Origin of the sequence: Nocardia sp. NPDC051787, assembly GCF_040681325.1 — a bacterium.
Lineage (GTDB): Bacteria > Actinomycetota > Actinomycetes > Mycobacteriales > Mycobacteriaceae > Nocardia.
On record NZ_JBFAYO010000019.1, the window covers coordinates 57,672 to 148,588 of the forward strand.

Sequence of the window (90,917 nt, forward strand, 5' to 3'; positions counted from 1 at the left end):
TTGGCGGACCATCAGCTGCCCGATCTGATGCGCCGTCTCGGTCAGGGCGAGGACATCGATTCGACGGCCGAGGCGTCGCGTCTGGATTTCGGAACCGACGAACTCGGCCAGGTGGCCGACGCCTTCAACCGGGCCCATGTCGCGGCCGTGGGCGCGGCGGTCGCGGAGGCGAAGACACGCGCGGGCGTCAACGCGGTGTTCCTCAATATCGCCCATCGCAGCCAGGTCGTGGTGCATCGGCAGCTCGCACTGCTCGACCAGGCCGAACGCAAGGAGGAGAACGCCGACCAGCTCGAGCTGCTGTTCCAGCTCGATCACCTGGCCACCCGGGCCAGACGCAATGCGGAGAACCTCATCATTCTCGGTGGCGAGCAACCCGGTCGCCGTTGGCGTAAGCCGGTTCCGCTGCTGGAGCTCGTCCGCGGCGCGGTCGCGGAAAGCCTCGACTACTCCCGGATCCAGACCGGTCGGATGCCGGAGGCGCAGGTGTCGAGCAACGCCGTGGCCGACTTGATCCATCTGATGGCCGAACTGATGGACAACGCGACCGCCTTCTCACCCCCGCAGGCGCGCGTCGAGGTGTCCGGTGTCGTGGTCGGGCGCGGCGTCGCGGTCGAGATCGTCGATCAGGGCCTGGGCATGTCGGAGGCAGACTTCGCCGCACGCAACGAACTGCTGTCGAATCCACCTGACTTCAGCGTGGTCTCGCTGTCCAGCGACACCCGGCTGGGGTTGTTCGTCGTCGCGAAACTGGCCAATCGCCATGGCGTTTCGGTGCGGTTGGGCGAATCGGTCTACGGCGGTGTTCGAGCGGTGGTGCTCATCCCTACCGTGCTCCTGCAGCCGCAGAGCCCATCCCACGATGAGAACGACGAGCTCGAGCCGATCGACGCCGCGGGCACCACCACAGCGCCGGGCGACACGACACCTCAGCCGTCGCCGGCAGCGCGGCAATCGGCATGGTTCACACCGCACTCCGAGCAGGGCTCGTCCTCCCCGGCAGCACCGGGCGCGGGCGTGCACGGCAATGGCAGCGAATTGAACCCTGCTGCCGAGACGTATCCCCCGGCGACGCCGGATTCCCGGCCACCGTTGCCGCGACGCCGGCGCCAGTCCGAATCCGCGACGGAGACGGCGACGAGCGACGTGGCGCCGGTGCGGCAGCGAACCGCCGACGAGGCACGCAATCTGATAAGTGCCATCGAGAACGGCACCCGCCAGGGACGCCGGACGCAGCCCGACGTCGACTAGACCGCAACGAAAAACTCACCACGAGAAGGCGACGATGACTACTTCCCCGACAACCGGCCTCGGCTGGCTGCTCGACGAGCTGGTCAACGGACTGACCGGGGCGCGGTCGGCCGTGCTGCTGTCCTCGGACGGGCTGCTGCTCGGCCATTCGAATCAGCTGGAGCGGACCGATGCCGAGCGGTTCTGCGCGATGGCGTCGGCGCTGCACAGTCTGTCGCGCAGCGTGGGCCACCATTTCGATGCCGGTGGGGTCAGCCAGACTGTGGTGGAACTCGACCGCGCGGTGCTGTTCGTCACCGCGGCCGGCGCCAACGCCTGCTTGGCGCTGCTGGCGTCCGAGAATGCCGACATGGGCATGGTGGCCTACCAGATGAATCAGACGGTACAGCGGGTCGGCACACATCTGTCGGTCGACATGCGCCCGCACCCGCCCGCTTCGACACAGCCATGAGTTATCCGCGCGAACCCTGGTATGAGGAGGACGCCGGTCCGCTGGTCCGGCTCTACGCCATCACCCGCGGCCGGGGTCGTGCCGTGCGGCCGGAATTGAACGTGGCCACCCTGGTGATCGACGCCGGGGACGGTGCCGTACTGCGGCGCACCGAACCGGAATACGCCGCCATCGTCCACTTGTGCCGCACCCCGCAATCGGTGGCCGAGGTGGCGGCGCAACTGGGCCTTCCCTTGACGATGACGAAGGTTCTGGTCGGCGACCTGATCGATGACGGCCGGCTGGTCTGCCGTCCGGAGCGGCCGACGGGAGATGCCAACTCCGATCTCGGCCTGCTCCATGCTGTGCTGAACGGAATTCGAGCGATCTGACCACGCCCTGCCGCCGAGTCAAACGATCTGCGCGGCAATTCGTTTCGCGTTCATATAGGCGATCGCCTCGATCGACACCATGGGGTTGACACCCGACGCGGTCGGGAAGGACGAGGCGTCGGCGACGACGATATTCGGCACCTCCCAGGTGGCGCCGTCGGGGTTGGTGGCCGACATGTCCGGCGAGCCGCCCATCCGGGCCGAGCCCATGATGTGCAGGGCACCCATCGAGCATTGCCCCGGTCCATACCCGGCGGACTGGCAGGCGGCGGCAAAATCGGCATGCGAGCCGCGCTTACCCGGTTCATAGGAGATGCCCGCCTGGTGTCCGGAGAAGATACGGCGTGCGCCAGCGGCCTCCAGAATGCTTGCGGCCCCGACGATCCCGGTATGCATATGGGCGGCGTCATAGTCCGACAGCCGGTATTCGACGAACGGCTCACCGCTGCGGTCGATGGAGACGGTACCCGGATCACGGTCGCGAGTGATGATGCCGATGGCAGTGGTCCGCGCGAAGTCGAGCATGACGGCACGATGGTCGGACGCGCCGCGCCAGCTCATGAATCCGGTGGCAAGCCCGGGATGCACCGGTCCGGTTTCGTAGATGACGCCGTAGCCGTTGCCGTCCAGATTGCTGTGCCGGCGGCAGATGCGGGTCTGCATGCCGCCCTCCCATGGACGGATCTCCTCGTCGAACACCCCGAACACGGCAGCAGCCGGATGCAGGCGCAGATGGCGGCCGATATTCTTGTTGCGCAGTCCGGAACGCCGCAGCAGCGCGGGCGTCTGGATGGCACCGGCCGCGACCACCACCGCACGAGCGTGCACCTCGATCTCGACGCCGTCCGAGGTGCGTGCCGAAATACCCTGCGCACGAGCGTTTTTCACGATAATCCGCCGCACGTCCGCGTCCACGACCAGCCGCGCCCCCTGGTCGGACGCATCCGCGAGCCACGTCTTTGTCACCGACTGTTTGGCACCCAACCGGCACCCGTAACCACATCGGCCGCACTCCACACCGGCATCGCAGGCATCGGAGACGTTGCGCGGCAACGTATCCACGTCCCAGCCCAGCGCCAGGGCACCGCGCTCGAGCACGCCGTCGCGCGCCGACAGCGCAGAGCGCCGGTCGGTGACGCCGAGCCGCCACCGCACCGTGTCGAGCGCGTCGCCGAATTCGGCCTCGGCGAATTGCCGGGCACCCAGGGCGGCCCACTCCGTCCGGACGTCGTCGGGCGTGGGCAAGGAGGTGCTCCAGTTGACCACGGTTCCGCCGCCCAGGCAGGTGCCCGCGACGAGAGTGATCTGACCTTCCGCGGACGCGGACGGGCCCGGCGCGTACAGGTGCTGTAGCGCGCCGAGTTCGCCGGTGCCGAAATCGCGGTCATCGTAATAGTGTCCGCGCTCCAGCACCACGACGTCGAGACCGGCTCCGGCCAGCACCGCGGCCGCGGCACCCCCACCGGCGCCCGAGCCGACCACCACCACATCGCAGGACAACTCCGTGTTCTCGGCGCATCGCAGTGGATTCAACGAGGGCTCCGGCGCCGTCGGCAGCGCGCCGGCGGGGGCGGGATAGCCGATCTCTTTCCATAGCGGATTGGTGCCCGACGGGCCGGGAGTGATGTTGTAGGACAGCAGCGAAGCTTGCTCGAGCGCCTGGAAGATCACGCGTACCGACGCGAAGCGCGAATCGGCGAGCCGTAGCAGCGCCCGCTCCCGCCGCTGCTGCGACAAGCTCGAGAACCGCCGGGGGCCGCTGCCGGTGAGCAAGCCGGTCAGCGGTGAGTCCCATAAGTCCAGCAGCATGGCCAACTGCTTCTTCTCGGCCCGCCGGGGATTACGACCCAGCAGTTCGAAGACCTATCGACCGCACCGAGCGCACTCGCGCCGGGCAGCGCCAGCCCGTCGCCAGGGTTGAAGGTGTCGCAGATGATGCTCAGCGCGGCGCGCTGCTTGCCCGTTGGCTCCATATCGAACAGTACCCTTCGTATCCGCTGGTAGCGTTGTATCACATCGCGCGAACGATCGATTACAAAATTCCTATTTACCAGTGGTTAAATGCTCATATTGCACAGAATATGCAGACACAAATCGGCGCATCGGCCCTCCACACCTTCCGGGCCGTGCGCGGTGCCGAGGGGGCTCACCGGCAACTCCGCCCGACACCAGGAAGGTTGTCGGCTCGACGTTGGCGGTGGCGGAACCTCACCTGCGCCGGTCCGCGACACCCGGCACCGAAAGAGCCGCGAGAGGCCGTGCACAGTGGCGCCCTGCACCATGACGGCGGCGCCCCGGTCGACCGCGGACTGCGATAACCATGCCGACCGGCGTCCGGGTCGCGTTCGGCCGGTCAGCGGCGGGGTGGGTCGAGACCGAGGTCCGTGACCCGCGATCCTGGCGTGAGCCCCGGATGACCAGCCGCGTGCCGCCGGCCGCGCGACACCGATGTCCGGCACGATTGCGCGGACAGTGGTTTCGGCAGGGACGGCGGCTCGTTCCGATCCAGGTCCACGCGAACGTCGAGACCGGCAACATATCCGCCGTCGTCGAATTCGATGTCGCCCGCGACGCCGTGGCCACTGAATTCCAGCCACCGGTAGTCATCGAGAAATTCGGTGCGCAGGCCCCGCCGGGTCAGATAGCTGTGCACGGCGCGCCGATGGTCGCTCAGCGGCAGCGCACCGACACCGAAGGCCAGCACGCGCGCAAGGCTGGACGCCGTGGGCGGCGGCAGCAGGAACGCCGGATGTTCGACGAGAAAGGCCACGCACGTGCCGTCGGTGACACCGCAGTAGGAACTCCAGCGGCCACAGACGATCTTCGCGGCGTCCGCAAGCAACCCGGCGACCTGGTGCGGCTCCGGCGCCGCGCCCGCGAGGGAGACAGGCAGCTCTGCCGAGCACAATTCGGCGACGCCGTACCGAAAACCGAACTCGCGCACCATTTCCGCGGCCTTCAGCAGCGACGGCGGGTAACCCCATGGATTGGCCCATCCCCACAACCACGCCTCGGTGTCGGCCGTGCCGATCAGGTGGACCTTGGTGCACACGAATGAGCCCGCTTCGCCGACGAATTCGAGCCGCCGTCCGTCCAGATCCGCGTGCCACACGTGCTCGCCGAGCACTTCTTCGAGATGGAGGCGATGCTCCAGCGACAGCAATCCCGCGTCATCGAGGAGCCTCGTCAGTGGCACAGGTTCGGACACCTGCGTCAGCGTACTGAAATGCCACTGCTCCGCTGCTGATCGGATCGCATAGGCGGACGTGGTATCGGTCACCGTGCCGGCGAGTCCAGCACGCGGAGCACGTCAGCTGTTCGCGTCCGCGGCGCCGGTCTCGTCATCCATGCGGGACGGTACGTCCACGACGAGTGCGGTGGTGTTGTCGGTGCCCCCAGCCCGAAGTGCAGTCTCCACCAGTGTGTTCGCGACGGTTTCGATCGTGCCGCCCGCTACGAGCAAGGCTTTGATCGTGGCGATGCCGAGTCGCTTGTGCACTCCGTCGGTGCTCAGCAGTAGCCTGCCCGTGCTCGATCCGGTCACGGCGTAGCCGATCTCGGCCGGTCGCACGGTGCGCACCGACGTGGTGACGAGATGACTCATCCGTCGCGAAGGAACGAGCCCGCGGGCTCGGCACATCTCCTCGACGGTGTGATCGGTGGTGATCTGGTGCAGTACACGGCCGTTCCACCGGTACGCGCGGCAGTCACCGACCCAGGCCACCTCGCAGGGCCCCTCCGGCCGGCTCATGGCGGGCAGCACCGCGACGACCAGCACGCTGTCGGCCGAAGGCTCCGGGACGGACTGCCGCAATTCTCGTTGCGCCGCAAGGATTCCCGCCCGCGCCCCGCGACGCGCGCCGACCAGCGCCGCCACGGATGCCGCCGTGCGCGCCGCCTTCGCGGCCAGGAGATGGTCACCGACACCATCCGCGACCACGAACGCCGTCGCCCCCGTCACCGTGTCCGTCTCGACGGCCACCGCGTCCGCGTTGATCGACCGCGCTCCGCGCCGGCTCACCGAACCACAGCGTGCGCTGCCGAGCCCGAGCGTCCGGATCCGCGGCATGCTCGGGGTGGTGGCGGAAGGCATGGCTCTCCTCGGGCTGGGGATGGTGCCGCCGAATCGGCGCGCCCCTTCAGGACACCGGCCCAAACCGTGCGCTTCGCCAGAGGCCCCCGTGTAACTGCTGAGAATCAGTCATCAATCGGGTCACGGCTCGCGCGCGGAGCTATGTCCGCGCGGAGCTATGTCATGGTCATATGACCAATTATGTCGGCGTCCCGATCTGCCGGGCCGCGGACTTCGGGACGTACGGCCGAGTCACCGGCCGTGTGGCGCCCCTCCAGCCACACACTCACCGCCACCGTGGCATACGCAGCGGCCGCCGCCAGGCCCGGCAGCATGAGCATGAGCGTGAGAAACGAAATGAACGAAGACACAAGCCCTCCCGGACCACCCGATCGGATATTTCGCACCGGTGCGCCACCCGGCATCACCGTCATGGCCGCGCATACCCATCATTCGAGGTCCGATGCATGCCGCGCCGGCAGAGCAGGCGGGGAGCCGCCCTCCGCCGCGTAGCGACTCCACCGAGGGTGGCCCGCCGGACTCGGCGAATCCGCCGCGAGACCGGTGCGGTATCGCGGCCGAGAGGTCGGTTTCGTAGGCCGCGGCGCGGGAATGCGCTGTGCGAAGGCGCTTGTATCGCACCGGTCGCCGCTGGCTCCGTACCTCAGCGGCGAGATGAAGCGGCCATCCTGGAAGGAGAACAAGCATGTCGCCTGCAACGATCAATTCGACCTCGGACGCCGTCGACTTCCTGGTCGAGCAACACGGACGGATCCGGCAGCTGTTCGTCGAAACCGCTCAGGCATCCGATGTCAAGGAGCGGGAGAAGAAATTCTACGAGCTGCGACGGCTCTTGGCGGTGCACGAGACCGCCGAGGAGGAGATCATCCACCCGCGCGCACGCCGGGAGATCGGCGACGGCGCCGGCATCGTCGAGGCGCGCCTCGAAGAAGAGAACAAGGCGAAGAAGCAGCTGGCGGATCTCGAAGAACTCGACATCGGCTCGGTGGAGTTCGAGGTCAAGCTGGACGGGTTGCGCCGGGCCGTGCTGGCGCACGCCGAACACGAGGAGACCGAGGAGTTCAACCGTCTGCGCCAGGAAATGGATCCCGATTCCCTGCAGCGGATGCGCAGCACGGTCGAATTCGCCGAAGCCATGGCACCGACCCGCCCCCATCCCGGCGTCGAGTCGGCCGCGGCCAACGCTCTCGTCGGTCCGTTCGCGGCGATGATGGATCGCGCCAAGGACATGATCACCAAGCCACGCTGAGCAGGACCCCCTTCGACCCGCGGCGCCGGGTCGCCCCGATCGGGGCGACCCGGCGCCGCGCTCTCGTACTCGGTCAGCCGCTACAGACGCGGTTCCTCGCGCATTCACGCTGACCGTCCGCCTGCCTGCACCACTCGGATCGGGTCCGAGCATCCGCCCTCACAGCAGCACCAGCGCGACACTCAGCACGCACACCACCAGCACCCACGCCGCGACTGTCAGACGGATCGAACCCTCTGCATCCGAATCGCCGCGATAACGGCGTCGACCGGCGCGGTACGGCGGGCGCGGGGCCGAAACGGACATGACATCCTCCTTCGGTCGGCTTGCGTCGGGAGTCGCATACCCGCTTTCGGCGCCAATCGTCACGATGCGGCTGTGGCGAATACCACCGGCCGGGCGCGACGACGAAAATACGGCTGCTCACCTGCGGTGTTTGGTATCGACGGTGGCGGGAAGTCGCTCGATGCAGGAGAGGAGCCGGCAATGACCGAACCGAAAGACACCTACGACCCGCCCCAGGACACGGGCGCGCCGGACTCGACGGAATCCGATCCGGCCGCCCTCAGCAGCGCCGAGGATCTGGACGAGGACCGGCTGCGCTCCGATCCGCTCGAGGCCGGGATGGACCCGCCCGAGCACTGGTCGGGAGCCACCCGGTACGGCATGACGCACTGGGAGGAAGCCCATCCTCGACCGATCGGAGACCGGCTCGCCGAGGAGCAGCCCGATGTCGACCCCGACCGGGAGCCGGGTCCCGAGGACACCGAGAAGCTCAGGGATATCACGTACGACAGCGACGAGGTGCCCGTCGAGCACAGCTACGAGGAGGAACTCGGCGTCGCGGCCGATGTCGCGGGTGGCTCGGTGGCGGACGAAATCCGCCACGCCGCACCGCCCGAGTGATCAGCAGGCCGAGCGCGATGGCTACGAAAGAACCGGCCCGACGGAAATCCGTCGAGCCGGTGGTCACGAGTCACGGCCGCGCGTCAGCCGATGATGGCGTTCATGATCGTGCCCGCGCTCGTCGCCACCGCGCCGCCCGCCATCGCGCTGGCGACCATCTTGGGCGACTGGAGGGTGCCGCCGTTCCACTTCTCCCACGCGAACCTGCCACCGCCGTATGTGATCGCCGTGATACCGGAGAGCTGAACAAGCCAGGTGAAGTAGCGGCCCAGCTGCATCAGTTTGTCCGCCATCGGCGGCTCTTCCGCAGTCGGATTTTCGAACTGCGCCACCACTGTCTCGTGTAGCGCGGCGAGAATCATGCTCACGTTCGTGCTCCTTTTTCGCATGCCGAAGGTAATGCCGGAGACAAGTTCGAGAGAAAAGAGCGGAGCTGCTGAGCGGCAAACTCGTGACAAGATCGATTAGAACGTATGGCGGTGGTGTACTCCCCGCGACACACCGCAACGCGCATGACGCGAGTCACAGCGTCGCTCCGTGCCGAGCGAGGCTGTCACCTTTAGGATTTCACTAGTGCAGGGGCTGACATGATGTCGGTGCAGTGCGGCGCCGACCCTACCGCTGACATCACCGTGACCGCGGGGAGGGCACAATGCACACCACTTTCCTGATTCCACTTCTCCTCACACTGCTGATTGTCACGGCCACGGCTGTCGTGGCCGGCTACGCCACCGCTATCGCGGCTTATTGGTTCGAGCTGCGCTCCACCGACCGACATGGCGGACGCGCGGACCCCTCGGTGCACTGACCGGCCCGGAATTCGGCAAACGGGCTCGTGAAGGTCGCCGCGCGGGAGATCGCGGCCAGGTTCGCCACGGGCACCCGGGCGGGCGGTGACGTTTGAGCCGTCGCCGTTCGGAAATCACGACGAGGGAACCCAGCTGCCGAGTACGGCGAGGTGACAATGGTCGACGATGTCGAGAAGCGCTGGCACGATCCGCGGATGTTCCGCCGTGCCGCAAGCTATGTCGCCTCGGTCCTCGCCACGGCCACGCTCGTCTTCCTGCTCATCCTGCTGTGGGCCGCGCAGAGCGAGTGTGTGGACGCGGACACGCTGCTGTGTGACACCACCGCGGAAACCGCCGTGGTGATCGGACCGTCGGCCGTCCTGCTGATCGGCGGGATCGGCGCCTTCGTCGAAACATACCTCCAGTGGCGCCGCGGCCGCGCCTGGCCGATCTGGCAGGGCGCGGGCTGGTTCCTGTTCGTCCTGATGGTGGTCTACCTCGGCATCGGCGCAGGTGCGGCCGCGCGCTGATCAGTCGGCGACTTTCACCACGACCTTGCCGAAGTTCCGGCCCTCGAGCATGCCGATGAAGGCTTCGGGGGCGGCGGCCAAGCCGTGCACCACGTCCTCGCGATAGCGGACGCGGCCGTCGGCGACCCATTCCCCCATCTCGCGAAGGAAGTCCGGGTACAGCTCGCGGACGAACTCGGTCTGGATGAATCCACGCACGGTGAGGCTCTTGGTGAGGATGCGGCCGTAGAAGGCGGGCAGCCGGTCCGGACCCTCCTGGACGCCGCTCACGTTGTAGTCGGCGATCAGGCCGCAGACCGGCACACGCGCGTAGGTGTTCAGCAGCGGATAGACCGCGTCGGCCACCGCGCCACCGACGTTTTCGAAGTAGACGTCGATACCGCCGGGAACCGCCGCCGCCAACTGGTCCGCGAAATCGGGCGCACGGTGGTCGAGTGCGACGTCGAAACCGAGTTCGTTCAGGTAGGCGACCTTGCGCGGCCCACCCGCGATGCCGACGGTGCGCGCACCCTTGATCTTGGCGATCTGGCCGACGGCCGAGCCCACCGGCCCGGTGGCGGCGGCGACCACGAGGGTCTCGCCGGGCCGCGGCCTGCCGATCTTGCTCAGTCCGGCGTACGCGGTGAATCCCGGCATACCGAGCACGCCGAGCGCGGTCGAGACCGGAGCCTTCGCCGGATCGAGTGCGCGGAGACTACGCGCCGGTGCGACGTCATGCGTTTGCCAGCCCGAATAGGCCAGGACCACACCGCCTTTCGCCACCGATGGGTCGCGGGATTCGAGGACTTCGGCCACCGTCGCACCGACCATTACCCCACCGATCTCCACCGGTTCGGCGTAGGACTTCGCCGAGCTCATCCGGCCGCGCATATACGGGTCGAGGGACAGATACAACGTTCGCAGCAGCACTTCTCCCTCGCCCGGACCGGGCAGTTCCACCGTCTCGGTCCGGAAATTCTCCGGCGTGGGCGCACCCACCGGCCGGGAGGCAAGCACGATCCGTGTCGACTCGACCATGCCGCTCACCCTAACCGCGCCGCGCGGGCGCCGAGAGTGCGCGCCCGCGCGTGTCCGGCGACCTCGCACCCGTCCCGAATCCGGCCGCCCGGGCCGACCAGCTGATGCTCGTCATGGAAGGTGTCTACGCGACGACCCAGGTGTTCGGCCCGACCGGCCCTGCCTCCCGGCTTCTGGTCGAAACGCTGCTTCCCGGCGACACCGCTTCCCGGCAACGAAACCGGTGCCGAGCAGCAGGACCGATGTGAGCGTCCGTGACATCGAGTTGATCGACGGGAACATTGGCGGGGCCACCGCGGCTTCGTAGCGTCGAAACCATGACCTTGGAAATCGGCATCATCCTGCCCACGTCGACGCCCGACCCCGCCCATCCCATCCTCGGCGACGTGCGGGCGAGCGCCCGTCTCGCCGAACAGATCGGCCTCGACTCGGTGTGGTCCACCGATCATCTCGTGGCCAGCGCGCCGATCTTGGACAGCACCGTGGTGCTGGCCACCGCCGCCGCGGTGACCGACCGCATCCGCATCGGCTACGGCGTGCTGTTGCTGGCGCTGCGCCCGGCGGCCTGGGCTGCGAAGCAGATCGCCACGTTGCAGTACGTCTCCGGCGATCGGCTGATTCTCGGTGTCGGCACGGGCAACCCGGCGCATGGCGACGTCGGATGGCGCGCGGCCGCAGCACCGTTCGCCGAGCGCGGCCGCCGCACGGACGAGGCGCTGCGCGTGCTGCCCGACTTGGTCGCCGGGCGTCCGACGACGCTACCCGACGGGACCGTGGTCACCCTGTCACCGGGCGCGTCCATGCCACCGGTACTCGTGGCGGGTGACGGTGCGCGGGCGCGCCGGCGCGCCGCCGCCTACGCGGACGGCTGGGTCGCCATCGGTCTCGAACCGAATGAGGTGCGGGCGAACAAGGCCGAGTTGGCCTCGCTCGCCGATGAATACGGCCGTCGTCCACTTAGCGTCACGATCGTCGCGCCCTCGCTGGCAACCGATCCCGGCCACGCCGCCGACCAATTGGCCGCCTACGCGGATGCGGGTGCGGAACGTGTCATCCTGGCTCCCTCCGGAGCGGAGTGGCGCGCCGATTACGACTTCGCCGCGAAGCTCAAAGAACAGCTGAATACCCTGCTCACCCGCTGAACAGCAGCCCCAGGCCGAGGCCGAGCAGCACCACCGCGATCACCGTATCCAGCACCCGCCACGCGGATGGGCGAACGAACAGCGGGCCGAGCAGTCGCGCGCCGAATCCCAGCGTGGTGAACCAGAGCACGCTGGCCAGCATCGCCCCGGCACCGAGGAACCAGCGGTCCGGACTGCCATAGGTGCTGGCGAAGGAGCCGAGCAGCACCACGGTGTCCAGGTAGACGTGCGGGTTGAGCCAGGTCAATGCCAGGCAGGTGGCCACCGTGGCGCCGAATGCCGCAGTGGCCCCTGCCGATTCGACGGTCAGCGCGGTCGAGTTGAACGCTCGCCGCGCCGCCAGCACCGCGTAGCCGATCAAGAACGCCGCGCCCGCGTAGCGCGCCACCACCAGCACCGCCGGAGCGGCCTGGACGATCGCGCCGAACCCGCCGACTCCGGCCGCGATCAGCACGATGTCCGAGACCGCGCACACCGTCACCACCGCGAACACGTGCCTGCCACTGATCCCCTGCCGCAGGACGAACGCGTTCTGCGCACCGATCGCCACGATCAGTGACAGGCCGAAGCCCAAACCGGACGCGGCCGCCACCGCCGCGGAAGAAACATTCACGTCCAGCGACGCTAAGCCGGGCACCATACCCAGGCAAGCTAAAGATTCTTACTTGTCATTAGCATCTCTTAACCATGGACGTTCAGCTCGACCAGCTCCGCGCCCTCGACGCCGCGATCACCGAGGGGACATTCGACGCCGCGGCGCGGCGGTTGAGCGTCACCCCGTCGGCGATCAGTCAGCGGATCAAGGCCCTGGAGGACGCGGCGGGACGGATTCTCGTGCAACGCACGAAACCGGTGCGTGCCACCGAATCCGGCCTCGCCGTGCTCCGGCTGGCCAGGCAGATCCAACTGCTGGCCGCGGACACCGCGCGCGAGCTGGGTGGCCGACCCTCGGACGGTCCGATCCGGGTGCCGATCGCGGTCAACGCGGACTCGCTGGAGACCTGGGTGATGCCAGCGCTCGGCCGCGCGCCGCGCGGAGTGTGCTTCGAGATCCACCGCGAGGACGAGGAGCACACCACGCGGTTGCTGCGCGACGGCACCGTGATGGCCGCGATCACATCCACCGCGCAACCGGTGCAAGGCTGCAAAGTGGATCGTCTCGGCGCTATTCGCTATCGGCCGATGGCCAGTCCGGAGTTCGCCGAGACCTGGTTCGCCGACGGCGCGACGGCGAAGTCCTACGCGGCGGCCCCGGTGGTGCTGTTCGACCGCAAAGACGACCTGCAAGATCGCCTTCTGCGCCGGCGCAGCCGCAAACCGCTGGACCCGCCACGTCACTACGTCCCCTCGTCCACCGGATTCGCCGAGGCGGTCCGTCTCGGACTCGGCTGGGGCATGCTGCCCGACCTGCAAACGCGAGACGATCAAGCCGCCGGGCGCCTGGTCTCGATCGATCCCGGCGTCGTCATCGACGTCCCCTTGTACTGGCAGCAGTGGCGCCTGGACTCCCCTGCCCTCAGCGCCGTCGCAGCGACCATCGCCGCGGCGGCAGCAGCCGTGCTGCGCTGAACTTCGTTTCCCGGCAATACATTCGCGGCCCTGACGTCGCCGGGCCAGAAGTGCGAGCACTCCCGCCCCGGCGAGGCCGTATCCGAGAAGGTGCGACCGTGGGCACGGCAGCACCGCAAGGTGGTTCGGAGCCGAGGGAAGGGTGGATGGACTTCGGTGCGGCGACTCGGCGGGCGCGGGCGGCACCCGCCACGACACTCGGCGGTTCACGCACGTGCGATCCGGCCATCTCGCCCTGTCGAGAGGTAGCTTTGATTCCGCACGGCGACCACAGGTTCAGCTCCACCTCGCACCCCGACACCAGATGCTAGAGGAGTTCACTTGGCACGGCACCGTCGTTCGCACCGATCGCGCACTCGTGGCGTAGCCGCCGGTGCTGCCATGATCGCCATCCTGCTGACCGGCATCGGAACCGACGCGGCCGCGCGCCCGATCGGCGCCTTCGACGTGGGCGGAGCGATCGAGGTCGAATACGACCGAGCCGGTGGACCCGCGTTCTTCGGCGACCCGGTCTCCCCCGAATCCGCCGCCGCACGCGGCGGCCGCTACCAAGCTTTCGAGCGCGGCTCCTCCATCTACTGGCACCCCGATACCGGAGCCCATCAAATCGGCGGCGCCATCCGCGACAAATGGGGCGACCTCGGGTTCGAGGGCGGGCTGCTCGGTTACCCCGTCATCCGCGAAGCGGCGACACCGTCCAAGCCCGGCCGATACAACGTCTTCCAGAACGGCTCCATCTATTGGTCGATCGGCACCGCCGCTCATCAGATCGGCGGCACGATCCGGGACAAGTGGGGCTCCTACGGGTGGGAGAACAGCCCGCTGGGCTTTCCCATCACCGACGAATCACCCGCGCGCGCAGGCTACGGCCGCTACAACCTCTTCGGCGGCGGCGCCATCTACTGGTCTCCGCTCACCGACGCCCACGTCACCTGGGGAGCGATCCGGGAGTCCTGGGAAGCCGCGGGCGGCGAAGCAGGCCGCTACGGTTATCCCACCAGCGACGAATACGACTTCCAGAACGGCAAAGCCCAAGACTTCCAAGGCGGCCGGATCACCTGGAGGCCTTGATTTCACGAGCGACCGCAGCATCATCGTGACGCCGTGAACGCTCGGCAATCGAGTGATTCCGTGCGGTCACGTCGGTTCCGCCGGCGACCCCAAGCAGTGTTGGGGCCGCCGCGGCCGAACCAGCCAGTGCCCGAGTCGATTCTCAGACCCCGACCTCGACAGGGATACTGCCACATCGTTTCCGCGGCGTCGCAGCGATGATCGTCCATCGGTACGTACATGCGCGCGTGCATGTGCATGGACGACGGAGGATGCGAGATCCCCTGAAATCGAGGTCGGGACGACTACATTGATAACGAATCTGCATCAGTGAAATGGCCCCTGATACCAAACTGTTGCCTATCACAGCGAGGGCCGGGGCCAATTGGACTCGACAACAAGATCATTCGCAGTCGCTCGGAGCAATTGCCCCCTTTCCCTGGATGATTCGTCGAAGGCGCCGCGCTCATCCCGATCGCACGGCTGGCCGAGTGGCCGCTACGCACACGAAGCGGATGCCACACCTCGGGCCCTCCACATCGACAGAGAACCCACGAGCTAACGCCCGGCGCCGGCTACCGGTCGTCGCTACCGCGGAACACAGGCGTGCCGCCTCACCGGGTGAGCCGATCTCGGGCGAAATCAGGCGTTCCGCTACCCGGGCAGGTTCTCCGACAGCAGCGCGCGCAGAAAGCGCACGCTGTCCGCGGGCGACAGTGCTTCCACGCTGAGCCGGTTCATGACGGACATATACACCTCTACGTCGCGCCGTTTCTCGAAGTACAGCGAGCTGGTGAGTTGCTCGGTGTAGACGATGTCGGGCAGTTCGGGCTCCGGGAATCGAAGAATGCTGAACGGCCCTCCCGCGGCCGAGTGCCCTCCGGCCGCGTACGTCAGGACCTGGATCCTGACATTCGCGCGTGCGGCCATCTCGACCAGGTACTCGATCTGCTCCCGCAGAACTCGCGTCCCGCCGACCGGGCGGCGCAGCGCGTTCTCGTCGATGACCGCCCAGAGGGTCGGAGCGGCTGCGCGGTCGAGGATCCGCTGGCGGCGCATGCGGATGGCGACCCGGCGCGCGGTCTCGTCGTTGTTGCCGAGCTGGATCACCGCACGCGCATAGTCGGCGGTCTGCAGCAGACCCGGAATGAATTGCGCCTCGTAGGTGCGGATGGTGGTGGCGGCCTGTTCGAGGCCGATGTAGGTCTCGAACCACGCCGGGAGCAGATCGCTGTAGCGCTGCCACCAGCCCGGGTCGTTGGCGCGGCGCGCCAGTTCGAAGTAGGTTTCGCGTTCAGAGGGGTCGACAACGCCGTAAAGGGTCAGCAGGTCGCGTAGATCCCGTTCCTTGAACCCGGTGCGGCCCAGCTCCAGGCGACTGATCTTGGCATGCGAACCGCGGATGGAGTCGCCCGCGGCCTCCCTGGTGATCCCGCAGCCCTCGCGTAGCTGACGCAACCGGCTGCCGAGCGCGATCCGCAGAACGGTCGGACCGCGTTCTGCGGCAGGGAATTCCGCGTTGTCGCCGCCGTCCTCATCGTTGATCATGGGTGCCTCCGGTCGATGCGGGGTAGACCGCGGGGCGCGATGCCTCCACCATTACAGCTCACTCGACGTCGGCTGTTGATCCTACTCGGACGCACCCCTGGCCCCGATCACGATGCGACGACGAACCGCAAACTTCGGTGCGCGTGCATGTATTCGCAAGAGCGACAACGCAATATCTTGACCGCAAGGCTGGGCAAGCCGGAACCGATATGCGTAGAGTCGCCCCCGACGGTGGCCGCGCGGAGGAGGAGAGCCATGACGTCAGCAGAAGGGTCGACCCGGCTAGCGGGAGTCGACCCGAATACCCCGAGCATCGCACGCGTGTACGACTACGCCCTCGGCGGAACGAACTGGTTCGAGGTGGACCGGGAGGCCTACGAGCACCTGAAGAAGGTGGTGCCGCACCAAGACGACGTCGGTACCGCCAACCGGCGCTGGCTCGAGCGTGTGGTCCGGTACGTCACCCGCTCGGCGGGCATCGATCAGATCCTCGATCTGGGCAGCGGACTGCCCACGCAGAAGAACACCCATGAGATCGCCCAGGAACTCGACGCCGAGGTCACGGTGGTCTACGTGGACAACGACCCGGTCTGCGCCACGCGCGGCAGGAAACTCCTCGAGGCGAATGAACGCACCCACTTCCTCGACCTCGATCTGACCCGGCCCGCCGACGTATTCGGCAACCGCGCGATCGGCGAATTCCTCGACCTGGACCGTCCCTTGCTGCTGATGCAATGCGGCACATTGCATCACATCGACGACGATCAGGACCCGGCGGGCATCATGCGCGAGTACGTCGAGCGCCTTGCCCCTGGCTCGTACGTGATGATCAGCCATTTCTTCGATCCGGCCGACGAGGACGAGTACCTGCACGGGCTGGCCAGGCAGGCCGAGCGGGCGCTGCGCGACGAGCGGCTCGGCACCGGCCGGTGGCGCACCCGCACGGAGATCCAGGCCTTCTTCGCGGGACTGGACATGGTTCCACCCGGATTGGTGGAGCTGCACGACTGGTGGCCCGGCGGACCCGCGCTGCGCACGCCGTGGCCCGACGAACGTCTCATCATGGGCGGCCTCGGCCGTAAACCGTAAACCCTTCCGCACCACGGAGCGCGATATGACATCGAACGACGTGCAGATCAGCGATCAGGACATCCAGGACACGTTGTCGGAGGTCCTCCGTTTCACCAGCATCGACCTCGCGACCTCCAAGGACGGCGTCAACTGGTGCTCGAACGCGTTCTTCGCCGAGCTGGACGGCGATCCGTTCCGCTTGACACTCGCGCTCGAGTCCGGGGGACGGACATTGGCCGGGCTGCGCGCGAACCCGAGCATCGGAATCAAAGTCGTGCCCGACGGATTCCTCAACCCGTTCGCCCAGGGTTTGGGCACGGCTGCGGTGCGAACGCAATCCAGCGAACGGGAGGAGACCTTCCAGGCTTTGCTGCGCAGGGAGCCGCGGATCGAACCGTTCCTGTCCACACCGATCGAGGCGGTGGTGGTGCAGGTCGACTGGTGGCGGGTCACCCACGTGCAGGGCGGGTTGCTGCCAGGCCGCGTGCTGCACCGGCCCGACGCATAAGCCGCGAACCAGACGAAATCGGCTCTGGCCGAACGCATCCGCACGATTGCCCGGGAAATCGGGGGACTCTAGGCTGATGAGCCAGGCCCCGGAAACGCAGAGAGAGGTCTCCATGTCCGATACCGCTCCCCGGACCGGCGTCAGGGTGCCGGTCGGTGTGGACACGACACGCGCGAGCATCGCCCGCGTCTACGACGCGACCCTGGGCGGCAAAGACAATTACGAAGTCGATCGCTTCGTCCGCGACAAGGTCGCCGAGGTGGCGCCGCGACAAAGCGATGTGGCCTGGATGAACCGCCGGTGGCTGCACCGCGTGGTGCGATATCTCGCCGGAACCGTCGGCATCGACCAATTCCTCGATGTGGGCGCGGGTTTGCCGACGGTCGGCAACACCCACGAGATCGCCCAACAGCAGAATCCTCGAGCGCGCGTGGTGTACGTCGACAACGACCCGGTGTGCAATATCCACGGCCGGGTGCTGCTCGAACGCAATGAGTACACCCATTTCGTGCCAGCGGATCTGACCGAGCCGCAGACCTTGCTGGCGCACTCGGAGGTCACGCCGCACCTCGACCTCACCCGTCCGTTGGCGCTGATCCTGTGTGGCATCCTGCATCACGTCGACGACGCGCTCGATCCCGCCGGAATCATGCGGCACTACATCGACGCGCTCCCGGCGGGTTCGTACGTCGCGATCACCCACTTCTGGGACCCGGCCGACCGATCCGAAGCCCACAATATGGCCATCGAGCTGCAACGACGTTTCACCGAAATGGGCTTGGGCTCCGGCTGGTACCGCACCCGCGAGCAGATCGCCTCGTACTTCGGCGGTTTGGAGTTGATCGAACCCGGCCTGGTGGAACTCGACGACTGGTGGCCGATGGGTCCCGCGCTGCGCCCGCGCCTCACCGAGGAACGCCTCCTGCTGGGCGGAGTCGGATTCAAGGCGGGCTGCGCCAACGGTGTCGTGACTCCGTTCCGCCGCCGATCAACAAGCAAGAACGATCTACCCGGTTCCGCCGATGACGAGTCGGCAGAGAGGTAACGCAGCAATGATGTACGACGACCTGAACGGACCAGATCTCCGCGAAGACCGGTGGCGTTTTCTGGAGGTCCCGCTCGGGGAAGACCGGACCTGGCGCTACGCCGACCCCGCCGCCGAGACCGATATCGGTGACGGCACGGTGTCGGTCCGCATCGGCGCCTTCACCCGGTCCAATGCCGATGTCCAGATCCTCGACAACCCGAAGCACCTGCTGGTGTCGACCGAGGCGTTCGATCTCACCGCCGGATCACGCACCTTCGCGGTGGAGATGGCCGCCGAGAACATCGGCGTCACCGGCGAAGACTACCGGGACGGGTTCGCCGCCTTCAACGTTCTCGATATGGGGAGTGCCCAGGTATTCGACCTGATCGCGACCGGCAAGAACGCCTATGCGATCCACGAACGGTTGTTCGTGCCGGGTGTCGTCCCGAAAGAGCAGGCATTCACTCATGTGGTGCACGCGCCGCTGGCGGGCGTCGACATCAAACCCGGCCAGTTCCACCGCTATGCGGTCACCATCGATCGGCATGCCTGCACCGTCGGCTGGTACGTCGACGACTCGCCCGTATACACCACTTACGCTCCGCAATTGCCCGAGACGGTGCAGATCGGGTTCGGCATCATCACGCTGCATCCGATCGAGGACGGCCGCAGCACCTCGCTGCGCGGGCAGGGCCTGCACGGGTCCTGGCGGAACTTCACTGTGGACTGATCGAGTCCGAAAACAGGTGGTGCCCGGTCGCCTTCGACCGGGCACCGTTTCGTCCGCCGCCTATCGCGGGGCTACCACCGCTCGGACATCTCCTTCCGCGGCCATTCGACACCGCCCTGGCGGGCGTACTCTTGCGACATAGCGTCGGTCTCGTCCACGTCGAAGTCGTACTCGTCGAACTCGCGACGGCGCGGGTCCCACACCATCGCCGCGGCCGCCGCCGCCAGCAAGGTAATGACTATGGCGGCTATGACTCCATACAGCACGTCTAACACCCTCCTGAGGAAAAAACGAATCGCCGACGCGGCCGTGCCGGATACTCAACGCGCACAGCTCTTTTCACGTCGAAACGCATCCTAAACCGAGCTGGCCCGCACGGCAGTCCCAGGCTTGGTGACCCCACTCACCACCGGGGCGATCCGGCCGGAACGCGCCGTGCACCGATTCCGTGGAAACGCCACCGCGAACGTTCAGCGTCGCCTAGGCTCAGCGCTGTCCCGGTGGCTCCGGGACATCTCACGCGGAACCGGTACGCCCAATCCGGCCGCGATTGCTGGTGGTAGCGGTGGGGTTCACCCGACAAGATGAACCTCGCCGTCCCCCATTTCCCCCTGAATCCCGCGGACATTCGCGTGGAATCACGCGCTTCGGGCATCCTTGGAGCTACCGTCTTCGGTCATGGACGACATCGAACTGCAGCCACCGACCGTCGCCTCCCCCAAGCACACCGGACTGGTCCTGGACATCGCAACCCTCAGCATCCACAACCCCCTCGCCGGCCCAGGCGAGATCACCTACCCCTACATTCGCTGCACCGACCACCGAGTCCTGCGCCTGCCGGAGCCGTTGCACCGGTGGGCGACCGAAACCATCGCGCTCAACCACGCCACGCACGCCGCAGGCGCACCGCCGCTGTTCCCCGGACAGGTCGAATTCGGCATTCTCGACGGCATCATGTACGCCGAAGTCCTCTGAACGACAGGTGAATTGCGGCGACAGACCGATCGGCCCGGTCCGGCTCTCGCCGCCTGTCAGCCGCGGCCGCGCGGGCAGCTGGACGGATCGCGCCACGCGGACTCCCCGGTGGGCGAAAGGGCTGATGGGGGCATGCCCGGGCCCCGCATGTGGCGCGCGTTGCGGGCGCACGACACACTGGAGGCCGTGAATCGCATGTCAAACCGACCGCGCGCCCGCGCACTGGACGGCCTGCCGTGACCGATCTCGCTCGCGGTGAGAACCGCCCCGCGCCCGGAGATCGGCTGACGGTCACCGTCACGTGTTCGGCTGCCGTCGATGTTTCGGCGCTACTGCTGAACGCCGCGGGGCGAGTACGCTCCGACGCCGACTTCGTGTTCTTCAACCAGCCCGTCGCGCCCGGCGTCACCTACCGGCACGGTCAGGGCGCCGGCGACGTGGTGGAGATCCAGACCAGCGCGTTGCCCGCCGATGTCGACCGGGTCGTCGTCACCGCGAGCCTCGACGGCAGCGGGCCGCCCACTTTCGCGGCCGTCGGCTCGCTCCGCGCGACCATCGCGTCCCCCTCGGGCACGCTGGCCTTCCCGATCACCGGTCTAAGCACCGAGACCGCCGTGGTCTGCGTGGAGATCTACCGGCGCGGCGGCGGATGGAAGGTCCGCGCGGTCGGCCAGGGTTATGACAACGGCTTGGCCGGGATCGCGACGGCGTTCGGCGTGAACATCGATGACGAGCCCGCGCCGCCGCCCACCCCGTCGCCTGCTCCCGCTTCCCCGCCGGCATCTCGCCCAGCGGCTCCGGTGCCTCCGTCGCATCAGCCCGCGCCGCAGTCCGCCTATTCCCCGCCTCCGGCCTATCCTTCGCCTGCGCCGCAACCGGCCTATCCGCCACAACCGGCCTATCCGCCACAACCGGCCCATTCGCCGCAACCTGCCTATCCGCCACAACCGGCCTATTCCGCGCCCGCCGCGGTGCCGCCACCACCGATGCCTTCACCTCAGCAAGGAGCGCTGCCGATGCAGAGCGAACTGTTCGCCCCCAGCCACGCCGAAGTCACCGGCGCCGGCATCCAGAAGCAGGGCGGCAAGATGATCAAGGTCGCCGTGAACGGCGAGGTCATGGCGCGGGCCGGGTCGATGGTCGCCTACCAGGGCGACCTGCATTTCCAGGCGCTCGGCGCGGGCGGTATCGGGCGGGCGATCCAGCAGCGGCTGACCGGTGAAGGCGTTCCGCTGATGAAGGTGTCCGGCCACGGCGACCTGTTCGTCGCCAGCGGCGCCGCCGACGTGCACACCATCGATCTGGACGGCACCGACGGCCTCACCATCAACGGCGCCAACGTGCTCGCCTTCGATTCCAGCCTGCGCTACGACATCCGGATGGTGCAGGGTGCCGCCGGATTCGCCAGCAACGCCGGATTGTTCAACTGCGTCTTCACCGGCCGCGGCCGCATCGCCATCACCACGCATGGCACGCCGGTGGTGCTCAACGTCGATCAGCCGACCTACGCCGATCCGCAGGCGGCGGTCGCCTGGTCGTCGAGCCTGCAGACCGGCATCAAGCGCAACGACTCCTTCGGCCTCGGCAGGCTGATGGGGCGAAGCACCGGCGAGGGGCTCACGCTGTCGTTCTCCGGCCGCGGTTTCGTCATCGTGCAGCCCTCGGAGCTTCCGCCCGGCGGCTTCCTGGGCGGCACCGGCGGCGGCCAGGAAGCGGGGCAGAGCGGCGGCGTGCTGGGCGGTCTGTTCGGGTAGCGCGACGTTATGCCTGGAGCGAAACGAGCTCCACGACAGTGATGTCCGACGGTGCGCCCACGCGCACCGGCGGGCCCCACGCCCCGGCTCCCCTGGTGACGTACAGCTGGGTGTCGCCGTAGCGCTCCAGCCCGGCGACGGTCGGATTCACCAGGCCCGCAAGGTAATTGCCGGGCCAGATCTGTCCGCCATGGGTATGCCCGGACAGCTGGAGATCGACACCGTGCGCGACCGCGTCGTCGATCAGTATCGGCTGGTGCGCCAGCAGTACCGCCGTGCGGGAGCGGTCGCGGTCGCCGAGTGCCTTGCCGAAATCCGGGCCCTGCCCGGTCCGTTCGCCCTGCACGTCGTTCACTCCCGCGAGGTCGAATCCGGATAGTTCGGTGCGGGCGTTCGCGAGCAGGTGCATGCCGAGTTCCTGGACGTGCTCGATCCACTGCTCGGCGCCGGAGAAGTACTCGTGGTTGCCGGTGACGAAGAACGCGCCGTGCCGGGCGCGCAGCCCGGCCAGCGGCTCGACGGCCGAACGCAGGTGCTCGACGCTGCCGTCCACCAGGTCACCGACGACCGCGATGAGGTCGGGCTGGGTGTCGTTGACGGTCCGGACCACCCGCTCGGCGAAGCCGCGGCCCAGGATCGGGCCGAGATGCACGTCGCTGACCACCGCGATGCGGAATCCATCGGCTCCGCGCGGCAATTTCGCGAGCGGCACGGCCACACGCTTGACGCTGGGCCCGTTGAGGACGCCGTAAGCTCCGAGGCCGACAGTGGTCGCGGCGGCGGCCACGGCGGCTCCGCCCACCACCCGGGAGACGAAGACGCGGCGAGGAAGTCGCGGAACGGCGGACGCGGTCACGGACTCATCCGACGCCGTCGCGGCGACCTCGTCCGGCATCGAATTCGGCGCTGCCGCGGAATCCGCGGCGGCAGCCGGTTCACTCGCAACAGCCGTGGCCCGCACCGGATTCGCTGCGAGCACACCGCCCGACTCCGCGACCGCGGCAGATCCACTCGCAACAGCCGTCACCTGCATCGGATTCGCTGCGGGCGCAGTGCCCGACTCCGCGATGGCGGCAGGTTCACTCGCAACGGACTCGTCCTGGTCGGAAGTCAGAGTGGACGCCGGCTCCGCCTCGATCATGGCGGCCGGTGCGCCCACCGCTCGGTCGCGATCGATCCAGCGCAGCAGCAGGAACCGGATCGGTTCGCCGACCAGCAGCGCCAGCAGCAGATATACCAGCAGGGCGCCCCAGAGATAGCCGGGCCAGGCGATGATCCGGACCACCGCGAACGGAGCGGACGCCACTTCGGCGACCGTCGCACCGACCAGCAGTAGCGGACCCGCCAGCACGACCGCGGTGCCGAGGCGTCGCCCGCGGGAGCCCTCGATGGTCGTGTCCCGCACCAGGCGCCGCCACAGGTACCAGTGCAGCGCGCCGAACACCGCGACGACGCCGAACACCGCGAGGAGAGCTCCGACGGCAACAAGCACAACAACCACTGGCGGCACTCTCTGTGATCTTTTCGGATGCGCGGCACCAATTTACGTCACGGCATCGATAGCGCGCGCCGTGCCGGGTTCCCGCTGCCGGTCATCTGGTCCGCTCGAGCACACCGCGCACGAAGGCGGCTTGGCCCGCGTGCTGCAAATCGTCGGCGATCACGCTGACCAGCCGCACGCCCAGCGTTACCGGCGGGTCCCATCGGATGTCGACGACGCGGTCCAGGTCGCCGTCTTCGAGCTCACGAACGAAACGCAGCGTCTGCTCGTGCACGGCGTCGTAATAGCCGGTGAGCAGCTCGGCCGGGGCGCGGATGACGGCCACGCCGGCGGGCCGGTCGCCGTATCCGGTCGCGGTTTTGTCGACAGGCAGGCCGAACCGGCCGTACCAGCCTTGCGCGGTCCATACCTGCTCGACGCCCGCCACATCGGCGATGTGATCGTCCTGCACCCGGGCCAGATGCCACACCAGCCATGCGATCGAGTTGGCTCCTGGATCGACTCGGTGGACGAGGTCGTCCTCCCCGAGCCCGTCCACCGCCTCGTGCACCGTCTCTTTGATCCGCTCGTAGGCATCGATCAGCACATCGGCACTCGTAGCCATCGTCGACTCCTCTCGATGTCCGGTGCCCCGACCGTACCGAGCGCGGCGACTCCGCACGAGCGTCGGCGCGGCTGGCGCGTCGGAATTCAGGCACGATCGCACCACATTGAACGTGCCGTTATATGACGGTACGATATTCGGTGGCGAGATCAGGTCCGGTGGGCTCCACTGGGTCATCGACCGGACGACACACCGAAGTGAGGAAGTTCCGATGATGCACGACCACAAGGCCGGACGCGCACGGCGAACGGTTGTCCGCGTGGCGATGGTCGCCGCGCTCGCACTGACGCCGGTCGCCGCGACCGCGGCGCCCGCGCTGGCGCAGCAGCCAACCGTCGCTCAGACGAATCAGGCCGAAGAGATCCACGGACGCGGCTGGCATCACCACGGCGGGTGGGGCCGCCACGGCTGGGGCGGCCACGGCGGATGGGGTGGCTACGGCTACTGGGGCAACCCGTACGGTTTCTGGGGCAGCCCGTTCGGCATCTGGCCCGGACTTTTCGTGCCGCTGCTCGGCACCGGAAGCGCGTTCTGAGCATAAGCGGACATGACCAGGTGATTCCGGCTCCGCGGCACCGCTGCGGGGTAGCGACTTCGCACACTCCGCCGCCGTGGAGCCGGAATCTCCTGCCGCCGAGACGACGTCGGCTCTCGACGGCGGGCCACCGTCCCGCGTGAACCCGCGCCCGCGAAGCGACGGTCCTGTGAGACGGAAATCCGCAACACGGCGGCGTCCTCGAATTGTGGTTCGGCACAACGTGACCGCCTGAGCTGTAGAAGCTCGTCGCCCTGCGGCGGCCGCACCGCATGCCACAGCCACCCCGAAGCAGCATCGAGGCAGCACCCCGGCGCGCTCGCCATCCCTATGCGCTCGCGCCTGGAATTTTCGAAGAAATTCGTCATTGAGGCGATCGAATTACTTGCCGCACCAGCCGATTCAGCAGACATTCGGCAATCCATCGAAATATACGGACGAAACCGGCGCGGTCCGTTGGCAATTCGCGCGCACGCACTGATGGAGCGGCATGGTTATTTTTCAGTGAAATTCGCAGAACGATTGCTTCGGCAAAGCCGTCCGGCCAGAATGGGTAGGGCCGAGAACCGGCACTTCGGGGATTCGTCGGCACTCGTGGCCGACACGACTATGTGGGGAAATACGATGAGAGTCAACAGATTCGCCGCCACCGCCCTACTCGCGGTCGGAGCCACCGGAATCGCGACGGGCGTCGCGAACGCCCAACCCGCCGCCCCCGCGCAGGTCAGCGTGCACGGTGTCGAGCAGGGAGTCGGATTCACCTCGGCGCCTGCCCCGGACGGCAGCGCGGTGGTGACCACCGTCGAGGCGGGCAGCTTCGCCTTGACCGCCGACGCCGAAGCCGTCGAACTCCGGGACGGCGCGGGGCAGGTCATCATGACCCTTCCCTTGGCCTTCCAGTCCTCCGGCGCGACGTACGGCCTGGCGCCGACGATCACCGACGCCGGCCGCACCCTCACGGTGACTCCGGTCGGCGCGCCCGCGGCAACCGAGCGGCTCAACCAGTTCGTCAACGAGCAGGAAACGCTCGCGCGCAAGCAGCACAACGCCGGAGTCGGCGCCCTCATCGGCGCGGGAATCGGCGCCGTGATCGGCTTCTTCCTCGGCGGCGTCGGCGCGCTGGTCACCGTTCCGATCGGAGCGGGTATCGGTGCGCTGATCGGGTTCGCCACACCGTAAGCGGCTGGTTCGGTGTGCGGTCGCCCGCACACCGAACACCGGTCGCAGCGGGTGGATCAGCGGCATCCAGCCCACGTAGCCGCGTCGACCGATCGCACTCTCACCTACCCGCAGCCGATCTCCGCTGCCGCCCGCCGACTCCGCGCAGCCGCGCACAAAACGGGATGCCCGAGGCGCTCACTGCGGCATGATGAGTGAGCACGGAGATGATCGGAGCGACGGCACAGGACGCGAGATGGCACAGGGCGGTTCCCTCGCGCGGCAACGCGCTGCACTGGAACAAGAGTGGTCCCGATGGGTACCCGCCGGAACACCCCAGGGTGATTCCGCGCTGCGCAGCGAGGTCGCGCAATCCTGGCTGCGATCGCTGCGCACCGTCGATCCCGCGTGTGAGCACGCTCCCCTCGCCGAAGCCGACGTCGCCGCCCACTGGGCCGAGTCCCCGCTGCGCACACCGGTATCCGAGCTCACCGACCAGCTGCGCGGCGTCACCGAGGACGCGGGCTACGTCGCCGCGATCACCGATGAGACCGGCACCATCCTGTGGTCGCACGGCGGCCCGGTCATGCGCCGCCGCGCCGAGCAGGTGAACTTCGCTCCGGGCGGGCGATGGGACGAGGCGCACATGGGCACAAATGCGCTCTCGCTGGCGCTGCGCACCGAACGGCCGCACACCGTGTTCTCCGCCGAGCATTTGGTGGCGGCACTGCACGGATGGGTTTGCTATTGCGCGCCGATCCGCGCCGCGGACGGACATCAGCTCGGCGTGCTCGACCTGTCGACGACCTGGGACCGAGCCCATCCGCTGGCCATGGCCACGGCGCGCACCCTGGTCAGCGCCATCGAGACCAAACTGCACCACCGCACGGCCGCGCCGGGCGTCCGGCTGACCTGCCTCGGCACCGGCCGCCTGACCCGCGACGGCACGCCCGTGCGGCTGCGCCCCCGGCACCTGGAGATCCTGGTCCTGCTGGCGCTCGAGCCGCAGGGCTACACGCACGAGCGCCTGCACTTCGCGGTGTACGGCGATCGGCCGGTGGGCGCGAGCACACTCAAGTCCGAGATGTCCTATCTGCGGCGCGCGACCTGCGGTGACATCACCAGCCGGGTCTATCAGCTGGTCAGCCCGCTGTCCTGCGACGCGGTGGACGTGCTCGCGGCGCTCGAGGCGGGCGACACCGCCACGGCCGTCGAGTTGTATCGCGGGCCACTGCTGCCCGAGTCGGATACTCCGGGGATCGTGCGGTGGCGCGAGTATCTGGAGGTCGGCGTGCGCACCGCGGTGCTGTCCAGCGCGACCGCCGAGCACGCGCTGCGCTACGGCGAGCGCGCGCCGCACGACATCGCAGTGCACGAACACGCGCTGCGCCTGTTGCCCGCCGATGACGGTCGTCGCGCGCTCGCCGCGGCCCGGCTGCACAGCGCGCTGCACGGCTGAGCTCCGGACCGCGCTCGTCGCGACGGGCATGGCTGCCGGCCGACGCCGGTCGCCGGCTGCGAGAGCGGGCCGGACGGGGCCGCGGCCGCGCGCTCGTCGGGCCAACGCATCGCGATCCCACTGGCATTCGGCCGCCACGCTGCCGGGTAGTCACCGGCAGTCATCCGCACGCCACCACCACCGGACCGCGATTCAGCCGCATCCGTGCGCCTCAACGTTTCGTCAACCCTCGCGCGGCATAGTGACCCGCATCACGGCCGGACCGCCGTGCGCTTCACGTCCGCAACCAGCGAGGAGTTACCCGCCATGAGCTACGCAAAGCCGGGAACCGAGGGCAGCGTCGTCGAATTCGCCACGCGCTACGAGAATTTCATCGGCGGCGAATGGACCGCCCCCGTCGAGGGCCGTTACTTCGAGAATCCCTCCCCGGTGGACGGACAGACGTTCTGCGAGGTAGCGCGATCGTCGGCCGCCGACATCGACCTGGCGTTGGACGCCGCGCACCAGGCGGCCGACGCGTGGGGCGCGACGTCGGCCGGCGAGCGCGCGAACATCCTGAACAAGATCGCCGACCGGATCGAGGACAACCTCGAGGCGCTTGCGGTCGCCGAGACCTGGGAGAACGGCAAGCCGGTGCGCGAAACGCTGGCCGCCGACCTGCCGTTGGCGGTCGATCACTTCCGCTACTTCGCCGGAGCTGTCCGCGCCCAGGAGGGCGGTATCAGCGAGATCGACGCCGACACCATCGCCTACCACTTCCAGGAACCGCTCGGGGTGGTCGGGCAGATCATTCCGTGGAACTTCCCGATCCTCATGGCCACCTGGAAACTCGCCCCGGCACTGGCCGCGGGCAACGCGGTGGTGCTCAAGCCCGCCGAGCAGACCCCGGCCTCGATCCTGAAGGTGGTCGAGCTGATCGCCGACCTGCTGCCACCCGGAGTGCTGAACGTGGTCAACGGCTTCGGCGTCGAGGCGGGCAAACCACTGGCCGCCAGCCCGCGGGTGGCCAAGGTCGCCTTCACCGGCGAGACCACCACCGGCAGGCTGATCATGCAATACGCCAGCGAGAACATCATCCCGGTCACACTCGAACTCGGCGGCAAGAGCCCCAACATCTTCCTGCCCGACGTCATGGCCGCCGACGACGCCTTCCTGGACAAGGCCATCGAGGGATTCGTGATGTTCGCGCTCAATCAGGGCGAGGTGTGCACGTGTCCGTCCCGCGCGCTGATCCACTCCTCGATCTATGACGAGTTCATCGCCAGGTGCCTCGAGCGGACCAAGGCGATCAAGGGCGGGGACCCGCTGGACGAGACCACCATGATCGGCGCGCAGGCCAGCAACGACCAGTACGAGAAGATCCTGTCCTACATCGACATCGGACGCCGCGAAGGCGCGCAGGTGCTCACCGGCGGCGCTCCGCGCAAGGTCGAGGGATATCCCGGCGGCTACTACGTGGAGCCGACGATCTTCTCCGGCCGCAACGACATGCGGATCTTCCAGGAGGAGATCTTCGGGCCGGTCGTGTCGGTGACCACGTTCGACTCCACCGACGAGGCGCTGAAGCTAGCCAACGACACCCTCTACGGTCTCGGCGCCGGGGTGTGGACCCGCGACATCAACTCCGCCTACCGGCTCGGCAGGCAGATCAAGGCGGGCCGGGTCTGGACCAACTGCTATCACGCCTACCCCGCGCACGCGGCCTTCGGCGGCTACAAGAAGTCCGGCATCGGACGCGAGAACCACCGCATGATGCTCGACCACTACCAGCAGACGAAGAACCTGCTGGTCAGCTACTCCCCGGACAAGCTCGGATTCTTCTGATGCCCGATCCGGTCCAGCGCGTCGAGCTCACCGAGTCCGCGGAAGCGCTGCTGCACAGGCTGATCCAGCAGCACGGCCCGGTGATGTTCCACCAGTCCGGCGGCTGCTGCGACGGCAGCTCACCGATGTGCTATCCGCGCGGCGAGTTCCGGGTCGGGGCGTCGGACGTGCTGCTCGGGCGGCTCGACGCGGGCACGCCGTTCTGGATGAGCGCGGACCAGTTCGAGTACTGGCGCCACACCCACCTCACCGTCGACGTGGTGCCGGGACGCGGCAGCGGGTTCTCCCTGGAAGCACCCGAAGGCGTGCGCTTCCTGATCCGCTCGCGGTTGCTCACCGACGAGGAAGTGGCTTTCCTCGACGCGCATCCGCCACGAACCGGGGCCGACCAGCCCCAGTGACCGGGGCACCGGCCGACTGCGGGATACGGCAGCACCGGTGCACCGACCGGGCTGCTCACCGAAATGCCGCCTCGGTGAGCAGCCCGCCCTTCCGACCGTGGCCCGAGAAAATTCCATGTGGGAATAACTGAGGAACGGATACGGTAATGCAGATGGTTAGATAAGCGAACGAGAGGGGCCGCGGTGGCGACCGAGACTGCGCCGGCGTCTGTCGGGCTCCGCTCCGAACGGGGCGCCATCCTCGGTTCGCTGATGCTGGCGACAGGGCTGGTCGCGCTCGACTCGACGGTCATCGCCACGGCGGTGCTGACCATCACCGGCAGTCTGGGTGGTTTCGCACAGTTCCCCTGGCTGTTCTCCGTCTATCTGCTGGCGCAAGCGGTGACCGTGCCGATCTACGGCAAGCTCGCCGATACCGTCGGCCGCAAGCCGGTGATCCTGTTCGGAATCGCGATGTTCGCGCTGGGTTCGCTGCTGTGCGGTGTGGCGACCAGCATGCTCGCGCTGATCGTCTTCCGCGCGGTCCAGGGCATCGGCGCCGGGGCGATCCAGCCGATGACGATGACTATCGCGGGCGATCTGTACACGCTGGCCGAGCGGGCCCGAGTACAGGGCTATCTGGCCAGCGTGTGGGCCATGTCGAGCGTGGCGGGTCCGCTGCTGGGCGGATTGTTCGCCGAATACGTCAGCTGGCGCTGGATCTTCCTGATCAACCTTCCGCTCTCCGCGCTCGCCGGTTGGATGCTGGTGCGCAACTTCACCGAGAGCGCGCCGCGGCGCACGCAACGCGTCGACTACCTCGGCGCGGCCCTGCTCACGCTCGGCGCGGGCGCGCTGATCCTGGGACTGCTCGAGGGCGGCCAGGCGTGGACGTGGTCCTCCCCCATGAGCATCGGAATCTTCGGCGGCGGCGCGGTCGTGCTCATGCTGTTCGGGCTCGTGGAGCGGCGGGCGCAGAACCCGATTCTGCCGCTCTGGGTGTTCACCCGCCGTGTGGTGATCGCCAGCAGCCTGGTCTCCGTGCTGATCGGAGCTGTCCTGCTCGGGTTGACCTCCTACGTCCCGACTTTCACCCAGGGCGTGCTCGGCACCGGCGCGCTCGTCGCGGGGCTCACGGTGGGCGCGCTCACCCTCGGCTGGCCACTGGCTGCTTCGCAGGCCGGAAAGGTATACCTGCGCGTGGGCTTTCGCACGAGCGCACTGATCGGCAGCGGACTGGCCGCGCTAGGAGCCGCCAGCACGCTGCTGATCACGCAAAACTCGACGCTGTGGCAGGTCGCCGCGTCCTGTTTCGTGATCGGCACCGGCATGGGCTTGGTCGCCACTCCTACCTTGATCGCGGCGCAGACCAGCGCCGAATGGACCGAGCGCGGCGTGGTCACCTCGGCCAATATGTTCGCCCGCTCGATCGGCAGCGCGGTGGGCGTGGCGGTGTTCGGGGCGATCGTGAACGCCCGGGTCGGTCATACCGATCACCCGCAGCCCGCGGCGCTCGCCTCCGCGGTGCACCTGGTTTTCGTCACGATCGCGGCGATGGCTGTGGTGATGGTGGTCGCGTCGGCCATGATGCCGAGTCGCTCGTCGAGCGATTGACGCGCGAGGATAGCCGGTTTTCGGAAGCTCTCCCGATACCCTCCGAAGGATGCTGGGCTTCCTGACCGAACCGGACTTGGAGGAAACAGTGGCGGTAGCCGTCTGCGCGATCATCGGGGTGTGCTTTCTGGGAATGGGCGGCTACGCGCTCGGTGCGCCCGCCGCGCTGATCCGGCCGTTCGGCGTCCAGCTCGCCGAACCACCGGCGCGCTATGAAGTGCGCGCCGTCTACGGCGGCTTCGGCGTAGCGATGGCGGCCGTGCTCGCGCTGGCCGCGGTGGACGTCGGATCACTGCGCTCCGGGATCATGGTCGCCGTCGGTGCCGCCCTGGCGGGTATGGCGCTCGGCCGGGTCTTCTCCGCCATGCTGGACGAGCGAACGGCCTTCTATCCCAATTGGTTCTACGGCGCGGTGGAGGCGATCGGCGCCACCGCGCTGTTCCTCACGGTGTAGCGAGATCTAGCGCAGCATGGATTCGCTTGTCGCGCTGGACTTGGCGAGCTTGCCGAGCACCAGATAGCCGCCCGAAACCAGCACCGCCCACACGATGCCGACGACGACAGCGGTGCGGCCGCTCTCGGTGAACAACAGCAGCACGACCACCAATCCGAGGAACGCCAGCGCCAGCACCGTGGTGTAAGGCGCGGCGGGCAGCCGGTAGTCGCTCGCGGGCAGCTCACCGCGGGCGACCTTGGCGCGGTAGAGCAGATGGCACACCAGGATGACACCCCAGACGAAGATGATGCCGATCGTCGACACCGAGGTGATGTAGGCGAACGCCTTGTCCGGGGAGATGACGTTGACGATCACGCCGATCACCATCGCCGCCGTCGACGCGGTGATGCCGACGTAGGGCACCGCGTTCGGGCTCAATCTGCTCAGCCGGGCAGGCGCCTCGCCGTGCAGAGACAGGGTGCGCAGCATGCGTCCGGTCGAGTAGATGCCCGAGTTGCACGACGACAGCGCCGCGGTGAGCAGCACGAAGTTGACGATGCCCGCCGCGCCGGGAATGCCGATCTGCTCGAACACCTCGACGAACGGGCTCTTGCCCGCCTGGAAGTTGCGCCAGCTGGACACCGACATGATCACCACCAGCGCACCCACATAGAACAGGCCGATCCGGAACGGCAGCGTGTTGATCGCCTTACGCAAGGTCTTGCGCGGATCGCGCGCTTCCCCCGCGGTGACGCCGACCAGTTCGACACCGACATAGGCGAACAGCACGATCTGCAGCACCAGCAGCGACTGGCCGACGCCGTTGGGGAACACGCCGCCGTCGGCCCAGAGATTGGTCACGGTCGGGTCGGCCGCGTGGCCGAATCCGAACAGCAGCACACCGATGCCGAGCAGGATCATGCCGACGATCGCGGTGACCTTGATGGTGGAGAACCAGAACTCGCCCTCGCCGAACAGCCGCACGGAGATCAGGTTGGCGGCGAACATCACCGCGAGCACGACCAGCGCGGTGATCCACGGTGCGATGTCGAACCAGTACTGGACGTACTTGCCCGCCACGGTGATCTCGGCCATGCAGGTCGCCACCCACACCGCCCAGTACGACCAGCCGGTCACGAAACCGGCGAAGCGGCCGAGGAATTCGTGCGCGTACTCGGCGAAGCTGCCCGAGATCGGACGATAGGTCAGCAGTTCGCCGAGCGCCCGCATGATCACGAAGATGGCCAGGCCCGCGGCCAGGTAGGCCAGGATCAGGCCGGGTCCGGCCTGCTCGATCGCACCTCCGGCGCCGTAGAACAGGCCGGTGCCGATCGCGCCGCCGATGGCGATCATCTGGATGGTGCGCGGGTTCAGGCCGCGTGCGTAGCCTTCCGAGTCGCCGCTGTCGGCGGAGTTCAGCGCTCCCGCGTCCGGAACGTGACCGTCGGAAGTGGTCATACCGCAGTCCTTACCCTCGCTGAGCGGCGACGCGACGACGCGGTCGTCGGCCGACGCGCCGAACACGATCTCGGAGCATCACAGGTTCGGCATGAATCAGCCCGTCACGCTACCGCGCCGCGCAGCGGCTCCCCGATGCCGGGCCGCCGGATTTCTACCGGATCGGACATTCGGCATGCCATCATCGGTTCGATACCGATGAGCACCTGTCATGACTGAGCAACCAACGCGGCGGCCGCGACTGCGCCGCTACGCCCTACGGGCCGTCCTTGCCCTGATAGCGGTCGTCGCCGTCCTGGTCGGCGCGGCGTTCGCGACGACGAATGTCCTGCGCATTCCGGCGCCGCCGACATTGCTGAACCTCATGGTCGACCCGCCCTCCACCCAGGGCGCGTTGTTCGAGAGCCGGACGGTGGCAGCCTCCGCCAGTCCGCGTCCGCTGCCCGTCGCGACGCGGCCGCTGCCGGACCGGGTTCCGTGGAAGGGCGGGCACGTCTCGGTCGCCGACTTCCTCCGCATCACGCACACCAATTCGTTCCTGGTCCTGCACGGCGGCGCTCTGACCCATGAGTGGTATCGCGACGGCGTCGCGGCGACCACACGCCAGTCCTCGTGGTCGGTGGCGAAATCCATTGTGTCGTTGCTCACGGGCCGGGCCATCGACGCCGGGAAGCTCCGCGAAGACGATCGCCTGGTGGACATCCTCCCGCAGCTGGCCACCGGCGGCCCCTACGACCGCGTGACCATCCGCGACCTGCTGGACATGGCATCCGGCGTCGACGTCGAGGAGAACTACAACAAATACCTGCCGCTGACCGGCACCGCCCGCATGTATCTCACCGAGGACCTGGCCGGATTCATCCGCGAGCACCGGAGCTTGCGATTCGAGCCCGGCAGTGCGGGCGAGTACCGCAGTGTGGACACCCAACTGCTCGGCATGGCGGTGGCGAAGGTCGAGGGGATGCCGCTGGGCGAGGTGTTGCAGCGCGACATCTGGGGTCCGATCGGCGCCCAGGACGACGCGCTGTGGAACCTCGACCGCGCGGGCGGCCAAGAGAAAGCATTCTGCTGCCTGAACGCCACGGCCCGCGATTTCGCCAAGATCGGCCAGCTGGTGCTGGACGGCGGACGCGCTGGCGACGCGCAGATCGTGCCACCAGCGTGGATCGAGCGCATCCGCACCCCGGCTCCGCGCCCGGTCGGCGACTGGCGTTATGGCGCGCAGTGGTGGCATCCGACCGGCGGGGACGGCGCGGACCTCACCGCCGTCGGGGTCTACGGACAGTACGTCTACGTCGACCCGCCCAGCGGCACGGTCATCGTCAAGCTCAGCGACCACGGGACCACGCAGGACGAGCAGGAGACCGTCGAGGTGTTCCGCGCGATCGCACACGGGTGAGGCGACCACCTCGAAATACACCGGGCACGCGAGGCGTTGGGACCGGTGATCGGCACTCTGGAGGAGACCCATGATCGACGTCCCGTTGTCCGTACTGGATCTCGCGCCGGTGCAGTCCGGCCGCACCGTCGGCGAAGGGCTCGACGCGACCACCAAATTGGCAAGGCGCACCGAGGCTTTGGGTTATCACCGGTTCTGGGTCGCCGAACACCACAACATGCCGGGCATCGCCAGCTCGGCGCCGAGCGTGCTGCTCGCCCATCTGGCGGCCGCCACCTCTGACATCCGGGTCGGTTCCGGCGGAGTGATGCTGCCCAACCACGCTCCGCTGGTGGTCGCCGAGCAGTTCGGCACGCTGCACGCGCTGCATCCGGGACGCGTCGACCTGGGCATCGGACGCGCGCCGGGGACCGACCAGGCGACCGCACGCGCGCTGCGGCGGACCGAGAACGGGTTGTCGGCGGAGTCGTTCCCCCAGGAACTGGCCGCGCTGCTCGGCTACTTCCGCGGAGCCGATCCCGGTGGCATCGCCGCGACGCCGGGCCGCGGCGAGGAGCCGGAGATCTGGCTGCTCGGCTCCAGCGGCTACAGCGCGCAGGTCGCCGCCGTGCTGGGCCTGCCGTTCGCCTTCGCCCATCACATCGCCCCGGAGAACACCGAGCCCGCGCTGGCGCTGTACCGCGAACATTTCCGGCCCTCGGAACGGCTGCCACGCCCGCACGCGATGGTGGCGGTCGCCGCCATCTGCGCCGATACCGACGAGCGCGCCGAAACCCTCGCCGGACCGCGCGACCTGGCTTTCCTGAATCTGATCCGCGGCACACCGCAGGCTCTGGCGACGCCGGAGGAGGCCGCCGCGTTCCGGCCGTCGGAGCACGAGCGCGCGTTCATTCGCCAGCGGCGGGCCGGGCAACTGCTCGGCTCGCCGGAGACGGTGCGCGATCAGCTCACCGACCTGCTGCAACGCACCGACGCCGACGAGCTGATGATCAACACGCTGGTCTACGACATCGACGACCGGGTCCGATCATTCGAATTGATCAAGGAGAAGGTCGCCGCGTAAGAACGCTGCGGGCGATGCACACAGCGGCGCAGCAGCAACCATGGGCGAGCGGAGATAACCCGGCCGCATTCGTAGTCATACCGGAGCCGATCGGAGCGAGCGCGGGAATGGGACGAGCGAGACATGGCCAGCCGCTTCGTGGTCATGCAGGAGGCCGGGTAGCGAACCGTCGACATGAGCGAGCGCAGCGCGCGAGCAATGGACACGGCCGAGCACTTGCTCGTGCCGGAGCCGGGCGCCAGTGCGGCGCGGATATGAGCGAGCGAATCACGGACACGGCCGCATTCGTCATGCCGGAGCCGCGGCAGCGAGGCACGGGTATCGGCACGGCAGGCGCCGGCAGAGCCGGTGGGTCAGTGTAGCCGGAAGCCGTGGTTGGTCAGCGATTCGCGCAACCGGTGCCTGCCGTTGAGACTGGCCGCCGAAGCGAGCCTGGCCAGCACGCGCTCGGTCCAGGAATGCGAGAGGGCACGCCGTCAGCGGTTGCCCGCAGCCTGAGCCGAACACAGGTAGGGTAAGTAAGGCAATCCTAATTAGTTTTCGTATCGGAGGTTCCCTTGGCCCGCCCTCGCACCACCCTCACTGTGCAACGCACCGAGTGGCTGACCCCGCATCTGATCCGGGTTCATCTCGGCGGCCCGGGCTTCGCCGCATTCCGGCCCAGCGAGTACACCGACTCGTATGTGAAGTTCATCTTCCCGCGCGACGGGATCGAAGTATTGCGCACCTACACCGTCCGCTCGGTGGACCCGATCGCCGAGGAGATCGCCCTGGATTTCGTCTTCCACGGCGCGGAAGGAATCGCGGGACCGTGGGCGGCCGCGGTCCAGCCGGGCGAAACCATCGAACTGCAGGGTCCCGGCGGCGCGTACTCGCCCCGCCCGGACGCCGACTGGCACTTGCTGGCCGGTGACGAGGCGGCGCTGCCCGCGATCGCGGCCGCGCTGGAGGCGATGCCGGGGGATGCGACCGGGCTCGCGTTCGTCGAGGTCGCCGGGCCGGACGACGAGCTTCCGCTGAAGAAGCCGGATGGCGTCGAGCTGACCTGGCTGTACCGCGGCGTCCGCCCGCCGGGCGAGCTGCTCGCCGAGACTGTCCGCCAGGCGCCGTGGGCGCCGGGACAGGTCCAGGTGTTCATCCACGGCGAGGCGAAGGCGGTCATGCATGACCTGCGCCGCTACATACGCCGGGAGCGCGGCGTGTCCGCCGAGTGGGCCGCGTCGATTTCCGGCTACTGGCGCCGCGGCCGCACCGAGGAAGGCTTCCGGGAATGGAAGGCCGAACTCAACGCGGCCGAGGCGGCAGCAGCCAGCAGCTGAACCACCACCGGTGGGCGTTCGTGGACGCACCGTAACAACGGTGTCGCACAGTCCGCACCGGCGCTCTCCCCCGTGAGTGGCACACGGTCGCGGCAAAACGCGAGTAGACCTCTCCACCGTGTGCCACTCGCCGCAGGCACGATGTGATCAGTCGCCCCAACTGCTCTGCTCCAAGATCCCCTCCCAGGTCAGAGATGGCAGATCGGGGTGACGCTGTTGCAGGAGAACACCGGCCAAGCTTCCGGGTAGCGCTTTCTGTGGCTTCGCCAGGGCTTGCGCTTCGATCGCGTCACCGAGTGCGCGGCTGCCGCCCACTCGCGGGTACGCGGCGTGCACCAAGTCGGCGAAGCCGGGCGGCAGGTCGGTCGGCGCGCCACCGACGTCGAGACCGATGCCCTCCACCGCGATCCAGGTCTCCGGCGGCCGGCGGCGGCGCCACACCGGCGAGTCGGTGAAACCCGCAGTGTGCGCGGCGATCGCGTCCCAGATCGTGTCCACCCTGGCATCGGTGACGCCGTTGTCCTCGAGGAATCGCGCGGCATAGTCGGCGCCATCGACCTCGAATTTCTGGTCTCCGTTCGCGATCTCGGCCAAACCGAGGTCGTGCAGTGCGCAGATGAGGTACATGGTTTCCTCGTCGTAGTCGGCACCGGGCCGCAGGCCCTGCCGTTCGGCGATGGCGCGTCCGAACAGGAAGCCGCGCACGCTGTGGTTGCGCAGGAACGGCGCAAGGTGGGTGGCGATCAGATCGCCCACCTTGCCAGCCAATTCGGTCAGCGGAAGGCTCAGCGAAAGTGCTTGCGCTGTGGCCGGTTTCGCGGCAACGACGTAAGCGCCTGCGGCAACGCCCGCGCCCAGCGCGGCGCGACGTGACATCGACATGGTCGACTCCCTGGTGAGTGATGGTGCGATCAGCGCGCGGACGCGCGGAAGCGCCTGCGGTAGTCGCTCGGCGAGGTACCGAGCAATTCGACGAAAGTGCGGCGCATCGTCTCCTCGGAGCCGAACCCGCAGCGGCGGGCGACCACCGCCATCGGCTCGTCACCGGATTCGAGCAGCGCCTGCGCGGCCTCGAGCCGGGCCTGTTTGACATAGCGCCCCGGCGTCATACCGATTTCCCGCTGGAACAGCCGGCTCAGGTGGCGCTCGCTCAACGCGGCGCGGGCCGCCATCGCCGCCAGGCTGTGGTCCGCGCACAGGTCGGCGACCACCGCGTCCACCACCTGGCGCACACCGCCGGTGCGCGGAGCCGGGATGCTGGTGCGCACGCTGAACTGCGACTGCCCACCCGGCCGATGCAGGAATACGACGAGGTGCTTGGCCAGGTTGCGCGCGAGTTCGGCACCGTGCTGCTCCTCGACGAGCGCCAGGGCCATGTCGATGCCCGCGGTGACGCCCGCCGACGTGATGATCGGCCCGTCCCGGACATAGATGGCGTCGGCGTCGACTTGGACGCGCGGAAACCGCTGGGCCAGTTCGGTACACGCCAACCAGTGCGTGGTGGCGCGCCGACCGTCGAGCAGTCCCGCTTCCGCGAGCACCAACGCCCCGGTGCACACCGATGCCACGCGGCGAGCGGCGCCGCCGACCGCGCGCACCGCGTCCACGAGTGCGTCCGGAACCCGATCTTCGGGCGCGTATCCCGGCACCAACAGCGTCTCGATCGGTCCGCCCAATTCGCTGAGCGCACCGTCGACACCCAGCGGCACTCCCACGTCGGTGCGCACGGCCGCACCGTCCGGCGAGGCGAACCGCACCCGGTGCCCAGCCCAGTGCAGCACCTGCACCGGCCCGGCGACATCGAGCATCAGCACACCGTCCGACACCGCGACGACAACGTCACCACTCGCCTGCATGAGCCCAGTCTCGAGCCAGCAGGCCATGTCGGCAAGGACACGTGCCCCACAGATTCGGACCTGCTGAACGCCATCGAGTCCACGCACCCCCGGCCTACGTCGCCACTGGAGGCGCTGCGCCCGTGGTACAGGTCTGGATGCGAACTTTCTCGGTTGCACGACACCACAGACGGTATGACTCGGTAATACCACCCTGGTAGACTGGCCTTATGAAGAAGATCACGATCAGCATTCCCGACGAGATCGCCGACAAGGCCGCCCGCGCTGTCGAATCCGGCAACGCCTCCTCGGTGTCCGCGTGGTTCGCTGATCTCGCCCGCCGCGAACCCGATTGGGCCGCAGCCTCCGAAATCCTGGCCGAACTCGCGGCCGAGGCAAGCGTCACCGACGCCGATCGCGAATGGGCCGCCAGCGTGTTCGATGAGATCGACGCCGAGCAGACCGACGCCCTCGGCGGTGCCGCGTGATCGTGCTCGACACCGGCGCTTTGATCGGACTCGAGAAAGGCAAGCCGCGCGCCGTCGGACTGCTCGAGGAAGCCGCCCGCCGGAAAACGCGGATCATCGTTCCCGCAACGGTGCTGGCGCAGGGGTGGCGCAACGATCCCCGTCAGCATCCGATTCGGCGGTTGCTGAAAACCGATACGGTGACCGTCGCCGCACTCGATGAGTCCGCCGCCGTGGCTGTCGGCACAGTGCTCGCCGCGACCAGCACCGCCGACGTGGTCGACGCTCACGTGATCGTGACCGCCCGCACCCTCCGGGCCGATCGTGTCGTCACCTCCGACCCGGACGAGTTGACCGCACTCGATCCTGCAGTCCGGCTGGTGGTGGTCTAGCAGGGAGCACGGCGCAACTGTCAAGCCGATGGCCGGGCGGACTGGATCACAGCCGCCCGGCCATCGGTTTCACTGCGGCGCGCTACTGTCGTGGCGCGCGCAACGCCTCCTCCACGAATTGCGTGGTGTAGGTCTCCGACAAGTTGATGCGATCGCGCACGGGACGCACGTTCTTCGAGTACTTGCCGAGGATGTCCAGCACGTTCTGCGCGCCTTCCGGTTTCATCAACCCGTCACTGTTGAACATGCCGATCGAGTCGCGGATCGACTGGACGTACAGGTCCTTGCCCGCGCTCGCGTACTGCGGCGGCATCTTCGCCGCGATCTCCTCCGGCGTGTGCGTCTTGATCCATTGCAGCGTCTGCACGAACGCGGTGGCGAGCTTCTGCACGATCTCCGGGTGCGCGTCGACGGTCGCGCAGCTCATGTACAGCGACGTCGCCGGATACAGTCCGCCCAGGGCGGCCCTCGTCCCCGCCTCGGTGCGCATGTCGACCAGGATCCGCGCCTCGCCGGAGTTCACCATCTGCGCCACCGTCGGGTCGGTGGTCATGCCCGCGTCGATGCCGTCGTGGTTCATGCCCGCGATGAAGGTCTGGCCCGCACCGACTTTCACCCGCGTGTAGTCCGCGGTGGTCATGCCCTCCTTGCCGGTGAGCGCCTGGGTCAGGAAGTCGGTCGAGGAACCGAGTGAGGTGACGCCCAGATTTCTGCCGCGCAGGTCGGCGACCGATGTGATGGTGGCCGCGTCGGCCTTCGACACCAGTTCGACCTCGCCCGGCACGTCCGACATCTGCACCACCGAGCGGATGCACTGGTCCTTGGCCTGCAGGTCGATGGTGTGGTCGTAGAACCCGACCACACCTTGCACGTCGCCGCTGAGCAGCGCGGTTTCCGCGGTGGCGCCGGACTGCTCGCCGAGCAGCTTCACGTCGATGTCGTTGCTCTTGAAGAAACCCAGCTGCTGGGTGAGCATGGCGGGCAGATAGATCACCTTTTCCAGCCCGCCGACCATGATCGTGATCTGCGGGCGGCCATTGGCCATCGGAATGGTGCGGGAGTCCCGGCATCCGGTGGTCAGCAGCAGTGCCGCGATCGCGACGACGACGAGCGCCCAATGCTTGCGATGCTTCATGATCAGATCCCGTGGTTGGAGTTCGCCTGGGACGGCCGCCATTTCAGCAACCGGTTCTCCGCCATGCCGATCCCCCACTCCGCGATCAGCGCGATCACCGTGATGATGATCATGCCCGCGTAGATGCCCGCCGAGTCGAAGGTGCCCTGCGCATTGCTGATCAGCAGACCCAAACCTTTACTCGCACCGGCGTATTCGCCGACCACCGCGCCGATCAGGGCGAAGCCGAAGGCGGTGTGCAGGCTGGACAGAATCCAGGTGGTCGCGCTCGGCAGCACGATCGACACCAGCACCTGCCTGCGGCTCGCGCCGAGGATGCGGGCGTTGTTGATCACGTTGCCGTCCACCTCGCGCGCCCCGGTGAACGCGTTGAAGAACACCGCGAAGAACACCAGCACCACCACGGTCGCCACCTTGGAACTCAGCCCGAGGCCGAACCAGATGATGAACAGCGAGGCGAGCACGATACGCGGAACCGCGTTGAGCGCCTTGATGAACGGCGCGAGCACCTCCGCCCAGTACCGGCTACGGCCGAGCAGCACGCCGAGCACTACACCGGCCACCGTGCCGATCGCGAAGCCGAGCACGGCCTCCTGCACCGTGGTGTAGATCTGCAGCCAGATCGAGCCGAACTGCGTTCCCTCGGTGAACCACTCGACCAGCCGCGCCCAGATCAGCGAAGGCTTGGAGTAGAAGAACGGGTCGATCCAGACCGTCGCGGTGAGCTCCCACGCCCCCAGCCACAGTGCGACCAGCAAGGCGCGCAGCCCCCAGGTGCGCAGGCGGGCGCGGCGGGCGTTGGTGCGCACCCGGGCCAGGATCTGCTCTTCGGTCTCGTTCTCCACCACCGGCGTTGCGACGGCGTCCTTGACCAGTACGTCATGCGACACGGGAGGCTCCCTTCGCCCGGGCTGCCTCGACCTCATCGCGCAGCGTTTCCCAAATTTCCTTGTAGATGTCGCGGAACTCGACAGTCAGCCGCACGTCCTCCACGCTGCGCGGCCGCTCCAGCCCGACGGTGAAGTCACCGCAGACGGTGGCCGGGCTCGCGGTCATGACGACCACCCGGTCGGCCAGCACGATCGCCTCCTCCAGATCGTGGGTGACGAAGATGACCGCCGCGTTGGTGCCCGCCCAGACCCGCAGCAGCTCGTCCTGCATGAGCTGGCGGGTCTGCACGTCCAGCGCGCTGAACGGCTCGTCCATCAGCAGGATCTCCGGCTCGTTGACCAGCGTCTGCGCCAGCGCGACGCGCTTGCGCATACCGCCGGAAAGCTGGTGCGGGTAGTAGCGCTCGAACCCGGCCAAGCCGACCTTGCGCACCCATGCCGACGCCTTCTCGCGCGCCTCGGCTTTCGACGCGCCGCGCAGGCGCGGGCCGAGCGCAACGTTGTCCAGGACGCTCTTCCACGGCAGGACGGCATCCTGCTGGAACATGTAGCCGATCCCGTCCGGGATCCCGTGGACATCCCTGCCTCGCACCAGCGTCCGCCCAGCCGACGCCGGTTCCAAGCCGGATACCAGCGAGAGCGTGGTGGATTTCCCACATCCGGTCGGGCCGACGACGGCGACGAATTCGCCGGGCCGCACCTCGAGGTTCAAATTCCGCACGGCGGTGTGGATGCCGCCGCCGGTGCCGGGGAAGCGCTTGGTCGCGCTCCGCAGCTCGATGAGTGATTGCGTCATTGCTTTCCTACTCCTGCGAGATCGGGATACGGCGACGGTACGTGTCCCGCGTCACAGCGCCGAGGTTGTGCGCACAACCGCCGGAAACACGGGATTCGCAGGTTTTGCGCATTCTGCTCACCCGCGATAGACCACCGTGGCGCAGCCGGAATCGCAACCGGCAGACGGACGTCCGCTTTGCCGGCGGACCGCCGGGCCGGGCCTGACCGGTCACTACATGGGTTACGAGTTCACCGTGGAGTTCGAGGCACTGTTCGGCGCTCGGCGTCCGCAGTTCATCAATCTCGGCGTGCCCGCCGCGGATCTCGATGCCGCATGGGCGCGGATCGCCGCGATGTGGGCAGACGGGCCGGGCGGCTGGGCCTTCGGACTGTCCGCGGCCGGTGAGCTTGCCCATGCGCCGGTGCTGCTGGCCAGCGGCGGGCTCGACACCTGGAAGATGGGCTTGCACCCGATGTTCGTCACGTTCGCGCTGGGCGTCGGCGTGAATGCAATGGTCTTCGACCCGCGCGGCACCGGGGAGACCGCAGCGGCACCGGGCCGTCGACTTCGGTTGTCCGGTGGACGCGGCGTTCGAACCGGAGAACTTCCGGCGCCTGATGTTCGGCATGAGCGACATCGCGGCAACACCTCCGTTTTCACCGCGCCGCCGACCGAGGCCAAGATGCCGACCGCGGCCCGGCCAGCCGCCATCACACCTTCACGCCTGGATCCATTTCGTCTCATGGGTCTCGATGATGTCGACCCGGTATACGTCGGTTCGGCCGGTCAGTTGATTGGCGAGATATAACGCGCGGGGTAGGTTCCCGGCCCGGATGCACTGGGACTGATATGCGTCCCCATCGACATTGCGGTAGTGCACCCGGTATCCGTATCTCTCCACTTCCTTCATCGTCCGCGAATTCCTGCTCCAAGAGGCATTCCATCGTGCCGGTCATCGTCGATCCCGGAACCGCCGCCGTGGGGGTTGGCCAGGGACCGACAAACACTTCGATGTGTCATGCCGGCAATTCCATCAGGTGCGCATTGCCGCGGGCCGCGAGGAAATCCAGCAGGCAAATGCGCGACATCGCCATCCCGGACAGATGGCCGGCGAGCGTGACGACCACATGCGTTCCCGAGCGGCGGCACGCGTGCACGAGTTCGGCGAACGCGTGCGGAACCGACCAGGTCTGCGGTGACGACTCGTGGAACACCGCCGCGAACTCATAGCCGTGCTGCCTGGCGAACGCCTCCAGCTGGGCATGACACGCGGCGACTTCCGAACCCTCCAGCAAGTCCAAGCGAAGGTAGCCGTAAACCAGCGGCCGGACCCTCGTGTCAACGGACCACTCGACATCCCCCGTGTTGCTTTTTCCCTTGCTCATGGTGCTGCTCATGGTGCATCTCGGATCAATAGTGGATGATGAAGAGCGAGTATTCTTTTCGGCCCCGGAGAAGTGCTTCGTTGCGCTTCGCGGCTCGATCGGTGATTGCGTCGTTGCTCACTTCTCGAGATCGGGATAACCCGACCGTACGTGTTCTGCGTCACAACGTAGAGTTTGTGCGCACAATCGGCACAAACGCGGGATTCGCAGCTTTCGCGCATTCTGCTCACGCTTGCACGGGTGGTCTATGCTGCGGCTATGGCCACTGAGGGCTCGCGGGCCGTGCGGTTGAGGACACAAGTTCTGCTGTTGCAGATCGTGGTCGTCACGCTGACCCTCGGCGTCGCGTTCGCAGTGTTCGGCTATCTCAGCGATCAGCGGCTGCGTGACACTTACGGACAGCGCGCACTGGCCATCGCCCGCACCATCGCCGCCGACCCGGTGGTGCGCCGCGAGGTGGCTCGGTACGCACCCGGGGCGATCACCGACGATCCCGCTACATACCAGGAGCTCCTGCCGGGTCCCCTGGAGCGGCTGGCAGTGGACGCGACCCTCCGTAATGATGCGTTGTTCGTGGTGATCGTCGACGATGCCGGCATCCGCCTCGCGCATCCGGACCCCGACCGGCTCGCCGAGCACGTCAGCACCGACCCGTCCGAAGCGCTCGCCGGACGCGAGACGATCACCGAGGCACGCGGCACGCTCGGCGACTCGGTGCGCGCGAAAGTCCCAGTCCGCGCCCCCGATTCCGAGCACGTGGTCGGCGCGGTGAGCGTCGGCATCTCCACCGACGCGGTGCACGAGCAACTGCTGGACGATCTGCGCACCGCGGGCGTGCTGGTCGGCGCGGCGCTGCTGGTCGGCATCGCTGGCTCGGTCGTGCTCGCCCGGCGGTGGCGCGGGCTGACACTCGGGCTGGAGCCGGACGAACTGGCGGAACTGGTCCGCGGCCAGGCCGCCGTGCTGCACGGCATCGGCGGCGGCGTGCTTGCCGTCGACGCGGCGTGGCGGACGACCTTCGTCAACGACGAGGCACGAAGACTGCTCGGCATCGCGCCGGATATCGGGCGGCCCGTGGACGAGATCGGGTTGACACCCAGGGTGCTGGAGACATTTCGCCGGGTGGACGAACAGCCCGCGTCGGCGACGGTCGATTCGCATGTCGTGATCGTCTCGGCGCGGCGGGTCAGCCGCGAAGGACGCGACCTCGGTGCGGTGCTGACCGTACGCGACCGCACCGACGTGGAGTCGCTGACCAGGCAATTGGACGCCGTGCAGTCGATGAGCACGGTGCTGCGCGCGCAGCGCCACGAATTCTCCAACAAGATGCATCTGATCAGCGGACTGCTGCACAGCGGGCGAGTCGAGGAGGCGTCGCGATCGATCGACGAGCTGGTCGGCGCGGGCCCGCTCGGCCCGGCGACACCCGGTATCGACGCCATCCATGACGCCTATTTGCAAGCATTCCTGGCCGCCAAGGCCGCACACGCCCGGGAGAACGGCGTCGAGCTCGTGCTCGGAGCCAACACATGGGTCGAGGGCAGCCTCGCCGATCCGGTGGACGTGACGACGGTGCTGGGCAACCTGCTCGACAACGCGATGGAGGCCGTCCGCGCTACCGCCCGCCCGATGCGTCAAGTGGAAGTCGAACTGGTGCAGGAGGATTCGACATTGCACATCGCGGTCGCCGACAGCGGCGACGGAGTCGCGCCCGAGCTGGTCGACACGCTGTTCACCGAGGGGGTCTCCACCCACGACGGCCACGGTGTGCCCGGCGGGCGCGGCGTCGGCTTGGCCCTGATCCGCCAGATCGCGCGCGCCCACGGCGGCGACGTGCGCCTGTCCAGTCCCCGCGGCGGCAGGCCACCGCTCACCGGCGCCGAATTCATCGCACGCATACCCGGAGTGCTCGTCGACAGCGAGGTGCCATGGCCGCAGCAGATTTGACCGTCCTCGTCGTCGACGACGACTTCCGTGTGGCGAATCTGCACGCCGGAATAGTCGAATCCATCGCCGGCTTCACCGCGGCGGGCACCGCCAACACCCTCGCCGCCGCACGCAAGGTCATCGCGGCCGAACCGATCGATCTCGCACTGGTCGACATCTACCTTCCCGATGGCTCCGGCGTCGATTTCGTCCGGGAACTCCGCTGCGACGCGATGATTCTCACCGCGTCCACCGAAAGCGACACGGTGCGGGCGGCTGTCGCGGCCGGCGCGCTGGCCTACCTCGTCAAACCGTTCCCGCACACCGAACTGGCTGCCCGACTGGCCGCCTACGCCCGCTACCGGCACATCCTCGCCACACCGCAGGTCGACAACACCCGGGTATCCGCCGCGCTCCATGCGCTACGCCCCGTCGCCGCCGCCGCGACCCAGCCGGGCGCGGTGGCGCCATCCCCCACGAAAGAGCTGGTCCTGCAATGCATTCGCGATGCAGGTGTGCCCCAATCCGCTGGTGAGGTGGCCGCCGCCATCGGCGTCTCCCGCGCCACCGCCCAACGCTACCTCGCCGCCCTCGTCTCGAGCGGCGCCGTGCGCATGGGCCTGCGCTACGGCAGCACCGGAAGGCCGGAACAGGAGTACTCGGCGGCGGCTCAGCGCTGAGCGAATGGCCTGCCCCCGCTCACGCGGTGCGGACGGGCAATCGCCGCGCCCACGGCTCGTGCGGCGTTCGCGCGGCGTTGAGCACGCAGCTGAGCAGTCGATACCAGCCCGCGATGGTGACGAGTTCGAGGATCTGATCATCGCGGTACCGGGCGGTGAGTTCCGGCCACAGGTCATCAGAGATGTCCGCAGTGTCGTGCAGTTCGTCGGCGAGCCGCACGAGCACGGCGTCCTGCGGCGACCACACCGGGTCATCGGCGGTTCCCGCCGCCGCCGCGTCGGTCTGCTCGACAGTCAAACCGACCTGGGGCGCTTGGACGGCGGCGTGTATACCCCACTCGTACTCCGCGCCCGCCCTGGCGCAGGCGCGATGGATCACGATCTCGCGGTCGCGCGGCGGGACGCGACCGTGACCGAGGATGCCCGCGCCGAGTGGACGCATCCGCGCGAAGAGTTCCTCGTGGATCGCGAGGGTGCGGAACAGCCCCAATGGCTCGACCGCGGCGCCGGGCGGCATCCATTTGCGCAGCTGTTCCTCGATGCCGGGTGCATACGGCGGGCTCAGCGGTGCGATGCGCGGGCTGGTTTGTTTCGCTGCCATGGTCAAGCCTCTCGACGTAGGTATCCTTGCTTCGGAAATCAGAGCAAGGATGGTGGCGATGGTAGCTTCGGAATCCGAAGCAGACAAGGTACCCGTGGTCGGCTCACCCGTGCGCGGATCGCGCTCTGGGCGCCCGATCATGGTGCTGCTGGATCTGCTCGGCAGGCGGTGGGCGCTGCGGATGCTGTGGGAACTGTGGGACGGGCGCGCGGTCACCTTCCGCGAGCTGCAGGCGCGGTGCGATGGCGTGTCAGCCAGCGTGCTCAACGATCGGCTGCGTGAATTGCGTGCGGCACACATCGTCGTCGCGGGGAAAGACGGGTACCACCTCAGCGGCGACGGCGTGGACCTGGTCGCCGCACTCGCCCCGCTACAGGTGTGGGTACAGCGCTGGACCGACGATCCTGGAGCCGAGTCGAGCTGAGCTTCCAGCACCCGAGAAGCCGTCCCTACGATGCCGCCCGCGACCGCCGCGACTGCTCGACCGGGACCACGGGCACCTCGATGCCGTTCTCGGCCAGCAGCAGGGCCGTCACCAGGCCGTCGGACGCTGTCCGAGCCCTCGATCCGCTCCGTGCCGGCGCCAAGGGGCGGCGTCGGCGGGACGGCCGCGACGTTTATCCGGCGACGGTAGCGTCACGGTATGAGTTTCCTCGAGGTCGCCATCGTGGGCTATGGCTTGGCCGGGTCGGTGTTCCACGCTCCGCTGATCGCCGCCGAGCCTCGCATGCGGGTAGCGGCGGTGGTCACCTCGTCGCCGGAACGGGCGGAGCACGCGCGCCATGAGCACCCGGGCGTGCGCGTGGTCTCGCACGCGGAGGAGCTGTTCGCCGCATCGGCCGGGATCGATCTGGCCGTGATCGCGACGCCCAACCGCACACACGCGCCTCTGGCCCGCCTGGCGCTCGACGCCGGATTGCCGGTGGTGGTGGACAAGCCGTTCGCGGTGTCGGTGGCCGACGCCGAAGACCTCGTGGCCCGAGCGGAGCGGTCCGGGCTCGCCCTGTCGGTCTTCCAGAACCGGCGCTGGGACGGCGACTTCCGTACCGTATGGGAACTCGTGCGGACCGGAAAGCTGGGCCGAGTGCGCCGTTTCGAGTCGCGGTTCGAGCGCTGGCGTCCGGTCCCGAAAGGCGGCTGGCGGGAGATCGGCTCCGACGAGGAGGGCGCGGGCATTCTCATCGACCTCGGCAGCCACTTGGTGGACCAGGCCGTGACGCTGTTCGGCCCGGTTCGCTCGGTGTACTGCGAACTCGACCGGCGGCGCGAGGCGATCACCACCAACGACGACGCGTTCGTCGCACTCACCCACAGCAACGGCGTCCGGTCCCAGCTCTGGATGAATGCCGTTGCCCCGCAACTCGGCCCGCGTTTCCGGGTACTCGGCGCCGAAGCCGGTTACCTCACCTACGGGCTCGACCCACAGGAAGACGCGCTGCGGTCCGGTCGCCGCCCCGACGACGGATTGCCATGGGGCACTGTCGAACCCGAGCGCTGGGGCGTCCTGGGCGCCGAACCGGACTTCACGCCGCTACCGACAGCGCCGGGCGACTACCCCGCGTTCTACTCCGCGATGGCCGCCGCCGTACTCGACGGCGCGCCGGTTCCGGTGGACCCGCGCGACGCTGTCACCGCCGTGCGCCTGCTGGCGAAGGCGCGCGAGTCGGCCGTCGCGGGTGTGACCGTCACCGCCTGACCAGGCCGGGCGGCCCGTACTCGTCGGCGCATCCGTTCCGGTCGATCCGCCCGACACCGCCGTCCGTCTTCTGGCGAAGGCACAGCTGCCGCAGGTGTGACCGTCACCGCCCGACCAAGGCTGGCAACCCCCGCCGGGAGCCGATAACGTCGATCCCCGGGGTCGACCCCGGTCGCGGCGGCCCGTCGGCGGAGAGGAGATCCGAATGGGTTCAACGGTTTTCGCGGTGTTCCTGCCGCTGGCCCTGGCCTTGGTGATGTTCGGGCTCGGATTGACCTTGACGGTGGACGATTTCGCGCGCGTGCTGCGGTTTCCGAAAGCGGCGCTGATCGCGCTGGTGTGCCAGATGGTGCTGCTGCCAGCACTGTGCCTCGGCATGGTCTACCTGTTCGGACTCGACGGCGCGCTGGCCGTCGGCATGATGCTGCTCGCCGCTTCGCCGGGCGGGGCGTCGGCCAATCTGTTCAGCCATATCGCCGGCGGCAATGTCGCGCTGAACATCACGCTGACGGCGATCAATTCGGTGCTCGCGGTGTTCACCATGCCGGTGGTGGTCGCGCTGTCCTACACGTTGTTCCTGGACGGCGACGGATCGCTGGGACTGCGACCGGACAAGTTCGCGCAGGTGTTCGCCATCGTGCTGGTACCGGTCGCGATCGGCATGCTGGTGCACCGCCGGTTCCCGGCGTGGTCGCAGCGGATGCGCGGCACGGTCAAGATCCTGTCCATCGTGGTGCTCGCGCTGGTGGTCGCCGCGGCGGTCGGCAAGAACTTCGAGACGCTCACCGAGAACATCGGCACGCTGGCCTCGATCTGCCTGTCGTTCGCGGTGATCAGCCTGGCCGTCGGCTACTTCGTGCCCCGATTGTTCCGGGTGGACACCGACCAGGCGATCGCTTCGGCCATGGAGATCGGCATCCACAACGGGGCGATCGCGATCGCCGTCGCCGCGTCGGTTCTGCACGAGGACGCCATGGCCGTGCCGGGCGCGGTATACGGCGTGCTGATGAACATCCCCGCGGCACTCGCCGCATATCTGCTGGCCAGGCGGGCGCGGCGGGACCGGAGCACGCGCGAGCCCAGCATGGCGAGCTAGCGCCGATCACGGTCGTGGATCACGTCCACGTGTCAGGGAGCATCCTGTGGCGCCGCCGAGGTAGCCGGGGTGTGTTCGGCGCACAGGCACGCGATACCTTTTTCGATCCATTGCCGGCCCGCCCATTCCGGATGCCGTTGGATCATTACCGCGGCGACCTCCTCTGCGATGGTGTGCTCGCTCATCGCCGAGTCACGGCGGATCCAGGTTTCGTCGCGTAACAGCCGCAGGTAGTCGCGGACGTCGGTGATCAGTTGGGGGCCACCGACGTCGCCATGTCCTGGCACCACGGTGCGCCGCGGCGCGGCGGAAAGCCGCTCCATGACCGATAGCCACCATGTGCCCGACACATCCGTGTCGTGCGGCGGGAACCACGGAAAGATGGCGAAGTGCGCGGCTTCGACCAGGTCTCCGGTGAACAGCACATCCGCGTCGGCTACCTCGATGACCTGATCGCCGTTGCTGTGCGCGCGGCCGGTGGCTCGCATCCTGACGACCCGGCCGCCCAAATCCAGTTCGTAAACGCGGTCGTACACGAGATCGGGCCGAGGTAGACGTAGGCCCGCCAAGGTGCGAGCGATCGATGTGCCGAGTCCTCGGAACATCTCGAGGTAGCCCTGGCCTTTGTGGTCGAAGTCGTCGGCTTGGGCCCGGTTGACGAGGTAGGTCGCCGCGCCGGCGAAAGTGTCGGCCCCGAAAGCATGCTCGGGATGAACCCGGCGAAGAAGTGGCGCAGTCGTCGAACACCGGCAAGCTGTCCGGCCAGCGCTGTGAGCGCGCCGAGAGGCTGACCGGCGCCACCGAGACCCAGATCACCTTTGTCGCACGCCTGTCCGGCGGCGCCTCCGGCTGCTGGGACGACGGCTCCAGCTCGACCGTCACGCTGCGGCCCGATGATTCGCTGTCCTACAGCACTTCCGGCGGAGTCGGCAATATCAAGGGCGTGCTCCGCAAGAGTTGAGGCGGTCACAACCGGTGTCGCGACCGGGAACGCTTGCCCGAGCGCGGGAGTGTGCGGACGGTTAAGGTGCGGCGGTGGATAGAGCGGAATTTGTCGAGCGCGGCGCCTCCATCGCCGACCGTCTGACGACGACGCAGGCGCAACCGCCCTGGTGGCTGGTAGTGGCGGCCGCGGTGGCGGCGCTCGTGCTGGTGGGTTACACCCCGATCTGGCGGTTCACCCGCAACATCGTCACCATCGCGCACGAAGGCGGCCATGCCGTAGTCGCCCTGCTGACCGGACGGAAGCTCAACAGCATCCGCTTGCATTCGGACACGTCGGGCCTGACGGTGTCGAGCGGAAAACCCTATGGCCTCGGAATGATCCTCACCACGATGGCGGGGTACCCGGCGCCGCCGCTGCTCGGTCTCGGGTTCGCCGCCCTGCTCGGCGCGAGCCGGATCACGCTGATGCTCTGGACCGCGATTGCGCTACTGGCGGCACTCTTGATCAAGATCAGGAACATTTACGGCGGCATCACCGTGCTCGGTCTCGGCGGGATGGTCTTCGTGGTGTCCTGGTTCGGAACCGACACACTGCAGGCGGGTTTCGCGTACCTGGGCGCCTGGTTCCTGCTGTTCGCCGGGGCACGCCCGGTGGCCGAACTGCAACGCAGCCGCTCCCGCCAGCAGCGTTCCCGGTATCAGGAAGTCGACTCCGACGCCGATCAACTCGCGCGGCTCACCCGGCTGCCCGGCCTGCTGTGGGTCTTCGTGTTCGGCGCGATCGCGGTGGGTTCGCTGCTGCTCGGCGCGGGACTGCTGATCTCCGACATCGCCGAACTGAGCCTGCCGGACGCGCCCTCCGGTTCCTGATCCGCGCCGACCGTCGCGTGGCAAAGGACGATCCGCTGGGTTAGGCTCGAGCCCGCCCTGTGCCGCCGCCCTCTCCAGGTGGCGGTACATCGCCGAGCACAGTCGCTTCGGGCGTTCCGATGCCAATACGCGATTCACGACATCCGGAGCGACGATGAGATACATCTGTGCCCGCACACCGAAGCTGCGCCAGTTCTTTTCGGCGATCACGCTCCTCACGGTGTTTCTGTGCACTGGCGTGCTCGGTAGCGCCACCGCTTCCGCCGCGCCGATCGACACGGCCTGCGGAACCCCGTTGACACCCGCCGAAACCGCGGCTGTCGCAACACTCTCCGACACCACGACGCTGACCGGACCGCCGCTGCGGCAACTGGAACAGGCGATCGGCAATCATCAGCGGATCACCGAAATCCTGGTCCGCCATCGCGACTGGCGGGGACTGTTCGCGCTCGGGCTCGACGCGGTCGAACACGCCGCGGTGCTGCCGTTGCAGCGCGACCCCGCGTCGTTCGCCGACCCGCAGTGGGCACACCGGATCAGTCTCGAGCTGCTGTCCCGATTCCTGCGCAATGTGCATGCCGAATTCACCGGCGCACCCGCGGAACCGCATTGGGCGCATTACTTCGGCCTGGCCCGCCGCTGCGAATTGTCCCCAGCACGCATCGCGATGGCGGGTTACAACGCACACCTGACCGTCGACCTGTCCTACTCCGTCGCGGCGGTTGGCAGCACATCGGCCAACGCTGGCGACTATTTCCGCATCGTCGACGCGATCGCCCAGCAGGGCGCACTGGTCGTCGGCTCGACCAAGGCGGTCTACGGCGCCGACCTCGGACCACTGTGGCGCTTCTACTTCGTCGGCGAGGGCCTGGACGCGCTGCTCGGGCAAGGCGTCGCGACGGGTCCGCTGCTTCGTTTCGCCGACGCGGGCGCCAACGTCGTCATCTTCGGTAACGGGCTGGCCCTGACGGACCCGGCCCTGGCGCCCACAGCGACCGCCGAGATCGACGCCCTGTGGCGCGGCCTCGATCTCGCTTTCGAAGTGCTGTCCCACCTCGGCGGTCTCTAGCCGACTCGCGCCTCGAGCGCGAGGCCGACTTCCCGATCTTCCCGCGCCCCGGCGAAAACGTGCCGCGTGCCATCCGCACAGCCACCCCTTGACTAGACCGACACTCTAATGAAATATTTCACTAGATCGCGACTCCAGTGAAAAAGTCGGCTCGCTGCCGCGCGGCCCCGCAATGGACGAGCGTGCCGACACACCGATAGCCGATACCTGGATGGAGGCAGCCATGACAGCTGGAAGACATGGGTACAAATGGATCCGCGCCGAGATCGCGCGGCTGGATCCGGACGTCGACGCGGAGCGCATCGTGCGGCTGACCACCGCCCGGCTGCTGCCCCGGAGCCTGATGGTGGTGCACCTGCTGTACACGATCGGTTTCGTCCGCTTCGCGGGACCACCGGAAGCGGCGGTGCCGGTGGATCGCGACGGCGCCGGAATGCTCTACGAGCACGGTATCCGGCGTGCCGACGAGACCATGTTCCACTTGTTCTCGTGGATCGATGACGGCGTGACCAGCCGCGAGTCCGCCGAAAGCATGACCTACGTGCGTAACTGGCATTCATCGGTCGCGCGCGGCTGGCCGATGCCGACACATACCTTCCTGCACAGCGCGGTGGTCTTCGCCCTCTTCTACGACCGGCTCTTACGAAAGGTCGCGGGAGCACCGGGGTTGACCGAGTCGGAGCGCCGCGCCCAGTACTCGCATTGGATCACGGTCTCGGAAGGAATGGGCGTCGCCGAGCTGCCCCGCACTTGGCAGGAGGCCGAGGCGTATCTCGAGAGCTATGAGCACGGCCCGGATTTCGCTTACTCACCGGAAGGGCAACGGTTGGCGAACGCATTGATCGACCAGTTCGCCGCCCGCTGGTTACCTCGCCCCTTCCAGCGGCTCGGCCGTTGGCTGGCCCTCGCGCTATGTGAAGATCATGTTGTTTCGACGCTTCGACTCGCCGCGCCCCCTAGGGCTTTCACCTCTGCGGTGCGCGGAATCGCCCGTGTCGGCGTTTTCGTCCAGCGGCATCTGCTGCCGGACCCGCGCGAGGTCTTCCGGCTCGGTGACATCATCGGCAACCACAAGGATTCAGCCTTGCGCCACCCGGCCCGCCCACACGGCTGACGGTTCGCAAGCCGGAATTCTGTCGGACCTACCGAGGCCGCGTGGGTCACCTACCCAAACCCGCCACGACCGCACCGACCAACTCCTGGGGCGTGCGGGTCGCATCGACGGTGATGCCCTTCTCGTCGGCGTCCAGTGGCTCCAGCGTGGCGAGCTGGGAGTCGACCAGGCTCAGCGGCAGGAAGTGTCCGCGACGGTTGGTGATGCGGCGCTCGAGTTCGTCGCGCGGCACGTCCAGATGCAGGAAGAATGCCCCGGGCACGGCCGCCCGCAGCCGGTCGCGGTAGACCCGTTTGAGGGCCGAACAGGTGACGACGGCGCCCCGCTCGGACCGCTCGGCCATCGCGGCGGCCAGGGCGTCCAGCCATGGGGCGCGGTCGGCGTCATCCAGGGGCGTCCCCGCCGCCATCTTCGCGATGTTCGCGGGTGGATGGAAGTCGTCGCCCTCGGTGTATTCGACGCCCAACGCGTCGGCGAGGCGGGTGCCGACTGTCGTCTTCCCCGAACCCGACACACCCATCACAACGATCACCGGTAGATCGTGCACTCGTCCACTCCGTCCTGTCCGTATCCCGCAAACCTTCGTCATCGGCAACAAGCTGGCGGACCACTACTTCGTCTACCCGTGCAGTGACGATCGAAGCCACCGGGCTTTAGAGTTCAATGACCGCGACCTCGCGATAGCGCGATTCCCGTGTGATGTGAACTACCGTCTGCGCCAAGGCATTCGAGTGAACGCGGATCGACGAACGGAAGTAGCGACATGTTTGCAACGACGCAACGTGCGCTCCACACCGCCCTGACTGTCACAGGGCAGGCGCCGACCCACGGACTCGGCACCGGAGCCGTGGCCGCCTTGGGCGTCTGAGCGGGCGGCCATGCCTTTCACGCGCACCGCGTCCACCGGATTCGTCCCCGCCGACGAGCACATCGTGCGGCACCTGCTCGACATCATTCCCCAGCGGCACGCCGCACGAGGAAACCTGCTGCGGGAGGAGATCCACGCCACCGTCGCCCACTGCCTCGACTTGGTGGCGTCCGATCGGCGTGAGTACCGCGCCCGGATGGACCGCATCCTGACCGCGGCGACACGATGGGCCTGCGTCGGCATTCCGCTGGATACCGTCCAGCATCTCGTCCACGCGGGTTTCCGGCTGTATCTCGACGATCACCTCCAAGAATCCGCACACACCCTGCGGCACAACGACATACGGCGACTCTTCGACGTCCTCCACGCGGTCATGGCGACCGTGTCGCTCGCCTACCTATCGATCGCGCCCGGCGCGGAGCAGGCGGCTCCGCACGCCGTGGCCGCGGCACTGCTCAGCGGGCAGCACACCGCGAAGGTCTACCGCGAGCACGGCTTTCCGGTCGCCGACCGCTACAGCGTGCTGGCCATCGCGGTCGGCGAACAAGGCGAGGAGCATCCCGTTCGACGCGCCGGGGGACGGGCACGCCATGCGGCAGCGCATGCGGACCTGCCTGGCCGTCGAGTGTGGCAGGCAGGTGCCGAGCCTGCTGAGTGCGATCGGCGGCACGATCCTGGTCCCGGTAGCACTGCTGGCCGACAACGCCCTGGACGACTTGGTCGCCGCACTGGCCGCGGCCACCTCCGCGCCGATCACGGCTGCCGCGGTGGCCGTCGACCCGGACCGGATTCCCGACGCCGCCGACCAAGCGCACGAACTGCTCGACATGGTGCAACGCCTGCAGAGCCCGCCCGGGCTGTACCGTTTCGACGACTTGGCCCTCGAAATTGCTCTTTCCCCGCAATCTCCACTGCACAGGTCGCGGCCCGACAGGCCGGGAGCCGCCGAAACCCCACCCGCTAGTGTCGGAGATATGGAACTACGCATCTTCACCGAGCCGCAGCAGGGCGCCAGCTACGACACGCTGCGCACCGTTGCGAAGGCCACCGAGGACTTGGGCTTCGACGCGTTCTTCCGCTCCGACCACTACCTGAGCATGGGCGACGCCGACGGCCTGCCCGGTCCGACCGATGCCTGGATCACGCTGGCCGGGCTGGCCAGGGAGACCGAGCGGATCCGGCTCGGCACACTGGTCACCGCGGCCACGTTCCGGCTGCCGGGCCCGCTGGCCATCCAGGTCGCCCAGGTGGACCAGATGTCCGGCGGCCGAGTGGAATTCGGCCTCGGCACCGGCTGGTTCGCCGAAGAGCACGCCGCTTACGGCATCCCCTTCCCCGCCGACAAGTTCGCGCGGATGGAAGAGCAGCTGGCGATTATCACCGGACTGTGGGCCACCAAGCCCGGCGACACCTTCAGCTACGACGGCAAGCACTATCAGCTCACCGGCTCGCCCGCCCTGCCCAAGCCGGTGCAGGACCCGATACCGGTGCTGATCGGCGGCCAAGGCGCGACCCGCACCCCGCGGCTGGCCGCACAGTACGCGAGCGAGTTCAACATGCCGTTCTCCTCGATCGAGGACAGCACGCGGCAGTTCGATCGGGTTCGCGCCGCCGCCGAAGCATACGGCCGCAAGGCCGGCGACCTGGTCTACTCGAACGCCTTGGTGGTGTGCGTCGGCGCGACCGACGCCGAAGTGGCGCGCCGAGCCGCGGCGATCGGACGTGAGGTGGACGAGCTGAAGACCAACGGCCTGGCCGGTTCCCCCGCCGAGGTGGTGGACAAAATCGGCCGGTACGCCGAGATCGGCACCAGCCGCATCTACCTCCAGGTGCTCGACCTGTCCGACCTCGATCATCTCGAACTGATCTCCGCACAGGTGCAATCGCAGCTCTGAGTGCCGCCGCCGTCCGGACCGCCTGATCAGCGTTCGCCCCGCGACCGGCTCGCTAAGTGCGCACGCTCCCTGGACCTGGCGGATCATGCGGGGCAGCACGGCCAGGTCGGTTCGTCGCGGGCGGCCAGCCGGTGAACGGCGCCCGTGCCCGGCCGATCCGGCCTATGGTTGGGCATATGACGCCGTTGCAGCGCTATATCGCGGAGGAGATCGCCGCCGATCACGCCGACGGCATTCTGCCCAGGCGGGAGGCGCTGCGCCGATTGGCGCTGCTCGGGTTCGGTGCCGGTGCCGCGGTCGCGCTGCTCGCCGCATGTTCGGGCAACGACACCAAGATCACCGATGGGGATCCATCGCCTGCGGCTCCCTCGGCGCCGCCCGGCTCGGCCGGCGCGATCTCCACTACCGCCATCACGTTCGCGGGGCCGGGCGAGACGCAGTTGCAAGCCGCGTGGGCGGCGGCGCCGCAGCCGCGGGGCGGGGTACTGGTGATCCATGAGAACAAGGGCCTCACCGACCATATTCGCTCGGTGGCCGGGCGATTCGCTGGGGCCGGGTACTCCGCGCTCGCGGTCGATCTGCTGTCCTCTCGCGGCGGCACCGCGACGTTCACCGATCCGGCTGCGGCGACCGCCGAGCTGAGCCGTACTCCGCAGGAGCAATTGCTGGCCGACTTGGGCGCCGGGCTCGACGAACTCCACCGCCGAGTCGACGGAAAGAAGCTGGGCGCCACCGGTTTCTGCTTCGGCGGCGGCCTGACCTGGTTGCTGTTGACCTCCGGCGTGCCGCAACTGGCCGCGGCGACGCCCTTTTACGGACCGTTCCCGGACAACGGTGATCTCTCCGCGTCGAAAGCCGCGGTGCTGGGAATCTACGCGGCGGCCGACGCCCGCGTGAACGCCTCCCGTCCCGCCGCCGAGGCGGCGCTGGCCCGCAACGGCAACCCGTACGAGGTCTTCACCGCACCGGACGCCGACCACGCCTTCTTCAACGACACCGGCCCGCGCTACAACGCTACGGCCGCCACCGAAGCCTGGCGACGTGTACTCGACTGGTACAGCACCTATCTCGGCTGATGGCGGAGTCGTACATGGGAAAGGCGAGGCCCCACATTCCGTGGTTCCGCGCGACTGTCGCCGGGTTGCTGATCGCCGGGGCGATGGTGGCTTGCGCCGAGGAGAACCCGGCCGATCCGAGCGTCCCGCCGCTACCCACCGGAATCGGCAGCACCTCGCCGAGTAGCCCGACCGGGCAGCCCGATCTCGGTGCACCCGAGCAGGTGGCTGAGAATATCGACGTTCCATGGGGATTGGCGTTTCTGCCCGACGGCGCCGCGCTGGTAGCCGAGCGCGACACCGGACGGATACTGCGACTGGTTCCCGGACGCGCGCCGGAACAGGTGTACCGAGTGCCCGGCGTCGCCGCACGCGGCGAGGGCGGCCTGCTAGGCCTCGCCGTCGCGCCGGACTATGCCGAAACCGGTTATGTCTACGCCTACTTCACCGCCGAGACGGACAACCGAATCGTGCGGTTCCGGCTCGACGGCCAGCCGGAAGTGCTCGTCGCGGACATCGCGAAGGCCGGTAACCACAACGGTGGGCGGATCGCGTTCGGGCCGGACGGCATGCTGTACGCCGGAACGGGCGATGCCGGGCAATCCCGTCGGTCGCAGGACCCCGCGAGCCCGAACGGCAAGATCCTCCGGCTGACTCCCGAAGGCCGCCCGGCCCCGGGCAATCCGGATCCCGGCTCGCCGGTCTACAGCCTCGGCCACCGCAACGTGCAGGGACTGGCGTGGGATCGGGCCGGCCGCTTGTTCGCGGCGGAGTTCGGCCAAGACCGGTTCGACGAGATCAACCTGATCGAGCCGGGCCGCAACTACGGCTGGCCCGCCGTCGAAGGCGCGGGCGGCACCGACCGTGGCTACACCGACCCGCTGGTCACGTGGACCACCGCGGAGGCCTCCCCCTCGGGCATCGCCATTACCGCGGACACGCTGTACGCCGCCGCACTGCGCGGCCGACGGCTTTGGAGCGTACCGCTGGCAGACGGCGGCTTGGGCACGCCCCGCTCGGAACTGCGCGACCAGTACGGCCGCCTGCGCACGGTGGCCGTCGCACCGGACGGCGCGCTGTGGCTGACCACCTCCGACACCGATGGCCGCGGGAATGTCGACCCCGGCGAGGATCGCGTGCTCCGCTTCCCCGCTCGCTGAGCCGGAATCCTGATCGAACGTGACGGCAACCACTGACCAGGTCAGTTGTGTACAACTTAATTGTCCACTACTTTGTTGTTCATGACCGATCACCTCGCACTCGACGAGCAACTGTGCTTCCCGCTGTACGCGGCGTCCCGGGCGATGACCGCGGTCTACCGCCCGAAGCTCGAACGGCTAGGGCTCACCTATCCGCAGTACCTGGTGATGCTGGCGCTGTGGGAACGCGACGGACGCAGTGTCGGCGACGTCTGCCACACACTCGCTCTGGATTCCGGCACGCTGTCGCCGCTGCTCAAGCGGTTGGAGGCGGCGGGTCTGGTCGAGCGGCGGCGATCGGCGGCCGACGAACGTCGCGTCGATATCCAGCTCACCGAGCGCGGACGCGCGCTGCGCGCCGAGGCGGGCGACATCCCGGCCGAGATGGCCGAGGCCAGTGGCCTGTCCCCGGCGGACTTCCTCGCGTTGCGCGACATCCTGCGGCGACTGACGCGATCGCTGCTGTCCCAGTTGAACGAAAGAGAGTAGACATGCAGATCCTCTATACCGCCGAAGCCCTGGCCAGCGGCGACGGACGCAACGGCCACACACGCACCACCGACGGCAAGATCGACGTGGAGCTGTCCGCGCCGAAGGAGCTGGGTGGCAGCGGCGAGGGCACCAACCCCGAGCAGCTGTTCGCGGCGGGCTACGCGGCGTGCTTCCACTCGGCGCTGCGCCTGGTGGGCAAGCAGGTCAAGGCGAACATCGACGATTCCGCGGTCGGCGCGAAGGTCGGCATCGGCCCGAACGGCGCCGGCGGCTTCGGTCTGGCGGTTACCTTGGAGGTCTCGCTTCCCAATCTGTCCGGGGAGGACGCGCAGGCGCTCGCCGACAAGGCGCACCAGGTGTGCCCGTATTCCAACGCGACCCGCGGCAACATCGACGTCGACGTCGTTGTCGCCGACGACTGATCGAGAAGGAGCGGATATGCGTGCCGTTGTCATCGAAGCATTCGGCGAACCGAAGGACGTGCTCACCACCGCCGAACGACCGGCCCCGGAGCCGGGCCAGGGCGAGGTACGGCTCGCGCTGATCCTGTCGCCGATCCACAATCACGACCTGGCCATCGTGCGCGGTGTGTACGGCTACCGGCCCGAGTTGCCCGCCATTCCGGGCACCGAGGCGGTCGCCCGTGTCGACGCGGTAGGACCTGACGTCACCGGGCTGTCGGTGGGCCAGCGTGTCACGGTCTCCGGTGCGCAGAACGTGTGGGCCGAGTACTTCGTGGTCCCGGCCCGGCAGGTGATTCCGGTGCCGGACTCGGTGTCCGACGAGACCGCGGCACAGCTGCTCGCCATGCCGTTGAGCGCGCTGATGCTGGTGGAAGACCTCGGCCTGAACGCCGGAGAGTGGCTGGTGATCAACGCCGCCAACGGCGCGGTCGGCAGGCAGGTCAATATCTTCGCCCGGCAGCGCGGGCTGCACGTGCTGAACCTCGTGCGCGGGCCCGCCTCGGTCGCGGCGCTGCGCGAACTCGGTGTCGAGCAAGTGCTCGACACCGAGAGTGAGGGCTGGCGCGACCAAGTGCAAGCCGTCACCTCGGGCGCGCCGATCGCGCGGGCGGTCGATCAGGTGGGCGGTCGGGCCGCGGCCGACGAGCTGGCGCTGCTCGCGCCGGGCGGAGAGCTGATCTCCTTCGGCGCGCTGTCAGGCCAGCCGCTGTCGCTCGATCCCGGCGGACTCATCTTCAAACAGGCGGTGGTCAAGGGCTTCTGGGGCTCCAAGCGGATCGAGGAGATCGGCGGCGAGCAGCGCAGGCGGCTGATCGGCGAGCTGATCGACCTGGCCGCCCGCGGCGTGCTGAAGCTGGACATCGAGGCGGCCTATCCGCTGGATTCCGCCGCCGAGGCCGCGGTCGCCACCGAGACGCCGGGGCGCAACGCGAAGATCGCGTTGAAAGCTCAGTCCGCCTGACCGACGTCGAGCACGGCCATCGCGGCGTTGTGCCCGGGGATGCCGCTGACCCCGCCACCCCGGATCGCACCCGCACCACACAGGAACACGTTGCGATGGCCGGTCGACACACCCCACCGGGCGGCGGGGTCGGCCGGATCGGCGTCTTCGGGGAGATAGGGGAAGGCCAGATCGCGGTGGAAGATGTGACCGCCGGGGAGACCGACCTCGCGCTCGAGTTCGGGTGGGGTCTTCGCCTCCAGGCACGGCGCGCCGTTCGCGTCCGTCGCCAGGCAATCCGCGATCGGTTCCGCCAGCATCGAATCCAATTGCGCTAGTGTCGCTTTCAACAGCTCCGCCTTGGCGCCGGCGGGATCGGCGGCGAAGAGTTTCGCCCGGGCGTGCAGACCGAACAACGTGAGGGTGTGCACGCCCCGCACGGCGAGATCGGGCGCCAGGATCGTCGGATCGGTCAAGGTGTGGCAGTAGATTTCGGCGGGCGGGGCGGATGGGATACGACCGATCGCCGCCTCGCCATAAGCTCGATCGAGCTGGGCATATGACTCGCCGATGTGGAAAGTTCCGGCGAACGCCTCGCGCGGATCCACCTCGGTGTCGCGCAAGCGCGGCAACCGGCGCAGCAGCATGTTCACCTTCAGCTGCGCGCCTTCGGGTTTCGATGGCAACGGCTCGCCGAGCAACTCGGCGAGTATGTACGGCGCGGCGTTCACCAGAACGTGGCGCGCGCCGACCTTTCCATCCGGATAACCGACTTGTGCTGTGCTGCCGTCGGTTTCGATACCGGTTGCCGCGCAGCCGGTGACGATCTCCGCGCCCGCCGTGCGCGCGGCCTCGGCCAGTGCGTCGGTGAGTGCGCCCATGCCGCCGACCGGCACGTCCCAGTCGCCGGTGCCCCCGCCGATCACGTGGTAGAGGAAGCAGCGGTTCTGCCGCAGCGAGGGATCGTGCGCATGGGTGAACGTGCCGATCAGCGCGTCGGTGAGCACCACGCCGCGCACGGTGTCATGGTCGAAGGTCGACTCGATGGTCTCGCCCAACGGCCGTTCGAACAGCGCGTCCCACGTGGCCGCGTCATCCACCAGATTCCGCAGCTGGTCCCTGGTGGGCAGCGGCTGCGTCAGCGTCGGGAACACCCGCCGCGCCAGCTGCCCGGTGGCGCCGTAGAACCGTTGCCAGGCGCGGAATTCCCGATCCGTCCCGGTGAGCCGCGCGAAACTCGCCTCGGTCCGCGCCTGCTCCGCGGACACCAGCAGTCCACCGTCACCGACCGGCGTATAGGACGAGATCTGTCGCCGCCGCGTGGCGAACCGCAACCCCAACTCGTCCACGATCGACCGTGGCAGCAGGCTCACCAGGTACGAGTACCGCGACAACCGCGCGTCGACGCCCGCGAACACCCGCTCCGACACCGCGGCGCCGCCCGTGTGCCGCTGCCGCTCGAGCACGAGCACCGAGCGCCCGGCCCGCGCCAGGTACCCGGCCGCCACCAAACCGTTGTGGCCGCCGCCGACGATCACCACATCGTAGGAGGAGCGTGTCGGTGTCATCCGTCTTCGATAGCACGGATCGCGTCCGGACGACAGCATCCCCGCCGGCCCACACCGCGGCCGTCAGCCACCCGGCCGCGGCGCCGATGACCCCACCGTCACGGATTCGTCCGGACGGTGTCGAACCGTCGGCACGGCCGAACCAATCTACTGGATCGGAACGTAGGCGAGCTGGACCATTTCGTTCTCCCGGCTGCGGCTGACGAGGGTGCCCCGGCCGGGAGGAAGCTTGGCAGAAGGGATGCCGTCAAGGATCTTGCCCTCGTCTTTCGGGGCGCTCATCAGCAGAGCATCGGCCGACAGATCCTTCATCATGGCCAATACCTTGTCGAACAAGGCACGGGAGGCGCCGCCGGAACGGCGGGCAATGATCAGGTGCAGGCCGATGTCGCGCGCCTGCGGTAGGAATTCGAGCAGCGGTTCCAACGGGTTGCGGCCGCTGGTGACCACCATGTCGTAATCGTCGACAAGGACGTAGATCTCCGGTCCGGTCCACCAGCTCCGTTCGCGCAGCTGTGCGGGCGTCACATCGTTGCCTGGGATCCGCCGCGCCAGATAGGCGGCAGTCTCTTCCACCATGGGCCTGCAGGTCTGCGACGACGTCGAATAGCCGGCCAGATGGTCATCGTCCACCACGCCCAGCATGGTGCGCCGGTAATCGATGAGAATGATGCGCGCCTGCTCCGCTGTCGACTGCTCACACACGCCCATGGCAATGGTGCGCAGCAGCGTCGTCTTGCCGCAGCCCACATCTGCGAACGCGAAGAGATGCGGCTGCGCGCCGAAGTCGAGAACCAGCGGCTGCAGCTCGGACTCGCCGATCCCGATGGCCACTCGAGTCGGTCCCAGCTCGATCCCGTGCTCGGACGCCGCGGCCAGGACCTGTGCCCTCGGGATCGTCAACGGCAGCATGCGCACGGCAGGGGCACGGCAGCCACCGTGGAGCTCGTTGAGCTGCTGTTTCGCGGCACCGACGCCATCGGGCAAGGTGCGCGGATCCGACTCGGAGTCCAGCCGCGGCAAAGCGATGAGCATGTGCAGCTTGTCCGGTGTCAGACCGCGTCCCGGCCGGCCCACCGGCACCTGGACGGCGGTGCGCCGGTCCATCTCCGAATCGGACGGATCACCGAGCCGCAACTCCAGCCTTGTCCCGATCATGTCCTTGACCGCAGGCCGGATCTCGGCCCAGCGACCCGCCGCGACCATCAGATGGATGCCATAGGACAATCCCTGCTGGGCCAGTGCTTGGACCTGCGGCTCCAGTTGCTCGAATTCGGCGCGGACGGTCGCCCACCCGTCGACAACCAGGAATACATCACCGAACTCGTCTTGCGACAACGGATCAGCGGCGCGTTCGGAACCGCTCACCTGGCTCAGTTTCGTTTTGCGCCTGCGGAACTCGTGGACCGATTCGATCCCCAGCTCGCGAAAGCGCTCCTCGCGCTGTCGCAGCAGGGTCGTCATCTCGGCGATCGTGCGACGCACTCGGTCGGCATCGAGTCTGCCGGCCACCGATCCGACGTGTGGTAGGCCCGCCAGCGAGGCCAGCGTGCCGCCTCCGAAGTCCAGACAGTAGAACTGGATCTGTTCGGGCGTGTGGGTGGCGGCTGCCGCCATGATCACCGTACGCAGCGTGGTCGACTTACCCGACTGGGGCCCGCCTACGACGGCGAGGTTTCCGCGCGCCGCGGACAAATCGATGGTCAGTACATCCCGTCGCTGCTCGTACGGCTTGTCGATCACGCCGATCGGCATCCACAGCTGCCCGTGCCGATTGAGCGGTGAACGCCAATCGGGCTCCGGCAGCAGCATGTCCACCGATGGTGATTCGCCCAACGGGGGCAGCCACACCTCATGCGCGGGCCGACCGTGTCCCCTCAAACGGTCCACGACAATGTTCAGCAATGTCGCAGGCACAGCGTCGAGACCAGGGACAGCCGCGGCAGAGGCGACCGCATCCGGCGGCGGTGGTAGCTCCGGAAGTCCACGGGCAGCAGCGGCGGGCGCCGGGTGCGGTGCAGATGCCGGCTCTGCCTCGCCGGCCCGACCGGCAGTGAATACTACGACCGTCTGCCGGCCCACCGGACTGCCATCGCCGGTCTCGACCGCGGTGGGCGAAATATACGGCCCGGAAACGTACGTCGTGTTGAATCGCAGCGGATCGTCGGCGTGACTCTTGAGGTATCCGGAGCCCGGGACGGCAGGCAGATGGTAAGCGTCCGTGATGCCGAGCACCGCACGGGATTCGTTGGCGGAGAAGGTGCGCAGACCGATCCGGTAGGACAGGTGCGAGTCGAGGCCGCGCAGCTTGTTCTCTTCCAACCGTTGCGAGGCGAGCAGCAGGTGCACGTGCAGGGAGCGGCCCAGCCGGCCGATCATCACGAACAGCTCCGCGAAATCGGGCTTCTGCGAAAGAAGTTCGGAGAACTCGTCGACGACGATGAACAGCGCAGGCAGCGGATCCAGTGTGGCGCCGGCTGCGCGGGCCTTCTCATAGTCGGTGACGTTGGCGAAGTTGCCGGCCGCGCGCAGCAGTTCCTGGCGGCGGTTCATCTCGCCGGCCAGGGCGTCGCGCATGCGGTCGACGAGGGACAGCTCCTCCTCCAGATTGGTGATGACCGCGGACACGTGTGGCAGCGGATCCAGCCCGAGAAAGGTCGCGCCGCCTTTGAAGTCGACGAGCACCAGGTTCAGCAGATCCGGTGAATGCGTGGTGACCAGCGAGAGCACCAGTGTGCGAAGGAACTCCGATTTACCGGAGCCCGTTGCGCCGATACACAATCCGTGCGGCCCCATGCCGTTCTCGGCGGACTCCTTGATATCCAGCTCAACCGGTGTGCCGTCGGGCGTGATCCCGATCGGCACCCGCAGCCGCTCGCGCGGGGTGCGTGGCCGCCACACCCTGGCCGGATCGAGCTGCGTGGCATCCGGAATCTTCAACAGCGCCATCAATCCCGGATCGGCGCTGGTGTCGTCACCGAGACTGACCACCTGCGCCGCCGTGGCAATCCGGTAGCGCGCCAGATCGCGGGCGAGCGCCTGCGCCTCGGCGCCCGTCACGGTATCGGCGGTCGCGAACTTCTCCGCTCCCGCAGCGGATTTCGCCGCCACCATCCCGTCCGCGACCACCAGCTGCAGGCCACGTCGCGCCGCGAGTCCGGCTTGCGGCGCCGTGAGATCGAGAACGGTCAACGAATCCAGGCCGACGTCGCCGGTGAGGTGCTCAGTACCACCCACGTAGCCGTCATCGATAATGACGAGCAGATGTCTGCGACCTCCGGTCGGCTGCGCATTGCGCATGAATCGGCCGCGTTCCCTGAGTTCGGCCGCCATGGATGTCTCGAGTTCCGCCAGCGACCGATACATCATCCGCACCGGGCCCATCGCGTCACGTTCGGCCGGATGTTGCAGATGCGGCAGCCATTTCGCCCACGACCACGCTGCGTCGTCGGGGTTCGCGCACACGATCGCGACGGCCGCGTGGTCCGGCCCGTGAAAGGTGGCGAACTCCATCAGCATGGCGCGCACCAGCATTCGGGCTCCAGCGGGCTCTCCCTCGATGCTGATGGCAGGGAAAGCACGCAGCGAGACCGCCGTCGGAAGGTGGTGCACCACCGAGTGGGTCCGGACGAACCGGCGCAGCGCCACCGTGGACACCGGTTCCAGATCCTCGGGCGGCCCGGTCTCGGGTCGCGCCAATTTGGTTGCCAGCCGGTGACTTCCGACACCGACGCGGACATGCCCGAAATCCGGATCGTTGGGACGCCGTTCCCACATGCGCCGGGTGCCGACGATGGATTGCAGATCCGCGGGGGCCGGATGGCTCCACAGCAGGGCCTCCAACTGGGCTCGGCCGGTCTTACGGACATCCTTGCGCACCTGGTCGAGGTAGCGGAAGTAGTCCTTGCGCTCCTCGTCGAGCTCGGCCGCCCGCTTGTGCCCGCCCCCACCCCGGTAGCCCGCCATCATGCCGATCATCGACATGATCATCATCATCGGGAACATCATCATGAAGGGATTGGCCAGCAGACTGCGGCCCATCATGACCATCATCGCGATCATGCCGACGACGGCGACCACCATCACCACCGGCATCAGCTTCACCAGCAAACTCGCCGGTATCGGCCGGTCAATTTCCGGAGGGGCGCTCAGCGTGACCTCGCCGCCCGGTGCCCGTGGCGGTGCGACCCGGGGCCGGCGAACGAATCCTTTGGTAGCCATATTCGTCGATCCTCGATCCAGCGGCCGAATCGACGCTCGACCCGAATATCAGGTCCTCGGGCCGATCCACTCCGAACAATGTCAGCTCTGGTGCGAATGCGTCGAGCGCAACGGCATATCCACCAATCAAGCCATCGCACCACCGGTCGGTCACGTTTCGGTAACGCCAGATGCGAAATCGGTGCCTCTCGGCAATTTCTTACAGCTCTTTAAGATTCTCTCCTCGAATAACGATTCTCAGAATGGATCCCGGCGTTTCGCCACGCGGACGGCAGATCGGTGCGGCGACGCCTCTTCCGCGGCATCCCGTTACCCGGCATCCGGCCCGAACCCGTTGCTCCGGCACCTGCGCACCCACCTCGGCGTGCCGTGGCGGAGATGGCTGTTGACATGTCGTCTTCGACTGGTTGAAATGACCTCCACAGTGGGGAGCGCCGTCGGCGGAGCATGGCGGCGCTCCGAGGCGGTCGAGGTAGTCAGGAGCGGGATCGATGTGTGGCTGCGCTCCCGGAGCGCGGGCTCGATACTGTCGCGGCGACGATCCATCGGCGGCGGTGCGGCGATGATCGGCCGCCGCACATTCCTGACGCTCGCCGCGGCCGCGGCGGTGACCTCGACCGTTCCCAGCTGTGGCCGCGGGGACGACGTGGCTACGGTCCGGCTCGGCGCCGGGCGAGTCGGCGGAATGTTCCTCGAGTTCGCGCACCTGTTTGCTCGGGTCGCTGCCGAGTCCGGCACGGTGCGCATCGAGCCGGTGGTCACCGATGGGTCGCACATGAACCTGGACCTGCTCGGCAGCGGCCGGATCGACGCCGCGCTGTCGCTCGCCGATGCGGTCCGCGCGTCGGGTGCCGACGTGCGGGCCATCGGGCGGCTACACGAGAGCTACATACAGATGGCCGTGCGCACCGACAGCGCGATCAGCCGGGTGGGCGATCTCCGCGGCAAACGGGTCGACCTGGGACAGACCGGATCGGGTGCGGCCATGACCGGCGAACGGATACTCCGGGCGGCGGGCCTGGACCCGGCCAAGGATGTGGTCGTCGGCAATCGCCGTCTGCCGGAAGCGATACCGGCATTGCTTTCCGGTGAAATGGACGCGATCGTCTGGGGCGGTGGGGTGCCGACGCCCGGACTCGACGTGCCGCAGCAGGCACGGCTGATCGATCTCGGTGAACTGGTGAAGCCCCTGCAGGAACGATTCGGCTACGACTACGACCAGGTTGTGATCCCCGCAGACGCCTACCCCGGCAATCCCGCCGTCGCCACGGTCGGCGTTCCCAATCTGCTCCTGGCGGCACCGACGCTTGCGGACGCCACCGTGACCGCCCTCACGGAACTACTGTTGAGTCGCGCCGACGGATTGATGCCTGCACAGGCGCTGGGATTTCAATTCTTGGATAAACGCTGGCTCGTCGGTACCGGCGAAGTTCGCCTGCATCCCGCCGCGGCCGCACGTTATCGTGACGAGCACGGCTGAAACCGCGTTGTCCGATAACCGCCGTCGCTATGCCGGATTTTACAAATCTTTGAGCATGCCTCCCCCGAATTCACGGGTACCTTTGTCGGACATACCGATCATTGCGTGCGATAGAGGATTTCGATGTCTGAACTGGTCGCAGTACCCGACGCAATCCGCCGTTACGGCGATGCCGCGGCAACCATGGCGGTCGAGGTGGCTACCGCGGGCGCCGCGAACCAGGCGGCGACCGTCGCGGCGGCGGTTCCCGTATTCGGGCTGATCGGGCAGGACTTCCTGGCCGCGTTCGCTTTTGCGCAGTGCAACAACCTGCAGTCGGTCTGTGAGCTCGCCGCCGTGCACGCCGCCACGGCGATGACCGCCTATGAGGGCGCCACGGCGTACGAGGTGACCGAAGACGTCGCGGTAGCCGATTTCGGGACGATCGGCCACCGGTGATGTCCGCGCCGCTCGACCAGTCGATCCTGGATCTGCTCCGCACGAGTGCGGTGGGCCCGATGCTGGACCGGCCGGTCAACGATGTGTTGAAGGACCTGGGATTGCCGCCCCTGCCAGAGATTCCGGCGCTGCCGCCGCTGCCGGACCTGCCGCCGCTCCCGGTCATCGACATATCCGCGCTCGCCCGGCCGCTCACCGATCTGGCCAGCGGCTTCGGCACCGGGCAGCTCGGTGGCGACCCGGCGGTCGATCCGGCCCGAGTGCTCGCGCAGGCGTCCTCGGTCGTCCAGACCGCCGCGCAACTCGGCATATCCGCACTACAGCTGGCCATGACGTTGTGGCAGGGCGCGGGAGCCGCGGCGGCGGAAGGAAAAGCAGCGCAGGCGGCCGCGGACAGCACGGCCGTGTCCGCCCAGAGTCTGCGGACGTCGGCCGGTGTCGCCGCCGCGGCAGGCACGGTTTTCCGTGGCGGGACGGCGATGTCGGCGATCATCGCGAAGTACCTGACCTCGCTGACGGCGGCAGCCCCTTTTCTTGCGACACCACCGGGTCAGGTGTTCGTGCTGGCGATGTCCGCCGAGACGCTTGCCGAGGCGACCGCCGTGGTCGCCGCGACGCGCGCCGAACTGAGTGTCCACAGTGCGGAGATGACCGCCACCGGAACCAAGGTGCCGATCACGAACGCACCCACCGGTGTTGATCCGACGCAGCTGATGCAGATCGTGCCTTTGCTGGCCAATTCGGCGACGACCGGCGCGAAGACCATTGCGGATGCGATGAATTCGGCCAACATGCGCGACCCGCTGGAGAGGGAACGGGAACGGATGGAAACCATCGGGCCCGGCGTGCATCCCACGGGCACCGCTGTCGGTGCGATGGGTGGACGAGCGATCGGCGGCGCGACGGCCCCGATGTCCCGCCCGCTCGCCCCGTGGTCGGGTGGCGTGCAGTCCGCGACCTCGTCCGGTCCGGGCGGGGCAATGCCTGCGTCGTCCACCACAGCTGTGCAACGCGGCGGCGCGGTATCTCCCGGGCCGGGACTCATGCCGATGGGGGCGGGAGCGGCCACCGGCATGGCGCGCGGTGCGGGCGTCGCGAGCACTTCCGATGAGCTGCATGCGCTGCTGGTTACCGAGCAGCACGGCATGGAGGTCGTAGGCGAAGTCGAGGGTGCCGCACCGCCCGTGGTCGGCGCGGCTGATCGCTACGCCGATCCCGGTGGCTACCAACCGCCACCGGACAAGGAACTCACGCTCTGAATGAGCGCTCACAGTGGGAATCAGGAGATGTCGATGAGGAGCGTGGCATGGGCGTGAGCTTCGATCCCGCCGCGGCGTTGGACGCCGCGACCCGGCTGGATGGCCTTGCGGACCGGCTGGCGGCGGACTTGCGCATCAGCGAGGGGGCGTTGACCGTTGCGCCTGCCGGTCGCGACGAAGTATCGGAGCGTGCCGCCGCGACGATGACCTCGGTCGCGGATTCCTTCGGGGAGACCGCCGCCGCCGGGATCAACGAGTTGCGCAAGGTCGCCGCTGAACTGCGGGCTCAGACCGATCGGTTCGGGCGCATGGAAAGTGAGAACGCCGCCGAATTCGGTGGTGTCGGCCCGGTGCCGCGATGATCGAGCCACCGGGATTCACCGGCGTGGTCTGGGCGGCCCGGCCGCCGGAACGCCTGGCACAGGACTTCGCCACCGGTCCGGGACCGGTGCCGATGGCCGAGGCCGGCGTGGCGTGGGGCCGGCTTGCCGCCGGATTCGGCACCGCGGTCGTCGAATACGAGCAGATCCTCGACGTGTTGCGGGCGGGCTGGGAGTCGGAGGGAGCATCGGCTGTGCTGGAACGTATTTCGGCACTGCGGGACTGGCTCTCCGATACCGCGGGTTCGGCCGCGGCCAACGCGGTGCACGCCGAGTCGCAAGCCGCCGCGTACGAGGTGGCGCGGCTGGCGATGCCCGATTCCGCCGAAGTCGCCGCCATCCAGGCGATCCAGCGCGCCGCCGAATCTGCTGGCGACGCAGTGGGTTTGCCGCTTCGCGCGGCAGCGGCAGACGCCGATTCCCAGGCCGATATCGCAAAGGCCGCGGCCGCGCGAGTGATGCGCGGCTATGAGGGAGCCACCGAGCCACTGGCACAGCCGTGGACACAGGCGCCACCGCCGCAGATCGCCACCGGCACCGCGCTCGCCGCCGAACAAGCCGAATCGCAACCCGCGATGCCCTCGGCGGCGGCGGGTACGCGGGGTATTGCGATGCCTGTTGTGCCCGTGACGATGCCGCGAGCGACCTACCACACACCGGTCCACCGGCAGGTGACCATCGACACTCGAACCGACGTGATCGAATCGGTTTCGGCGAAGCCGTCGACTCCGATACCCATGGCGCCTGCCGCGATGTCGCCCGGCACAACGTCGCCGGAGGAGGAACACCGGCCCCGGGCCGGTCTCGCCGGACACGGCGACTCCGATCCGGCGGCGCTCGACCCCGGGATTCGCGCCGCCCCAGCCGTCTTGGGTGCTTCGGAACCGCAGCGGGTCCCGGATACCGCACCGGCTCGGGGATCAGAGGTGTCACGATGACGGTCCTGACCAACGACAGTCTGCTCGCCGTCGCCGAGCGGCTCGGCGTGCAGACGTTGCCGGTAGCGCTCGCCGTCGCGCCTGAGCAGGATTCATACGACGAGTGGACCGCCGCACAGCGCCGCGCCGAGACAGATCTGGTGCGCGCCGGAATCGTGGATGCCGACGGAGGAGTCGATCCGGAGATCGCGGCGGCGCTGCTGGCGCTGCACCGACCGGATCGCGAACTGGTTGCCCGGATCTACACCGACCGCGAACAGGTCCGGGTATGCCTGGTCCGCCGGGGTGCTGGGCACGCATTGGCGGTGCGCCGCGGGGATACGTACGAGATCCGCTCGATCTGGGCCGACGGATCCGGCCACAGTCTCGCGCGGCCGGTGTTGGACGCGCTCGGGCCATGCCCGCCCGCCGACGTGCCAGCCTTCAGCGCACCGACGCAGGACATAAGCGAACGATTCGATACCGCGACGACGTCCACCGACTACGCGGAGGCGATGTACGGCTTGGGCGCTGGCGAACGTGACGCCATCGTGTACGGGCTGGCGCTGTCTTCCTGCCATAGCTATGCCGAGGTGGTGGCCTACGCCGGCGCCGATGGCGTAACCGGCCGGTCGTCAGGAGCAGTTGCGGTGTACGACACCGCGCATGGCCGCCTGGTCGCAGCACCCACTCTCGCCCCGGACCAGCGGCTCTGGTCCACGATCACACCGGGCTCCGACCACCGTATCGCACAGGCGGTGTCAGCTCTGATCGAATCTCTGCCTGGGGGAAGGTGGATGCCGCAATAACTTCCCCAGCACACCGGCGGAGCACATTAGACCTCCGGAATAGATCCTGGTTCGACACCGGGCAACCTCGACAACGAAAGGTTCATCATGGTTTACGTTGATCCCGCTCTCGTGGAAAAGGCCAAAAGCGGCCTCGCCGACGTCGTCAGCGAAATGCGTAACACATTCAAGAGAATCGAGGATATCTCTGCGGTCCCGGGCTGGCAGGGCCCGGCCCGCAAAGCCTTCGACGACGCGAAGCTCGCGTGGAATGACGATGCCCAGCCCCGAAACGAGGCCCTCGATGCTCTCGGCGTGCAGGTCGGCAAGGGAACCAACGAGTACACCAGCGGCGAACAGGAGAGCGTGGCCGACTTCAACCACATCAAACTTTAATTCTCGAGGACGTACTGAAAACAATTCGGAGGTTTCGCTATGGATGTCCAGCAATACACTCGGGCGGCGCTGCAAACGATCGACGAAGAAATGACCGCCTGTCGGAACAGCTTCGACAAATGCGCACATATTATGGCGGATAGCGAACGCGTACTGGAGATGGCGTGGGGCGCGGATGACGCCGAGCCCAACGAGGCACTTATCGCCTTCAAAGAGGTCTACCTGAAGTTCAAAACCGAATTCAGCGAAGCGACAGAGATATTCGGCCGGATGCAGGGTGCGGTGGAGGGTGCGGGAACTCGGGCATTCGACATCGACCGCAAAGTCGCCCATGGCTTCTACGCCTGATCAGGTGCGAATTCGGCCGGTCCACCGTACGTCGGTGCGCTACGCGGGAACCTTCCCGCTCCACCCTGGGCGAGGGACCGGCCTGCGCAGCGACAACGGCGGGGCGACTCTTGTCGTCCCGGCGTCGGCGGGGATCCGGGGATCTACCCGACTCGGAGCCCGGCCGACACTGTCCGCTACCGACCCGACCGTCGCACCGGCAGCCGCACTGATATATGAAGCCCGTTCGGGACCGTCGCGCCCACGGTGAGTTCCCCGTGGTATCGCTGAGCCAGCGCGGCCGCGATCGGCAATCCCAATCCCGACCCGCCCGCGGCGGCCGATGCTCCCCGGTAGAACCGGGTGGTCAGCTTGTCGAGTTCGTCCGGGATGACACCGACCCCGTCATCGACCACCGAGACGGTCACCCACCGAGTTCCCGCGTGCACCCGCACCTCGGTACGAGCACCGATACCCGCGTACCGACACGAGTTGCTCAGCAGAACGTCCAGGATCTGCACCAGCGCGTCCTCGGGAACCGCGACCTCGGCTTCCTCCATCGGCATGACAGCCGCGACGGTCATGCCCGCCTCCTCGTACGCCGGCTGCCACGCATCGACACGATCCTCGACCACACGCACTGCATCGCATCTGCTCGGCCAGTCCGAATCAGCCTGTGCGGCGCCGAAACCAGCGGGTGTCTCGGCCACCGCCAGGCGCAACAATCCGTCCAGCACCGCCTTGAGCCTGTCGATCTGGGAACTGGCTCGCCGGAATGACTCTTGGGCCTGATCGGGTATCACCCGCCCCAGCGATTCCAGCCGAATGGCGAGCGCAGCCAGTGGATTGCGGATGGCGTGCGCGGTGTCCGCCACCAGCTGACGCTGTGCATCCACCGCATCGCCGACGGCCAGCGCCATGGTGTCGAAGGAGCGTGCCAGGTCTTTGACCTCGGGCGGTCCCTCGTACCGCTGCGTCACCGATGTGGGCCGCGCCTGCGTGACCGCCTTCGGTAGTGTCTCGGTCAGCACGGCCACCGAACGCGACAGCTTCGCCAGCGGGCGCAACACCCAGCGGCTCAGCCCCAGCGCAACACCCGTGAACAACGCCAGTGCGGTCCAGGCACCGAGTGCGATCAGTGCCCAGCGATCGGCGATGTCCCGTTTGGCGCGCACCGTCGACGCCTCGATCAGCACGGCGCCTTCCATCTGCATCCCGGCGCCGATCGGGTGTGCAATTCGCATCGTGTCCGGATCCCAGGTCCGCAACCGGCGCGGCGGTTGAACCGAGTGCCGATTGCTGCGAACGTCGGCCAGAAGCTGAACCACCGCCGGATCCTCGACATCCACACCTGTGTTGGCGAATTCGCTTCCAGCGGCGTCCACCACGAGAACCTGGTCCGAGTAGAGGGTGTGGTATCGCCGCATCTCCAGAAGTAGTGTCTGGCGGTCATCGGTGGTCATGGCTTCCTCGGCGAGCTCGGAGAACCACTCGGCGTCAACATATCGGTCGAACCACAGCTGCTGCGTCCGCCCGGTGGAACTCGACGCCGCCAGTGGAACCGCTAATCCGGACACTGCCAGCGCAGCAAAGACCAGCAATATCACCAGCAGCCGTCGTCGCACGTCCTCAAACCTAGGTCATTGGCCCCAGCGGTAGCCGAATCCGCGGATCGTTTTGATCAAGCCCGGCCTGCCGAGTTTCGCACGCAGCGTCGAAATGTGCACGTCCAATGACCGGGACACGGCGACGAACGCGTCTCCCCACACTCGATCCATCAGCATTTCGCGGCTCACCGCGGAACCCGGCCGTTCCACCAGCGCTTCCACCAGCTCGAATTCCTTCTGCGTCAGAACCACCGGCGCGCCGCCGACATGAATCTCCCGTGCCGCCAGGTCCACCCTGACATCGCCGGTGACGACCACTTCGGCTCCGGGGCTCGAGGTGGCGGCGGCACGCCGGGTGACCAATTCGAGCCTGGCGACAAGTTCGCCGATGCGCGGCGGTTTGACCAGGTAATCATCGGCGCCGCCGCGCAAGCCGCGCACGACGGTTCGTTCGTCGTCGCGGGCGGTGAGGATCACCACCGGAATCGCGCTCACCTCGCGCAACTGCCGCAGCACCTGCAGTCCGTCACCGTCGGGCAATCCGAGGTCGAGGATCACCGCATCGTACTGGCGGTGCCCGACGAGCAAATCCGCTCCGCGCGGCCTGCGCTCGGCATGGAATCCCTGCTCGGTGAGCACTTCCACCAGCGCATCGCCCACATCATCGTCATCCTCGATGATCACGAGCCGCACACGCCGCTCGTTCTCCTGTGCGTGATCGGTAGATGAGCAGTCCGACATACGGTTCGCCTGATCCTTACTCAACGTGGGTCCGCCGCTCGGTTGGGCGACCGCCTGTGCGCAATGTGAGCGTGCCGAGAGCCCGGGTTCGCGCCGGAGCACGCGTGACCGCCATGATCAAGCCGGACGAATCCGGCCCGTACAGAGCTCCACTCCTGACGTACGCGGGCAGGACCACCCGGCACCGCACACGAGCCCGATGCCGATTTTGCGAACATCAGTACTACATATTTCCCGAAAGGGTATGGATGCAACAGGATGCTCAACATTTTACAGCGCCTTGATATTCGGCCCGACCGGTGCCGAGGGAAATCTCGACACTCCAGCAGTTCGATGCTCTGCCACCGCACGCCGTATGCTGCTTGCAACTTCAACCGCCGGCACATGAACAGTACACATCCTCCTGCCGCACCAAGTGGGCGCTTGCAGTTTCCTTGATATCAATCAGCGAAAACTTGACCTGCTCTTGAGATTTTCCGGGCACCCGACTCACGATCTACTGAATCACGAGCATGGTCATCACCAGTCCGATCGGGAGGCGCGTAACTCGGCGATAGACATTCCGCGACGCCGCCGTACGAGGCTGCGCAGCGCAACGACGTCGTCGTAACCGACTTTCACCGCTACCGCCTCCCCGCGTCAGCGACGTGGTCCGCAGCAGGTGCGACGCGTGCGCTCTTTTGAGGCGGTCGAGAACAGGCCGGCTGTGAGTGGACGACCAGCTCCACGAGCGGATCGGCACTCAGAGCGCTCACCGCGGGGATGATCATCATGCCGAAGTCGTCACCCACCTCGGCCAGCGGCGTCGTCACGAGGATGTGCCCGTTCCCCGACCGAATACGCTCACCGAGCGCTACAGTGCGCACTTCCCACGGTGTCGGCGGCGTTTGCAGCCCAGCACGCAGACAGTTTGCCACGTTGAATGTCTCGATCAGCGCGGCGTATCCGAAGTCGGCAACGCCATCGACGACGAACACCGCGACATCCATGTCGCGCATGTTACTGAGCGCGTCGCTTCCGGCACTCTTCCCGCTGGGAACAAGCGACTAACGTCGTCCATATCGGCTGGTAGGGCCCGGCCTGCCGCGACAGGCCGCCATCGCCCTCGGAGTGCCCATGTCCCAGATCACCACCCTGGGCACCCATCACATCCCGCGGACGGATGCCCACATCACGCGCCCCCGCGCGTATTACCAAGGCACGCGCGGCTGGCTGATTGCCGCAGGATCGCCGGGTGGCACGGATCAGCCGTAGTCGCGCACAACACCCTGGTGAGCGAAGCACGCGCGTGGGCACGACCATGACAGCACTCCAGGCGATTGTCCTGCTGGTCATCAGCGCAGAGATTCTCGTCATCGTGGCATGCCGCAGCGGCGCGGAACAACGCACCGCCGACGAGATCCGATGATGTGCTTGCGCAAGCGGGCAGAAACACCGGCCAGTGGCACCACGTTGGCTCGGCGGCTGAACGGACCGCAGATTCTGGCGTCCGCGCGAGGCTCGGCGATCTGCCGAGCCCGCACCGACGTGGGTTTCTCTCCCGACGAGAACCCTTAAGCAATCATCAAAAATTCTTACAGGGATGGCATGCGGCCAAGGTGTTCCTGTTCAATCGGACACCAGGCTCGGAGCACCACTCGAGGTAGCGACGTGCTCGATACGCTTGGATAAATTTCGACGAAAGTTGCAAACCTCCGGTGGCGATCACAGATATCAAGGCTTTCGCTCATTTGACCGAATCGGATATCGAGGCACTACGCGAAGCTCTGGATTCGATCCGCCGAGATGTCGAACAATCGCGCGGGCACCGGGACGCCGCCTATATCCGGCGCGCGATCACGGCTCAGCGGGCGCTAGAGGTAGCCGGGCGGGCAACGCTGTTCGCGAGCCGACGCCGCGGCGCGTGGCTGCTGGGCACCGCGCTGCTGACCGCGGCGAAGGTCATCGAGATGATGGAGCTGGGGCACAACATCAGCCACGGCCAATGGGATTGGATGAACGATCCCGAGATCCATTCCACCACCTGGGAATGGGATTTCGTCGGCCCGTCATCGCACTGGAAGCGCTCGCACAACCATGTCCATCACACCTTCACCAACGTGGTGGGGATGGATGAGGACCTGAGCTTCGTCGTCTTGCGGACGACACGTGACGAGCCATGGCGCCCGGTCCATGCGCTTCAGCCGGTGCTGAGTCTGGTCGTAGCCGCCTTGTTCGAGTGGGCGATCGCGGTGCACGACTGGTCGCTCGAACGCCGGTTCACCGCAACCCCGAGCCGGCAGCCGGCGTCGCGGCCGAATGCCGACTTCGCGCGCAAGATCGCTCGCCAGGTCGGCAAGGACTTCCTTTTGTTTCCTGCGCTGACCGGGCGGGCGTTCAAACAGACCCTGGTGGCCAATGCCACCGCGCTGCTGCTGCGCAACCTGTGGTCCTACGTGGTGATCATGTGCGGCCACTTCCCTGACGGCGCCGAGAAATTCACCGTCGAACAGTACGAGAACGAGACCCGCGGCGAGTGGTACCTACGGCAGCTCCTCGGCACCGCCAACTTCACCGCCGGGCCGGCGCTGGCGTTCATGACTGGCAACCTCTGCTATCAGATCGAGCACCATCTGTTCCCCGATCTGCCCAGCAACCGATACGCCGAGATCGCGGTGCGGGTGCGGGCGCTGTGCGACGAATACGACCTGCCCTATACCACCGGGCGACTGGCCGGGCAGTTCTGGCAGGCGTACCGAACCGTTTACAAGCTGGCGCTGCCGGACCGCTTCCTGCACCGCACCGCCGACGACGCTCCGGAGACGAAATCGGAACGCATGTTCGCAGGCGTCTCATCCCAGCCGGGCACGAAAACACCGGACCTGCCGCCCAGCTCGGCTGCGAGAGTTCGGCATGGCCTCCGATCGGCGCTCGCCCGCTCCAGAGCCGCACGCACACGCTGAGACCCGGGAAGGAAGGAAATCCTGTTGACCGAGGAACAGCCGGGCACCAATTGACGTCGGACCCGGCAACTTCTTGTTGAAATCAAATTGTGGGGCAAGGGTTATTCGTGACAGAATTGTGCGACCCACTCGGTCGGTATTGGGATCCCCACCATCCGGTGCTGCAAATCATTCGCGCGAGACGAGACGCCGGAAGCCTTCCCGGAAATCGTGCGGATTCCGCAACCCTGGCACTCACGGTCGAGGGGGGCGGTATGCGGGGAGCGGTATCCGCCGCTATGCTTACGTACCTCGACGATGCTGGCCTTAAGAACGTTTTCGATGTGGTATACGGAACCTCTTCAGGCGCGATCAATAGCGCGTACTTTGTTTCACAGGAGACATGGTACCCGTTGTCGATATATTTCGAGGATCTGACTACGCGACAATTTGTCAACTATTATAGAGCATTACGACGTCAATCAATACTGAACCTCGAGTATATTTTCGAGCACGTGCTCGGCGTCATTAAACCGCTGGACTACCAGGCTGTAATCGACTCACCCATCCCACTTATTGTTTCGGCTACAGATGTCGACGCCTTGGAAACTGTCACCTTCCGGTCCTTCTCATCGGTTCAGGAACTCGAAGCAATTCTGCGCGCGGGAGTCTGGCTGCCCATCGCGGTGCGGGGGTCCATGAAACTGCACGGACGGCGGTTCATCGACGGAGGCGTGCTGACGCCACTGCCGTTTCGGTTGGCCATGAACGACGGATGTACACACATCCTGTCGTTGAGTACGCAGCGAATACGACGGCCTCCGACCAGAGTTCCCGGCGTTCACCGATACGTTGCAATCCGCCTGGATCGCATTCGACGCGGCCTGGGGCGTGGCTATCTGAATGCGGTGCGACAACGATACCGCGACGAAGAGTGGCTGACACAGCGACGCTTCACACCCGAATCGGGCGCGCCGTATGTGCTCGACCTGGCCCCTTTGCCTTGGATGAGCAAACTCGAGCTCAACGAACTCGAGTCCACAACCGTTCTCGCCGGCATTCAAGAATCATATGCACTGTGCCACTGTGCCATCGAAAGTCTGGACAGCAATCGGATACGAGACCGTAATGTACGAGCACTTCCTCGCATGACCATCGTCCACCCCGCGCAACGGCAAACAGGCGCCGCCATTCGACGCTGAACACCGGCTCCGGACGAGGAGATGCTCAATCCACCGAGTGACGCAGCGCGACTCGATCGTCATCAGGACCGCTCATCGAAAGTCAGGATATGCACCTCCTAGAAGCTCTCCATCGGATCAGAAACGGTCCACAAGGGCCGGCAACAGCCGCATTCTTTGATTTCGAGAATACGCTGGTGCGCGGATCCGGAGCGATTCAATTCCGTGACACAATGAACGGCCGATGTTCGAGGGCCCGCGAGCGGGCGATCTCGATGGTCCGCGCACGGAATGCCGCGACCGATACTGCCGACGCCCGCGCCACGCGGTGGGCTGATGACGCCTGGCGGGGCCACACGCCGGCCGAGCTCGAACAGCTCGGCCGCGACTTCTTTATCCGGGTCATCTCCGGCCGCCTCTACCATGAGGCGCGGCAGCTGGTCGCCGCGCATCAGAAGGCCGGTCACATCGTGGTTCTCACCAGCAGTGCACCGCATTTCCATGTCTGCGCCACGGCAGCCGATCTCGGTATAGACCACATTCTCAGTACCCGCCTCGCGGTCGTTGACGGTGTGACGAGCGGGGAAATCGATGGTCCTGTTCTCCGACGTGATGCCAAGGCCTCCGCGATCCGCGATTTCTCGGCGAGCGCGGGTATCGACCTCCTGCACAGCTATTCTTACAACTCGAGTGGATCCGATGTCCCAGTACTGTCGATGGTTGGTACCCCAACGGTACTGAATCCCGATGCTGAACTGGAAAGGGCCGCACAACGACACGACTGGCCGGTGTTGCGATTTCCTTCCCGACGACACCCCACCCTCTCTCGAGTCGCACGCACTGTCAGCGGTCTCTCGGCTGTACTCGCAGCCGCCGCTGCTACTTTCATCGCATGGCCCGGTCGCGATCGTCGTGCCGTGATCGATGAACTCTGCACTCGTGTGGCGACAGCCGCGCTACGTAGGGCCGGGATCTCGGTGCGCTTGACCGGTGCTGAACATGCTCGCGCGCCTCGGCCGGCCGTGTTCGTGTTCAATCATCAAAGTCAACTCGATGCGCTCGTTGTTCCATACGTCCTGCGCAGCGGATTCACGGCGATCGCGAAGATCGAAGCGCGCCGATACCCGATCTTCGGTGCGCTCATGCGCTTCGTCGGCGTCATTTTCATCGACCGCTCGGCTCCCCGTGATGCCATTCGAGCGCTCGAGCCTGTTGTTGAGACACTCGAGTCCGGAATATCGGTAGCAATCGCGCCCGAGGGGCAGGTAACCCCCACAGCCCGGCTGTTGCCGTTCAAGAAGGGGGCGTTCCATTTGGCCCGGCGGGCAGGGGTTCCCATAATTCCGCTCGTCATTCGAAACTCAGGGCAGGTCCTGTGGCGCAGTTCGTTCCTCGTTCATCCCGGCATTATCGATGTCGCAGTGCTCGAACCGATCGACACTTCCGACTGGACGCTCGACACGCTCGATATGCACATCAATCGCATCGAGGAGCTGTTCAACGACACCCTTGTCAACTGGCCGAATCCGGCACAGGCGTAAGTACAGTGCGCCATTCCGGGCGGCGGTGCGTCGGCAGTGGCCAGGCTCTCGTGTACTCGATCTCGCGGATCAACGGAATGTAAGTTCTTCCCGGTACATCGGCCCACATCGCCAGAAGAGACCATAATACCGGCGCAGGCGAGAACTGGTGGCACCACGGGGCGGCACCGGTCGACGACTCACTTGGCCACCCACCGCGAGAAGAGTTCCGAACGATGAATCAATCCACGACAGTTCACGATCAGACTGCGAATCTTCCCCCCTCCGCCGGCCTACGACCAGGCCTGTTCCGCGATCCGTACCGATTCGTCATGGAATCCGCTGCCCGGCACGACGGGCTGGTCCGCGTCGGCGCCGGGCCGCTTGAAACATATATTGTGAGTCACCCCGATTACATTCGCCGTATCTTGGTGACCAACGCCGGAAATTATGTCAAAGGCCCGTTGATGAAGCCGTTCCGGACAGCGCTGGGCAATGGGCTGGTCACCAGTGAAGGCGAGTTCTGGAAGCGACAGCGCCGGCTCATGCAACCGGCCTTCCACGCCCGGCAGCTGCATCTGATGGAGAACCATGTCGCCGCATGCGTGGAACGCGCCGTGCAGCGGTGGGAGGCGGCCGCCGACGCGGCCCGGCCGGTGAACTTCCTGGACGACTGCATCGAACTCAACGTCGAGATCGTGCTGGGCGCGCTGTTCAGCACATCGATCGACGCCGCACGCGCGGAACGGCTGCGCGAGCTCACCTCCCAGGTTTTCGCGGGCCTTGCGTCGAAAGTATGGACGTTCTTTTTGCCCGGGTGGTTCCCGCTACCGGGTGCGGTGCGATATCGCCGTGCGGTAGCAGCCCTGGACGCTGAGGTGCACGCGCTCATCGCGGAACGTCGCGCCGGCGATATGGAACCCGAGGACCTGCTCGGGTTGTTGCTCGACGCCGTGGACGCCGACACCGGCGAGCGGATGAGTGATCAGCAGCTACGCGACGAGATATTCACTCTGTTCATGGCCGGATATGAAACGACCGCCACCGGATTGACCTGGGCCGCCTACGAACTCGCGCAGAACTCGGAGGTCGCTGAGAAGATGGTGGCCGAACTCGGCCAGGTGGTATCCGGGCAGCAACCCACGTTCGCCGAGCTGCCGCGTCTGGAGTACGGCAAGCGCGTCATCGACGAGGTATTACGTCTGCATCCGCCGTTCCCGATCTGGTTCCGCAGTACCGTGGCGCCCGACATACTCGGCCCGTACCGTATACCCGAGAACACGAAGATCGTACTCAATCCGCAGATCACGCACCGTGATCCGAGGTTCTGGGACGACCCGGAGACATTCGACCCGGACCGATTCGCACCGGAACGCGCCGATTCCCGGCATCGGCTGGCGTACTACCCGTTCGGCAAGGGCAGCCGCGTTTGCATCGGCGAGCGGCTGTCGACGGCCATCACTCAGATGGTGCTGAGCGCCGTCGTGCGCGGGTTCGAATTCGCCGTCGAGCCCGGGTTCGACGTGGTGCCCCGTTACGTGGTCACCTGCCAGCCCAAGGGGGGCCTACCGCTCGTGCTGCGCCGTCGCTGACCATCGCGTTCCGCATCGGCCCACCCGCACCGCGTCGGGTGGGCCGGGCACCAGGAATAGCGATCGCCGGAAGAAACGCAGTCGCTCAGCGGCCGCTGCGCCGTTCGTCGCGGCGGCGCACAGTACGCAGGCCACACGCCTGACCGACGCCTCCGCCCGCTTCCAACATGACCTGCACCGCCAGGAGGACGAAACCCGCGAGCCACCGCGCCACCGTCCGCCAGAAGCCCGGCCGCTTGCCATCTTTCGCGCGTACCACCCGCATACCGAACAGCAGCTTCGCGACGCTCCCGCGGAACAGCAAGGTGCCGAACACATGATTGGCGAACGAGAACATGAGCGCGAACGCGAGGAACACCGGCGCGAACGCGAGATCGCCCGGGCTGTAACCGAGTACGCGCACCGCCACCGCGAAGGCGGCCAGCAGCCCCAAGCAGCCGTCCGTCATCGCCGCCAGAACCAGCCTCCCCTCGCCCGCCTCCTCCGGCACCCAGATCTGCGGTCGGGGTCGCCCCGCAGGATACGGGTAAGGCTGCGGGCTTCCGCTAGAGGAGCCACTGTAGGTCGGATTCGGCGCACTCACCCGAGGTATTATGCCTGGATCCCGAGCTGGACCGGACATCGATCATGATGAAATGCCGGGCACTCGCAAAGCTTTACATAGATTTGAAGAATCGGCCATCACAGCGCTCCGCCGATACGGCTCGTGCGGCAGAAAACAAGGGCATGTCATCAGTTCGGATTTCTGTTCGATCCGAGAAACCGTCCGATCGTTTCCCGCGCCTCGGACAATCGTGAACCGAACACCTCGGGCTCCTCGCCGGCCAATTCCGTGTACAGCAAGACCGAGCGCTCTGCCTGGGCGCGGGCTTCACGCGGGCCACGGTCGCGCAGCAGCAGGGCGATCTCGCGGCAGATCGCCGCCAGGTCGGGTAGATAACGTGGGCGTGTTCGCTCGGCGGCTTCCTCGGCCAATCGCATTGCCCGCCGAGCACATGCGACAGCGACATCGTGCTCGCTGAGACGCACCAGATGCGTAGCGTGCCAGCGCAGGCAATCGGCGAGGTCAGGGCGATGTACCTGGGGCTTGTCCTGGGCCAACCGCTCCCACAGCTCCAGCGCACGCGAACTGAGTTCCAACGCTTCCGCATGGTGTCCGGCCCGCGCGAGGTGCCGAGCGTGATCCACTAGGGCACCGGCGAGGAACTCGCCGCAGCTCGGCCGATCTCCGTATACCTGCTGATATATCTCGACCGCGCGCCACGAGTCACGCAGAGCCGTGGAGTCCCCGTCGTCCAGCTCGGCCCGCCAACGGGCGCGGTGCCACAGCGACCAGGCCAGATCCAATGAGGGCTCGGCATTCTCGGCCGCCAATTGCTCCCACAGCGCCACGGCTTGATCGGCGTAATCGAGGGCTTCGGTCCGGCATCCCAGTTCGGCCAGACTCCAGGCCAGTGAGTCGCGATAGTCGGCCAGATACCACCGGCGGTCGCCATCACCGGCCCGGACGATCTCCTCTATCAGTGACAGCGCCGAACGTCCCGCGGCGACGGCGGCATGCCGTTGTCCGGCTTCGGCGAGCAGCCACGACTGATCCCGTAGCACAACCGCCAGGCGGAATCGGTGTGCGGCGCGGTCCGTCTCGACCTGCCGGCGAATCAGCCGGACCGCCTCCTCGATAGCGCCCGGCGCCTGGCCGCGATACCCGGTCTCGCAGAGGCTCGTCGCATACCTGTGCAGAACGGAGATCAGCCCCGGCAACAGATCGTCATGCCCCTTGTCGATCAGCTCGGTGTAGAGGACCACGCTGCGTTCCTGGTGAGCGGACGCGAGATCCGGCTCGGAGATGTGCAGCCGGAGCCGAGCGGCCCATCCCTCAGAGTTGGCCAGCCTCGGAATGTTCTCCTCCGGAGCTTCCGCCGCGGCATCCCGCCGGATCGACAGCACACGATCCACCTCCGCTGAGGCACGCCCGCGCTCCCCCAGCCACCTGCGCGTGACCGCGTGGTATTCCACCGCCAGAGCCCAACCGGGCCGGTACCGCAGCGCATCCCGGCTGGTCAGCTCTTCGAACGCGGCCGCAGCGCGCTCCGCATACCCGGCCGCCTCGGCCCACTCGTTCTGGTCGCCGCAAAACCTGGCATGGTCATCGAGCGCTGCGGCCAGATCGGGCAGGTGCAGCTCGGAATCGCTGTCGGCCAGTTCTTCCCACAGCCGCACCGCGATGCGCGACTGCTCGCGTGCCCGCGGCCACTGCCCGGCGTCCACGAGCCGGTTCGCGAGACTACGGGTGGCCTCGGCCAGCAGCCTCGCGCTGGATGGACGGTCGTCAGCCGCTTGGGCTGCCGCGATCCGCACCGCCCTTTCCTGGGACAGCACCGCCTCGTCAGCGCGACCGGCGCACACCAGTGAATAGGAATGATTGTCCAGTGCCCAAACCAGACCCCACGCATCGGCGCCGGTCGCTGCGGTCCTCAGTTTTTCGAACAGGTCAACCGCGCGCGTGGTGTATTCAACGGCCTCCGCACCGCGATCGAGGCTAGTGAGCCGAACGGCATAGTTGATCAGGCTCGTGCCCAGTCCGGAACGGTAAGCATCATCATCGAGAGTCACCAGTTCCTCGAAGATGGCAAGACTTCGCGTCGCGGTCGCAAGAGCCTCCTCGTCGCGACCGACCTCACCCAACCGCAGCGCGTGATTATCGAGACACATGGCGGCGGACTTCAGATACAGGTCCTGGTGGTCTGCGAGCAGCTCCTCATAGCGTTCGACGGCCTCGGCCGACACGTCGACCGCCTGCTCGAACTGACGTGCTTCCATCAACCGTGTCGCGTAACTATCGAGGGCGTCGGCCAACCGCCCGCGATGCGGGCGGGGTTCGGATTCCGACAATCGCCGCCACAGGTCCACCGCTCGCCGCGCATATTCGAGCGCTGGGCGAGGTCGACCGATCTTCGACAGGCACACCGAATGATTGCCGAGGGCGATCGCGAGCTGCGGTTCCCCCGCCGCTGGATCCTGCGCGGCCATCCGTTCCCGATGTTCCAGCAGCGGAGTCGAATAGGTCAGCGCCTCGGCCGGCCTGCTGGTGCGAGACAGATTCTGGACCAGCACATGCAGCGCCGATGCTCGCTGAGCGGCACGGGCGGGGCCCTCCGCCAGCGTCGCACAGATCTCCAGCACGCGGGTCGCCGCCGCACGCACCGCCTCCGTGTTCCCCATGTCCTCGTGCACCGAAGCCAGCTTGTTCACCACGTAGGCGAGGTCGGCGGAATAGGTTGCCGGGTCCTTGTCGGCCAATCGCGCGTAGATCTCCTCCGCCCGGACGGCGCATTCCAGTGCCGCATCGAACGCACGCAGCTCACGCAGGGTGGTCGCACGCGTACACAGCGCATTGGCCAGCGCGGCCGGGCGATCGGCGCCGTTCGTGGTCATCTCCTCGTACAGCGCCACCGACCGTGCCGACACCACCCGCGCCTGCTCGTAATCCTCGCAGCAGTTGAGCACCACCGCGCGGTTGTTCAGGGCGTTGGCCAGATCCCCGGTGTAGCGGCCTGGGTCATCGTGCGCCAACTGTTCGATCAGTTCGACCGCCTGCCCAGAACGGAGGTCCGCCTGCTCGATCCGCCAGGAGCGCAGGTGCATCCGGGTGGCGCAGGTCAGCGTCCAGCTGAGATCCGGCCGATAGCGCTGCGAGCCCATTGAGACCAGGTCGCGGGTGTGGGTGAGCGCACGCTCGGCCGCGTCGGAAGCCTCGGCGCTGCGGCCGGCTTTGTGCAACCGGTCCGCCTGGGCTCGTAACTCGTCCACCAGGGACGCGAGGTGCGCCGGGTCTCGCTCGGACAGCCGGGACCATACACCGACCGCACCGTTGCCGAATTCGACGGCCGCCGACAGGTCGCCGAGCTCCTGTGCCAATGTGACGATCTCGTGGTAGGCGCCGGCCATTTCTTCGATGCCCCGCGCGGAGCTACTGTGTAGTCGCTGTCGCGTATCGAGGAATCGATACCAGATCCGCACGGCTTCAGCGCGCCGCCCGGCACGATGCAGATACTCACCGTGTCGCCGCATCGTCCGGGCGAGCCGTCGCACCGCGGACTCGCTCCCATCGGCAGCCGTCGTCTCGGCCAGCGCCACGACACGCGCCGACACGGCCACCGCTTCGGTGTGCAACTCATGCGCACGCAACAGCCAAATCAGACGGGATAGCTCGTTCGGTGACGCGGCATCGACCGCGGTGGCGGCCAAGGCGCGCAACCGCTCGATGCGGTGCCGCTCCCACTTGGTCACTTCGCTTTCGTCGCCGACGCGTTCCAGCAGCGCGATGTGCTTCGCCCAGGCACGGTCGAGACTGGACAGAACCGCCGAGCCGGCAGATTCGGCCAGCTCTTCGTACAGGCGCACGCCGCGCCGGGACTGATCGGCACCGGCGGCCTCCCCCTCCAGCCACGCCACGAAATCCGCCGCCGCCATGTGGGCACCGGCCAACCGTCGCAGATATCGGGCGCGATCAGCCTGGACCAGTTCGCCCAGGAGGTCTATGCACCTGTGTCCGACGTCGGCACCCCACGCCATCACCTCGGCGTGCTCCGCCGTTCCGCGCGTCCCGATCTCGGACAACATCTCCAGCAGTTCGCACAGCAGGTCGGCCAGCAGTGGCTGTGCCCAGGACTGTTCCTGCGTCGCCTGCTCGTCACACAATTCTATCGCCGCGGTGAGCAGTTCCGCGGCGAGAAGGCCGCGGTCGCCCTCATGCTCCAGTGCGGCCCGGTACCGCAACATTTCCACCAGATCCGACTGGTTCGGATCCGCGCGCCACGCGACTCGGGCCGCCCGCACCAGCGCACGGTGCAGCGGCTCCAATTCCGACCGAGCGAACGTCGCGGTGGCTGTAACCAGCGCCGCCGCCCGCGACACCAGCGGATGCTCCGGCCAGCGCCCCAGCACCGCAACAACCTCCGCCGCCTGCCGCGTATCGCCATCGCGGACCACGGCCCACGCCGCGTCGGCCACCAGCAAGGTCAAAGCGTCCGAAAACTCGTCGGGCTGCATGAAATATTCCGCGACAGGCATCGAGGCGGCCTACTGTGGGCTGATCAGCGACCCGCGATCGATATCGGTGACGTACAGGGGAAGACGAGGCGACAGACGCTCGAGCAGCGCGGGCGCGGCGCCGCCTTTCGCGGCCGCGTACTCCTCCAGGGTCAGCCCTACGACCTGCAGGAACGTCACGCTGCCGTTCGGTGTGCCGATTGCACCGAGCTCTGGGTCGATAGTGAAGGTGAGAGCACGGATCGCGCAGTCCGCATGGTCGGTTGCGATCGGCCCGCTGGCTTTCATGGTGTGGCCGGGCTGGAACCACTTGCCGGAATCGAAGACATACCGGCCCAGATTTTGCAGCAGGCTCGCCGCCCAGATCGGCGGTTCGGCGTCATCAGGCCGGCGGACGAGCCGGAAGGTGAACTCGAAGCCCCACCCCGAGACCTCCGGATCCGATGATTCCTTGTGGTACAGCTCCGACATGCCGTAGCTGATGTAGTGCCAATGCGGAATCGGCTCCGGCCGCGCAAAGATGCTGATTCCATCGAGGGGGTCCCGGCCGCCGAGAGCCCACGGGTGCCGAGTTCCCAAATGGAGAGGTTCGGCAGCACCATACAGCTGCCGCAGCGCGCCATCGATGGCATCCCACCCGATCGAATCACTCACCCAGCGAACAGTAGTCGGCGCAGGCGACGCTGCGCTCATCCGATTATCAAGTTTTACGATAACTTTAGCTTTCGAGGTAGCCGCGGCGGAGGGCGGCACCTCCGACTCGGCCAGGTGCCGACGAGACCAACAAGATTGCGAATGGCTTCGTACGAGCGGATATTCCGTGTTGCCATACGAAGACTGAAATCCAAACTAATTCCGGATAATGTCACCTGTATGCATCCCAAGAGAATGCTCGCCATCGGCATAATCGGACTCGTGTTGCTCGTGGCCAATGGGTTCGCCGCACCAACCGTCTGGGCGTTCACTGTCGGCCCCCGTGTCGCGGCATACGTCACGGGATGTGCCAGTGGTACCAAAGACCCCAGCTGCCAGGGGATGTGGACAACACCCGATGGCGTCGAGCATCGTGGCGAGATACCCCACGTCGGGAGCAGCCGGATCGGCAAGCATGTCGACGTCCGCGTCGGTCCGTCCGGCCAACTCTATCAGACCCCCGATCTGGTGGTTCGCCTGTTCTGGGCTGCCCTCGCCGACCTGACCACCCTCGGCGTGCTCGGCTTCGTAGCGGTGATATCCCTGGGAGCCCGCCGCCGGGCGTCGGCATTCGAGGCCGCGACCGGAGCCGAACGGCCGCTGTGGCGCGCGAACAAGCGCCAGGTCAACGACCGGCACGGCACTCAGCTGTGGATAGGACATCGCGACGGACGCCGGCTCGACGAGGTACAGGCGGCCAATGGGCTCGAGACGTATCGAGTTCACCGCGCGAACGGCGTCCTGCGGCTCGATCACCAGGACGGCCGGCACGTCGGCCGGATCGAGGCCCAACACTACAGCGGAAAGTCCATGAGCTTCATGGTGTTCGACGAAGCGGACGTACCCTACGCGCTGATCGCCAACCTTTTCGTTCTCGACCCGCGATGGACGGTCACCACAACCGACGGCACCCACTGCGCGGATTTCATCGTCGGATCCGGCCATCACCGACTGGCATTCACACCCGCAGCACCCACCCTGCTGTACCCGCTCATGGCGGCGTTCCTGCTCGACTGCCACCACATGCTGCTCGAGGCCACCGACGGTCCAGACCGCAGCCGTTGACGTCCGCGCAGCAGGCGGTGGGGGAAACACGTTGCGCTCCAAACTAATTCACGATCCGCTCCGAAACGGGCAAAGTCAATGAGTCAGGGCGCTCACAACCTCAACGGAATGTAAAAACAAACATCGCGCAGTGCCCGGGCCGCGCGCGACATGATTGAATCGCGGTGGCGTCGGACATGACGTATGTGCGCTTTGTGACGATAAGGACTTGTAGGACTCCGTAGATGACGCACCCACCACAGCAAGAGCCCAACGCCGCCAATCAGCCTGGCGGTTGGCCGCCGCAGCCCGGCGGAACACCGCCGCAGCAGCCCTACGGCGCACAGCCGCAGCCCGGACCGTATGGGGCCGCCCCGCAACAACCGTATAGCCCTGCACCGCAGCAGTATCCGCCGTATGGCGCGCCTCCGCAGTACGGGCAACAACCGCCCTATGGCACGCAATACCCACCGCAGCCCGGCAGACGCGGGAGCGCCACTGTGCCGCTGCTGCTCGGTGGCGCCGTCATCCTCGTCGCGATCGGCGTCGGGGCATATTTCCTGTTCTCCGGAGGAGGAATCGGCAAGTCGAGCGACCCACGCGAGGTCGCGCAGGCGTTCGTGGACGGCCGCGGGGACAACCAGGATCTGCTCTGCGCGGCGGATCGCGCGAAGATCGAGAATGCGCAACAGTCCGCGGGCAAGCCGACGAGCGTGCCGAAGATCGACGCGAAATCCACGTTGAAGAGCGTCGATGTCCCGGATGGAAGTGACAAGGGCAAGTTCACCGTCGATGTCGCCGTGAAAGTCGGCTCCCGCTCCAACACCCAATCCGTGACCTACGATCTGGTCAAGGAAGACGGCGAGTGGAAGGTATGCGGGCTGCTGAAAGCACTGCGGTAGCGGCTTCCGACCCCCGCCCCGCGGGTAGTGGCTGAGGATGGCGGGAAGGATGCCAGCGGGCCCGGGGATGGCGGCGCGCTGGACGGCGGCGGTGTTGCTGCTCGGCCTGGCGGTGTCGGTGATGTTGGCGCGGTTGTGGGTTGCTGGTCAGGCGCATGAGCTCGCGGCCGCGGTGGGACCGGTGTGGCGGTCCCACAAGGGATTCGATGCGAGGCGGTTGGGTGCGTCGCTGTGGCCGTGGGCGGTCGCGGCAGGGGCGTTGTTGATCGCGCAGCAGCGCAGTCCGCAGCTGTGGCGGTGGGCTCTGCTCGTAGTGAGTGTTCCGACGGGCTTCATCACCGCGTTGCCGCCTTTGGGCAGCTCGAGATTGCAGGGCGTGGAGCGGTGGTTCGTGCTGGCCGCACCGGTCTGGAGCCCACTGTCTGCCGCGTTGGTGTTCCTCATCGCGGTTGGCGCGGGAAGGGTCTTGACGCAACCGCTCGCGCAGGACATCGCCGGTTCCGGCCTGCGCCTGCGCTTACGCCTCCGCGGTGGGGGCAGGACCCGGTTCGTGGTCATGGAGGACCGTGTGCGGCTGGTTCGGCCGCACCACACCGACGCAGTTCAGGGCAGGCTGCGGGAACTGAACAACCTGGCGATTCCGTTCGCTCGCCTCGAAACGATCGAGCCCATAGTTCTTGACGGTACGTCCACGGTCTATCCGCTGCCCAACGGCACCGTGCTGCGGCTGTCGGAGGGGTCCGCGGTCCGGCTGACCGGCTCGGGCCAGCAGTGGGTGGTGCCGATAGCTGACAGCGACAGGGTCGCGAAGCTGGTCCGCGAGCGGGTGCGCGCCCGCACCAGTTCCGAGGTTTCCACACCGACCGCCGAGCAATGGCGGGCGGCGATGCGGAAGCGGGAGCTGATTCGGAAGTCAGGGACCGGTAAGGGCGGCCGCGCACCGAGCGATTACCGATTGGGGTTCATCCTGTTCACAGCCTTGGCGGTAGCATCGTTCGATGCGAACGAGGGGTGGGTGGACAAAAGCGCGGGCGCGCTGGTATTCGGGATCGGCGCGGTGGGATGTCTGATGGCGTGGCGAAACGCCGCCGCGGTGGTGCGGTTGGCCGAGGAGTGGCCACAGTTGCCGGCCGACGGACAGCCGTCGCCACCGCAGACCCGGCCTTGGACCTCGAGCGACGGTCGATAAAAATCCTTTCGATTACGAGGCACCTCAAATGATCGTAAATTCGGTGATCCGAAGATGACATGTGGCATTTCCTCCGGTTAGCCTGCCAGAGCCGTCGCAGGGAGGACGACGGGTGAGCCCGATAACGCA

The 90,917-nt window shown here is 67.2% G+C and carries 87 protein-coding genes and 2 pseudogenes (1 of these 89 only partly in view); 59 read left to right on the forward strand and 30 right to left on the reverse strand.

All coding sequences use genetic code 11. From position 1 onward, the window contains the following. The 3 genes in view from AB0M45_RS21200 to AB0M45_RS21210 are tightly spaced (at most 34 nt apart) and all read left to right on the forward strand, a layout consistent with a single transcriptional unit that may run on beyond the window. A protein-coding gene (locus AB0M45_RS21200; RefSeq protein WP_364331599.1) for a nitrate- and nitrite sensing domain-containing protein crosses the window boundary here: on the forward strand, window positions 1-1,251 show its 3' portion. The gene continues 1,188 nt to the left of window position 1, outside the view; the window shows 1,251 of its 2,439 coding nt (coding positions 1,189-2,439); the start codon falls outside the window, past its left edge; the stop codon is at window positions 1,249-1,251. 34 nt (window positions 1,252-1,285) lie between these two features. After that, complete coding sequence (locus AB0M45_RS21205; RefSeq protein ID WP_364331602.1) at window positions 1,286-1,702, forward strand: roadblock/LC7 domain-containing protein; 417 nt, start codon at window positions 1,286-1,288, stop codon at window positions 1,700-1,702. After that, a complete protein-coding gene (locus tag AB0M45_RS21210) occupies window positions 1,699-2,073 on the forward strand; it encodes a DUF742 domain-containing protein (RefSeq protein WP_364331605.1) in 375 nt (124 codons plus the stop codon). Before AB0M45_RS21205 ends, AB0M45_RS21210 begins: the two co-directional genes overlap by 4 nt. Before the next feature lie 18 nt (window positions 2,074-2,091). Here the strand turns inward: AB0M45_RS21210 and AB0M45_RS21215 are convergent, their stop codons facing one another. The 3 genes from AB0M45_RS21215 to AB0M45_RS21225 all read right to left on the reverse strand — a co-directional run bounded on the left by AB0M45_RS21215 (window position 2,092) and on the right by AB0M45_RS21225 (window position 6,166). After that, window positions 2,092-3,882 (reverse strand): GMC family oxidoreductase, encoded by a 1,791-nt coding sequence (locus AB0M45_RS21215; protein WP_364331608.1) that lies wholly within the window; start codon window positions 3,880-3,882, stop codon window positions 2,092-2,094. 544 nt (window positions 3,883-4,426) lie between these two features. Beyond that, a complete protein-coding gene (locus AB0M45_RS21220) occupies window positions 4,427-5,281 on the reverse strand; it encodes a DUF6882 domain-containing protein (protein ID WP_364331611.1) in 855 nt (284 codons plus the stop codon). Window positions 5,282-5,383: 102 nt separating this feature from the next. After that, on the reverse strand, window positions 5,384-6,166 hold the full coding sequence (locus tag AB0M45_RS21225; RefSeq protein ID WP_364331614.1) for a serine/threonine protein phosphatase: 783 nt from the start codon (window positions 6,164-6,166) through the stop codon (window positions 5,384-5,386). Window positions 6,167-6,851: 685 nt separating this feature from the next. Here AB0M45_RS21225 and AB0M45_RS21230 point away from each other — a divergent pair. Continuing rightward, on the forward strand, window positions 6,852-7,415 hold the full coding sequence (locus AB0M45_RS21230; RefSeq protein WP_364331617.1) for a hemerythrin domain-containing protein: 564 nt from the start codon (window positions 6,852-6,854) through the stop codon (window positions 7,413-7,415). Between the two features lie 159 nt (window positions 7,416-7,574). On the opposite strand, the gene AB0M45_RS21235 is transcribed toward AB0M45_RS21230, so the two are convergent. Continuing rightward, window positions 7,575-7,721, reverse strand: coding sequence for a hypothetical protein (locus AB0M45_RS21235; RefSeq protein WP_364331620.1), 147 nt, complete (start codon window positions 7,719-7,721; stop codon window positions 7,575-7,577). A gap of 180 nt (window positions 7,722-7,901) precedes the next feature. Here AB0M45_RS21235 and AB0M45_RS21240 point away from each other — a divergent pair, with 180 nt between their 5' ends. Further along, window positions 7,902-8,321 (forward strand): hypothetical protein, encoded by a 420-nt coding sequence (locus AB0M45_RS21240; RefSeq protein ID WP_364331624.1) that lies wholly within the window; start codon window positions 7,902-7,904, stop codon window positions 8,319-8,321. 83 nt (window positions 8,322-8,404) lie between these two features. Here the strand turns inward: AB0M45_RS21240 and AB0M45_RS21245 are convergent, their stop codons facing one another. Beyond that, window positions 8,405-8,683 (reverse strand): hypothetical protein, encoded by a 279-nt coding sequence (locus AB0M45_RS21245; protein WP_364331627.1) that lies wholly within the window; start codon window positions 8,681-8,683, stop codon window positions 8,405-8,407. 290 nt (window positions 8,684-8,973) lie between these two features. Between AB0M45_RS21245 and AB0M45_RS21250 the strand changes: the two genes are divergently transcribed. Together AB0M45_RS21250 and AB0M45_RS21255 are read left to right on the forward strand one after the other, a co-directional pair. Further along, window positions 8,974-9,129, forward strand: coding sequence for a hypothetical protein (locus AB0M45_RS21250; protein ID WP_364331630.1), 156 nt, complete (start codon window positions 8,974-8,976; stop codon window positions 9,127-9,129). A gap of 156 nt (window positions 9,130-9,285) precedes the next feature. Then, window positions 9,286-9,639, forward strand: a complete 354-nt coding sequence (locus AB0M45_RS21255; RefSeq protein WP_364331633.1) for a hypothetical protein — start codon at window positions 9,286-9,288, stop codon at window positions 9,637-9,639. Here the strand turns inward: AB0M45_RS21255 and AB0M45_RS21260 are convergent, their stop codons facing one another. After that, window positions 9,640-10,656: an NADP-dependent oxidoreductase gene (locus tag AB0M45_RS21260; protein ID WP_364331636.1), complete on the reverse strand. Its 1,017-nt coding sequence runs from the start codon at window positions 10,654-10,656 to the stop codon at window positions 9,640-9,642. It lies immediately after the preceding gene. 317 nt (window positions 10,657-10,973) lie between these two features. On the opposite strand from AB0M45_RS21260, the gene AB0M45_RS21265 reads away from it, so the two are divergent. Continuing rightward, on the forward strand, window positions 10,974-11,798 hold the full coding sequence (locus AB0M45_RS21265; protein ID WP_364331640.1) for an LLM class flavin-dependent oxidoreductase: 825 nt from the start codon (window positions 10,974-10,976) through the stop codon (window positions 11,796-11,798). On the opposite strand, the gene AB0M45_RS21270 is transcribed toward AB0M45_RS21265, so the two are convergent. Further along, window positions 11,788-12,411 carry a LysE/ArgO family amino acid transporter gene (locus AB0M45_RS21270; protein ID WP_364331643.1) on the reverse strand — a complete coding sequence of 208 codons (624 nt, stop codon included), beginning with the start codon at window positions 12,409-12,411 and terminating at the stop codon, window positions 11,788-11,790. The two genes, AB0M45_RS21265 and AB0M45_RS21270, sit on opposite strands and share 11 nt — an antisense overlap. A 74-nt stretch (window positions 12,412-12,485) precedes the next feature. Here AB0M45_RS21270 and AB0M45_RS21275 point away from each other — a divergent pair, with 74 nt between their 5' ends. Together AB0M45_RS21275 and AB0M45_RS21280 are read left to right on the forward strand one after the other, a co-directional pair. Next, window positions 12,486-13,367, forward strand: coding sequence for a LysR family transcriptional regulator ArgP (locus tag AB0M45_RS21275; RefSeq protein WP_364331646.1), 882 nt, complete (start codon window positions 12,486-12,488; stop codon window positions 13,365-13,367). 381 nt (window positions 13,368-13,748) lie between these two features. After that, on the forward strand, window positions 13,749-14,438 hold the full coding sequence (locus AB0M45_RS21280) for a hypothetical protein (protein ID WP_364331648.1): 690 nt from the start codon (window positions 13,749-13,751) through the stop codon (window positions 14,436-14,438). A gap of 633 nt (window positions 14,439-15,071) precedes the next feature. Here AB0M45_RS21280 and AB0M45_RS21285 read toward each other — a convergent pair. Continuing rightward, a complete protein-coding gene (locus AB0M45_RS21285) occupies window positions 15,072-15,965 on the reverse strand; it encodes a helix-turn-helix transcriptional regulator (protein ID WP_364331651.1) in 894 nt (297 codons plus the stop codon). A gap of 255 nt (window positions 15,966-16,220) precedes the next feature. Between AB0M45_RS21285 and AB0M45_RS21290 the strand changes: the two genes are divergently transcribed. From AB0M45_RS21290 to AB0M45_RS21305, 4 genes are all read left to right on the forward strand, one after another. Continuing rightward, complete coding sequence (locus tag AB0M45_RS21290) at window positions 16,221-17,054, forward strand: SAM-dependent methyltransferase (protein WP_364331654.1); 834 nt, start codon at window positions 16,221-16,223, stop codon at window positions 17,052-17,054. A 25-nt stretch (window positions 17,055-17,079) separates the two neighbouring features. Next, window positions 17,080-17,544: a hypothetical protein gene (locus AB0M45_RS21295; protein ID WP_364331657.1), complete on the forward strand. Its 465-nt coding sequence runs from the start codon at window positions 17,080-17,082 to the stop codon at window positions 17,542-17,544. Window positions 17,545-17,656: 112 nt separating this feature from the next. Next, window positions 17,657-18,589, forward strand: coding sequence for an SAM-dependent methyltransferase (locus tag AB0M45_RS21300; RefSeq protein ID WP_364331660.1), 933 nt, complete (start codon window positions 17,657-17,659; stop codon window positions 18,587-18,589). 7 nt (window positions 18,590-18,596) lie between these two features. Further along, window positions 18,597-19,301: a DUF6081 family protein gene (locus tag AB0M45_RS21305; RefSeq protein ID WP_364331663.1), complete on the forward strand. Its 705-nt coding sequence runs from the start codon at window positions 18,597-18,599 to the stop codon at window positions 19,299-19,301. A 71-nt stretch (window positions 19,302-19,372) separates the two neighbouring features. Here the strand turns inward: AB0M45_RS21305 and AB0M45_RS21310 are convergent, their stop codons facing one another. Then, a complete protein-coding gene (locus AB0M45_RS21310) occupies window positions 19,373-19,567 on the reverse strand; it encodes a hypothetical protein (RefSeq protein ID WP_364331666.1) in 195 nt (64 codons plus the stop codon). A gap of 412 nt (window positions 19,568-19,979) precedes the next feature. Here AB0M45_RS21310 and AB0M45_RS21315 point away from each other — a divergent pair, with 412 nt between their 5' ends. Both AB0M45_RS21315 and AB0M45_RS21320 read left to right on the forward strand, forming a co-directional pair. After that, the gene (locus AB0M45_RS21315) at window positions 19,980-20,276 is read left to right on the forward strand and encodes a hypothetical protein (RefSeq protein WP_364331669.1); all 297 of its coding nucleotides are present in this window, start codon (window positions 19,980-19,982) and stop codon (window positions 20,274-20,276) included. Window positions 20,277-20,512: 236 nt separating this feature from the next. Beyond that, complete coding sequence (locus AB0M45_RS21320; protein ID WP_364331672.1) at window positions 20,513-22,030, forward strand: AIM24 family protein; 1,518 nt, start codon at window positions 20,513-20,515, stop codon at window positions 22,028-22,030. Window positions 22,031-22,037: 7 nt separating this feature from the next. On the opposite strand, the gene AB0M45_RS21325 is transcribed toward AB0M45_RS21320, so the two are convergent. After that, complete coding sequence (locus AB0M45_RS21325; protein ID WP_364331675.1) at window positions 22,038-23,531, reverse strand: metallophosphoesterase; 1,494 nt, start codon at window positions 23,529-23,531, stop codon at window positions 22,038-22,040. A gap of 91 nt (window positions 23,532-23,622) precedes the next feature. Next, window positions 23,623-24,135 (reverse strand): DUF664 domain-containing protein, encoded by a 513-nt coding sequence (locus tag AB0M45_RS21330; protein ID WP_364331678.1) that lies wholly within the window; start codon window positions 24,133-24,135, stop codon window positions 23,623-23,625. Window positions 24,136-24,346: 211 nt separating this feature from the next. Here AB0M45_RS21330 and AB0M45_RS21335 point away from each other — a divergent pair, with 211 nt between their 5' ends. The 7 genes from AB0M45_RS21335 (at window position 24,347) to AB0M45_RS21365 (ending at window position 31,559) form a co-directional block, all read left to right on the forward strand. Next, a complete protein-coding gene (locus AB0M45_RS21335) occupies window positions 24,347-24,670 on the forward strand; it encodes a hypothetical protein (protein WP_364331681.1) in 324 nt (107 codons plus the stop codon). A 624-nt stretch (window positions 24,671-25,294) separates the two neighbouring features. Next, entirely contained in the window at window positions 25,295-25,849 is a 555-nt protein-coding gene (locus AB0M45_RS21340) for a hypothetical protein (protein WP_364331684.1), read from the forward strand. A 235-nt stretch (window positions 25,850-26,084) separates the two neighbouring features. Continuing rightward, a complete protein-coding gene (locus AB0M45_RS21345) occupies window positions 26,085-27,287 on the forward strand; it encodes a transcriptional regulator (RefSeq protein WP_364331687.1) in 1,203 nt (400 codons plus the stop codon). A 306-nt stretch (window positions 27,288-27,593) separates the two neighbouring features. Continuing rightward, window positions 27,594-29,111 (forward strand): aldehyde dehydrogenase family protein, encoded by a 1,518-nt coding sequence (locus tag AB0M45_RS21350; protein ID WP_364331690.1) that lies wholly within the window; start codon window positions 27,594-27,596, stop codon window positions 29,109-29,111. Continuing rightward, window positions 29,111-29,512, forward strand: coding sequence for a DUF779 domain-containing protein (locus tag AB0M45_RS21355; RefSeq protein WP_364331692.1), 402 nt, complete (start codon window positions 29,111-29,113; stop codon window positions 29,510-29,512). The genes AB0M45_RS21350 and AB0M45_RS21355 overlap by 1 nt, the downstream gene beginning before the upstream one ends. A 183-nt stretch (window positions 29,513-29,695) precedes the next feature. After that, the gene (locus AB0M45_RS21360) at window positions 29,696-31,105 is read left to right on the forward strand and encodes an MDR family MFS transporter (RefSeq protein ID WP_364331695.1); all 1,410 of its coding nucleotides are present in this window, start codon (window positions 29,696-29,698) and stop codon (window positions 31,103-31,105) included. 49 nt (window positions 31,106-31,154) lie between these two features. Next, on the forward strand, window positions 31,155-31,559 hold the full coding sequence (locus tag AB0M45_RS21365) for a DUF4345 family protein (protein ID WP_364331698.1): 405 nt from the start codon (window positions 31,155-31,157) through the stop codon (window positions 31,557-31,559). 6 nt (window positions 31,560-31,565) lie between these two features. Here the strand turns inward: AB0M45_RS21365 and AB0M45_RS21370 are convergent, their stop codons facing one another. Beyond that, complete coding sequence (locus tag AB0M45_RS21370; protein WP_364331701.1) at window positions 31,566-32,999, reverse strand: amino acid permease; 1,434 nt, start codon at window positions 32,997-32,999, stop codon at window positions 31,566-31,568. A gap of 211 nt (window positions 33,000-33,210) precedes the next feature. On the opposite strand from AB0M45_RS21370, the gene AB0M45_RS21375 reads away from it, so the two are divergent. Further along, on the forward strand, window positions 33,211-34,398 hold the full coding sequence (locus AB0M45_RS21375) for a serine hydrolase (RefSeq protein ID WP_364331704.1): 1,188 nt from the start codon (window positions 33,211-33,213) through the stop codon (window positions 34,396-34,398). A gap of 70 nt (window positions 34,399-34,468) precedes the next feature. Next, a complete protein-coding gene (locus AB0M45_RS21380; RefSeq protein WP_364331707.1) occupies window positions 34,469-35,461 on the forward strand; it encodes an LLM class flavin-dependent oxidoreductase in 993 nt (330 codons plus the stop codon). Between the two features lie 353 nt (window positions 35,462-35,814). On the opposite strand, the pseudogene AB0M45_RS21385 reads toward AB0M45_RS21380, so the two are convergent. Continuing rightward, window positions 35,815-35,928, reverse strand: a pseudogene (locus AB0M45_RS21385) (NADPH-dependent oxidoreductase); the annotation flags it as partial. A 117-nt stretch (window positions 35,929-36,045) separates the two neighbouring features. Here AB0M45_RS21385 and AB0M45_RS21390 point away from each other — a divergent pair. Then, window positions 36,046-36,780: a siderophore-interacting protein gene (locus tag AB0M45_RS21390; RefSeq protein WP_364331711.1), complete on the forward strand. Its 735-nt coding sequence runs from the start codon at window positions 36,046-36,048 to the stop codon at window positions 36,778-36,780. Between the two features lie 147 nt (window positions 36,781-36,927). Here AB0M45_RS21390 and AB0M45_RS21395 read toward each other — a convergent pair whose 3' ends face one another. Then, complete coding sequence (locus tag AB0M45_RS21395) at window positions 36,928-37,662, reverse strand: HD domain-containing protein (RefSeq protein ID WP_364331714.1); 735 nt, start codon at window positions 37,660-37,662, stop codon at window positions 36,928-36,930. A 29-nt stretch (window positions 37,663-37,691) separates the two neighbouring features. Then, on the reverse strand, window positions 37,692-38,636 hold the full coding sequence (locus AB0M45_RS21400; protein ID WP_364331717.1) for a helix-turn-helix domain-containing protein: 945 nt from the start codon (window positions 38,634-38,636) through the stop codon (window positions 37,692-37,694). 209 nt (window positions 38,637-38,845) lie between these two features. On the opposite strand from AB0M45_RS21400, the gene AB0M45_RS21405 reads away from it, so the two are divergent. After that, complete coding sequence (locus AB0M45_RS21405) at window positions 38,846-39,103, forward strand: hypothetical protein (protein ID WP_364331720.1); 258 nt, start codon at window positions 38,846-38,848, stop codon at window positions 39,101-39,103. Next, window positions 39,100-39,474: a PIN domain-containing protein gene (locus tag AB0M45_RS21410; RefSeq protein WP_364331723.1), complete on the forward strand. Its 375-nt coding sequence runs from the start codon at window positions 39,100-39,102 to the stop codon at window positions 39,472-39,474. The genes AB0M45_RS21405 and AB0M45_RS21410 overlap by 4 nt, the downstream gene beginning before the upstream one ends. Window positions 39,475-39,556: 82 nt before the next feature. Here AB0M45_RS21410 and AB0M45_RS21415 read toward each other — a convergent pair whose 3' ends face one another. From AB0M45_RS21415 to AB0M45_RS21425, 3 genes are read right to left on the reverse strand one after another with little or no spacing between them, the layout of a single operon-like run. Continuing rightward, window positions 39,557-40,609, reverse strand: coding sequence for an ABC transporter substrate-binding protein (locus tag AB0M45_RS21415; protein WP_364331726.1), 1,053 nt, complete (start codon window positions 40,607-40,609; stop codon window positions 39,557-39,559). Window positions 40,610-40,611: 2 nt separating this feature from the next. Further along, complete coding sequence (locus tag AB0M45_RS21420; RefSeq protein ID WP_364331730.1) at window positions 40,612-41,499, reverse strand: ABC transporter permease; 888 nt, start codon at window positions 41,497-41,499, stop codon at window positions 40,612-40,614. Further along, on the reverse strand, window positions 41,489-42,295 hold the full coding sequence (locus AB0M45_RS21425) for an ABC transporter ATP-binding protein (protein WP_067466630.1): 807 nt from the start codon (window positions 42,293-42,295) through the stop codon (window positions 41,489-41,491). Before AB0M45_RS21425 ends, AB0M45_RS21420 begins: the two co-directional genes overlap by 11 nt. A gap of 217 nt (window positions 42,296-42,512) precedes the next feature. Between AB0M45_RS21425 and AB0M45_RS21430 the strand changes: the two genes are divergently transcribed. Further along, window positions 42,513-43,085, forward strand: a complete 573-nt coding sequence (locus tag AB0M45_RS21430; RefSeq protein ID WP_364331734.1) for a hypothetical protein — start codon at window positions 42,513-42,515, stop codon at window positions 43,083-43,085. A 208-nt stretch (window positions 43,086-43,293) separates the two neighbouring features. On the opposite strand, the gene AB0M45_RS21435 is transcribed toward AB0M45_RS21430, so the two are convergent. After that, window positions 43,294-43,662 (reverse strand): hypothetical protein, encoded by a 369-nt coding sequence (locus AB0M45_RS21435; protein WP_364331737.1) that lies wholly within the window; start codon window positions 43,660-43,662, stop codon window positions 43,294-43,296. Window positions 43,663-43,920: 258 nt separating this feature from the next. On the opposite strand from AB0M45_RS21435, the gene AB0M45_RS21440 reads away from it, so the two are divergent. Together AB0M45_RS21440 and AB0M45_RS21445 are read left to right on the forward strand one after the other, a co-directional pair. Continuing rightward, the gene (locus AB0M45_RS21440) at window positions 43,921-45,609 is read left to right on the forward strand and encodes a sensor histidine kinase (protein ID WP_364331740.1); all 1,689 of its coding nucleotides are present in this window, start codon (window positions 43,921-43,923) and stop codon (window positions 45,607-45,609) included. Next, a complete protein-coding gene (locus AB0M45_RS21445) occupies window positions 45,591-46,268 on the forward strand; it encodes a response regulator (protein WP_364331744.1) in 678 nt (225 codons plus the stop codon). The genes AB0M45_RS21440 and AB0M45_RS21445 overlap by 19 nt, the downstream gene beginning before the upstream one ends. Before the next feature lie 19 nt (window positions 46,269-46,287). On the opposite strand, the gene AB0M45_RS21450 is transcribed toward AB0M45_RS21445, so the two are convergent. Then, on the reverse strand, window positions 46,288-46,869 hold the full coding sequence (locus tag AB0M45_RS21450; RefSeq protein WP_364331747.1) for a carboxymuconolactone decarboxylase family protein: 582 nt from the start codon (window positions 46,867-46,869) through the stop codon (window positions 46,288-46,290). A 58-nt stretch (window positions 46,870-46,927) separates the two neighbouring features. Between AB0M45_RS21450 and AB0M45_RS21455 the strand changes: the two genes are divergently transcribed. The 3 genes from AB0M45_RS21455 (at window position 46,928) to AB0M45_RS21465 (ending at window position 49,661) form a co-directional block, all read left to right on the forward strand. Beyond that, the gene (locus AB0M45_RS21455) at window positions 46,928-47,293 is read left to right on the forward strand and encodes a helix-turn-helix domain-containing protein (protein ID WP_364331750.1); all 366 of its coding nucleotides are present in this window, start codon (window positions 46,928-46,930) and stop codon (window positions 47,291-47,293) included. A 219-nt stretch (window positions 47,294-47,512) separates the two neighbouring features. Beyond that, window positions 47,513-48,565 carry a Gfo/Idh/MocA family oxidoreductase gene (locus AB0M45_RS21460; protein ID WP_364331753.1) on the forward strand — a complete coding sequence of 351 codons (1,053 nt, stop codon included), beginning with the start codon at window positions 47,513-47,515 and terminating at the stop codon, window positions 48,563-48,565. A gap of 205 nt (window positions 48,566-48,770) precedes the next feature. Continuing rightward, window positions 48,771-49,661: a bile acid:sodium symporter family protein gene (locus AB0M45_RS21465; protein ID WP_364331756.1), complete on the forward strand. Its 891-nt coding sequence runs from the start codon at window positions 48,771-48,773 to the stop codon at window positions 49,659-49,661. 32 nt (window positions 49,662-49,693) lie between these two features. Here AB0M45_RS21465 and AB0M45_RS21470 read toward each other — a convergent pair. Further along, window positions 49,694-50,362 (reverse strand): annotated as a pseudogene (locus AB0M45_RS21470) (MBL fold metallo-hydrolase); the annotation flags it as partial. Window positions 50,363-50,388: 26 nt separating this feature from the next. Between AB0M45_RS21470 and AB0M45_RS21475 the strand changes: the two are divergent. The 4 genes from AB0M45_RS21475 to AB0M45_RS21490 all read left to right on the forward strand — a co-directional run bounded on the left by AB0M45_RS21475 (window position 50,389) and on the right by AB0M45_RS21490 (window position 53,659). After that, window positions 50,389-50,622 (forward strand): hypothetical protein, encoded by a 234-nt coding sequence (locus AB0M45_RS21475; protein ID WP_364331759.1) that lies wholly within the window; start codon window positions 50,389-50,391, stop codon window positions 50,620-50,622. A gap of 74 nt (window positions 50,623-50,696) precedes the next feature. Continuing rightward, complete coding sequence (locus AB0M45_RS21480) at window positions 50,697-51,476, forward strand: M50 family metallopeptidase (RefSeq protein ID WP_364331762.1); 780 nt, start codon at window positions 50,697-50,699, stop codon at window positions 51,474-51,476. 154 nt (window positions 51,477-51,630) lie between these two features. Then, on the forward strand, window positions 51,631-52,545 hold the full coding sequence (locus tag AB0M45_RS21485; RefSeq protein ID WP_364331765.1) for a DUF5995 family protein: 915 nt from the start codon (window positions 51,631-51,633) through the stop codon (window positions 52,543-52,545). Window positions 52,546-52,768: 223 nt separating this feature from the next. Next, window positions 52,769-53,659, forward strand: a complete 891-nt coding sequence (locus AB0M45_RS21490) for an oxygenase MpaB family protein (RefSeq protein WP_364331768.1) — start codon at window positions 52,769-52,771, stop codon at window positions 53,657-53,659. A gap of 46 nt (window positions 53,660-53,705) precedes the next feature. Here the strand turns inward: AB0M45_RS21490 and AB0M45_RS21495 are convergent, their stop codons facing one another. Beyond that, complete coding sequence (locus tag AB0M45_RS21495; RefSeq protein WP_364331859.1) at window positions 53,706-54,179, reverse strand: gluconokinase; 474 nt, start codon at window positions 54,177-54,179, stop codon at window positions 53,706-53,708. Between the two features lie 1,322 nt (window positions 54,180-55,501). On the opposite strand from AB0M45_RS21495, the gene AB0M45_RS21500 reads away from it, so the two are divergent. The 6 genes from AB0M45_RS21500 (at window position 55,502) to AB0M45_RS21525 (ending at window position 60,593) form a co-directional block, all read left to right on the forward strand. Next, window positions 55,502-56,422 (forward strand): LLM class F420-dependent oxidoreductase, encoded by a 921-nt coding sequence (locus tag AB0M45_RS21500; protein WP_364331862.1) that lies wholly within the window; start codon window positions 55,502-55,504, stop codon window positions 56,420-56,422. A 176-nt stretch (window positions 56,423-56,598) separates the two neighbouring features. Further along, complete coding sequence (locus tag AB0M45_RS21505; protein WP_364331771.1) at window positions 56,599-57,498, forward strand: dienelactone hydrolase family protein; 900 nt, start codon at window positions 56,599-56,601, stop codon at window positions 57,496-57,498. Between the two features lie 14 nt (window positions 57,499-57,512). Continuing rightward, on the forward strand, window positions 57,513-58,637 hold the full coding sequence (locus tag AB0M45_RS21510; protein WP_364331774.1) for a PQQ-dependent sugar dehydrogenase: 1,125 nt from the start codon (window positions 57,513-57,515) through the stop codon (window positions 58,635-58,637). 81 nt (window positions 58,638-58,718) lie between these two features. Beyond that, entirely contained in the window at window positions 58,719-59,165 is a 447-nt protein-coding gene (locus AB0M45_RS21515) for a MarR family transcriptional regulator (RefSeq protein WP_364331777.1), read from the forward strand. A gap of 2 nt (window positions 59,166-59,167) precedes the next feature. Continuing rightward, window positions 59,168-59,590 (forward strand): organic hydroperoxide resistance protein, encoded by a 423-nt coding sequence (locus AB0M45_RS21520; protein ID WP_364331780.1) that lies wholly within the window; start codon window positions 59,168-59,170, stop codon window positions 59,588-59,590. A gap of 16 nt (window positions 59,591-59,606) precedes the next feature. Beyond that, window positions 59,607-60,593 carry a zinc-binding dehydrogenase gene (locus tag AB0M45_RS21525; RefSeq protein ID WP_364331783.1) on the forward strand — a complete coding sequence of 329 codons (987 nt, stop codon included), beginning with the start codon at window positions 59,607-59,609 and terminating at the stop codon, window positions 60,591-60,593. Here AB0M45_RS21525 and AB0M45_RS21530 read toward each other — a convergent pair. Both AB0M45_RS21530 and eccCa read right to left on the reverse strand, forming a co-directional pair. Beyond that, complete coding sequence (locus tag AB0M45_RS21530) at window positions 60,581-62,140, reverse strand: NAD(P)/FAD-dependent oxidoreductase (RefSeq protein ID WP_364331786.1); 1,560 nt, start codon at window positions 62,138-62,140, stop codon at window positions 60,581-60,583. The genes AB0M45_RS21525 and AB0M45_RS21530 overlap by 13 nt on opposite strands. Window positions 62,141-62,287: 147 nt before the next feature. After that, on the reverse strand, window positions 62,288-66,235 hold the full coding sequence (gene eccCa / locus AB0M45_RS21535; RefSeq protein ID WP_364331790.1) for a type VII secretion protein EccCa: 3,948 nt from the start codon (window positions 66,233-66,235) through the stop codon (window positions 62,288-62,290). On the opposite strand from eccCa, the gene AB0M45_RS21540 reads away from it, so the two are divergent. The 8 genes from AB0M45_RS21540 to AB0M45_RS21575 all read left to right on the forward strand — a co-directional run bounded on the left by AB0M45_RS21540 (window position 66,117) and on the right by AB0M45_RS21575 (window position 72,367). Further along, window positions 66,117-67,841, forward strand: a complete 1,725-nt coding sequence (locus AB0M45_RS21540; RefSeq protein WP_364331864.1) for a TAXI family TRAP transporter solute-binding subunit — start codon at window positions 66,117-66,119, stop codon at window positions 67,839-67,841. The genes eccCa and AB0M45_RS21540 overlap by 119 nt on opposite strands. A 123-nt stretch (window positions 67,842-67,964) precedes the next feature. Further along, a complete protein-coding gene (locus tag AB0M45_RS21545) occupies window positions 67,965-68,279 on the forward strand; it encodes a type VII secretion target (RefSeq protein ID WP_364331793.1) in 315 nt (104 codons plus the stop codon). Further along, window positions 68,279-69,538, forward strand: coding sequence for a hypothetical protein (locus AB0M45_RS21550; protein WP_364331867.1), 1,260 nt, complete (start codon window positions 68,279-68,281; stop codon window positions 69,536-69,538). Before AB0M45_RS21545 ends, AB0M45_RS21550 begins: the two co-directional genes overlap by 1 nt. Before the next feature lie 47 nt (window positions 69,539-69,585). After that, a complete protein-coding gene (locus tag AB0M45_RS21555; protein WP_364331797.1) occupies window positions 69,586-69,900 on the forward strand; it encodes a PE family protein in 315 nt (104 codons plus the stop codon). Further along, window positions 69,897-70,856 (forward strand): PPE domain-containing protein, encoded by a 960-nt coding sequence (locus AB0M45_RS21560; RefSeq protein WP_364331800.1) that lies wholly within the window; start codon window positions 69,897-69,899, stop codon window positions 70,854-70,856. The genes AB0M45_RS21555 and AB0M45_RS21560 overlap by 4 nt, the downstream gene beginning before the upstream one ends. Further along, on the forward strand, window positions 70,853-71,644 hold the full coding sequence (locus AB0M45_RS21565) for an ESX secretion-associated protein EspG (RefSeq protein WP_364331803.1): 792 nt from the start codon (window positions 70,853-70,855) through the stop codon (window positions 71,642-71,644). Before AB0M45_RS21560 ends, AB0M45_RS21565 begins: the two co-directional genes overlap by 4 nt. Window positions 71,645-71,731: 87 nt before the next feature. Next, window positions 71,732-72,019 carry a hypothetical protein gene (locus tag AB0M45_RS21570; RefSeq protein ID WP_364331806.1) on the forward strand — a complete coding sequence of 96 codons (288 nt, stop codon included), beginning with the start codon at window positions 71,732-71,734 and terminating at the stop codon, window positions 72,017-72,019. Between the two features lie 39 nt (window positions 72,020-72,058). Beyond that, window positions 72,059-72,367, forward strand: a complete 309-nt coding sequence (locus tag AB0M45_RS21575) for a hypothetical protein (protein ID WP_364331809.1) — start codon at window positions 72,059-72,061, stop codon at window positions 72,365-72,367. A gap of 176 nt (window positions 72,368-72,543) precedes the next feature. Here the strand turns inward: AB0M45_RS21575 and AB0M45_RS21580 are convergent, their stop codons facing one another. The 3 genes from AB0M45_RS21580 to AB0M45_RS21590 all read right to left on the reverse strand — a co-directional run bounded on the left by AB0M45_RS21580 (window position 72,544) and on the right by AB0M45_RS21590 (window position 75,683). Next, window positions 72,544-73,971 (reverse strand): HAMP domain-containing sensor histidine kinase, encoded by a 1,428-nt coding sequence (locus AB0M45_RS21580; protein ID WP_364331812.1) that lies wholly within the window; start codon window positions 73,969-73,971, stop codon window positions 72,544-72,546. Window positions 73,972-73,986: 15 nt separating this feature from the next. Further along, window positions 73,987-74,646, reverse strand: coding sequence for a response regulator transcription factor (locus tag AB0M45_RS21585; protein WP_364331815.1), 660 nt, complete (start codon window positions 74,644-74,646; stop codon window positions 73,987-73,989). Window positions 74,647-75,317: 671 nt separating this feature from the next. Continuing rightward, window positions 75,318-75,683, reverse strand: a complete 366-nt coding sequence (locus AB0M45_RS21590) for a hypothetical protein (protein WP_364331818.1) — start codon at window positions 75,681-75,683, stop codon at window positions 75,318-75,320. A gap of 708 nt (window positions 75,684-76,391) precedes the next feature. Here AB0M45_RS21590 and AB0M45_RS21595 point away from each other — a divergent pair. From AB0M45_RS21595 to AB0M45_RS21610, 4 genes are all read left to right on the forward strand, one after another. After that, window positions 76,392-77,636, forward strand: coding sequence for a fatty acid desaturase (locus AB0M45_RS21595; RefSeq protein WP_364331821.1), 1,245 nt, complete (start codon window positions 76,392-76,394; stop codon window positions 77,634-77,636). Window positions 77,637-77,794: 158 nt separating this feature from the next. Further along, a complete protein-coding gene (locus AB0M45_RS21600; protein WP_364331823.1) occupies window positions 77,795-78,817 on the forward strand; it encodes a patatin-like phospholipase family protein in 1,023 nt (340 codons plus the stop codon). An 89-nt stretch (window positions 78,818-78,906) separates the two neighbouring features. Beyond that, window positions 78,907-80,337, forward strand: a complete 1,431-nt coding sequence (locus AB0M45_RS21605) for an HAD-IB family hydrolase (RefSeq protein WP_364331826.1) — start codon at window positions 78,907-78,909, stop codon at window positions 80,335-80,337. 215 nt (window positions 80,338-80,552) lie between these two features. Beyond that, window positions 80,553-81,908 carry a cytochrome P450 gene (locus tag AB0M45_RS21610; RefSeq protein ID WP_364331829.1) on the forward strand — a complete coding sequence of 452 codons (1,356 nt, stop codon included), beginning with the start codon at window positions 80,553-80,555 and terminating at the stop codon, window positions 81,906-81,908. A gap of 85 nt (window positions 81,909-81,993) precedes the next feature. On the opposite strand, the gene AB0M45_RS21615 is transcribed toward AB0M45_RS21610, so the two are convergent. The 3 genes from AB0M45_RS21615 to AB0M45_RS21625 form a co-directional block, all read right to left on the reverse strand. Next, a complete protein-coding gene (locus AB0M45_RS21615; protein WP_364331832.1) occupies window positions 81,994-82,398 on the reverse strand; it encodes an RDD family protein in 405 nt (134 codons plus the stop codon). A 242-nt stretch (window positions 82,399-82,640) separates the two neighbouring features. Continuing rightward, the gene (locus AB0M45_RS21620) at window positions 82,641-86,981 is read right to left on the reverse strand and encodes a hypothetical protein (protein ID WP_364331835.1); all 4,341 of its coding nucleotides are present in this window, start codon (window positions 86,979-86,981) and stop codon (window positions 82,641-82,643) included. Between the two features lie 9 nt (window positions 86,982-86,990). Next, a complete protein-coding gene (locus AB0M45_RS21625; protein ID WP_364331838.1) occupies window positions 86,991-87,614 on the reverse strand; it encodes a suppressor of fused domain protein in 624 nt (207 codons plus the stop codon). A 141-nt stretch (window positions 87,615-87,755) separates the two neighbouring features. Between AB0M45_RS21625 and AB0M45_RS21630 the strand changes: the two genes are divergently transcribed. The 3 genes from AB0M45_RS21630 (at window position 87,756) to AB0M45_RS21640 (ending at window position 90,788) form a co-directional block, all read left to right on the forward strand. Further along, window positions 87,756-88,718, forward strand: coding sequence for a hypothetical protein (locus tag AB0M45_RS21630; protein ID WP_364331841.1), 963 nt, complete (start codon window positions 87,756-87,758; stop codon window positions 88,716-88,718). A 224-nt stretch (window positions 88,719-88,942) separates the two neighbouring features. Beyond that, window positions 88,943-89,599, forward strand: coding sequence for a hypothetical protein (locus AB0M45_RS21635; RefSeq protein ID WP_364331844.1), 657 nt, complete (start codon window positions 88,943-88,945; stop codon window positions 89,597-89,599). Window positions 89,600-89,648: 49 nt separating this feature from the next. Continuing rightward, window positions 89,649-90,788 carry a hypothetical protein gene (locus AB0M45_RS21640; RefSeq protein ID WP_364331847.1) on the forward strand — a complete coding sequence of 380 codons (1,140 nt, stop codon included), beginning with the start codon at window positions 89,649-89,651 and terminating at the stop codon, window positions 90,786-90,788. Window positions 90,789-90,917: the final 129 nt, after the last annotated feature.

What these genes read in the sequence shown, in the direction of transcription:
- AB0M45_RS21205 (WP_364331602.1), top strand. Translation starts at nt 1,286, where the DNA reads ATGACTACTTCCCCGACAACCGGCCTCGGCTGGCTGCTCGACGAGCTG.
- AB0M45_RS21210 (WP_364331605.1), top strand. Translation starts at nt 1,699, where the DNA reads ATGAGTTATCCGCGCGAACCCTGGTATGAGGAGGACGCCGGTCCGCTG.
- AB0M45_RS21215 (WP_364331608.1), bottom strand. Translation starts at nt 3,882, where the DNA reads ATGCTGCTGGACTTATGGGACTCACCGCTGACCGGCTTGCTCACCGGC.
- AB0M45_RS21225 (WP_364331614.1), bottom strand. Translation starts at nt 6,166, where the DNA reads ATGCCTTCCGCCACCACCCCGAGCATGCCGCGGATCCGGACGCTCGGG.
- AB0M45_RS21230 (WP_364331617.1), top strand. Translation starts at nt 6,852, where the DNA reads ATGTCGCCTGCAACGATCAATTCGACCTCGGACGCCGTCGACTTCCTG.
- AB0M45_RS21235 (WP_364331620.1), bottom strand. Translation starts at nt 7,721, where the DNA reads ATGTCCGTTTCGGCCCCGCGCCCGCCGTACCGCGCCGGTCGACGCCGT.
- AB0M45_RS21240 (WP_364331624.1), top strand. Translation starts at nt 7,902, where the DNA reads ATGACCGAACCGAAAGACACCTACGACCCGCCCCAGGACACGGGCGCG.
- AB0M45_RS21245 (WP_364331627.1), bottom strand. Translation starts at nt 8,683, where the DNA reads ATGATTCTCGCCGCGCTACACGAGACAGTGGTGGCGCAGTTCGAAAAT.
- AB0M45_RS21250 (WP_364331630.1), top strand. Translation starts at nt 8,974, where the DNA reads ATGCACACCACTTTCCTGATTCCACTTCTCCTCACACTGCTGATTGTC.
- AB0M45_RS21255 (WP_364331633.1), top strand. Translation starts at nt 9,286, where the DNA reads ATGGTCGACGATGTCGAGAAGCGCTGGCACGATCCGCGGATGTTCCGC.
- AB0M45_RS21260 (WP_364331636.1), bottom strand. Translation starts at nt 10,656, where the DNA reads ATGGTCGAGTCGACACGGATCGTGCTTGCCTCCCGGCCGGTGGGTGCG.
- AB0M45_RS21265 (WP_364331640.1), top strand. Translation starts at nt 10,974, where the DNA reads ATGACCTTGGAAATCGGCATCATCCTGCCCACGTCGACGCCCGACCCC.
- AB0M45_RS21275 (WP_364331646.1), top strand. Translation starts at nt 12,486, where the DNA reads ATGGACGTTCAGCTCGACCAGCTCCGCGCCCTCGACGCCGCGATCACC.
- AB0M45_RS21280 (WP_364331648.1), top strand. Translation starts at nt 13,749, where the DNA reads ATGATCGCCATCCTGCTGACCGGCATCGGAACCGACGCGGCCGCGCGC.
- AB0M45_RS21285 (WP_364331651.1), bottom strand. Translation starts at nt 15,965, where the DNA reads ATGATCAACGATGAGGACGGCGGCGACAACGCGGAATTCCCTGCCGCA.
- AB0M45_RS21290 (WP_364331654.1), top strand. Translation starts at nt 16,221, where the DNA reads ATGACGTCAGCAGAAGGGTCGACCCGGCTAGCGGGAGTCGACCCGAAT.
- AB0M45_RS21295 (WP_364331657.1), top strand. Translation starts at nt 17,080, where the DNA reads ATGACATCGAACGACGTGCAGATCAGCGATCAGGACATCCAGGACACG.
- AB0M45_RS21300 (WP_364331660.1), top strand. Translation starts at nt 17,657, where the DNA reads ATGTCCGATACCGCTCCCCGGACCGGCGTCAGGGTGCCGGTCGGTGTG.
- AB0M45_RS21305 (WP_364331663.1), top strand. Translation starts at nt 18,597, where the DNA reads ATGATGTACGACGACCTGAACGGACCAGATCTCCGCGAAGACCGGTGG.
- AB0M45_RS21315 (WP_364331669.1), top strand. Translation starts at nt 19,980, where the DNA reads ATGGACGACATCGAACTGCAGCCACCGACCGTCGCCTCCCCCAAGCAC.
- AB0M45_RS21330 (WP_364331678.1), bottom strand. Translation starts at nt 24,135, where the DNA reads ATGGCTACGAGTGCCGATGTGCTGATCGATGCCTACGAGCGGATCAAA.
- AB0M45_RS21335 (WP_364331681.1), top strand. Translation starts at nt 24,347, where the DNA reads ATGATGCACGACCACAAGGCCGGACGCGCACGGCGAACGGTTGTCCGC.
- AB0M45_RS21340 (WP_364331684.1), top strand. Translation starts at nt 25,295, where the DNA reads ATGAGAGTCAACAGATTCGCCGCCACCGCCCTACTCGCGGTCGGAGCC.
- AB0M45_RS21345 (WP_364331687.1), top strand. Translation starts at nt 26,085, where the DNA reads ATGGCACAGGGCGGTTCCCTCGCGCGGCAACGCGCTGCACTGGAACAA.
- AB0M45_RS21350 (WP_364331690.1), top strand. Translation starts at nt 27,594, where the DNA reads ATGAGCTACGCAAAGCCGGGAACCGAGGGCAGCGTCGTCGAATTCGCC.
- AB0M45_RS21355 (WP_364331692.1), top strand. Translation starts at nt 29,111, where the DNA reads ATGCCCGATCCGGTCCAGCGCGTCGAGCTCACCGAGTCCGCGGAAGCG.
- AB0M45_RS21365 (WP_364331698.1), top strand. Translation starts at nt 31,155, where the DNA reads ATGCTGGGCTTCCTGACCGAACCGGACTTGGAGGAAACAGTGGCGGTA.
- AB0M45_RS21370 (WP_364331701.1), bottom strand. Translation starts at nt 32,999, where the DNA reads ATGACCACTTCCGACGGTCACGTTCCGGACGCGGGAGCGCTGAACTCC.
- AB0M45_RS21375 (WP_364331704.1), top strand. Translation starts at nt 33,211, where the DNA reads ATGACTGAGCAACCAACGCGGCGGCCGCGACTGCGCCGCTACGCCCTA.
- AB0M45_RS21380 (WP_364331707.1), top strand. Translation starts at nt 34,469, where the DNA reads ATGATCGACGTCCCGTTGTCCGTACTGGATCTCGCGCCGGTGCAGTCC.
- AB0M45_RS21395 (WP_364331714.1), bottom strand. Translation starts at nt 37,662, where the DNA reads ATGTCGATGTCACGTCGCGCCGCGCTGGGCGCGGGCGTTGCCGCAGGC.
- AB0M45_RS21400 (WP_364331717.1), bottom strand. Translation starts at nt 38,636, where the DNA reads ATGCAGGCGAGTGGTGACGTTGTCGTCGCGGTGTCGGACGGTGTGCTG.
- AB0M45_RS21405 (WP_364331720.1), top strand. Translation starts at nt 38,846, where the DNA reads ATGAAGAAGATCACGATCAGCATTCCCGACGAGATCGCCGACAAGGCC.
- AB0M45_RS21415 (WP_364331726.1), bottom strand. Translation starts at nt 40,609, where the DNA reads ATGAAGCATCGCAAGCATTGGGCGCTCGTCGTCGTCGCGATCGCGGCA.
- AB0M45_RS21425 (WP_067466630.1), bottom strand. Translation starts at nt 42,295, where the DNA reads ATGACGCAATCACTCATCGAGCTGCGGAGCGCGACCAAGCGCTTCCCC.
- AB0M45_RS21430 (WP_364331734.1), top strand. Translation starts at nt 42,513, where the DNA reads ATGGGTTACGAGTTCACCGTGGAGTTCGAGGCACTGTTCGGCGCTCGG.
- AB0M45_RS21435 (WP_364331737.1), bottom strand. Translation starts at nt 43,662, where the DNA reads ATGAGCAAGGGAAAAAGCAACACGGGGGATGTCGAGTGGTCCGTTGAC.
- AB0M45_RS21440 (WP_364331740.1), top strand. Translation starts at nt 43,921, where the DNA reads ATGGCCACTGAGGGCTCGCGGGCCGTGCGGTTGAGGACACAAGTTCTG.
- AB0M45_RS21445 (WP_364331744.1), top strand. Translation starts at nt 45,591, where the DNA reads ATGGCCGCAGCAGATTTGACCGTCCTCGTCGTCGACGACGACTTCCGT.
- AB0M45_RS21450 (WP_364331747.1), bottom strand. Translation starts at nt 46,869, where the DNA reads ATGGCAGCGAAACAAACCAGCCCGCGCATCGCACCGCTGAGCCCGCCG.
- AB0M45_RS21455 (WP_364331750.1), top strand. Translation starts at nt 46,928, where the DNA reads ATGGTAGCTTCGGAATCCGAAGCAGACAAGGTACCCGTGGTCGGCTCA.
- AB0M45_RS21460 (WP_364331753.1), top strand. Translation starts at nt 47,513, where the DNA reads ATGAGTTTCCTCGAGGTCGCCATCGTGGGCTATGGCTTGGCCGGGTCG.
- AB0M45_RS21465 (WP_364331756.1), top strand. Translation starts at nt 48,771, where the DNA reads ATGGGTTCAACGGTTTTCGCGGTGTTCCTGCCGCTGGCCCTGGCCTTG.
- AB0M45_RS21485 (WP_364331765.1), top strand. Translation starts at nt 51,631, where the DNA reads ATGAGATACATCTGTGCCCGCACACCGAAGCTGCGCCAGTTCTTTTCG.
- AB0M45_RS21490 (WP_364331768.1), top strand. Translation starts at nt 52,769, where the DNA reads ATGACAGCTGGAAGACATGGGTACAAATGGATCCGCGCCGAGATCGCG.
- AB0M45_RS21495 (WP_364331859.1), bottom strand. Translation starts at nt 54,179, where the DNA reads ATGGGTGTGTCGGGTTCGGGGAAGACGACAGTCGGCACCCGCCTCGCC.
- AB0M45_RS21500 (WP_364331862.1), top strand. Translation starts at nt 55,502, where the DNA reads ATGGAACTACGCATCTTCACCGAGCCGCAGCAGGGCGCCAGCTACGAC.
- AB0M45_RS21505 (WP_364331771.1), top strand. Translation starts at nt 56,599, where the DNA reads ATGACGCCGTTGCAGCGCTATATCGCGGAGGAGATCGCCGCCGATCAC.
- AB0M45_RS21510 (WP_364331774.1), top strand. Translation starts at nt 57,513, where the DNA reads ATGGGAAAGGCGAGGCCCCACATTCCGTGGTTCCGCGCGACTGTCGCC.
- AB0M45_RS21515 (WP_364331777.1), top strand. Translation starts at nt 58,719, where the DNA reads ATGACCGATCACCTCGCACTCGACGAGCAACTGTGCTTCCCGCTGTAC.
- AB0M45_RS21520 (WP_364331780.1), top strand. Translation starts at nt 59,168, where the DNA reads ATGCAGATCCTCTATACCGCCGAAGCCCTGGCCAGCGGCGACGGACGC.
- AB0M45_RS21525 (WP_364331783.1), top strand. Translation starts at nt 59,607, where the DNA reads ATGCGTGCCGTTGTCATCGAAGCATTCGGCGAACCGAAGGACGTGCTC.
- AB0M45_RS21530 (WP_364331786.1), bottom strand. Translation starts at nt 62,140, where the DNA reads ATGACACCGACACGCTCCTCCTACGATGTGGTGATCGTCGGCGGCGGC.
- eccCa (WP_364331790.1), bottom strand. Translation starts at nt 66,235, where the DNA reads ATGCCGGTGGTGATGGTGGTCGCCGTCGTCGGCATGATCGCGATGATG.
- AB0M45_RS21545 (WP_364331793.1), top strand. Translation starts at nt 67,965, where the DNA reads ATGTCTGAACTGGTCGCAGTACCCGACGCAATCCGCCGTTACGGCGAT.
- AB0M45_RS21550 (WP_364331867.1), top strand. Translation starts at nt 68,279, where the DNA reads ATGTCCGCGCCGCTCGACCAGTCGATCCTGGATCTGCTCCGCACGAGT.
- AB0M45_RS21555 (WP_364331797.1), top strand. Translation starts at nt 69,586, where the DNA reads ATGGGCGTGAGCTTCGATCCCGCCGCGGCGTTGGACGCCGCGACCCGG.
- AB0M45_RS21560 (WP_364331800.1), top strand. Translation starts at nt 69,897, where the DNA reads ATGATCGAGCCACCGGGATTCACCGGCGTGGTCTGGGCGGCCCGGCCG.
- AB0M45_RS21565 (WP_364331803.1), top strand. Translation starts at nt 70,853, where the DNA reads ATGACGGTCCTGACCAACGACAGTCTGCTCGCCGTCGCCGAGCGGCTC.
- AB0M45_RS21570 (WP_364331806.1), top strand. Translation starts at nt 71,732, where the DNA reads ATGGTTTACGTTGATCCCGCTCTCGTGGAAAAGGCCAAAAGCGGCCTC.
- AB0M45_RS21575 (WP_364331809.1), top strand. Translation starts at nt 72,059, where the DNA reads ATGGATGTCCAGCAATACACTCGGGCGGCGCTGCAAACGATCGACGAA.
- AB0M45_RS21590 (WP_364331818.1), bottom strand. Translation starts at nt 75,683, where the DNA reads ATGGATGTCGCGGTGTTCGTCGTCGATGGCGTTGCCGACTTCGGATAC.
- AB0M45_RS21605 (WP_364331826.1), top strand. Translation starts at nt 78,907, where the DNA reads ATGCACCTCCTAGAAGCTCTCCATCGGATCAGAAACGGTCCACAAGGG.
- AB0M45_RS21610 (WP_364331829.1), top strand. Translation starts at nt 80,553, where the DNA reads ATGAATCAATCCACGACAGTTCACGATCAGACTGCGAATCTTCCCCCC.
- AB0M45_RS21620 (WP_364331835.1), bottom strand. Translation starts at nt 86,981, where the DNA reads ATGCCTGTCGCGGAATATTTCATGCAGCCCGACGAGTTTTCGGACGCT.
- AB0M45_RS21630 (WP_364331841.1), top strand. Translation starts at nt 87,756, where the DNA reads ATGGCTTCGTACGAGCGGATATTCCGTGTTGCCATACGAAGACTGAAA.
- AB0M45_RS21635 (WP_364331844.1), top strand. Translation starts at nt 88,943, where the DNA reads ATGACGCACCCACCACAGCAAGAGCCCAACGCCGCCAATCAGCCTGGC.
- AB0M45_RS21640 (WP_364331847.1), top strand. Translation starts at nt 89,649, where the DNA reads ATGCCAGCGGGCCCGGGGATGGCGGCGCGCTGGACGGCGGCGGTGTTG.